At 49.9% G+C, this 87,295-nt stretch carries 90 protein-coding genes, 1 pseudogene and 1 other annotated feature; of the genes and pseudogenes, 29 read left to right on the top strand and 62 right to left on the bottom strand.

Annotated elements, in window-relative coordinates:
• Positions 1–109 precede the first annotated feature (109 nt).
• The 7 genes and pseudogenes from KNP80_RS12610 to KNP80_RS12580 form a co-directional block, all read right to left on the bottom strand.
• On the bottom strand, positions 110–637 hold the full coding sequence (locus KNP80_RS12610; RefSeq protein ID WP_214834852.1) for a hypothetical protein: 528 nt from the start codon (positions 635–637) through the stop codon (positions 110–112).
• Positions 638–653: 16 nt separating this feature from the next.
• Entirely contained in the window at positions 654–1,901 is a 1,248-nt protein-coding gene (locus tag KNP80_RS12605) for an alpha/beta hydrolase family protein (protein ID WP_214834851.1), read from the bottom strand.
• A gap of 182 nt (positions 1,902–2,083) precedes the next feature.
• Complete coding sequence (locus tag KNP80_RS12600) at positions 2,084–3,700, bottom strand: glycosyltransferase family 4 protein (RefSeq protein WP_214718103.1); 1,617 nt, start codon at positions 3,698–3,700, stop codon at positions 2,084–2,086.
• Positions 3,693–5,345: a glycosyltransferase family 4 protein gene (locus KNP80_RS12595; protein WP_214718105.1), complete on the bottom strand. Its 1,653-nt coding sequence runs from the start codon at positions 5,343–5,345 to the stop codon at positions 3,693–3,695. Before KNP80_RS12595 ends, KNP80_RS12600 begins: the two co-directional genes overlap by 8 nt.
• 37 nt (positions 5,346–5,382) lie before the next feature.
• Positions 5,383–6,168: pseudogene (tagH, locus tag KNP80_RS12590) on the bottom strand (teichoic acids export ABC transporter ATP-binding subunit TagH); the annotation flags it as partial.
• Between the two features lie 17 nt (positions 6,169–6,185).
• Positions 6,186–6,992 (bottom strand): ABC transporter permease, encoded by an 807-nt coding sequence (locus tag KNP80_RS12585; RefSeq protein ID WP_214718109.1) that lies wholly within the window; start codon positions 6,990–6,992, stop codon positions 6,186–6,188.
• 94 nt (positions 6,993–7,086) lie between these two features.
• Entirely contained in the window at positions 7,087–8,376 is a 1,290-nt protein-coding gene (locus KNP80_RS12580; RefSeq protein ID WP_214832140.1) for a nucleotide sugar dehydrogenase, read from the bottom strand.
• Positions 8,377–8,729: 353 nt separating this feature from the next.
• Here KNP80_RS12580 and galU point away from each other — a divergent pair, with 353 nt between their 5' ends.
• Positions 8,730–9,662: a UTP--glucose-1-phosphate uridylyltransferase GalU gene (gene galU / locus KNP80_RS12575; protein ID WP_214718114.1), complete on the top strand. Its 933-nt coding sequence runs from the start codon at positions 8,730–8,732 to the stop codon at positions 9,660–9,662.
• Positions 9,663–9,666: 4 nt separating this feature from the next.
• A complete protein-coding gene (gene wecB, locus KNP80_RS12570; RefSeq protein ID WP_214832141.1) occupies positions 9,667–10,776 on the top strand; it encodes a non-hydrolyzing UDP-N-acetylglucosamine 2-epimerase in 1,110 nt (369 codons plus the stop codon).
• Between the two features lie 44 nt (positions 10,777–10,820).
• Here the strand turns inward: wecB (KNP80_RS12570) and KNP80_RS12565 are convergent, their stop codons facing one another.
• The gene (locus KNP80_RS12565; RefSeq protein WP_214718118.1) at positions 10,821–11,195 is read right to left on the bottom strand and encodes a nuclear transport factor 2 family protein; all 375 of its coding nucleotides are present in this window, start codon (positions 11,193–11,195) and stop codon (positions 10,821–10,823) included.
• A gap of 199 nt (positions 11,196–11,394) precedes the next feature.
• Positions 11,395–11,617, top strand: a binding site (T-box leader).
• A 54-nt stretch (positions 11,618–11,671) separates the two neighbouring features.
• Here KNP80_RS12565 and trpE point away from each other — a divergent pair.
• Together trpE and KNP80_RS12555 are read left to right on the top strand one after the other, a co-directional pair.
• Complete coding sequence (gene trpE, locus KNP80_RS12560; protein WP_214832143.1) at positions 11,672–13,003, top strand: anthranilate synthase component I; 1,332 nt, start codon at positions 11,672–11,674, stop codon at positions 13,001–13,003.
• Positions 13,000–13,578 (top strand): anthranilate synthase component II, encoded by a 579-nt coding sequence (locus tag KNP80_RS12555; protein WP_214718122.1) that lies wholly within the window; start codon positions 13,000–13,002, stop codon positions 13,576–13,578. The genes trpE and KNP80_RS12555 overlap by 4 nt, the downstream gene beginning before the upstream one ends.
• A gap of 3 nt (positions 13,579–13,581) precedes the next feature.
• Here KNP80_RS12555 and KNP80_RS12550 read toward each other — a convergent pair whose 3' ends face one another.
• The 7 genes from KNP80_RS12550 to KNP80_RS12520 form a co-directional block, all read right to left on the bottom strand.
• Positions 13,582–14,094 (bottom strand): dihydropteridine reductase, encoded by a 513-nt coding sequence (locus tag KNP80_RS12550; RefSeq protein ID WP_214834850.1) that lies wholly within the window; start codon positions 14,092–14,094, stop codon positions 13,582–13,584.
• Between the two features lie 17 nt (positions 14,095–14,111).
• On the bottom strand, positions 14,112–14,864 hold the full coding sequence (locus tag KNP80_RS12545) for an iron ABC transporter ATP-binding protein (RefSeq protein WP_214834849.1): 753 nt from the start codon (positions 14,862–14,864) through the stop codon (positions 14,112–14,114).
• Positions 14,861–15,937, bottom strand: coding sequence for an iron chelate uptake ABC transporter family permease subunit (locus tag KNP80_RS12540; protein WP_214718138.1), 1,077 nt, complete (start codon positions 15,935–15,937; stop codon positions 14,861–14,863). The genes KNP80_RS12545 and KNP80_RS12540 overlap by 4 nt, the downstream gene beginning before the upstream one ends.
• Positions 15,934–16,926, bottom strand: a complete 993-nt coding sequence (locus KNP80_RS12535; protein ID WP_251130258.1) for an ABC transporter permease — start codon at positions 16,924–16,926, stop codon at positions 15,934–15,936. Before KNP80_RS12535 ends, KNP80_RS12540 begins: the two co-directional genes overlap by 4 nt.
• Before the next feature lie 24 nt (positions 16,927–16,950).
• Positions 16,951–17,952, bottom strand: a complete 1,002-nt coding sequence (locus KNP80_RS12530) for a siderophore ABC transporter substrate-binding protein (protein WP_214834848.1) — start codon at positions 17,950–17,952, stop codon at positions 16,951–16,953.
• A 555-nt stretch (positions 17,953–18,507) separates the two neighbouring features.
• The gene (locus tag KNP80_RS12525) at positions 18,508–18,798 is read right to left on the bottom strand and encodes a hypothetical protein (RefSeq protein ID WP_214834847.1); all 291 of its coding nucleotides are present in this window, start codon (positions 18,796–18,798) and stop codon (positions 18,508–18,510) included.
• Positions 18,795–19,367 carry a zinc dependent phospholipase C family protein gene (locus KNP80_RS12520; protein WP_167491765.1) on the bottom strand — a complete coding sequence of 191 codons (573 nt, stop codon included), beginning with the start codon at positions 19,365–19,367 and terminating at the stop codon, positions 18,795–18,797. The genes KNP80_RS12525 and KNP80_RS12520 overlap by 4 nt, the downstream gene beginning before the upstream one ends.
• A 110-nt stretch (positions 19,368–19,477) precedes the next feature.
• Here KNP80_RS12520 and KNP80_RS12515 point away from each other — a divergent pair, with 110 nt between their 5' ends.
• The 5 genes from KNP80_RS12515 (at position 19,478) to KNP80_RS12495 (ending at position 21,650) form a co-directional block, all read left to right on the top strand.
• The gene (locus KNP80_RS12515; protein WP_214718145.1) at positions 19,478–20,005 is read left to right on the top strand and encodes a TetR/AcrR family transcriptional regulator; all 528 of its coding nucleotides are present in this window, start codon (positions 19,478–19,480) and stop codon (positions 20,003–20,005) included.
• A gap of 1 nt (position 20,006) precedes the next feature.
• Positions 20,007–20,315, top strand: a complete 309-nt coding sequence (locus KNP80_RS12510) for a DMT family transporter (protein WP_214718146.1) — start codon at positions 20,007–20,009, stop codon at positions 20,313–20,315.
• Between the two features lie 11 nt (positions 20,316–20,326).
• Positions 20,327–20,668, top strand: coding sequence for a DMT family transporter (locus KNP80_RS12505; protein ID WP_214826582.1), 342 nt, complete (start codon positions 20,327–20,329; stop codon positions 20,666–20,668).
• Positions 20,658–21,005 (top strand): nuclear transport factor 2 family protein, encoded by a 348-nt coding sequence (locus KNP80_RS12500; protein ID WP_214792524.1) that lies wholly within the window; start codon positions 20,658–20,660, stop codon positions 21,003–21,005. Before KNP80_RS12505 ends, KNP80_RS12500 begins: the two co-directional genes overlap by 11 nt.
• A gap of 129 nt (positions 21,006–21,134) precedes the next feature.
• On the top strand, positions 21,135–21,650 hold the full coding sequence (locus tag KNP80_RS12495; RefSeq protein ID WP_214834846.1) for a hypothetical protein: 516 nt from the start codon (positions 21,135–21,137) through the stop codon (positions 21,648–21,650).
• 35 nt (positions 21,651–21,685) lie between these two features.
• Here the strand turns inward: KNP80_RS12495 and KNP80_RS12490 are convergent, their stop codons facing one another.
• From KNP80_RS12490 to KNP80_RS12465, 6 genes are all read right to left on the bottom strand, one after another.
• Positions 21,686–22,048 carry a VOC family protein gene (locus tag KNP80_RS12490; protein WP_214718149.1) on the bottom strand — a complete coding sequence of 121 codons (363 nt, stop codon included), beginning with the start codon at positions 22,046–22,048 and terminating at the stop codon, positions 21,686–21,688.
• Positions 22,045–22,818 (bottom strand): ABC transporter permease, encoded by a 774-nt coding sequence (locus tag KNP80_RS12485; RefSeq protein ID WP_214751501.1) that lies wholly within the window; start codon positions 22,816–22,818, stop codon positions 22,045–22,047. Before KNP80_RS12485 ends, KNP80_RS12490 begins: the two co-directional genes overlap by 4 nt.
• Positions 22,815–23,519, bottom strand: a complete 705-nt coding sequence (locus KNP80_RS12480) for an ABC transporter ATP-binding protein (protein ID WP_214718158.1) — start codon at positions 23,517–23,519, stop codon at positions 22,815–22,817. The genes KNP80_RS12485 and KNP80_RS12480 overlap by 4 nt, the downstream gene beginning before the upstream one ends.
• 15 nt (positions 23,520–23,534) lie before the next feature.
• Positions 23,535–24,068: a GNAT family N-acetyltransferase gene (locus KNP80_RS12475; protein ID WP_214834855.1), complete on the bottom strand. Its 534-nt coding sequence runs from the start codon at positions 24,066–24,068 to the stop codon at positions 23,535–23,537.
• Complete coding sequence (locus tag KNP80_RS12470) at positions 24,068–24,286, bottom strand: DUF6440 family protein (protein ID WP_214718161.1); 219 nt, start codon at positions 24,284–24,286, stop codon at positions 24,068–24,070. The genes KNP80_RS12475 and KNP80_RS12470 overlap by 1 nt, the downstream gene beginning before the upstream one ends.
• A 131-nt stretch (positions 24,287–24,417) precedes the next feature.
• Positions 24,418–24,702 (bottom strand): UTRA domain-containing protein, encoded by a 285-nt coding sequence (locus KNP80_RS12465; protein WP_286038318.1) that lies wholly within the window; start codon positions 24,700–24,702, stop codon positions 24,418–24,420.
• A gap of 41 nt (positions 24,703–24,743) precedes the next feature.
• Between KNP80_RS12465 and KNP80_RS16025 the strand changes: the two genes are divergently transcribed.
• Together KNP80_RS16025 and KNP80_RS12455 are read left to right on the top strand one after the other, a co-directional pair.
• A complete protein-coding gene (locus KNP80_RS16025; RefSeq protein WP_214718163.1) occupies positions 24,744–24,881 on the top strand; it encodes a family 4 glycosyl hydrolase in 138 nt (45 codons plus the stop codon).
• Positions 24,853–25,065 carry a family 4 glycosyl hydrolase gene (locus tag KNP80_RS12455; RefSeq protein ID WP_251132392.1) on the top strand — a complete coding sequence of 71 codons (213 nt, stop codon included), beginning with the start codon at positions 24,853–24,855 and terminating at the stop codon, positions 25,063–25,065. The genes KNP80_RS16025 and KNP80_RS12455 overlap by 29 nt, the downstream gene beginning before the upstream one ends.
• Before the next feature lie 312 nt (positions 25,066–25,377).
• On the opposite strand, the gene KNP80_RS12450 is transcribed toward KNP80_RS12455, so the two are convergent.
• Positions 25,378–25,938 carry an AAA family ATPase gene (locus tag KNP80_RS12450; protein ID WP_214718164.1) on the bottom strand — a complete coding sequence of 187 codons (561 nt, stop codon included), beginning with the start codon at positions 25,936–25,938 and terminating at the stop codon, positions 25,378–25,380.
• 259 nt (positions 25,939–26,197) lie between these two features.
• On the opposite strand from KNP80_RS12450, the gene KNP80_RS12445 reads away from it, so the two are divergent.
• Positions 26,198–27,421 (top strand): hypothetical protein, encoded by a 1,224-nt coding sequence (locus KNP80_RS12445; RefSeq protein WP_214834845.1) that lies wholly within the window; start codon positions 26,198–26,200, stop codon positions 27,419–27,421.
• A gap of 12 nt (positions 27,422–27,433) precedes the next feature.
• On the opposite strand, the gene KNP80_RS12440 is transcribed toward KNP80_RS12445, so the two are convergent.
• Positions 27,434–27,598 carry a hypothetical protein gene (locus KNP80_RS12440; RefSeq protein ID WP_214834844.1) on the bottom strand — a complete coding sequence of 55 codons (165 nt, stop codon included), beginning with the start codon at positions 27,596–27,598 and terminating at the stop codon, positions 27,434–27,436.
• Positions 27,599–27,617: 19 nt separating this feature from the next.
• On the bottom strand, positions 27,618–27,845 hold the full coding sequence (locus KNP80_RS12435; protein ID WP_214834843.1) for a DUF3221 domain-containing protein: 228 nt from the start codon (positions 27,843–27,845) through the stop codon (positions 27,618–27,620).
• A 125-nt stretch (positions 27,846–27,970) separates the two neighbouring features.
• Here KNP80_RS12435 and KNP80_RS12430 point away from each other — a divergent pair, with 125 nt between their 5' ends.
• Positions 27,971–28,855: a tetratricopeptide repeat protein gene (locus KNP80_RS12430; RefSeq protein ID WP_251130236.1), complete on the top strand. Its 885-nt coding sequence runs from the start codon at positions 27,971–27,973 to the stop codon at positions 28,853–28,855.
• Positions 28,856–28,927: 72 nt separating this feature from the next.
• Here the strand turns inward: KNP80_RS12430 and KNP80_RS12425 are convergent, their stop codons facing one another.
• The 7 genes from KNP80_RS12425 to KNP80_RS12395 all read right to left on the bottom strand — a co-directional run bounded on the left by KNP80_RS12425 (position 28,928) and on the right by KNP80_RS12395 (position 34,539).
• Positions 28,928–29,674, bottom strand: coding sequence for an SDR family NAD(P)-dependent oxidoreductase (locus tag KNP80_RS12425; RefSeq protein WP_214718172.1), 747 nt, complete (start codon positions 29,672–29,674; stop codon positions 28,928–28,930).
• A 126-nt stretch (positions 29,675–29,800) separates the two neighbouring features.
• The gene (locus KNP80_RS12420) at positions 29,801–31,504 is read right to left on the bottom strand and encodes a methyl-accepting chemotaxis protein (protein ID WP_214834842.1); all 1,704 of its coding nucleotides are present in this window, start codon (positions 31,502–31,504) and stop codon (positions 29,801–29,803) included.
• A gap of 188 nt (positions 31,505–31,692) precedes the next feature.
• Positions 31,693–33,516 (bottom strand): methyl-accepting chemotaxis protein, encoded by a 1,824-nt coding sequence (locus KNP80_RS12415; RefSeq protein ID WP_214834841.1) that lies wholly within the window; start codon positions 33,514–33,516, stop codon positions 31,693–31,695.
• A gap of 120 nt (positions 33,517–33,636) precedes the next feature.
• A complete protein-coding gene (locus KNP80_RS12410; RefSeq protein ID WP_214718177.1) occupies positions 33,637–33,849 on the bottom strand; it encodes a DUF2922 domain-containing protein in 213 nt (70 codons plus the stop codon).
• 29 nt (positions 33,850–33,878) lie between these two features.
• Positions 33,879–34,091, bottom strand: coding sequence for a hypothetical protein (locus KNP80_RS12405; protein WP_058764453.1), 213 nt, complete (start codon positions 34,089–34,091; stop codon positions 33,879–33,881).
• Between the two features lie 26 nt (positions 34,092–34,117).
• Positions 34,118–34,258: a YvrJ family protein gene (locus tag KNP80_RS12400; protein WP_021066374.1), complete on the bottom strand. Its 141-nt coding sequence runs from the start codon at positions 34,256–34,258 to the stop codon at positions 34,118–34,120.
• Positions 34,259–34,326: 68 nt separating this feature from the next.
• Positions 34,327–34,539 (bottom strand): hypothetical protein, encoded by a 213-nt coding sequence (locus tag KNP80_RS12395; RefSeq protein WP_029594867.1) that lies wholly within the window; start codon positions 34,537–34,539, stop codon positions 34,327–34,329.
• Positions 34,540–34,858: 319 nt separating this feature from the next.
• Here KNP80_RS12395 and KNP80_RS12390 point away from each other — a divergent pair, with 319 nt between their 5' ends.
• Complete coding sequence (locus KNP80_RS12390) at positions 34,859–35,299, top strand: MerR family transcriptional regulator (protein WP_214718178.1); 441 nt, start codon at positions 34,859–34,861, stop codon at positions 35,297–35,299.
• 55 nt (positions 35,300–35,354) lie between these two features.
• On the opposite strand, the gene KNP80_RS12385 is transcribed toward KNP80_RS12390, so the two are convergent.
• From KNP80_RS12385 to KNP80_RS12375, 3 genes are read right to left on the bottom strand one after another with little or no spacing between them, the layout of a single operon-like run.
• Positions 35,355–35,699 (bottom strand): YxeA family protein, encoded by a 345-nt coding sequence (locus tag KNP80_RS12385; RefSeq protein WP_214834840.1) that lies wholly within the window; start codon positions 35,697–35,699, stop codon positions 35,355–35,357.
• A gap of 13 nt (positions 35,700–35,712) precedes the next feature.
• A complete protein-coding gene (locus tag KNP80_RS12380; protein WP_214834839.1) occupies positions 35,713–37,542 on the bottom strand; it encodes an FtsX-like permease family protein in 1,830 nt (609 codons plus the stop codon).
• On the bottom strand, positions 37,529–38,152 hold the full coding sequence (locus KNP80_RS12375) for an ABC transporter ATP-binding protein (protein WP_214834838.1): 624 nt from the start codon (positions 38,150–38,152) through the stop codon (positions 37,529–37,531). Before KNP80_RS12375 ends, KNP80_RS12380 begins: the two co-directional genes overlap by 14 nt.
• Positions 38,153–38,276: 124 nt before the next feature.
• Between KNP80_RS12375 and KNP80_RS15855 the strand changes: the two genes are divergently transcribed.
• The gene (locus tag KNP80_RS15855) at positions 38,277–38,468 is read left to right on the top strand and encodes a sensor histidine kinase (RefSeq protein ID WP_286038317.1); all 192 of its coding nucleotides are present in this window, start codon (positions 38,277–38,279) and stop codon (positions 38,466–38,468) included.
• Between the two features lie 15 nt (positions 38,469–38,483).
• Here KNP80_RS15855 and KNP80_RS12365 read toward each other — a convergent pair whose 3' ends face one another.
• Complete coding sequence (locus tag KNP80_RS12365; protein ID WP_214834837.1) at positions 38,484–40,337, bottom strand: sensor domain-containing phosphodiesterase; 1,854 nt, start codon at positions 40,335–40,337, stop codon at positions 38,484–38,486.
• Positions 40,338–40,616: 279 nt separating this feature from the next.
• On the opposite strand from KNP80_RS12365, the gene KNP80_RS12360 reads away from it, so the two are divergent.
• Together KNP80_RS12360 and KNP80_RS12355 are read left to right on the top strand one after the other, a co-directional pair.
• Positions 40,617–42,221, top strand: a complete 1,605-nt coding sequence (locus KNP80_RS12360; RefSeq protein WP_251132391.1) for a C40 family peptidase — start codon at positions 40,617–40,619, stop codon at positions 42,219–42,221.
• Positions 42,222–42,336: 115 nt separating this feature from the next.
• On the top strand, positions 42,337–45,045 hold the full coding sequence (locus KNP80_RS12355; protein WP_214834836.1) for an EAL domain-containing protein: 2,709 nt from the start codon (positions 42,337–42,339) through the stop codon (positions 45,043–45,045).
• Between the two features lie 32 nt (positions 45,046–45,077).
• Here KNP80_RS12355 and KNP80_RS12350 read toward each other — a convergent pair whose 3' ends face one another.
• Together KNP80_RS12350 and KNP80_RS12345 are read right to left on the bottom strand one after the other, a co-directional pair.
• Positions 45,078–45,344 carry a hypothetical protein gene (locus tag KNP80_RS12350; RefSeq protein ID WP_214718193.1) on the bottom strand — a complete coding sequence of 89 codons (267 nt, stop codon included), beginning with the start codon at positions 45,342–45,344 and terminating at the stop codon, positions 45,078–45,080.
• Positions 45,341–46,069, bottom strand: a complete 729-nt coding sequence (locus KNP80_RS12345; RefSeq protein ID WP_214834835.1) for a DUF3784 domain-containing protein — start codon at positions 46,067–46,069, stop codon at positions 45,341–45,343. The genes KNP80_RS12350 and KNP80_RS12345 overlap by 4 nt, the downstream gene beginning before the upstream one ends.
• 107 nt (positions 46,070–46,176) lie before the next feature.
• On the opposite strand from KNP80_RS12345, the gene KNP80_RS12340 reads away from it, so the two are divergent.
• On the top strand, positions 46,177–46,650 hold the full coding sequence (locus KNP80_RS12340) for a DinB family protein (protein WP_214834834.1): 474 nt from the start codon (positions 46,177–46,179) through the stop codon (positions 46,648–46,650).
• Positions 46,651–46,684: 34 nt separating this feature from the next.
• Here the strand turns inward: KNP80_RS12340 and KNP80_RS12335 are convergent, their stop codons facing one another.
• Positions 46,685–47,926 carry a UDP-glucose dehydrogenase family protein gene (locus tag KNP80_RS12335; protein ID WP_214834833.1) on the bottom strand — a complete coding sequence of 414 codons (1,242 nt, stop codon included), beginning with the start codon at positions 47,924–47,926 and terminating at the stop codon, positions 46,685–46,687.
• A 126-nt stretch (positions 47,927–48,052) separates the two neighbouring features.
• Between KNP80_RS12335 and KNP80_RS12330 the strand changes: the two genes are divergently transcribed.
• From KNP80_RS12330 to KNP80_RS12315, 4 genes are all read left to right on the top strand, one after another.
• Complete coding sequence (locus KNP80_RS12330) at positions 48,053–48,298, top strand: hypothetical protein (RefSeq protein ID WP_214832186.1); 246 nt, start codon at positions 48,053–48,055, stop codon at positions 48,296–48,298.
• Positions 48,299–48,417: 119 nt separating this feature from the next.
• The gene (gene pgaC, locus KNP80_RS12325; protein ID WP_214832188.1) at positions 48,418–49,677 is read left to right on the top strand and encodes a poly-beta-1,6-N-acetyl-D-glucosamine synthase; all 1,260 of its coding nucleotides are present in this window, start codon (positions 48,418–48,420) and stop codon (positions 49,675–49,677) included.
• Positions 49,635–50,114, top strand: coding sequence for a poly-beta-1,6-N-acetyl-D-glucosamine biosynthesis protein PgaD (gene pgaD, locus KNP80_RS12320; RefSeq protein ID WP_214832190.1), 480 nt, complete (start codon positions 49,635–49,637; stop codon positions 50,112–50,114). The genes pgaC and pgaD overlap by 43 nt, the downstream gene beginning before the upstream one ends.
• The gene (locus KNP80_RS12315; protein ID WP_214834832.1) at positions 50,114–50,968 is read left to right on the top strand and encodes a polysaccharide deacetylase family protein; all 855 of its coding nucleotides are present in this window, start codon (positions 50,114–50,116) and stop codon (positions 50,966–50,968) included. Before pgaD ends, KNP80_RS12315 begins: the two co-directional genes overlap by 1 nt.
• 34 nt (positions 50,969–51,002) lie before the next feature.
• Here the strand turns inward: KNP80_RS12315 and KNP80_RS12310 are convergent, their stop codons facing one another.
• The 21 genes from KNP80_RS12310 to KNP80_RS12210 form a co-directional block, all read right to left on the bottom strand.
• Complete coding sequence (locus KNP80_RS12310) at positions 51,003–51,647, bottom strand: thioredoxin domain-containing protein (RefSeq protein ID WP_214832194.1); 645 nt, start codon at positions 51,645–51,647, stop codon at positions 51,003–51,005.
• A 138-nt stretch (positions 51,648–51,785) separates the two neighbouring features.
• Positions 51,786–52,412: a sugar transferase gene (locus KNP80_RS12305; protein ID WP_214832195.1), complete on the bottom strand. Its 627-nt coding sequence runs from the start codon at positions 52,410–52,412 to the stop codon at positions 51,786–51,788.
• A gap of 11 nt (positions 52,413–52,423) precedes the next feature.
• Positions 52,424–53,482 (bottom strand): dTDP-glucose 4,6-dehydratase, encoded by a 1,059-nt coding sequence (rfbB, locus tag KNP80_RS12300; protein WP_214832196.1) that lies wholly within the window; start codon positions 53,480–53,482, stop codon positions 52,424–52,426.
• A complete protein-coding gene (rfbA, locus tag KNP80_RS12295) occupies positions 53,388–54,359 on the bottom strand; it encodes a glucose-1-phosphate thymidylyltransferase RfbA (RefSeq protein WP_214718222.1) in 972 nt (323 codons plus the stop codon). Before rfbA ends, rfbB begins: the two co-directional genes overlap by 95 nt.
• Entirely contained in the window at positions 54,359–55,534 is a 1,176-nt protein-coding gene (locus KNP80_RS12290; RefSeq protein WP_214832197.1) for a DegT/DnrJ/EryC1/StrS family aminotransferase, read from the bottom strand. Before KNP80_RS12290 ends, rfbA begins: the two co-directional genes overlap by 1 nt.
• 10 nt (positions 55,535–55,544) lie before the next feature.
• Positions 55,545–56,261, bottom strand: coding sequence for a WbqC family protein (locus tag KNP80_RS12285; RefSeq protein ID WP_214834831.1), 717 nt, complete (start codon positions 56,259–56,261; stop codon positions 55,545–55,547).
• A 12-nt stretch (positions 56,262–56,273) separates the two neighbouring features.
• Positions 56,274–57,404, bottom strand: coding sequence for a glycosyltransferase family 4 protein (locus tag KNP80_RS12280; RefSeq protein WP_214834830.1), 1,131 nt, complete (start codon positions 57,402–57,404; stop codon positions 56,274–56,276).
• Positions 57,401–58,558, bottom strand: coding sequence for a non-hydrolyzing UDP-N-acetylglucosamine 2-epimerase (gene wecB / locus KNP80_RS12275; protein ID WP_214832199.1), 1,158 nt, complete (start codon positions 58,556–58,558; stop codon positions 57,401–57,403). Before wecB (KNP80_RS12275) ends, KNP80_RS12280 begins: the two co-directional genes overlap by 4 nt.
• Positions 58,485–59,669, bottom strand: a complete 1,185-nt coding sequence (locus tag KNP80_RS12270) for a polysaccharide biosynthesis C-terminal domain-containing protein (RefSeq protein ID WP_214834829.1) — start codon at positions 59,667–59,669, stop codon at positions 58,485–58,487. The genes wecB (KNP80_RS12275) and KNP80_RS12270 overlap by 74 nt, the downstream gene beginning before the upstream one ends.
• Positions 59,666–60,691, bottom strand: coding sequence for a polysaccharide biosynthesis protein (locus KNP80_RS12265; RefSeq protein ID WP_214832202.1), 1,026 nt, complete (start codon positions 60,689–60,691; stop codon positions 59,666–59,668). The genes KNP80_RS12270 and KNP80_RS12265 overlap by 4 nt, the downstream gene beginning before the upstream one ends.
• A gap of 191 nt (positions 60,692–60,882) precedes the next feature.
• Complete coding sequence (locus tag KNP80_RS12260; protein ID WP_214834828.1) at positions 60,883–62,424, bottom strand: oligosaccharide flippase family protein; 1,542 nt, start codon at positions 62,422–62,424, stop codon at positions 60,883–60,885.
• A 15-nt stretch (positions 62,425–62,439) separates the two neighbouring features.
• Positions 62,440–63,504 (bottom strand): EpsG family protein, encoded by a 1,065-nt coding sequence (locus KNP80_RS12255; RefSeq protein WP_214718238.1) that lies wholly within the window; start codon positions 63,502–63,504, stop codon positions 62,440–62,442.
• A gap of 21 nt (positions 63,505–63,525) precedes the next feature.
• Complete coding sequence (locus KNP80_RS12250; protein WP_214834827.1) at positions 63,526–64,461, bottom strand: glycosyltransferase family 2 protein; 936 nt, start codon at positions 64,459–64,461, stop codon at positions 63,526–63,528.
• Entirely contained in the window at positions 64,404–65,675 is a 1,272-nt protein-coding gene (locus tag KNP80_RS12245; protein ID WP_214834826.1) for a glycosyltransferase, read from the bottom strand. Before KNP80_RS12245 ends, KNP80_RS12250 begins: the two co-directional genes overlap by 58 nt.
• A gap of 12 nt (positions 65,676–65,687) precedes the next feature.
• Entirely contained in the window at positions 65,688–66,392 is a 705-nt protein-coding gene (locus tag KNP80_RS12240; RefSeq protein ID WP_214834825.1) for a CpsD/CapB family tyrosine-protein kinase, read from the bottom strand.
• On the bottom strand, positions 66,355–67,131 hold the full coding sequence (locus tag KNP80_RS12235) for a YveK family protein (RefSeq protein WP_214718245.1): 777 nt from the start codon (positions 67,129–67,131) through the stop codon (positions 66,355–66,357). Before KNP80_RS12235 ends, KNP80_RS12240 begins: the two co-directional genes overlap by 38 nt.
• A gap of 133 nt (positions 67,132–67,264) precedes the next feature.
• Entirely contained in the window at positions 67,265–68,422 is a 1,158-nt protein-coding gene (locus tag KNP80_RS12230) for a glycosyltransferase family 4 protein (protein ID WP_214718248.1), read from the bottom strand.
• Positions 68,423–68,435: 13 nt separating this feature from the next.
• Positions 68,436–69,488, bottom strand: a complete 1,053-nt coding sequence (locus KNP80_RS12225; RefSeq protein ID WP_214718250.1) for a glycosyltransferase family 2 protein — start codon at positions 69,486–69,488, stop codon at positions 68,436–68,438.
• Between the two features lie 175 nt (positions 69,489–69,663).
• A complete protein-coding gene (locus tag KNP80_RS12220; protein ID WP_214718252.1) occupies positions 69,664–70,569 on the bottom strand; it encodes an NAD(P)-dependent oxidoreductase in 906 nt (301 codons plus the stop codon).
• Positions 70,566–71,252: an aldolase/citrate lyase family protein gene (locus KNP80_RS12215; RefSeq protein ID WP_214834824.1), complete on the bottom strand. Its 687-nt coding sequence runs from the start codon at positions 71,250–71,252 to the stop codon at positions 70,566–70,568. Before KNP80_RS12215 ends, KNP80_RS12220 begins: the two co-directional genes overlap by 4 nt.
• 18 nt (positions 71,253–71,270) lie before the next feature.
• Positions 71,271–71,411: a hypothetical protein gene (locus KNP80_RS12210; RefSeq protein WP_214834823.1), complete on the bottom strand. Its 141-nt coding sequence runs from the start codon at positions 71,409–71,411 to the stop codon at positions 71,271–71,273.
• 286 nt (positions 71,412–71,697) lie between these two features.
• Between KNP80_RS12210 and KNP80_RS12205 the strand changes: the two genes are divergently transcribed.
• Positions 71,698–72,345: an acetyltransferase gene (locus KNP80_RS12205; protein WP_214834822.1), complete on the top strand. Its 648-nt coding sequence runs from the start codon at positions 71,698–71,700 to the stop codon at positions 72,343–72,345.
• 40 nt (positions 72,346–72,385) lie between these two features.
• Here KNP80_RS12205 and KNP80_RS12200 read toward each other — a convergent pair whose 3' ends face one another.
• Positions 72,386–72,841 carry a hypothetical protein gene (locus KNP80_RS12200; protein WP_214834821.1) on the bottom strand — a complete coding sequence of 152 codons (456 nt, stop codon included), beginning with the start codon at positions 72,839–72,841 and terminating at the stop codon, positions 72,386–72,388.
• A gap of 343 nt (positions 72,842–73,184) precedes the next feature.
• Here KNP80_RS12200 and KNP80_RS12195 point away from each other — a divergent pair, with 343 nt between their 5' ends.
• Positions 73,185–75,092 carry a beta-glucoside-specific PTS transporter subunit IIABC gene (locus KNP80_RS12195; RefSeq protein WP_214834820.1) on the top strand — a complete coding sequence of 636 codons (1,908 nt, stop codon included), beginning with the start codon at positions 73,185–73,187 and terminating at the stop codon, positions 75,090–75,092.
• 38 nt (positions 75,093–75,130) lie between these two features.
• Positions 75,131–76,585 (top strand): 6-phospho-beta-glucosidase, encoded by a 1,455-nt coding sequence (locus KNP80_RS12190; protein ID WP_214834819.1) that lies wholly within the window; start codon positions 75,131–75,133, stop codon positions 76,583–76,585.
• A 132-nt stretch (positions 76,586–76,717) separates the two neighbouring features.
• Here the strand turns inward: KNP80_RS12190 and KNP80_RS12185 are convergent, their stop codons facing one another.
• Entirely contained in the window at positions 76,718–77,743 is a 1,026-nt protein-coding gene (locus KNP80_RS12185; protein WP_214834818.1) for a YcjF family protein, read from the bottom strand.
• 320 nt (positions 77,744–78,063) lie between these two features.
• On the opposite strand from KNP80_RS12185, the gene KNP80_RS12180 reads away from it, so the two are divergent.
• The 4 genes from KNP80_RS12180 (at position 78,064) to KNP80_RS12165 (ending at position 82,834) form a co-directional block, all read left to right on the top strand.
• Entirely contained in the window at positions 78,064–79,398 is a 1,335-nt protein-coding gene (locus KNP80_RS12180; protein ID WP_214834817.1) for a PDDEXK-like family protein, read from the top strand.
• Positions 79,399–79,672: 274 nt separating this feature from the next.
• Positions 79,673–80,929 carry a type 2 periplasmic-binding domain-containing protein gene (locus KNP80_RS12175; RefSeq protein ID WP_214834816.1) on the top strand — a complete coding sequence of 419 codons (1,257 nt, stop codon included), beginning with the start codon at positions 79,673–79,675 and terminating at the stop codon, positions 80,927–80,929.
• A 61-nt stretch (positions 80,930–80,990) separates the two neighbouring features.
• Entirely contained in the window at positions 80,991–82,007 is a 1,017-nt protein-coding gene (locus tag KNP80_RS12170; RefSeq protein WP_214834815.1) for a carbohydrate ABC transporter permease, read from the top strand.
• Entirely contained in the window at positions 82,004–82,834 is an 831-nt protein-coding gene (locus tag KNP80_RS12165; RefSeq protein ID WP_214834814.1) for a carbohydrate ABC transporter permease, read from the top strand. The genes KNP80_RS12170 and KNP80_RS12165 overlap by 4 nt, the downstream gene beginning before the upstream one ends.
• A 92-nt stretch (positions 82,835–82,926) precedes the next feature.
• Here the strand turns inward: KNP80_RS12165 and KNP80_RS12160 are convergent, their stop codons facing one another.
• Complete coding sequence (locus tag KNP80_RS12160) at positions 82,927–87,114, bottom strand: Ig-like domain-containing protein (protein ID WP_214834813.1); 4,188 nt, start codon at positions 87,112–87,114, stop codon at positions 82,927–82,929.
• Positions 87,115–87,295: the final 181 nt, after the last annotated feature.

Raw genomic sequence — 87,295 nt, 5'->3', positions numbered from 1 at the left:
TCATAAAAAATCCCTCACTTCGGATCATGTGTCTCACACTCCATTTTCAGGTTGTCAGACTCATTATCCATTAATTTGAGGGATTTTTAATACGTTGATATAAGGGATTTTAACAGCGTTGATTACACATATAATTAAAATTGTATTGATGAGGTCTTCCCATTGCTGAAAATACGACAATCAAGTCTTTACTAAATGCTTCATCCCTTGCAGGAATAAATTTATATTTCACTTGATCATGCATCGAAAATGTTGATTCAAACGTTTGAGGAAAAACTGGTCGCATCGTCAAAAAACGTGATGTCCGAATAATCACTTCAAAGTTCTGATTAGGTTCAAAATTAAATACTAAATAACCATCGATTACTCTTACTGTGTTCTTCGAAGAGCCAAGGATTTCAAATTCAAACTGCTTTCGCTTAGCAGAAAACAATTCAATAACACGGTTACGAATATTGTAGCGATAGAATTCAATCGGTAGAAATATCGGCCCCACTTCACCAATAGAAGTTCCTTTTATAATCAACATGGTTTCCTTAATGTCAGTTTGAACATTATGCTTTTCGAAGTAGGGTGTTATTTCATCTCTTAGTAAAGAAGCTAGAAGAAATGAATGATCTGTTGCTTGTGTTTTCATATTTACTCCTTTTCCATTACTTGAAGCAGTCTAAGACTAGCTTCCATAATGAATTCTTTTTAACATCCTTCTGAGAAGCCTTATTTTTATAAAAATGAAGAGCCAATACTTGACGCAGATACTTTGGATAACTTTCACCCAATAGATTATGTCGTTTGCCTGGATAAATATCAAATTCATATGGTACTTGTTTTAAATCTAAATATTCTAAAAAGGGTTCAATAACACCTTTTCTGTAAGGGTCATTCTCAATTGTTTGAATGAAAATTTTAGTTTTAGGCTTACTTCTAAAATCAATTTGATAAATCAGTTGATTTAAATAGGCTCTTTGCAAATCGATATTTTTTTCATATGCTGAAGGAGTCATCGTAAGTCTCATTAGCTTCCGCTCTTCATCATTTTCAAGCATCCAATCACCAATCTGATAAACACTTCCTCCTACAATCAGACCTTCAAAATGGTATTTTAATGCGAATAATGTAGCTATTCCTCCGGCTTTTGAAGTACCTAGCGCAATCATTCTTTCAAACCCAACACCACTCTCGCGAGAAATAGCATGTAAAAGCGAAACGACAGACGTTTCAATTTCGTGATTCCCATCTACTCCAATGTTGAAGGTTCCTCGTTGTCCAAAATCATCTAGTATAAATAACCGGTGGCACGGCTCATCTTGTAGCACTTTTAAATAATTGTAGCGTGCTACCTCGTCCGGTGACATGGCAGAGAATACGACGAGCATTTGTTGGCTTCCCTCATGTGGCTGAAACACGTAACGTATGGCTCGATCTGCAAAATACACATTTTCTCCTTGAAACGACGAGAAAATGGTCTCTTGATTTAAAAAGGACTGAATTGCTTCACCAGTCCCACTCAAAGTTTTCATACCAGGATAATATTTATATTTCCATTCGAACAACTTATCTTCAAACTCAGTGGGAAATACAAAGATAAGTTGTTGCAACATATTTTCTTCATGCATATGTCGAATAAATTGATTAAATACAAAATCGTCCCATAAACTTTTCCCGTTTAACGTTATATTTTTACACGATTTTACGCTTGGATATCGTTCTAAATCCAACTCAATCGTACTTAGCCATTGGAACGAAAACTGTTCATTAATTTGAATTTCATACAAATAATATGTTCCTCTTGAATCCCATTCGAGCAATGTAAATTTAGCTTTCTTCTGGGAATCAGCTTTCCATTCTCGAATTTCTGCTAACTCTTGATCGAATAGAGATTTCAATTTCTGATCAGACATACAATTTAATAAATGAAATTGATTATAAAATAATCCAAGTGATGGATGAGGGTACGATACACATTGATTCGAATACTCCGTCGATTCAAAATTCAAAGTCTTGAATGCCGTTATGATTGTCCCCATAGATTCTCACCTTTTGTTAAAAACACTTCCTCGTTTGAGGAAGTGCTTTTAGATTTTTATGCTTTTCGAATCTCTTCAAGCTCTTCAGGTATCACTGTATTCTTACCTGTTTTTTGAATAATCCAGTCTGAACCCACTTTTGACTTTTCTAAGAAAAGCTCTGGGTTATTATATAGTTCTTCGATGCCATCAGCAATCCCAATATAGTCTTCTTCTCCTGCGAGAATTCCTGTGTCTTCTCTCATAAACTCCGGAATACACGAGACCGCATTCGTAGCTGCAATCACACCACTAGACATAGCTTCACACATCGATACTCCTTGTGTATCCCAGCGTGTCGGGCATAAGAAGATTCCTTTATTACGATGTATTTCAGCAATTTCAGGTTGCGATAAGAATCTTTCGTGGATATGAACATTTTTAAATTGACGTAACGGTTCGAGCAATTCATCAAACTGTGGTCCCATTCCATAAATCTCAAAATCGAGATCATAAAAAAGAGGACGTTTTGAAAGTTCAAGAATCGCCTTCACCGTCAAATCATTCCCATATTTTTTATTAACGAAAGGACGTACAGTCCAAATCTTTTTACGTAATTCTGGATCCTTCTTTTCAAATTTAAATACAGAGTCATCCGTAATATTGTGAATCACTCGATAACGATCATCCGCTAATTGGAATCCAGCATCTTCTTGTGCGACATTCGCAATGAATTCAGAAATGAAAATGAACTGGTAACGATCATCCTGTCGACTAAATAGTTCATGAATAAACTTCATTCGACGGTTGTTGTTACTCGGCAGTGTCCGAAGTGTACGTGCCATCATCCCATTGTTTTCTACGTTGAACAAACGACGTGTCCATCTTTCCGCTTCGACTGCATGAATCCAAACTAAAACCGGGGTATTTGGTGCTCCAATTTCAATCGCTTCATACATGTTTCGATTAATGAAGTGAATCAAAATCTTCTTATAGTTTGTATGCTTCAAAAAATACTCTAAGCTTGTTTGATTTCCTTCAAATACGCGCACTCCATCAAACTCGTACTCATTCAAGAGAGACGACCCTTGGAAGGCAAATACATCTACCGGAAGTTGATCTTCTTGGTATGATTTCACACGGCGATGTACGAAGCCATTGCGATAAAGGTTTTCTGCATTCGGATAGATGTTCGTCAAAACTAGATAACGTTCTTCCGTATTACTCAAGTTCATTCGTTTTGGAATAACAAGTTGTTCATATTCTTTATAGTTTGCAATCCAACGCAATTCAAGATCTTCAATCGAAATCATACCTTGTCCGCTTACCCGCAAGGCCATCTTGATTTTGTTAGTCCAAACAGGAATATGAATAACACCAGTCTCACCAAATTTAATACGGCGCACATGTTTTTTTTCCCCAGCGTCGTTATAGAAAATGTACTGCATGGTCGCTTCAACATTTCCTTCTTTTCTACCCGTAAAAGTAACTAGAAGTTCACGCTGATTCTCAGGAGGTGTGATGGTCGCAGATTCATCTTCTTTAAAAGCTCCATATGCTTCAAAGTGAAGATAGCGATGTGGTACTTTATTCGAACAGTTAATATATACATTCAAAGAATCCGATTTAGAATTGTACATTTCGACTTCTGTTCCTTTGACAATCCAATTCGATGCGTTCTGATATTTATTCATGTAATCCACCCGTTCCATCTGTCATATGTTTCTCTCGTAACGCTTTTGTAAGTCGCGAGACTTCCTCTGACAAGAAAATAACGTCTTTCATATACATATCTAAATCTTCATAAGACTCAGAGTTATCGACTTTGTGAGCAGCGTTCATGATGGCTTCGTCCATTTCTATTTTCGATTCATCATTTCCTAACCGGTTAATCAAGAAGAGATATTCCTGTGATAAAACAGCCAATCTTGATTTATAAAAACGGATTTGCTCTCGAACTTCACGTGGGGTCATATAAAATAATGGTATTTTTTTCTCATTCCAAAGTTTATCACTCAATTGAACATACATCGATTCGAATGTAAAACGCTTAGCCACTTCAAACATTCGTTTTGCAGCCATCTCATAAATTTCAGGATTTTCGACTGCAAGCAAAATGTTTGCCACAACCTCTTCATCTGAATTCGCATAGAGTGGGTAGTCGTCTCCAAATAATCTTGTGTGCATATCAGACTTGTTAAAGATGACTGGCTTGCCTAAAATAGCGTACTCTAGCACTTTTGTAGATAATTCTAATGAGTCATCAAGCTCATGCGAACGATAACTAATTCCAATATCTGATTCTAAAATCAGCTTTTGTGACTCTTCGCGTGAAACGCCACCAATCCATTTGACACCCGGTGTTATTTCAAGCAATTGTGTAACGTCTTCTTTAAAGTTCTCATTTACTTTCGAATCATTAAATTTGTCACCCGCAATGTTAAATGTAATCTTTGGAAGACGCTGACGAATAGTTGGGAATAATTCCAACAGTTCTTGAGACATCCATAGATCAGCGAATTTACCGGCGTAAACAAGAGATGGTTGATTTGAAATTTTAAATGTAGGCTTCAATTCCTCATTCATTGGAATCATTGGATTCAACACATAAACCTTGTCTTTGGCAAAAGGGAACAATTCAATTAAGAATTCTCTCATCTCTTCTGTCTGACATAAAAATCGATTACAGTGCAACAAGACCGACTGTAAATCTTCAAACTCTTGAACTGAGAATTCCTCCATTGAATGTGGGAAGTCAGTCAAATATACCCACATTTTCTTCATTAAGTGTGGATGTTTCAAGAGCGCTTTAATAACAGGATAACCTCGAACAATACAGAAATCGTAATCTTTTTCATTGAAACAATGTTGAATTACCGTTGGTGCGTAACCAGGACTAATATCCTTACGCTTATACCATCTTGCAGTACCTAGCTGCTCACGATGCTTTTCAGCAAACGGATCAATAATTTGTACATTATCTAATTCATATAAAGGTTTTAGTAAACGATCATTATGAACGTGCGTTTTCAAAAGTAAATCTGTTTGAATATTTTCTCCTACCGAGAGCATCCGTGCGACAGACGTCGCCCATACTGCCGAACCGTCTAATAAGTTTAAGTTGACGTTTCCGTAAATTAAAACTTTTAGCTGTTTTGTATCAAGTGAATGATAATTCGTAAGATTCAATTCACCTGCATCTATTGTCATTTGCGCTGATCGCGAAGTCTCTAGCGCATATTTCATTACAGATTTATAATCAATATTTGGAATCAACTTTGCGTTGTTGCGAACACGCTGTGCCGTCTTTCTAATCTTATCGCTTGGAAACTTAAGCATTTACGCTACTCCCTTTATCCTTTGACTTTTTAACAGTTTGATATTGAGTTTGTAACATTTTCTCGCGATACTCTTTCCGTTCTTCCGGAGTCCATCGCTTATAACGAGTTAAAAAATTCCCGTAATTATCTAGCACTTCTTTCGAATCACCATATTCACGGATGACCCCATATTCTAACCACAATACTTTTGTACAGAAGCTTCGAACTTGTGCAATGGAGTGACTGACAAAGACGATTGTTTTGCCTTCTTCTTTAAACTCATTCATTTTATCTAAACACTTATCAGTAAATGTTTGGTCCCCTACGGATAAAGCTTCGTCGATTACCAAAATATTTGGATTGATATGAACTGAAATCGCAAAGCCGAGTCGAGATTTCATACCGCTCGAATAATTTTTAACAGGTTGATCAATAAATCTACCAATGTCAGCAAATTCGATAATATCAGGTTCAAGTTCTTTAATTCGTTTTGGAGTTAGACCTAACATCAGTCCTTTTAATTCAATGTTATCTCTACCGCTTAAGTTCCCATTCAGTCCAGATGAGATTGCAACTAGTGAAACATCTCCATCTGTTTTGATTTCTCCATAAGAAGGTTGTGTGACACCTGAAATGAGATTCGATAAAGTCGATTTCCCAGAACCGTTAACACCGACAAGACCTAATACTTCGCCTTTCGGAAGTTCAAATGAAATGTCATTAAGAGCCACAAATCGCTCTCCATACCCTCCTGGAATGACCAGGTCTAAAAATTTATCTTTCGAGTTTTTATATATTTTGAAATGCTTTGAAACATGCTCAACTTTAATTGCATAGCTCATTTAAATTCACCTTATCTTTACAAGTAGTCTGTAAACGAGTCACGGAACTTCACGTGTAACGCCGCCGCAATCAATAAAATGATTGCAACAAATGACCAAAAATACAACATGTATCCTGGATGTTCCCAGAACCAATGATGATAAAAGAACGTGTTTCTATATCCTTCAATGACGTAGTTGATTGGATTCAACTGTAAAATGGGTCTGATGACTTCCGGCATAGTCGTCAATGGCCATAAAATTGGAGTTACATAAAATAACATCCTCACCATCGACTGCAGAAGACTTTGAAAATCTCGCGCCAAGGTTGAAAATGTTGAAAAGAGTAGTGCAAATGCATAGCTCAATAAGAAGGTAGCCACCAAATAATATGGTAACTGCAAAATATAAATCGAAAATTGAATATCGTAACCAATCAAAACGACTGCGATAATCAATAAAATAAATGCGTGTTCAATAAAGAACGTCAACATCACGTAAGATGGGATAATACTCATAGGGAAGTTCATCTTTGATACTAAATTTAATCTTGCATAAATGGAGTTAGACCCTTGTACAAACGCTTTACTTACGAAGAACCAAAGCGAGATTCCGACAATCATCCAAGGTAAGAACGGGACACCATCCACGTCATTCCCCGAACGTAACCCAATTCCAAATACAAACCAGTATACAGCAATTTGGAACAATGGATTTAAAAACTCCCATACAATTCCTAAGTAGTGATTTGAGTACTGCGATTTTGTTTCATATCGCGCAAGTCTACCTACCATATATATGTTATCAACGTGTTCCTTTAACACTTTTTTAAATGATTGAAACATAATTCAACGAATCCTCTCCATAATCGAAGTAAAGTAGAAATGCCTCTATACAAATTAAAATTGTACAGAGGCACTCCTAACCGTCTTGAATTGATTAGATTAACTCCGCAACATTTGTGTACTTGTAAAGATTGCCGTAGTTAACCACTTCAACCTTACTATCTGTATCCTCTTTTACAATGTTTCGTGTATCGAAAATACGAGGTGTGTTCATAGTTGCCGTTAATTCATTAAAGTTAAGTTGTTTGAACTCGTTATGATCGACTAACACCAATACCAAATCCGCTCCCGTTAGTGCTTGTTCCGAAGACACAAGGTCAAACTTGTCAGAAATTGAGCGTTCAACATGCGGATCGTGAACTTCAACGTTCACACCACGCTCAATCAACAAGTCGATTATTTCGACCGCTGGACTTTCACGCATATCGTCGACGTTTCCTTTATATGTTACGCCAAATGCAGCAATTTTAGGATTCTCGATTCCTTCAACCAATTTTTGAGCGTGTGTTGCTACATAATCTGGCATTGAAACGTTCGTGTCACGTGACAGTTTGATGATTTTAGCAAGTTCAGGTTGCTTAGCAACGATGAAGTAAGGATCAACAGCTAGACAATGACCACCAACGCCCGGACCGGGACTATGAAGATTTACACGTGGATGTTTGTTAGCCATTTCAATAACATCCAATACGTTAATATCAAGAGCATTGCATACTTTTGCTAATTCGTTAGCTAAAGCAATGTTGACATCTCTAAATGTGTTTTCCATTAATTTTGACATTTCTGCAGTTTTCGCGTCTGTTTGAATAATCTCGCCTTCAACAAACGTACGATATATTTCAGCGCCTTTTTCTGCACATGTTGAAGTAATCCCTCCAACAATGCGGTTATTGTGAACAAGCTCATGCAAAATTTGACCTGGTAGTACGCGTTCAGGACAATGTACCAAATATACATCTTCCCCTACAACGAAACCGGCTTCTTCTACTAATGGTTTTACAAAGTCATCCATTGTTCGTGGAGCAATTGTAGATTCCACGATAATGACGTTCCCTTTTTGAACAACTGGTAGCACACGACGTGTTGCATCCAATACGTATGTCAGGTCACACGATTTATTTTCGTCGTCATTATTCGGTGTAGGTACCGCAATGATAAAAGCATCAGCCGGTTCAACATCGAGCGAGGCGCGGAATTTACCTGATGCTACCACTTCTTTAACAACTTCACCTAAACCAGGTTCTTCAATATGAATTTCCCCGCGGTTTAATTTATCTACAACTGATTGATGAATATCAATACCTACTACGTCTGTACCGTACTTCGCAAAAACAGCAGAAGTCGGTAAACCGATATATCCGAGTCCAATTGTACAGAGTTTCATGTTTTTTCCTCCACCTTAAACTTTACTCACTTACTTTTCATGATTATATATTATTACTAAACTAAGCCATTACTAAAGCACCCTAATCATTCTGTGTTAGGAAGATTGAAAAGATTTAGTAAAGACAAACAAGCAGAATTATACTATTGTTTGTGTACTAATTTCAAGCTTATCCATCTAGATCGACACTCACCCGGATGTTTACGAGCACAGACGTAAGTCTAATATGTTTTTATAATGTAGTCAAATTACATAATGACTACATTTTTATCAACTTCATGAATAATAAAATTGGTTTATGCTATGATGATTTGTGTTGAACATTTAATTCTTTGATTAAAAGGAGATTCTTTATGAAAAAGATTAGAAAAGCTATTATTCCGGCAGCCGGACTTGGCACACGCTTTCTACCAGCAACGAAAGCAACACCAAAAGAGATGCTTCCAATTCTCACAAAACCAACTATTCAATATATTGTCGAAGAAGCAGTCGCTTCAGGAATCGAACAAATCATTATCGTCACCGGTCGTAATAAACGTGCAATAGAAGATCACTTCGATTCTAATCCAGAACTTGAAAGTCAACTTCGCGCAAAAGAAAAGTATGATTTACTTGAAAAAGTACAAGCGTCTTCTCAACTAGCTGAAATTCATTATATTCGCCAACAAGAACCAAAAGGTTTAGGACATGCGATTTGGAGTGCACGTCACTTTATCGGGGACGAACCCTTTGCAGTATTACTTGGTGACGATTTAATCGTATCTGAAAAGCCAGGTCTTCAACAATTGATTGAGCAGTACGAGAAAACAGAATCTGCTGTCATCGGTGTTCAGGAAGTGCCTGATGATCAGACACATCGTTATGGAGTTATTAATCCACTAACGAGTGATGGTAGACTCTATGATGTTAAAGGATTTGTTGAGAAACCAGCTCCAGGAACTTCACCATCAAATTTAGCGATTGTGGGTCGATATGTACTAACTCCTCAAATTTTCCGATTCTTAGAAAGACAAGAGGTTGGCGCAGGCGGTGAAATTCAATTGACGGACGCAATCAATTACTTAAACGGTATTCAACGCGTATTCGCTTATAACTTTGAAGGGAAGCGCTTTGACGTTGGAGAAAAATTGGGCTACGTCGAAACAACACTCGCATTTGCTTTGCAAGATGAATCTATTCACGATGAACTTGCACCAATCCTTACAAAGTATTTAAAAGAAGAATTTTCACGTGAACAATTGGCAGATTTTATTAAAGAATTATCAGCGAACGAAGAGGGAGAATGAGAACATGATTAAAGTAATGACTGTTTTTGGTACGCGACCAGAAGCCATTAAAATGGCGCCTCTCGTGCTTGAACTAAAGAAACACCCTGAGATTGAGCCAATTGTGGTTGTAACTGCACAACATCGTCAAATGCTTGATCAAGTGCTTAAACTGTTTAAAATTACGCCTGACTATGACTTGAACATTATGCAGAGTGGCCAAACTTTATTTGACGTCACTGCAAAAGTATTAAAAGGAATGGGAGAAATTATCTCAGACGTGAAACCAGATATCGTTCTTGTTCATGGAGATACGACCACAACATTTGCCTCTTCACTCGCTGCCTTTTATAATCAGACGGCTGTCGGTCATGTTGAAGCTGGTTTAAGAACTAATAATAAATATTCTCCATTTCCAGAGGAACTAAATCGGCAGGCGACTGGAATAATGAGCGATTTACACTTTGCACCGACAGACGATTCAAAAAACAACCTTTTAAAAGAAGGGAAAGCAAATGAAGTTATTTTCGTAACGGGCAACACAGCCATCGATGCATTACAAACGACCGTTTCAGAAGACTACTCACATCCTCTACTAGATGCAATCAAACAATCTGAACGTAAACTAGTTCTTTTAACCGCTCACCGTCGTGAAAACTTAGGTGAACCTATGAAGAATATTTTTAGAGCGGTTAAGCGTCTAATCGAACGTCATGATGACATTGAAGTGGTTTACCCAGTTCATATGAATCCTATCGTGCGTGATGCAGCTAACGAAATCTTGCATGATGTCAATCGCGTTCATTTAATTGAACCATTAGATGTGTTTGACTTCCACAACTTTGCTGCCTCATCGCACATTATTTTGACGGATTCCGGCGGTGTTCAAGAAGAAGCACCTTCCCTTGGAGTGCCGGTTCTAGTACTTCGTGATACAACCGAACGACCAGAAGGGGTAGCAGCAGGTACATTGAAACTCGCTGGAACAGATGAAAATAACATTTTCAATCTCTCTCACCAATTATTAACGGATACTACTTTCTATGATTCTATGGCAAAAGCATCAAATCCATACGGTGATGGTACAGCTTCTAAACAAATTACGGAGCACATCGTCCGCTATTTTCCAAAGTAAACGTGAAATATAAAAACTTCCGCCAATAAAAACGGCGGAAGTTTTTATATTTCATTTATCATCGTCGCCTGGCCACCTTGCCAAAGCCACGTATCTTCTTGTTTCACATAGACATGCAGCACCCAGAACCGGCCTTCGTAAGCGTTCGTTCCAAGAATGAAATGCTCTTCAAGCAACAGTTGCACGAGGGCGATTTCGCCCGCCACCGTCTCGTCGAAAGTGACCGTATCCTGTGCGATCCACTGGACCGACGCTGGGTCGACGAACTGGTCTAAAAATGTTTCTTTATCGAACTGACGTCCGCTCGAGTCGACGTAACGAAACTCGTCATTCATGATGCCGCGCATCGCGTCAAGGTCTCCCTTGACTTGAAGTGCGGCCCGTTCGTCAGAAAGTTGTTTTAAGTTGATGGTTTCCATTGATTGATGTACCTACCTTTCGCGTCCATCATATCATACTCATAGGCCAGAGTCGTCCGCTTCGATATCCAATAGAAATAAGTTTCCATCCTCATTTTGATGAAACCATATTATTAACTAATTCTCTCTTTACTCCGATTCACAGTTCGCATCTTGACATTCTGACTTCAGCCCGTTAAAGTAACGATAACATTCATACGAACTCGCGATGAGAAAGAAGAGTAGCGTGAAGATTCGTCTCCAGAAAGCCGGTGGTCGATGCGAACCGGTGACGTGTCTCACGTGAATGGGCTTTTGAGCGTTCAGACCGATACGTAGGCTCTGACGGGTCCTCCCGTTACCGAGGATAGTGAATGATTGTTCGCGATGAGTGGGGGGAGCTCCCCCAACGAAGGTGGCACCACGGGTCCCCCGTCCTTCATGTCTTTTTAGACATGTCGGGCGGGGGACTTTTTTTATTTCAAGGAGGAGATCACATGAAACAACTTATCATCAACGGCGACGAACTGACGCCAGTGGCCATCTTTCATCGATTAGAGGGCGAACGGAAAGTACTGCTCGAGAGCCGCGCCGAAGGGAAGCATGGCCGTTACTCGATTATCGCCTCTAGTCCGGTCGAGACGATTCGCGCCAACGGCAACGAAGTGACCGACGCATCCGGCACGATGCACACGGACGACCCGCTTGCCTTGTTATCAGAACTGGTTTCGCGAGACACGCCGGATGCCCCCTATCCGTTCATCGGTGGTGCCGTCGGTTATATCGGTTATGACATGCAACGCGTCTATGAACCGATCCCGAACACACCTAGCGAGACTCGCGGTTTGCCGGACGCCTTGTTCCAACGATATGAGACGGTCGTTCTCTATGATCACGTCGAGGAGCAGGTCATCGTGATCGACACCGGGGATGATGATGCTGAGAAGCGACTCCACCACGTCAAACTGGCACTCGAGACGGCGAAGACACACGAGCTCGCCCCTGTCGTCCGCACGAGTGAACGCGTATTGACTGGCAAGGATGAGTTCGTCGAACGCGTCTTGCAGGCGAAAGAAGCCATCCTCGCCGGTGAGGTGTTCCAGCTCGTCTTGTCCCAACGGATCGATGCGACGTTCACCGGCGACCCGTTCCACTTCTATCGGACGCTCCGGAAACAGAACCCGAGTCCGTACTTGTTCTATATCGATCTGGGCGAGGCAATCGTCCTCGGGGCGTCCCCGGAGAGTCTCGTTCGCGTCGAGGGCAATCGCGTCTCGACGAATCCTATTGCGGGCACGCGCCCCCGCGGCAAGACAATCGAAGAAGACGTGAGTCACGCCGCTGATCTCATTCAAGACGAGAAAGAACTCGCCGAGCACCGGATGCTGCTCGATCTCGGCCGCAACGACATCGGCCGGGTCGCCAAAGTCGGCTCGGTCACAATTCCGAAACAGATGGAAATCGAACGCTTCAAAAACGTCATGCATCTCGTCTCCGAGGTCGAAGGCGAGCTCCGTGACGACTTGAATCCGATTGATGCGTTACGCGCCTGTCTCCCGGCCGGTACCGTCTCCGGCGCCCCGAAGATTCGGGCGATGCAGCTGATTGACGAATTGGAGACGGTGAAACGCGAAGTATATGCCGGGGCCGTCGGCTATCTCGACGTCCGGGGCGGCTATGATTTCGCTCTCGCTATCCGGACTATGGTCGTACAAGGGGATACGGCCTACGTCCAAGCGGGCGCCGGTATCGTCTACGATTCGGACCCGGTGTCAGAATATGAAGAGACGTTGCATAAAGCCAAATCTCTTTTGGAGGTGTTCGCATGATTCTACTCATCGATAATTACGACTCGTTCACGTACAACGTGTATCAAGATGTCGCCCGGTTCAGCGACGTCTTGGTCGTCCGCAATGATGAACTGACAATCGAGGCGATACGCGCCCTCAACCCAGCCGGCATCATTATTTCCCCAGGTCCAGGTGGTCCGGCCGACGCCGGTGTCTCGCTCGACGTCGTCCGCTCTTTGTCTGGCACCATCCCCATCCTCGGTGTCTGTCTCGGACATCAAGTCATCGCCGAAGCGTTCGGGGGGACAGTCGGACGGGCCGAACAAGTCATGCATGGGAAGACGTCCGTGATCGAGACAATACCGAGCGTCTTGTTCGATGGGAATCCGAGCGAGGTCATGCGCTATCATTCGCTCGTCGTCTTGGAGACGGATCTCATCGTGACCGCTCGCACGACGGACGGTGTCATCATGGCACTCGAGCATCCCGAACACCCGACATATGGCGTCCAGTACCATCCCGAGTCGATTGGTACACCGGACGGACGCGACCTGTTCGAGCGCTTCGTTGAGATTTGCCATACAAAAAGACCGAGGAACGTATCCTCGGTCTGAGTGTCAGGCTTTCAGGAAATCTTCAAATTGAAAGTCATGCTTGTCGAGCATGATTTGATCGGGCGTGACACCGCTTTGACGCAACGCGGCAATCGTCGCATGCAAGAAATCATCGCTGCCGACCACATAAAACAGCCCATTCCGGTCTGCCGCTAGTGCCTCGACCTTCTGGTAATAGTCTGGACGACTGTCGACAAACTCAGCCGTAAAGGCGTCTGTTGACGCGAATACATCGTTAAACAGATATTCTTTCGACGAGTCGACGTTCAACGAGTGGAGGTGCGGCACACCTTCCCCGTTCGCCAAATACGCGAGCACGAGCGGGCGGAACGTCGAAATCGACATATGGCGAATCAACGTCCGGTTCGGTCGATCTTCCTTGTTAAATCCCTCGAGCGCGAAGTGTGTGTGCGCCCCTTCTTCCCATGTGAAGCCAGCCGGTAGCTCAAGCTTGAACGTGTAAGTGTCTTTTGCTTCCTCTACGACTTGTTGAATCGGTGTCCAGTAAATCTGCATCGAATCCCGTCCTTTCTTTAATAGACTGCGATTGGCCCATAAGGCCCTTGAATAATCTCCAATTTCGTCTCGAAAATCTCAGATAGGATGTCTGCATCCATGATTTCCTCGACCGTACCGAAGGCGGCGATGTTCCCGTCTTTCATCGCACAGATGCGGTCCGAATATTTCGCTGCGAAGTTGATGTCATGGAGCACCGTGACGATCGTCCGTCCGAACTCGTCGGCGACGTGGCGCAAGTACTCCATCATTTGGACCGATCGAGCGATATCGAGGTTGTTGAGTGGCTCATCGAGGAGAACATATTCCGTCTCCTGACAGAGCACCATCGCGACGTACGCCCGTTGGCGCTGTCCGCCCGACAATTCATCGAGATAGCGATGCTCGAGCGACGTCAAGTCGAGGAAGTCGATATATTTCGAGATAATCCGTTCATCCTCTTGCGTCAACCGCCCTTTTGAGTACGGGAAGCGTCCGAAGCCTGCGAGCTGACGAACGGTAAGACGTGTCACGAAATGGTTCTCTTGTCGTAAGATTGTGACGATTTTCGCCAAATCTTTCGATTTCGCGCTCGACACGTCCATCCCTGCGACTTGGATTTGACCTTCATCCAAGTCGAGCAACCGGCCGATCATCATGAGCGTCGTCGATTTCCCAGCCCCGTTCGGTCCAATCAACGACGTGAATCCAGCTTTCGGAATGTCGAGATTGATCGGTCCGATTTGGACGTCATCCGAATACGATTTTTGTACTTGTTCAAGTTGAATCATAGCGACCTCTTCCTTAAAATCACCGCTAAGAAAATCACGCCGCCGAACAGTTCGATGATGACGGACACGACACTCGGTGTATTGAGAATGTGATACATAAAGAAATACGCGCTCGTCAGAACGAAGAAGCCAAGCGCGAACGAAAGCGGAAACACGTACTTATGATCGTACGTCGCTGCCACTTGATAACTGAGCGTCGCCACCAAGAATCCGAAGAACGTCAACGGTCCAATCAGCGCCGTCGATACCGACATGAGGAGCGAGATTAAGACGAGCGTAAAGATGACGCTACGGCGATGGTTCACCCCGAACGATGTCGCCACGTCTTTCCCGAGTGCGACGACGTTCAAGCGATTGGAGAAGCTATACAACAACGTCCCGACGACAATCACGATTGGGATGACAATCGGGAAGTAGGCGGCATCGGCATGCATCACCGACCCGAACAGACGGGCCTGCAGGACGTCGAACTCGGACGGCGCGAGCATGCGGCGCATGAACGAGGACACTGAGTTCAAGCCGGTCCCGATGATAATGCCGATGAGAAGCATGAGTTGCAGATTGCCATATTTCCCTGACAAGAGCCAGCCATACAAGAGCAGACTCATGAGCACCATGAGTCCAACCTGGGTCAAAAAGGCACCGGTTCCCGAAAAACCGATTAACGCCCCTGCACCAAAGAAGAAGATCATGCTCGTCTGAATCGTCGAGTAGAGCGCGTCGAACCCGAGCAACGATGGCGTGATGATCCGGTTGTTCGTCACCGAATGGAACGCGACCGTCGCCATGCTTTGACAGAGCGCGGCGATCGCCATCGTGATGACGGCGACGACCCGACGCTCGACGACCGGGATGAACGACGGTGAGTCGAACGGGACCGGATTGTTGTAGACGAGCAACCCGAACGCACAGAGCAATCCCCCGACGACAAAGAACGTCAAGAACAGCCAATAACGGCGCTGTTCTCGTTTCGAACGGAACGCCGTCGCACACCGTTCTTCCGTATGCACGGATCGACCATCGACATCATACGCTTCCCGTTGTTTTGTCTTCTCTTCAATCAGTGTGCTCATCGTACCCCTCCCGTCTTCCGTTGTCTCATGAGAATCGCGATGAACACAATTGATCCGACCGTCCCGAGAATGAGTGATACCGGCAATTCGAACGGCATGATGATCGTCCGCGAAATCAAATCGCTGACGAGGACCGTTCCCATCCCGATGACGCACACCCACGGCAAGTTGCTGCGCAGGTCATCCCCGCGAAACATCGAGACGATGTTCGGAACGATCAGTCCGAGAAACGGCAGATTGCCGATGACCGTCGCCACGACCCCGACCGTGAGTGCAATCAGTCCCGTCGCAATCAAGATGAGGCGGTTGTAGTTGACGCCGAGGCTCGTCGCGATGTCTTCTCCGAGTCCAGCGAGCGTCAAGCGATTCGCGAGGATGAAGATGAAGAACGTGACGAGGATGATAAGCCACAAGTATTCATAACGTCCGACCTGCACCGATGCGAACGACCCGACGAACCAACCTTCGATCGTCTGGCTCGCTTGAAAGAATAGACCGAGAAACGTCGACACGGCCGAGACGACCGCCCCGAGCATGAGTCCGATAATCGGGACAATCAACGACGATCGAAGTTTGACCGAGCGCAGAAACCAGAAGAAGACCATCGTTCCGATGAACGAAAAGACGATTGCCCCCGTCATCCGCATCATGAGCGTCGGAGCCGGGACGAGCAGATACACAGCGAGCAGGCCGAGTCCCGCCCATTCGAGTGTCCCGGTCGTCGTCGGTTCGACGAGACGGTTTTGCGTGATCAGTTGCATGACCAGTCCCGACATCGCCATGGCGGCACCGGTCAACATGATTGCAATCGTACGCGGGACGCGGGTGATCCAAAACATGTCCGACCCACCTTCTTGACGAATGTCATAGACGCCGGTCACGAGCGAAAGGCCCGCCAATATGAACACCACAAGCATTGCTACGATAAAGGACTTCGTCCATATGTTAGAAAAGGAGGGCTGAGACAATGTCTCAACCCTTGCTGTCATTGGTTTTTGCACAACGTGACTCCCTTACTTCGAAAGCGCGGCTGCGATGTCGTTAAATAGTTCAGAATAAGTTTGAATCGACTCGTTGATGTACGTATCGTTTGGCGCATACACGATTTTTTCGTCTGTCACGGCTTTCGTTTTTTGGAGTGCCGGTGCGTTATCAATCACGTCCGCTGCAGGTACAGCGTCTTCCATACTTGTAATCGCCGCATCACGGTCGAGGACGAGCAACCAATCCGGGTCACTCTCAGCAATCGCTTCAACCGATACCTCATCCCCTTGGTGGTCACCTGTCGTTTTCGCTACTTCGAGGGCAGGTGTCCAGTCAAAGATGTCATACATCGGTCCGAAGACACGACCTGTGTTCGGCGCCGAGAATCCGATATCGCCGCCTGAAACGATGACTGACATCACCTTGTCTTCACTATCGTATGCTTCTTTTACACTGTCGATCGATGCTTCGAAGCTCGCGATGAGCTCATCTGCTTCCGTTTCTTTTTCAAAGATTTGACCGAGTGAACGCGTCGTCGTCTCAAAACCTTCCACCAAGATTTCTCCTGGCGTACCCGCATCTTCGGGGAGCTCGATGTCCAAGTTGATGACGGCCGCTTCCGGGACCAATTTTTTAATGTCTTCGTAGTAGTCAGCGAATCGTTGTCCGACGATGACGACATCCGGATCCACGCCAGCAATCGCTTCTAAGTTCGGCTCATTGTGCATCCCAACGTCTACGATGTCTTTATCGTTTTTATAAGGCAAGTCCGCTGGAATCAATCCGATTGGTGCCGCGACTAAGTCGATGCCCCAATCTGAGAGCGTCTCGAACGTTCGGTTGTCGAGCGCGACGACCTTCTCCGGGTTGACAGGCACATCGATTGTTCCATGTGCGTCCGTGATTTCAACTGTCTTCGGTGCCGTCTCCGCTTCCGCGCTTCCTGCGTCTTTCGTCTCATCCGTGCTACCGCATGCGGCTAGCGTGAAGACGAGTGATGTGAGCATGACTGCTGCTTTCCATTTCCCCATTCTTTCCATCTCCCTGTGTATCTGTTTTTGAATGACGACCTTCTCAGTGAGTCCGCAACCGTTTCACGATTCTGCTCTATGTATGGATACTGACGCTTTCTCACTGATAATGATTATCATTGTCGTTTTCATTGAGAAGCATAACAAACAAAAAAAGGTTGTGCAATGCCAAATTTTCAAATTGGAAATGGAAATATTATTCTCTCTATCTAATGCGAACAAAAAAAGAAAGCAGCTTGTGTGGCTACTTTCCAGATTAATACGGCTATTCTTTTTCTCGTTTTCTTTTCCGACCCCAAATGCTGTAGGTGATAAATAAAACAAGTGTGTATGTGAATGAGAAGACGATGATTTGCAAAATACCGTTCGGAAGAATTTTTGAGATGAACATGAGTGAGAACAAGATAGACATAATCATATGGGAACCGCGCCTATCTTCTGGCAAATCGCGCCAATAAATCAAGACAAGCGCTAATGCGAGCGGTCCGCACAATGCGAGCAAGATGAAAAACGGAACAGGACGCATCAAAAATGGCACGTTTGATTTATCACCCCTCATGCTTCCGAAATCCCATTAGCAAGCAACAACAGAAAAATCCAAATCGATAGCGGCACGATTAACCCAAGATTCCCAACGAGGCTGAACACGCGTACCATCTTCTCTTTCGAGAATAGGCCCCAAATCAATGTGGCGATCAAGGCGATATCTAAAGCGATATACACCCAGATGGCCGTCATAAAGTACAAATTCGGAAAAAAACGAGCGTTCACAGTGAACAGCGACACGATTGTCAGGATCGAAAGTCCAAACGTTACGTAGAGCGGCGCATAGCGGCGTTGTGTCATGTGGTCACCTCACTTTTCTGTTGAACCATCTGTCGGCAACGAAGGATGCACGTCTCGACGTAACTATCGAGCTGGTGTGGCAAAAACATCGTATACGTCCCTTCCTCTGTTGCCTTCGCATCCCGCTCGACTTTCACGACGAGTTCACGTAGTTCATTCGTCGCATGGTTTTTCAACGAAGTGAAATCGAAGACACCTAGTCGTTGAGCTAGGCGTGCATTATACGCATCAAAATCGGCATAATACATCGCCTGCTTTTCTGGGTCTTTCGTAATGACTTGCTTGAGCCAGGATTTATAGAACCCCTGCAACCAAATCTCATCCGCGACGAGATGGCAATAATAGCCGAGGCGGAACGATTGATTCTCGTCCACACTGTCCATCCAATATTGATTAAGGTCGAGCCGTCTTGTCATATCCTCATGCCGTCCCGCGTAATAGTGAGTGTTTTGTTTAGACGTCGTCGCATCGGGCGCAAGATTTCCCAACAAAAAAGCCGTGCGATCGACATCTGTCAAATGCGCCAACACCTCATTCGCGATGACGAGGTGCATCAAATGTGAACCCATCATCTCTCCCCCCTTTTCCTAATTATCCCATTCATGTATCCATCTCGACAACCCACCTCTAGTCTGATACATTCACTATACTGACCGTTCAGTATAGTGGGAGGAAACACATGAGTAAAAAACAATTGTTACTGCGGACCGCCGCACAGATCATTCAAACCGAAGGCATTCAACAACTGTCGATGGACCACTTAGCCAAACGCGCTGGCATCACGAAAGGTGGCGTCTTATACCACTTTGAAAGCAAGGGCAACCTGTTACAGCAGATGAATAGAATGGCGCTCGATGAATTTAAAAATCGGATCGTCCATCATCAAACCGAGTTGGATGGTCCTTACCCGTTCACACGCGCCTACGCCCTCGCGACGCTCGATTATAGCGATGGTGATGCCGACTTGATTGCCGTCTTCATCTCATCCCAAGAAGATGCGAGCGGAAAGCTTTGGAATGACGCCGCCAAACGATGGGATGAACAGTTCGCCGCGGATGGTCCTGACGCTGATCGCGTGCTCGAGCTTCGACTGCTCTGCGATGGGTTTTGGTTCGCGTTGACATACGGCTATAGCGCTGCGTTCAAAGACCGGGCCGCCCGCATCATCCGACAAAAGTGCGACGCGCTGTCAAAAGGAGAATCGTAACATGGGCTTCGTCTATCTCGTCGGTGCCATCGTCTCTGAACTGTTCGGTTCGAGCATGTTGAAGCTGAACGCGACGACAACGAGTCGCCTGCCCGTTCTCGGTGTCGCCTTCGGTTACGTGACGGCTTTTTATTTGTTGTCGCTCGCCCTTCTTTCCATCCCACTCAGTTTCGCCTATGCGTTTTGGAGCGGGGTCGGCACGGCGGCAACGGCGCTAATCGGCTTCCTTGTCTTCAAGGAACAAGTCCGGGTTCAGACCGTCATGGGCATCGGGCTTGTCATCATCGGACTCGTCTTGATGAAACTATGAGGAGGGGAATCATGAAATCATACGGAATCTTACTGGTATCGATTGCGTTCGAGGTGCTCGGGACGTCGATGTTGAAGCTGTCGGATGGATTCACCAATCTGTTCCCGAGTCTCGTTCTCTTAATCAGCTTCGCCATCTCGTTCACGTTGATGGGCATCGTCTTGAAAACCATCCCGCTCAGCATTGCCTATAGCGTCTGGGCCGGGCTCGGCACGGTCGCGACCGGGCTGATCGGGGTGTTCGTGTACGGGGAAGTACTGTCGACCTTGAACAGCATCGGCCTGATCGTCATCGTACTCGGCGTCATCGTCATGAATCTTGGAAAACGGGAGGAGCAACCACATGCTGGCTGACTTAATCGAACAACAGGAACGGGCATTACTGACGACCGACGTGCGCACATCGCCTGAGCACTTGCACCGTCTACTCACGGATAATTTTTTTGAAATCGGCAGTTCGGGACGCATGTTATATCGGACGGCATCTGCCGCCACGATGGACCTCGGCGAGATTCACATCACCCTATCCGACTTCGCACTGGAGACCGTTCAAGACGACGTCGTCCTGGCCACGTATCGGACCGAAGACCACTCCACCGGACGCATCGCCTTGCGCAGTTCGATTTGGGTGAACGTGGATGGCCAATGGAAGATGCGGTTCCATCAAGGGACAATCGTTCCGCCTTCTTGAAACTAAATCGTCACCTCAAAAGGGAGTGTCCCAATCGACACTCCCTTTTGTCGTACCTGATTCATTTTTGTACATACCCCTCATGTTCATTTTGCTTATAATCAAGCCATCCGATGAGGTGAAAGGAAGATGAACACGAGTCAACACAAACAACCGCAATGGTTTCAATCCGTTCGTCCGAGGCGTTCCGTAGAAGAACAGCTGGCCCTCAAAAGGTCGCGCGAAGCGAAATTGACGTTCGAGCCGACCATCCCGCTCGATGCCATCCGTAAAAAGAAACCGACCGTCACCGCCACGTTCACGGTCGGGGGCTTCGGCGTCCATAACGAGTCCACCTTCACGTTTTTTGAAGATGGCGCGGTCAAGCGGGAAATCATCTGGCGTGAAGAGTTCGATTTATGCACGGCGATTCCCCGTTCCGGTTGGTACAACGAAACAGATGCCTTCCGCGTCCATGAGCGATTCGTGTCGCTCGTCTCACATCGCTGGCCTGAAGTATTCGAGGAAAAAGGGTGTTTCACGATGGACGGGACGCAATGGAACTTCACCGTGAACCGTCACGGCAAACTGTTGCATCAACATGAGGGCAGCAACGCCTATCCTTCCAATTGGAAAGCTGTCATCGAACTGTTCGGGATCTCTTGAACGAAAAAAAATCACCCACAGCGGGCACTCTCCATTCAGAGGGCTTGAATCATCTCGACTCGATTGCCGAACGGGTCGCGGAACTCGAACCGGTCGAATCCAGGAATCGGGATGCCCGTGAGCCGCTCAATCCCTTCCGCTTCGAGCTTCTGTCCCCATTCCGCCAAATCGGTCACGGCGTAGGCGACGTGTCCTTTTGTCGACAGTCGGTCAACCCCGTCCTCGGTGCCGACGTGGACGCTCTGGTCGCCGACCTCGAGCCAAAACCCGCCCCGTCCTTGAAGTGACGCCGGTTTCTCGATTTCTGGAAGACCGAGCACGCCACAATAGAACGCACGGGCTCGTGTTTCCTCTCCTTTCGGAATCGTGATTTGCACGTGATGGATGCCTTGAATCATGTCGTTTTCCCCTTTCGATACGTCAAGCCGACGAACTGAAGTTTTTGGTTGAACAGGCGCGGATACGCCAGATAGCCGACCATGACCGCCGAAATCGATGCGGTCGTCAAGATCAGGAATAAGATGAGCAACTGATACAACACCGCCTCCATCGGGTCGGCCCCGCCGATGATGAGTCCGCTCATCATACCCGGTAGTTGTACGAGCCCCATCGTCTTCTGCGCCTCGACGGTCGGAATCATGCTCGTGCGGATGGCGCTCTTCAAACTGCGCTCAATCGCTGCTTTCGGTGTGCCGCCGAACGACAAGATGAGCTCAATCACTTCATCGCTCCGCTCGACCTCGTCTTTGAACTTGTTCAAGAACAGGAGCGACAACACCATACAGTTCCCGATGACCATGCCGCTGATTGGGATGACTTTCTCCGGCTCAAACGGGATGATGCCGAGTCCGAGCATGAGGCCCATCGTCAGCGTCTCGACCGTGACGAGCGTGAGCAGAATCATCCATGTGATGCCAGGGATACCGTCCCCTTTCTTGATGATGTTCTGTGTCGCCGCTCCAATCATCAAGAGAATCATGAGCAACATGAACACCGGGCTGTCGCTCTCGAAGACGAACGTCAAAATGTAGCCGATGATGAGCAACTGAACAATTGACCGCACCGTCGCAATCAAGATGTCGCGTTCGAGCCCGAGTTTCAAGAACAGCGCCAAACCGAGCGGGATGGCGACGAAAATCAATGAGGTCATCAGTTCGATGAACGTCATAACTCTTCCCCCCTCACGAAACGACCGATCATCGGATTGTCGGACTCGTCGATGAACGTCGCGTCGCCGAATTCAATCAATTCCCCGTTTCGCAAAAACCACATGTCATCACTGACACGCCGGGCCTGATCCAAGTCGTGCGTTATCCAGACGACGGTGACCCCGAAGTCTTTTTGCAGTCTCACAATCAACCTCTCAATCTCTTTCACAGTCCGATAGTCGAGGCTCGCCGTAATCTCGTCCAACAACAGCACGTCCGGCTTGTTGACGAGCGTCCGGGCAATGGCGACACGACTCCGTTCCCCGCCCGACAACGTCTTGATCGGTTGGTCGAGCGAGATTCCGCCCAAGTCGACTTTCTGTAACAGGTCCGCCGCCCGCTCCCGTTCGAGCGTCTCCCCGAAGATGGCTTTCGGCAAGTTCATGTTGTCGTACACCGTCCCGTCAATCATCGGCGCGCTTTGAAACGCCATGCCGATTCGCTGGCGCAGTTCGATAACGTCAATCGAATCGATGTTCTCCCCTTTGAAGTAAATCGCGCCGGCGTCCGGTGATAACAGACCGTTGATGTGCTTCAGGCACGTCGTCTTGCCGGCACCGCTCGGGCCGACGAACGTCGTGATGCGTCCTTCCCGGAAATAACCGGACACGTTATGTAAAATGTCTCCATGACTCACGTTTTTGAATTCAATAATCTGCATCGGTGTCGTCCCCCATCATGTCATGCTGTCTGTCTCAAGCAATGAATACATATACAAATCGTCATATTTCCCTTGCGTTAACTCATACCCCCGTAGCAACCCTTCTCGCGTAAATCCGACCCGTTCGAGGAGCTGTTGTGACGCGGTATTCGCCGACTCGACGAGCGCCTCGATACGATGGAACCCGAGTTGTGTGAACCCATGACGAACGACCGCTCGGAGCGCCTCACCAGCAATACCTCTTCCCCAATGATCCGAGCTGAGCTCAAACCCGATTTCTGCCCTCTGGTGCTTCGCTGAAACGTTCAAAAATCCGCAACTGCCGATGACCTCGTCTTGCCCGGTCAACGTGATGCCCCAGCGGACACCTGTCCCTTCCTCGAGAATTGAGTCGTACCAGGCAATCTCTTCTAACGCATCCTCTAACGACGTGAACGGGTCGAGTCCCATATGGCGGACGACTTCAGGTTTCGATAAATACGCCAACAGGTGCGGCGCATCGTCCGCTATCACCCGCCGTAACGTCAGCCGATTGGTGCTGAGTGACATCACGATCGGTACCCTTCCTCGACGACAACATCACCATTCGCATCGAGTAGCGGTGTGATGCCACCACCTGTCCCGACCCATGTCTGGATATAGTTCACGCCGGTGGCCGTATCAACGAGGATGGTGATTTGCCCGAGTTCCGGCAGTTGTTCCGTCAATTTTACTTGAAACCGTTTCGTTCCTGCCGCTTCTTCTGCTGTTTTCTTTTTGAATAACATCCTACCCCCACCTTTCTACTTCTAACTGTACGCAACATAGCTTCTCGTTTCAATGAATGAGAGACATCCATGGCTGCCGGATGCGAAACCCCTTTAATCCATACAAAAAAACACGCCAGACTGTGGCGTGTTCAAGAATAGCTCCGCTCGATGACGAAGCTCGTCTTATCCCCTCTAAAGTAGGAACGTGAATATTCAATCGTACGTCCAGAGGCGTCCTCGGTCACCGTCTCGATATAGAAACACGGCGTACCGAGTGAACAGTCGAGCAGCCCACTCACTTTCTCATCAGCGAGGGCAATCTCGAGCGCCTCCGTCGTCTTGGCGACATGGACGTCATGGACTTGTGACAACGTCTGAAAGAGCGAGTGCTCGGCCTGGTTTTTCGTGATGCCCGGTGCGACCTGCCATGGGATGAACGATACTCGACCGCGCTTCCCTTGTACGGCGATGAACGGTGCCAGCCGGCTTGGTAAAAGCGTTCCGTACGATTCTGGTCTTGATTGAGCTCGCCAATGAGATGGCCGTAATTTGCCCGGACGCTTGGCTCGTTAACTTTACGAATCTTGCCGTATCGTCATCAAAATTCACCTGACGACGCCGTCATCACGAAGTCAGGTCCGCTTCCAATCACCATCGGGTCACTCCCGCTGCCAATCAAAGGATTCATCACAAATTTGAAGACGTTTGAACAACTCGCGATTCAAGAGATTATCTCAGGTTCGCACCACGACGCCTATCCCGCCGGCTTGATGAATCCACTCATCCAAGATGAGTAAAGATTGATTCAGCTATTCGATGCGTATGAAGCGCGTTTACCACAATTCAACTTATTTAGGCGATGTTTTTCGCATCTCTAAGCGTCTCAGGACGCGTTCTACGGTGACGGCGTCACACGAGAGACGCTCGATGCGATTCAACCTGGAGACTCGATTGAGGTCATAGTCCACCCGGCCGATCTCGATCCCATACTCCCGAGCGTCACGTCTTACCTCGATGCACGTCTCGTCGAGAAAGACCTGCTCACCTCCTATCACCGCCCCGATTGGTGGGCATAACAAAAGCGAGTCCTTATGCGGGACTCGCTTTTGTCATAGCTGGAAATGTTGTTTGATTCGTTCAGCGACCGTCGCCGCATCGAGATGCGTGTTGTTGATGCGCAAATAGTTGTCGACGTCGAGTTCCCCGTGCTGTGAGTTCAATCGATAGAGCGTCGCCGTCTGCTTCAACTCACCTTCCGACCAGGCGATATCCCGCTTCGTCGGCTTATGTGTCAGCCGGTTCTCCGTTTGGTTGCGGATCAGCCGCTCTTCGATGTCCGCCTCGAGCTCGACGTAGTAGATATCGGCCCCGTTCGACTCGAACAGGTCGGTCACTTGTTTGATATACGCCCAGTCCTCTACTAAATCAAACGCCCAGACGAACGTGAAAATCATTCCGTCCAAGTCACTTTTCGCGACCGCTTCGAACAATTCGTGGCGGAACAGCTGGACGAGGCGGCGGCCTTCGTCCGTCCCATAACTGAAGAACGGACTGACGAGATCAATCGTCATATGGTTATGGAACAGCTTTAAACCCGTGATGCTGGCGAGCTCTTGTCCGACCGTCATCTTGCCGACGGCTTGTGGACCGAATAATACGACGAACTTCATATCTAATCCCATCCCTACTGTCATTTTCAACAGCATATCATATTGCTCGACTCATCGAATAGGAACGGAAGGCACGGGTCGTCCAAAAGGGCTGCATGTCGGTTTCCCCTTTCTGAAACGTTACTCTAACCCATTCCCGTTTTAAAAAAAGTCAGTCCAAATCCAGATAAATGTGTGTGCCCCAACAAATATTTGTTTACCCCTGCTTCATATGAGGAATAGGCATATCATCTATGTGTATGAAGGAAGGTGTCATCCCGTGACTTGTCCACGCTGCGGAGCGAAGACCCGCTCGAAAACCACTGTTTGTCCGACGTGTGGCCATCGCCCACGTCGCTTGAAATGGATTGCTGTCCCCATCGTCATTGCACTCATCGCATTCGTCTCGTTTTTAACGAACGCCTATCTTACCGACAGCCCGCGCTCGAGTGATTCACTCGCCGACAAAGTCGATTTGAACATCACGAAAGACACGGTCTCAGCCGATGGTGCCACTACCGTCGACCTTGAGACGATGCAAGATAGCCTGTATACCGTCGGCACGGGTACCGGGTTTTTGATTAGCCCGCAAGATGTATTGACGGCGGCCCATAACGTCGCCGGCATCACCCGCGTCACGATGAAACATGGTGACAAGACGGTGAATGGAACGGTCATCGGCCGGACTGACGCCATCGCCGTCATCCGCATCGAAAAAGTAAAAGCGACCCCGTTCTCGTTCAGTCACGCGATTGTCGGACCAGACGAATCGGTGTTGACACTCGCACCGGACGAACAGATTGAAGGAACGCTCACGTTCGAAGAAGACAGCTATCGCCGCGAATTCGATTTACCGAACCGCGCCATCGGCAGCCCGATCGTCACGGCCAATGGACGAGTGCTCGGCCTTCACTTGGTGACGAAGACGCTCCCGGTCGCCTTGTTCGAACAAGACGTACTGTCGTTCCTCGAGTCAGACACACCGGCCCCGCCACCGACGACAAAACGCAGTGCCCCGGCCGCTGAACTCGCACCGATCGCACCGATCACACCGGTCCCAAAACGAGAAGAGCCGGCAGAACCCGCTCCAGCTCCAGAACCGGAACCGACACCGGAACCAGAAGCTGCTCCCGAAGCTCCAACTGAAACCGAGGAGCCAGCAGAAGAACCGGTACCGGTTGAAGAGGAAGCACCAGCCGAACCGGAACAACCTGCTGAAGAATCGGAGGCCCCTCCCGTCACGGAGCAACCGACCGAGCCTGACGTCCCCGTGACCGAACCGGCCGAACCGGTCGAGCCGGAACAGCCGGCAGTTCAAGAAAAAGAAACGGAGGCGGCACCAGTCAAGAAACAAGACAAGCCGAAAGCCACCGCTAAACCTGACAAGAAAGAGACGCCGCCCGTCGTCAAGGAGAAACCGGTCGCCGATGACGCGCCCGAAGAAGCCACAGACGAGCCGACTGCAGTTGAAACTGAAGATGAAGAAAGCACGCCATCGGAATGATGACGTGCTTTTTTACGTGTCTTTTCGCGTGCGCCGCTGCACGTTGCCGACCGCGGCCCCGAATAGGAGCAGGATAATCGACAACATCCAAAATGGCATCACGTCCTGCAACAACCAGACGATGAGCGCACTGATGGCGATGACGACACCCATCCATAAGAAATTTGACTGTCCCATTTCGTTCACCTCGGTCTCATCATAGCACATCAATTCGATGCGCCGTCGCCTGGGGCGGAAGCGAGCGGGTCATCTTCTCATCATGTTCGACGCGCACCTGTTGTCCGACGGCGAGCGGTGTCTCGTCCTCTCGCAACGGCCCCTCCCAGTGAAATACGATCCCATCGAACGGCTCGGCATCCAAGTTCGGCGCGACCCGCATCCGCGTCGGTTCGAGTTCGACAATATAACCCGTGAACGTGACCATCTCCATCCCTCCATTTCCTCGGAAATCCTTCCCTATTCTTTTCCCATTTTTTGAAATAACTCTACTCGTTCGTCCGAATGCTCGGTATAATGAAGCAACACTCATTTACGCCGGGAGGGACCCTCATGAAACACACCATCGATTTACACCATCCAGACTTTCAACGCACCTTCCTCGAGATGATGCTCCTTGAAGAAATGATTGACGACTATAACGCTGAAGCGATCGAGTCGCTCGTCGTCCGCGGCGAGACAAACTTTCCGGACGACCCGTTTTTTCCGGCGATGCGGGCATATCCGCTCATCCGTGAAGGCGAGTTCGGTCAGGCCCGCGACGTGCTCGAAGCCGCGAGCGCAAAAGGCGACCATTACATGATCCACTGTCTCCATGGCATCTTGAGCGACGATACGAATTTCTTGTTCGAGGCCGAGCAACATTTCCTTCGGGCCGTCGAACGCTATCCGGACGTGCCAATCGTCCAACGCACCATCGCCGTCCATTACTTCAATCGTAAGTTTTATGGGGAGGCCGGTCTCCATTTGATGCATTACGTCCGGCTCGCCGGGTTCAACGAAGAGACGGTGCCGATGTTGCTCGAATTCTTCCAAGTGTATGATGAGATTCCACTCGAGATGAACGATGAGCTCCTCAAGGTGGCCATCGGATACTTGAACGCTAACCCGCGCAACCCTCGCGCCCACTCGCTTTATGCGTCCATCTGCAGCCATCGGGTCGAGATGCTCGTCAAACGGTTGCCGGAAGACAACCATCAGCTCGATGACGAGACAATCGCGATGTTGCTCGAGGTCGAAGAGCACGGCATGTGGAGTGCGACGTATGACGACAGTGAGGACCACATGTTCCGCGCCATGTTCGCCGATTATATCGACAACGTCGTCTTGCCGAACACGTCCAAACTGTATGTATACCGTTTGCGCCTCCGCTATTGGTATCACCGGCTCACGCACCGCTTAACCGGGGGCTACGGGGATTCGATGCGCTCGTCTTGATTAAATCTGAACAGGGGTCCTGCCACCACATGTCGGTGACGGGACCCCTGTTTGTTTTTTTGTTTGACTTGATCACATATACGGATGAATCGGTCCACGCAACTCGAACGAGTAGTCCTCGTGGTTGACGATGCCGACGACTTGATCGCTTTCGAGCAGTTGCACTAAGAACCCGGCCATCTCTTCGGCCGTATGATACTTCTCGACGTTTTGGCTATAGTCGAAGTCGTCCTCTTCGCGGGCACGGTTGGCAAAGCCCGTCTCCGTCGCAGCCGGTGCGAGCACTTTCGCCCGCAGTTTGTCTCCATCGTTCATGAGCTCGCGGGCAAGCCCTTCCGTATACGCGCTGACGAAGAATTTGGTCGCGCTATACGTGACGCCTTTTTTGGCGATGTGATAGCCAACGACCGATGCGACGTTCAACAGCGTCGCCCCTTCGACGTTATGATAGTCGCGGACGTACAGGCTCGACAGCACCGTCAACGCCTCCACATTCAAGCGGATCATGTTCTCGATTTTCCCGACCTCGACGTCCTTCACGAAATTCGAGTCCCCGAACCCGGCGTTGTTGATCCACGTCTCGATGTCGAGATCGGCGAGCGATTCATACAGCCCGTATACGTTCTCGCTGTATGACAAGTCTTTGGCCTTGATGATGACATCGCTCTTCGGTGCAATCGCCTTGATTTCGTTCCGCAACTTCTCAAGCTCGTCGTGGCGGCGTGCCACGAGTACGAGTGACTTCCCTTGCTTGGCGAGCAATTTCGCTGCTTCATAGCCAATACCTGAACTTGCTCCTGTGATGACGGTATATTTCATAATGCGTCCCCTTTTCATGTTAGTCGAGATGTTGTCTCTCTCCCGCAATTCCCGTAACACCCTCTCGTCAATCCTGACAACACGCAAAAACCGTCCTTTCCCTAGAACAGGAAAGGACGGTCCGTCTTATGTTTGGAAACGTCCGATGAGCGTCTGCAAGTCACTGGTCATATTGCCGAGCGACTCGGCGACGCCGTTCAACTCTTGAATCATCGCGAGCTGGGCGTCGGCCGTCTCTCCGACGCTGCGCATCGTCTCGGCCGTGCCTTCACTGTCACTCGCCATATGAATCGCAGCTGTTGCGACTTGTTTCGTTGTGATTGCAATCTCATTCGAGGCGACACGAATCTGTTCCGTGTTCTCGACCGAGGCGTGCAATTGCCCGACGATCTGTTGGAACGACGCCGTCGCTTCTTCGAGCAACGTCGTGTTCGTCTCGACGCGGCGGGCGCTGATGGCGTGACGCTCGAGCACCGCGGTCGACTGTGCTTGAATCGATTCGATTAAGCCGGCGATTTGGGACGCCGATTGTTTCGACTGTTCCGCAAGTTTCCGTACTTCTTCGGCGACGACGGCGAAGCCTTTCCCTTGCTCACCAGCGCGAGCCGCTTCGATGGCCGCGTTCAAAGCGAGCAGGTTCGTCTGGTCGGTAATCGACTGGATGACCTCGGTGATGAGGGCGATCTCGTCCGACTGTTGTTTCAACGCTGTGATTGATTGTCCGGTCGTGACCGTCTCCGATTCGAGCGCGAGCACTTCTTGCTTCGCTTGTTGAATCGTCTGTTCGCCGCGTTCGGCGAGCTTCAGACTCGTCTGGACGTCTTGACTGATTGTCCCGATTGATGTGGCGATTCGCTCGACGCCCTCATCGGCCGCTGCGACCGCTTGCCCGCTCTTCGAGGCCGCCGCTGCCTGGTTGACCGTTTCGCCGACGACTTGTTCAATCATCCGCGTCGTCTCTTCTGTCTGCGAAGACATCTCTTCCGTGCTCGCATACAGTTCTTCTGACTGGGCAGTGATTTCTTGGGCGTTTCTGCTCACTTCGTCGATGAGTTCGCGAAGGTTGCCTTTCATCTGGTTGAAGCCAATCATCAACTCACCGATTTCATCGCGTGTGAGCGCCTGCAGGTCGGCGCGCGTCAAATCGCCGTCGGCGACGATGCCGACCTCGTCCGATAGTTGACGGAGCGGTACGGTCACCATGCGTTGGAGCATATAACCAGCCCCGAGCGTGAGCAACAAGATAAGAAGGGCAATCCCAGTCGAGTAGAGGAAAGCTTGTCCGCCAAGGCGTTCGAGCTCTTGTTGTTTCTCAACGATCGTCGCTTCGGTCTCGGCTTGCAACCGTTCGCCTGTCTCCGAAATCGATGCCGTTACGTCCGGCATGAGGCGGAGTGTGAGGCGATCGATATTGTCCTGATCTTGATTATCGGCCGCGACGATGACTTCTTGCGCCAAGTCGTCATAGCCGTTCGCGTAAGAGAGCATGCTCTCGAGTTCTTTCGTCTCGGCATCTGTCTTCGACAGGGCGAGCAATTGTTCGAGCGCCTCTTTCTTTTCTTTGGCGCCGCGTTCAATTTGGGCACGGCGTTCGTCATCTTGGACGAGAATATAGCCTCGGATGCCGTACGCTTGACGCGTCATCCCAAGCGATAAGTCGTCGGCCGCTTTCATCTTCATGACATCATGACGAATCATCTCTTCATATTGGCTCGTCATGTTCTGCAACGTCCATAGGTTATAGCCCATGCCGAGCGTGACGAACAGCAAAATCAAGCCGATGCCGCTAAACAATTTTTGAGTCAATGACAGTTGATTGAATCGTTTCATAATCCTTCGAGGAACGCGTCCTCTCCCACCTCTATCTCTCTTTTTTTGGAACTACATGGGTTTTATCGGATTGCGCAAACGGTTTTCCAATCTTCTCGCACATTCATTTGAACATTGACCTCATTTCCTAATTTCCACTCCACATTTTTGCCACAAAAAAGACCGCAGCATGGGGCTACGGTCTAGCTTCATAACTTGAACTGTGACACGCGATTCGATAGTTCGACCGCACGTTGTTCGGTCTCCTGCATCCGTGCCTGCACGTCGTTGAAACGCTCGACGGACAGTTGGACTTTCTCCGAAATCGATTGGGTCCCGTCCGCCCCTTCGGTCACGGTCGTCGCGACTTCTTGGATGACGTGGAGGATGCTATCGGTCATATGACGGAGTTGGAGCGCGTTCGTCTCGAACGTCTCTGCCGTCTGGCCGAACACGGTCGCATCTGCCTCATATTGAGTGGCCGACTCCTCGAGCCGGTCGTAATCCGCGAGCACTTTCGTGTCGAGGAACGTCAGCATATCGGCCGAGCTTGTATTGAGCCGGGCGACCGAGTCGATGACCGTATGCGATACCGCTTGAATCTCGTTCACCGTCTGGCGCGAGTTCTCGGCGAGCTTACGAATCTCCGAGGCGACGACGGCGAAGCCGCGCCCGGCATCCCCGGCCCGGGCCGCCTCGATCGATGCGTTCAAGGCGAGCAAGTTCGTCTGGTCGGCGATGGTCAAGATGGCGCTCGTCAAGACGCGAATCTGTTCGACCGACTGCGCCCCTTGGATGGCGTCGTCGAGCTCGATGCGCTTCTTGTCGATGATGGTGTTCGCTTCCGTCTTCGAGGCAACAGCCTGCTCACGGAGCGCATGGGCCCGGCGCTCGACATCGCTCGCTGTCTTGGCGCTCTCGTTCGAGAGGTCGACGATCGTATCGATGGATCCGCCCATCTCGACCGTCGACGCGCTCATCTCTTGCGACGAAGCGGCCGTCTCTTCCATACCGGCCGTCAATTCCTCGACCGTGCCTGACGTCTCTTCCATATAACGGCTCAATTGTGTCACTTCCGCCGCCACTTCTTTTGACGAGACGAGGACGACTTTTGCCGTCTTGTCGACGTCGATCATGATGTCGCGTAGCGTCGCGAGGAACGTGTTGAACGAACGGCTCACTTGTGCAATCTCGTCGTTCGACGTGACCGGGATGGCCATCGTCAAGTCGCCGCCTTGTGAGGCCAACTTGTCAAACTTCTCTTGTAACACCCGCATCGGTTTGATGATTGAGCGCAATAGACTCAGTCCGAGGAACAACAGAAGTACGACCGCACCGATTGTCACCGCAAGTAGCGCGATGAGCGACTGTTGAAACTCACGTTCCATGTCGGCTCCGACACGCTGCGATCCTTCCGAGTTGTAGTCGACGAGCTCGGTCAGCCGCTGTGTGAAGTTATCGTATGTCGATTGGGACTGGGCGTCGTAATAAGAGCGGGCCATGCCGTTGTTGCCAGACGTGCTGAAAATGAGCATGTTATCCGACACGCGTTGATACATCTCCCACTGCTTACTGAAGTTGGCGAACAGCTCTTTGTCCGTCTCACCCGTCGCCGTCTGTTCATATTTCGGGGCGATTTCATTGATGCGTGTCCGAATCTCTTTCATCGCGGTCATCAATTCTTCTTTCGCGGCCGCGTCATCCGTCACGATGTGTTCGAGCTCGAGCGCGCGATAGTTCGCCGCGAGCGTGTTCAGCTCGTGGGCGTAGTCGAGCCCTTTGTTCCAGTTGTTGACGATGTCATCGCCTTGACGGTTCGCATCGGCGAGCGACAAGAGTGAGTAGCCGCCGACACCTGCGACCATGAGGAGCGCGAGAATGACGAGTCCCCATAGCTTTTGACGGATGGTCAGGTTCGTGCCGGTCGCTCGTTTTCCTTCACGCGTGCTCGGCTTTCGTCGTTTCGGTTTCCATTGAAAGCGCCGGACGTTCAAACGGTTCCGTAACGCTGTCCACTTCTGTTTCACTGACATATGTATTTTCCCCTCTCGCATGCAACGTTTCTTCCTATATCGTCTTGACGTCGAGGAATCTAAAGCGGATTGACCAAAATAAAAAAAGATGACTGAACAATCAGTCATCTTTTCAACTCATTATTGGACGTTTAACACGGTCTGTGTGCCTTCAATCATCTTAATCTCCGTCCATTTGACGACGCTCTTGCCGAGCGGGTCATTGGCGACCATGAAGTCGGCGAGCGCTTGCACTTTCAACGCGTCGACGGGTTGTTTCACGTTATTCAAACGGAAGCGCGATACTTTATTGAACATGTCCAAAAATGCGATTTCTACTTTAGTGTCAGTCATGGGTTAGTCCTCCTTGGATGTGGGTGTGATTAGACGAGATCGTATTCGCGAACGACCGACACGGTGAAATCTTCTTGCTCAGTCAAGTCGAGCATGAGGTGACCGAACGCCTCGGCATTGTCAGCCGTGAGCGCCGCCCGAATCGGACCGAAGCGCTGCGTTTTCTTCGTCGGTTTCAAACTGTTCAAATCGTGGTGCGTCGTCAAGACGAGCGTGGCTTTCTTTTCAGTCAATACGGCCATGGGGGATGGCTCCTTTCGGGGATGGATTACAATTCAGATGGATAGGTCGAGTCGAGACGTTCGAGCAGTTGAATCATGCGCTCAAGGCGCGTCTCAATCCGGTGGAGCAGATAGAGCGAGACGACGATCGGGAAGCCGAGGTTCGAGATGAGTTCGGGCCAGCTCATAAGCCCACCCGCTCATCGGACACGGTTCCGGCGGGACGCTTCGGTACACGCATCAGGGGTTCCTCCAATTAGAACGTCACGTGGAATTCACGCGACACGACGTATGCGGCGGATTCGACCGCGAGAAGCGGAATCAACAAATCACCGAACTGCTTGATCTCCTCGGTCTCCATCCGCGCACCGAGTGGACCGAACCGGACGAGCTGACGTTTTTCCTTGCCGTCAACGAGCCGCTTCGTGTCGAGATAAAAGACGCTTGCGTATTCTCGATACACTGCCATATGTCTCACCTCCTTCGCCCCTATTAACCGAAATTGGTGAATGTTTGCTCATATTTCTTGTAACCTTTTCGTAACGACTATAGACCCATTATGAATGAAGACGCATTCATCGTTACAAATCGGCTTTATTCCTTGAATTAAGATACCAACTAAGGTATCTTAATAGGCGTCAACCAAATTTTGAAAACACGCCTAAAGACCTACGAATTCATTTCCCCACTTTGAAAAAACTGACAGTTAACCGCTTAAAAATGGGGTACTATACGGAGGAGGGCATTTTCAAAATGACCAGTTTGACTTGAAGAAGGAGATACTCTAGATGAACAGCTTAGACTTCGCACTCAACACCTCTATTCCTTCCGCTCAACTCGACTTCGACCACACCGACCTGACGTTTTACGCGACCGACTGGGATGATTATCTCCCTGAAAACGCGAAGCCGTTCCTGTACAAAGAACGCCCCTTGACCGTCTATCCACTCAAAGAACTGAGCCGTGCGTTTCATGTCGCCGGGATTCCTCGCAGCCAGCAACAGCTGATCAAATGGGAAACCGACGGCGTCTTGCCACCGACCCCGTTCACGATGGGACGCAAGCGCTTCTATACGGAAAATCAGATTCGTACAATCGTCGACATCGCATTGGAATGCGGACTCCGCCCCCGGACGCACGTCAAAAAGACGAACTTCTCCGAGTTGGCTCATAAAGAATTATCGTACATACTCCAACTAGAATTGAAAACCGAACTCCCGCATGAATGAGCGGACATAAGACAGCCCTTCCTGACGATTCGGGAAGGGCTGTTTTTGGATTGTCTTATAATTGTTTTCGTGCCGCCTCCGGGACGTCCGCGACCGATACTTCATCGTATGACGTGACCTCGTCCTTGCTTTTGACATACAGCTTCAAGTACGCCCCGCTCTGAAGCTCTTTCGCCGCCGTGAACGTGACCGCTTGCGGATCCCCGTCCTTCGTCAGCGCCTCTGTCGAATAGACATAGCGGTGGACGACGTCGCCCGAATCGAGTGTCGTCTCTTCCACTTCCGTCACCTTCCCGACTTGTACATAGAGATGATCTTTCCCGAGCCGTTGCCAGTCGATATTGACGAGACCGATGATAGCCACGATGAGCGCGAGGCTCGCAATGATTCCTTTTTTCATCCTTCTCTCTCCCTTATAAAATTTGTTTCGTGAACCGTCGTACGGTCAACGCGTAATAGAGCGCATAAATCGCACTGTACACACCCATCCAGACGAGAACCGGCAGCGTGAAGTCCATCGTCAGCAACCGCGAGAACGCGACGAGGGCGACCGAGGCGTGCACGAGCCCCAGTGAGAATGGTGCAAGGAACACGACGGCAATCTGTTGGCGGACCGTCCGTTTCACGTCCCGCTTCGAGATGCCTACTTTTCGAAGTACCGCATACTTGGCCCGGTCTTCCTCCGCCTCGGTCATTGTCTTGAAATAGATGATGCTGCCGGTGGCAACGAGGAAGACAAGCCCGAGGAAGCTGCCGACGAACAACAGTGCACCATGCACGGCCATCGCCTCGCTATATAAGGCGGTCGCGCTCGAGAAGTTCGTTTCATTCGATAACGACTCGGACAAGGTGGTCTGTTCTTTATAATCGGCGACCGAGACGGCCTGATACGTCGCCGCTGGTTCCGGCAATGCCGTGAACACGTCATCCGGTGTCACAAGAAGCAAGCCGCCGAACGTCATGACGTTGAGCGGTGTCTCGTCGTAGCGAGAAGCGACTTCATGCGTCACGCCATCGAGCACGACCTCAGTCACATTTTCTGAGAACCTCTCGTCGTAGAACGGATCGATCAAATACACTTGATTTTGTGTCAGTGCCGGTGGTGTATCCCAGCCCATATCAGACGCGATATCACGGAACGTCGACTCGTCGATGACGCCGTATTCCCGTTTTCCCATCTCGCCTTCGACCCGGACCGTCTTCTCGAGGACCGTCGCTTGATGAAGCACATCGGCGTCGATGTCACGCGCCTCACCTTCCCAGGCGAACGTGTACGGGGCGTACGATGTGACTTGTTGCTCGGCGTAATAATAGACGCTGAAGATGGCCCCGCCGGCCGTGATGGCCGTCGCGCTGATGATGCTGATGAGCGTGAGCGTCTTGGCGTTGCCACGGATTCGGTATAACAACTGTGACGTCGTCAACAAGTTGAGCCGGCGCCATGACCAGCGTTCGTTCGCTTTCAAACGACCGAGGATGAAGATGAGGACGCTATGGAACAACAGACCCGACCCGACGATTGTGAGGCCGATGATAAGGAGCGGCATCGCCGCCGCGAGATAGCCCCAGAGTGGTGAGGTCGCTAAATCTTGTAACGCGAGCCAGTAGGCCGCACCGAGGACGAACGCGCCGAGGAGTGCCATGAACGGGCTTGCTTTCGGGACATCCTCACCTTTCTTGTCGGCATGGAACAGTTCGATTAGCTTGAAGCGATAGATGACCCGATAACCTTGGAACGACGTGAACAAGAAGATGGCCACGAACACGAGCGTCGTCTCGATGAGGGCCGACGTCGCGACCGTGAAGCCGATTGACAAGTCGCTGTTCATCAAGCGAAGCAACAGCTGTAACAACGCATTCGAACCGAGAAGTCCGATTCCGATTCCGACGACAATCGATACCGCGCCGATGACGAGGTTCTCGAACAACAAAAGCGTCCCGATTTGTTTCTTGCGTACCCCGAGGAGCGAATAGAGCCCGACCTCTCGTTTACGCCCTTTCAAAAAGAAGGCGTTCGAGTAGGCGATGAACAAGGCGACGAAGACGAGCAGAATGAACGTCGAGGCGCTCATTAAACTTCGAATCTGTCCTGACGTCTCGGCCATGCCGCTAATCTCATCGCTATGTTTGAGCGTCGCGAACGTGAAATAGATGATGATTGAGAAGATGGTCGTCCCGACGTAGAGCGCATAGCGCGACAAGTTGCGGGCGACGTTCTTCTTCGCGAGATCAAATAGCGTCATCGGACGCACCGCCTTTTAGCTCGTCGAGGATCGTCTGATAGAAGGCGTCGCGCGATGTCGTGCCGCGAATCAGTTCTTTCGACAACCGTCCGTCCTGAATGTAGAGCACCCGACGGCAAAAACTCGCGGCGTAGGCATCATGCGTCACCATCATGATCGTCGTCTCGGCCTCGTTCAACCCGGCGAGCGTCTGGAGCAGATCTGTCGCCGACTTCGAGTCGAGCGCCCCCGTCGGCTCGTCGGCAAAGATGAGCTTCGGATTGGAGATGAGCGCGCGACACACCGCCGTCCGCTGCTTCTGACCACCCGAGATTTGGTACGGGTATTGGTCGAGGATCGCCGTAATCCCGAACCGATGTGCGAGCGCATCGACGCGTGACCGTGTCTCATCGATTGGCGTCTTCGTGACGGCGAGCGGGAGCAGGATGTTCTCGCGGACCGTGAGCGAATCGAGCAGGTTATAGTCTTGGAAAATAAAACCGAGATGGTCGCGTCGGAAGTCCGAAAGCGCCTCTTCTTCGAGCTTGGCGATATTCTCTCCGTCGACGAAGATGCCCCCGTCCGTCGGAGTGTCGATTGTCGCGAGCACGGACGCCGAGCCGCGCGCCATCGACCAGCATTTTATGAAACGGGCACTGCTCAACTTTTTGTATAACGCCCTGCTCCATAACGATGAGACGGTCACCGTCCACGTGACCGTCGCGCAGGGTGTAATCACGATTTAAGACGATGGCATCGGCATCGATGCGAGCGAACTGCCGTATATCTTCGAGCGCTACTATCGGGGCACGAACACGACCGACGCGCTCGGCAGCGGCCTCGGCATGGCCATTTCCCGGGACATCATCAAAGCGCACGGCGGCACCGTTTCCGTGACGAGCGAGCGTGGGTCCGGGACGACGATTCGCATCGAGTTACCGGCATAACAAAGAAGGATTCGCTCAACGGAGCGAATCCTTCTTTGTTGTGTCATAGTCATCAATCCACGTCTCGAGCTCGTCAATCGGGAGCGGACGCGAGAACAAGTAGCCTTGCATCTCGTCACAGCCGAGCGAGCGGAGCGTGTCGCGCTGGTCCGTCGTCTCAATCCCCTCGCACACCGTCTTCAAACCGAGCCCGCGGGCGAGCTCAATAATCGACTGGACGATGACGTTGCCGGTCGGATCGTTGTCCGTCACTTGGATGAACTGCCGGTCGATTTTAATCTCATGAATCGGATAATGCTTCAAATAGACGAACGCCGAGAAGCCGGTCCCGAAGTCGTCAATCGAGATCGAGAAGCCTTGTTCCCGGAATGCGACGAACCGCTCGATGACGTGCTGCTGATTCTCCATCCCGACGCTCTCGGTGATCTCGAACGTCAAATAGTTCGGGCAGACGCCCATCTCCTTGACGATGTGGGCCAACTTTTCGACGACCCCGTCCGACAGGAAATGACGGGCCGACAAGTTTAAGGCGAGCTGATACATCCGGCCCGCGTCGTGCCACGTCTTTAATTGGCGACATGCCGCCTCGAGCGCCCACTCTTCGAGCGCGATGATGACGCCGGTCGATTCGGCGAGCGGGATGAAGTCGAGCGGTGGAATCAATCCTTGTTTCGGATGAATCCAGCGCATCAGCCCTTCGAATCCTTTCAGCTTGCCCGTCGCCGCTTCAATCTTCGGTTGATAATAGAGCGTAAACTCGTTCAAGGCGAGCCCTTTTCGCAAATTCATCTCGAGCGTCAGACGGGCCGTCGCCTTCTCGCCCATCTCTTCCTCGTAGAAGGCGATACCCCCACGCTGTACGTGGTTCTCATTTGCCGTGATTCGGGTCGTGTCCATCATCTCGAGCGTCGAACGCGACTTGTCCTCAATCGAGATAAAGGCGCTCATCGTCAAGACGACGTCGAGTTCCCCGACCGCGAACGGCTCGCTCGTCACCGTCTCACAAATCAAATCGGCGAGCGCCTTCACTTTGATGCGGTCGCCGTAAGGCGTCCACAATAGGAAGCCGGATTGCGAGACGCGCGCCAAGAGCGACGCATCGACGACTTGTTGGAGGCGTTCCGACAGTTCGATGACGATCTCATCGGCGCGCTGAATCCCAATCGCCGTCTCGACGGAACGGAACTCGTCTACCCGGAAATAAATCAATGAGCCAAGTTGGTTTGGTGTCTGTTCGCGAAGCGCGTCCACCCGTTCGACAAACCCGTTCAAGTTCATGATTCCCGTCTGTTCGTCCGTATAGGCGAGCTTGGCGATATGTTCATCGACCTCGCGGCGGTCGAGCCGGAGATAAAGGATGGCGATAAAGTCAGACAGCGTGCTGACGATCAGCTCCTCGATGAACGTCCATTTCCGGGGTGCAAACGTCTCACAACAGATGACCCCTTTCGCCTGATTGTTCGCATAAATCGGGGCATCGAGCATCGAATAGATCCGTTGCCCTTCCACGAAATACTGTTGATACAGATCCTTCACCCACTCGTGCGTCCGGACGTCCTCGAACGGAAGTACCCGGTTCGTCCGCAAGGCGTCGAAATAGACAGGTGCGTCCCCACGCATGACCTTCAACACCGGTTCGCTCGGCCCGTTCTCTTTCGAATAAGCGACTTGGCAGGAGATCGAAGAGTACGACTCATCGAAGTGCCAAATCGAGACCGTGTCAACGTCGAGCATGTCCGAGACGACCTCACACATATAGGAGAGCGCTTGTCGCACCGCCGCTTCCGTCACCTCAGGCATGCGGACGAGTTCGAACAGTTTCTCTTGATGTTTTCGATATGATTGTGTTGAAAAGTTCCCCTCGTTCATAAGTCCCCTACTCTCGTTCATACTTTTTGCATTCATGATAGCATGAAAAGAACTATATATAGGTTTCCAAAATTCAACAGAAAGTCAATTTTCGATTCCCCTGTTTCTTTAGTACAGTTGACCCGTCCGTGACGAAAAATATTGACCTCATTTTTAACGGAATCCAAGGATTGAGCCATTTCCACCATTGCTTGCCGTTTCCGTAAACCCTACAATAAACATGTATTGCTTCACCTGTCGATAATTGTCAAAAGCACTCATAGAGAAGGAAGTGACCCAATGTCCCCTAAGTCCGGCCTCATGTACTCATTCGCAGCCATCGCCGCCGTAAGCATCATCGCCCAGGCCGACGAAGTCGCAGCAGCCAGCTCACACGTCGTCCGTGCGGGTGACACGCTCTGGTCAATCAGCCAACAGCACAACGTGTCACTTGCCAACTTGAAAGCCTACAACAACTTGAACTCAGACCGTCTCGCCATCGGGCAGACGCTCAAATTAAGCGGGAACGCCCCAAGCGCGCTCAAACCAGCGACGACATCGAACCGCTCTCACGTCACTTCAGCTAACTTGAATTTGCGCTTCGCTGCCGGCACATCACATAAAGTACTCGCGACAATCCCGAAAGGCAAAACGCTTAACGTGATTCAAACGAGTGGCGCCTGGTCAAAAGTCACGTATAACGGCAAGACTGGTTGGGTGCATAACGACTACTTGACGACAACCGCTACCCCGGTCGCACCGAACACGTCGACGCCGCCTACCGTATCGGCAACGTTATCGAAAACGACCGCCAATTTGAACCTTCGGGCCTCGAAATCGACGAATTCAAGTGTTCTCGTCACAATTCCGAAAGGTCAAACGGTCACCGTATTAAAAGTCGAGGGCAACTGGTCCCACGTCAAGTTCGGCTCGAGAACCGGCTTTGTTGCCAATACATATTTACAGAAAGCGGCCTCGACACCCACACCGGCTCCAAGTCAACCGACGACGCCGGCAGTACCGAGTGCGCCAAAAGAACAGAGCATCAACCAGTCGTACGTCACGACGGCCAACTTGAACGTTCGTCGAGGTCCGGGGATCGGCTACGCCCTCGTCACGAGCATCCCGAACGGCACAACTGTCAAAGCGACGAAGCAGAGCGGCACGTGGGTATACATCACGTATAACGGCAAGAGCGGTTACGTCAGCACCGGTTACTTGAAACAGACGACGACGGCACCGAGCGCGCCGGTCACACCGAACGCCGGAGACGGCGGTGCCGGCAACGCCTCGTTCGACTACGTCGTGAATACGCCATCGTTGAACGTCCGCACGTCGGCCTCGACGAGCTCGGCCATCATCGGCCGTGTCACGGCCGGGCAGACGCTCCGCATCGTCCAGACATCGAACGGATGGCATCAAATCTATATCGGGAATACGACCGGTTTCGTCGCGGCGTCTTACGTCAAAGCGGTGCCGAAAGGGTCTACGGTAAACCCGACTCCGGCTCCGTCACAAGGTGCCGGCCTCGCTGCCATCGCGGTCGCCAAGAAGTATGTCGGCACCCCGTACATCTGGGCGTCATCGAACCCGGCCAACGGCGGATTCGACTGCTCTGGACTCATCTATTACGCCTTCAACCAGGCAGGCTACAGCGTCCCACGAACGAACGTCGCCACATACTGGGCCGGGTCTTATTTCGGAACACAGCTCAGCAAGACGTTCGTCCCGCAAGCGGGCGACCTCGTCTTCTTTGAGAACACGTATACGGCCGGCCCGTCACACATGGGCATCATGATCAATTCAGACACGTTCATCCACGCCGGGACGTACGGCCTCGGCTATAACACGATCAGTAAAGAGCCATACTGGAAGTCACGCGTCATCGGCTACAAACGACCGTGACCTTTGGCGCATTCATTGACCCGACCTTTGTCGGGTTTTTTTTCGTGGGGCAGGATTTCCCTCGAAAGACTCGAACACGAAAGATAGAATGGGAAGAGAAAGAAGGAGGTGTCCGATGGGAAGCAATCGATTCGCTAAAATTCCGTACCGGATTTACACGATGGCCCTCGCCGTCGCTTGTCTCATCGGCGTATTGTTGTTCGGGCTCGGCCTGAGCTATTACTGGAAAGAAAAGCACGTCGCCGTCGACGAGACGGTGCGCGACTTGAATCACGCCTCCGACTTGGCCGGCGTCGAGTCGTATCTCGTCTTGCATCACGCGGCCAAGCTGTACGAGACGAACTCCGAGCAACCGACGGCGCTGCTGTCGGCCCCATACCGCGAACGGGCGCTCCAATATAACGCGCAACTGCTCGACGACTTCGAGACCGGGGTCGACGAGCGCGAACGGGAGGCGTTGCTACGCTTCTCGGAAGAACTTGAAGACACATTGAACGAGGACGGATCGAGCCGCTTCCAAGCCGTGCCGTTCGACGTCATCGAGTCGATCAACCGGCGCTGGCTCTATCAAGGGCTCGAACGGACCGCCCAAGAGAACACGGCCTATGAATTGACCGATGCCATCATGCGCATGCAGATGGCGTTCGTCGAAGGTGTCACGAACCTGCTCGCCGAGACACCGGATCAAGACCAGCTCGAGTTTGAGGTCTCGACGATTGCGAACGAGGCCCGTCTGATCGAGGACATCGTCGCGACCGACCCGTCCCTCGGCACGAAACCGGTCGACGACTTGATTGAGAGCGCGCTCGCCCTCGGACGGGTGACGGCCACCAATTCGACACTTGAAGCCCGTTACGTCAACGGGACGAGTTTCTATGAGGATTCGCACGCCGCGCTGCAAGCGGTACGCTCGGCGGCTGACGACACGCTCATGACCGAGCGTGACCGTTACGGCACACTCGCCATCGCCGTCCTGCTCATCACGCTCCTCTTATCAGGCGCGCTCTTGTTCGCCCTATGCTCGACACGCAAGATGTACGCCCACGACTTGAGCCATTTGAAGGCACGCGCCCTCGCCATCGACCCGAGCACGGAACCGGTCGAGGATTCGTTCCCTCCGAGCCACGACTTCCGTGGCATCGAGGACGAGCTCCGCGAGATTGCCGCCAGTGTCCATTCGACGGTACACACGCTCGAGACAAAATCGAACGACTTGCTCCGCTATCACGAGCGCTGGTCGTCCTTGTTCTCCGAGACAGGGCTCGCCATCGCCTTGATCGACGACACATACAACTTCATCGAACGAAACGATGTGTTCCGCCAATTTTTTGGCGAACGGAACCTGTATGAGATCAACCAGCTGTTCACCGACACGGGCCGCCGCCTGTTGCGCGAGGCGCTCGCCGGGGTGACGGAGAATGGTACGAGCGCTCAGTTCATCCTGCATTTGAAAGGTGAACACGTCCGTTTCTTGAACGTCAAAATCATCCCACTCAAGCGCGGCGAGACGCTCACGTATTACCTCATCCTCGAAGATGAGACCGAGCGCGTCGAACGCGAGCGTAAGGTCGACCGGCTCGTCCGGTTCGACCTCGCCACCGAGCTATATAACGAGTACGGCTTCCTGCGGGCGTGGGAGAAACAGGATATCGATGGGACGTTCCTCTTGATTAAATTGAACGACTTCCATCACCTCGTTGACTGGTACGATCCGACGTACGCCGACCTGCTCATGACCGAGTTCGCCCGTCACGTCGAGGACCGGCTCGAGAAGTACGCGCACCACTTGTTCGGCCGTTACCGGGACGACACGCTCATGCTGTATGTGAAAGGGCTTCGCAATGTCGACGAGACCGAATTGTTGGAGCTGTTCCCGACCGAGCTATTGATTAACCAGAAACGCCAGACCGTCCACCTTCAAATCGGGGCGACGCATACGACGCCGAGCTTTAACGATTGTCTGTTCGAGGCGACGAAGGCGTTGCAACACGCCAAAGAGACGCGGAACCCGTTCGTCTGGTACGACTCGAGCATCCTCGCCCAGCTCCAATGGGCCGCCTTGATTGAACAGGCGCTCCCAGAGGCGATCGAGCAAGGACATATCACCGTCGCCTATCAGCCGCAAGTCGAGTTGAAGACGGGCCGGGTCGTCGGGGCCGAGGCGCTCGCCCGCTGGCAACACCCGGACATCGGCAACGTGCCACCGAACGAGTTCATCCGCATCGCCGAACGCTCGGACCAGATTCTCTGGCTGTCGCACTCGATTCTCGATTTGGTCGTCGAACAGCTCGTCGCCTGGCGCGACACGCCGTTCGCCGATATCTCGTTGTCGTATAACTTGTCGGCCCATTCGGTCGACCCGTCCATCGTCACCAAGCTGCGCGACTTGATCGCGACGTATCCATGGCTGCCCGACCGGTTGAAAATCGAACTGACCGAGTCGGCGGACATCATGTCGCACACGAACGAGCTCGAGCGGCTCGAAGACATCGCCGATCTCGGCTATTGCCTCTCGATTGACGACTTCGGCACCGGCTACGCCTCGTTCGAAGCGATTTGGCACTTGCCGATTCAAGAAGTGAAAATCGACCGCATGTACGTCAGCGGCAAAGCGAAGGACAGCACATCATTCCTCCGCGCCGTCTCCCGCTTCGCGAGTGAACAGAAATTGACCTCGCTCGCCGAGGGCATCGAGACGAAACAGGACCTCGAGCGGATTATCGCGGAAGGGGTCGAACTCGGGCAAGGCTATTATTACGCCCCGGCCCTTGACGCGACAGCTTTTGAGACGTGGGTGAACGACAAAAGAGGGCATTTCGCCTGAGCGAGCGCCCCCATTCGACCGGTTGACACATGTCAGCCGGTCTTTTGTTTGATGAGATTGAGGACGAGCTTCAACGCGATCAACAGTCCGATGACCGGCAAGATGACCGGTAACGACCCGCGCGGCAACAGCCCGAACACGATGAACGCCGTCATCCCGATGGCGAAGAACAGCTTGACGCCCCGCTCATGACCTTCAAATCGCTCCCAGCGCCAAACGAGCAAAAGCAGCGTCAACGGCGCGAACAAGAACGTCAAGAAAAAGAACGGCATGTGCCGTGTATACCAAGGTTGCGTCATTTCTGTCGTACCTCCTCATATAACGCTTCCGTCGCCTCATGCGACTCGACGTTCAGATAAATCGGTTTGCCGCTCCAGTCGATCCGGACGACCACGTCGATGTCCCGGTCGATGAAGACGAGCACGTCCTCCCCGTTCGTCGTCCGGAAATGTCCGGTCAGGCGTGAACCGACGGCGGCCCCGTTCGTACGACGGGCGAGGCTCGGCCGATACGTCAATGTCACGGTCTCGATTTCATCATACGGCACCGTCTCACCGTAACCGCCCTCGATGATGAGCGCCGAATCGGTGAGCGTCACCTCGGTCGGCTGACTGAACCAGAACAAGAGGCCCCCGACAAATCCCAGGATGAGCGTCAAGACGAGGATGAGCGGGATGAGTTTCTTCTTGCCTCCAGGACGAAGCTTACCGCGCTCATCAAAAATATTCCCGTCATACTTTTGGGCGCGCCAAAGCGTGACGACAACGAGCGCGACGATGAGCAGAAACAATGGCTCGAGCGGAATGTCGAGACCCGACACGTCAATGGCGACAATGACGAGAAAGATTGTTGCGATCCCGTAACACATGAAGCCGATTAACCGCGCCACCGCCTTGATGTTGACGCGTTCCTTATCCTCGCGCTTCATCGTGTTATAGCCAGAGATGAGGAAGTGCCAACCTAACCGATGGACGGCGAAACCGAGCAAGAATAGAATGAGTGCTGCAATCACGAGTCCCCACATAGTGGTGTCCCCCTTTCTTCTATAGTCTACGTGAAAACGAGACCGAACGTTTCAAAATCGTGAATCTGCGTCGTATACTCAGGGTAGAACGTTCAAGGAGGAATTCGATGTATCGCACGAAAGCAGATTTTTTACAAGATTGGACCAAATCATCGACCGGCACGCTCGACGTGCTCCGCGCCGTCACGGACGAAGCGCTCGGACAGGAAATCGTCCCTGGCCACAACTCGCTCGGCTGGATCGGCTGGCACGTGACGACCGCGCTCGGCTATTTCACGAACTTGCTCGGTTTCCGCTTGTCGTCGCTGAAGAGTTTGACGCAACCGAGCGACGCCAAGGCGATCGCCGATCAATACGAGCGCTACGCCGATGAGATTGCACAGGCGGCCGAACAGTTCTCGGACGACTACTTGTTAGAAGAGGTCGACGTCCACGGCGCGAAACAACCGCGTGGCGCCGTCTTGCGCATGATGATCGACCATCAGACGCACCACCGCGGCCAGATGACGGTGCTCCTCCGTCAGGCGGGACTCACGGTCCCGGGCGTCATGGGACCGACGAAAGAACAGATGAAGGCGTGAAAAAAGGCGAGGCCCCGTGGGGTCTCGCCTTTCGTCACATCGATGACGGTGTATTCTCCTTGTTTTGCATCCGACCGACCCCTTCGTACTGGACGGCGCCCGGGTCGCGTGCGTATTTCCACGCGTTACGGGCATCGATCAAGCGCTTCGTCCGCATCCCGTCGAACGCTTCCGGTTTCAACGCGACGAGTTCGTCCCATTCCGTAACGAGGATGGCGATGTCCGCTCCCTCGAGCGCCGCTTCGACCGTCTCCGCTTGGGGGAAGTCCCACTTGGCGAGCGGGTCGTAACCGATGACTTCGACTCCACGCACCGTCAACAGTTGAGCGAGTGTGAGCGAAGGCGCGTCGCGCATGTCGTCCGTCCCCGGTTTGAAGGCGAGGCCGAGGAAGGCGACTTTGAGGTCGCTCGTCGGTTCGACTTTCGAGGCGACGTACGCCATCTGGGCGTCGTTCGCGTGCATGGCGGCTCTGATGACCGGCAAGTCGAGCTCATTCTCGCTCGCGACGTTCAAGAGCGCGTGCATGTCTTTCGGGAAGCACGATCCCCCGTAGCCGAGACCGGCGTTCAAGAACGAACGTCCGATGCGCGGGTCGAGCCCCATCCCGTCGGCGATTGTTGTGATGTCCGCCCCTGCCTTGTCGGCGAGACGCGCCAAATCGTTGATGAAACTGATCTTCGTGGCGAGGAACGCGTTCGAGGCGTACTTGATGAACTCGGCGTCAATCGGCGACGTACAGACGATCGGGACACCGAGGCGTCCGTAGATGCCTGCCAGTTCCTCACACATCTCGAGGTTGTCACTGCCGATGACGACGCGGTGTGGTTTCAACACGTCGGCGAGGGCGCGCCCCTCTTGGAGAAACTCTGGTACGACAGCGAACGTGTGGGCCGGATACATGACCGACAGCATGTCAGTCGTCCCCGGCGGCACCGTGCTGCGGATGATGATTTTATGTTTCGAGTTGACCTCGGACAAGGCCGCGTCGACGAACGTTAAGTCACAACTTCCGTCTTGTTTGCTTGGCGTCCCGACGGCGAGGACGAGATAGTCGGCCGTTTCCGTATCGGCAATCGAGTCCGTGAACGTGATTGATCCGTGATGGTCGCGTAACACGTCTGCCATGCCTGGTTCGTGGAACGGGACGTCCCCGTTCATGAGGCGGAGCAGTCTCGGTTGATCTTTCTCGACACCGATGACTTCATGCCCCGCTTTTGCTAGCCCGCATAAGGTGGCCAGCCCGACATAGCCAAGGCCGATGATTCCAAATTTCACGATAGTTCCTCCTTCAATAGTCTTCTATTAACAGTACCGAAAAGCGGCGAGCAAGGGAAGGCTCTAACACTCTCTGAATATTCTCTGCTATAATGAGTCAAAATGAGGCTAGAAAGGAATAACCGCATGGGATTGCTCGCTTTCTTTTTGATTACGCTCTTCGTGTTCTACTGGTTTCCTATTCGAGGTGGACTCAAGACTTTCCTGCTGATTCTCATCATGATCAGCGGATGGCTCTCGATTTTCGAGCTCGTCTCCATCATCGAAGCCCGCCCTTGGGTTGCGGCCCCTGTCCTCGCGCTAATCGGTTTGTTCGTTTGGAAATGGCGCAAAGACAGACGGACGAAACTGAACAAGCACCAAGACATTTGACACGCGTCGAATGTCTTTTTCAATTTCTGTACAAGTTTTTTGATAAATATGGGAAAACATTTTTTTGATGCTATCATACTGTCAGTACATGGTTTTTTGAAAATAAGGGGAGACTACTTATGAATTTTTACGGGCTCGACATCGCACCTTGGATCGAACCACTGGCCCAATTTGTGTTTTGGTATCCGTTCTTCATGGCGCTGTTTTGGATTGCTGGCGCTCTCTTATTCAGCTTGACACGGGAAAAAGAGGAGGACCTCGATTTGAAGGAGCGGGAATGGCCGCTCATCAGTATCTTGATTCCTTGTTATAACGAAGAAGAGACGATTGCCGAGACGATTGAGTATTTGGACCGTCTCACCTATCCGAACTTTGAGATTATCGCCGTCAACGATGGCAGCCGTGACAAGACCGGCGACATTCTCGTTGGACTCGCCGACGAGTACGAGCGCTTGCGTGTCATCGACTGTCATGAGAACCGAGGCAAGGCGAACGCGCTACATATGGCCGCCCACGCCGCCCGTTCGGAGTACTTGCTTTGCGTCGACTCGGACGCCTTCCTCAGTGAAGAGGCACCGTACTATCTCGTCCGTCACTTCTTGAACCGCGGTGAGCGCGTCGGTGCCGTCACCGGCAATCCTCGCATCCGCAACCGCGACACGCTCCTCAGCCGGATGCAACTCGTCGAGTACTCGTCGATTATCGGGTCGATCAAACGGACGCAGCGCGTCATGGGTAAAATTATGACCGTCTCCGGCGTCATCGTCATGTTCCGCAAGAAAGCGTTACTATCGGTCGGTCTTTGGGACCGCGACATGATCACCGAGGATATCGCCGTCTCATGGAAGCTCCAGAAGAACTTCTGGGACATCCGCTATGAGCCGCGCGCCCTCTGCTGGATGCTCGTTCCGGAGTCCATCTCAGGCATTTGGAAACAACGTGTGCGCTGGTCACAAGGCGGACAAGAGGTCGTCTTGCGTCACTTCGATATCTTCAAGGACTGGCGCCAGCGCCGGATTTGGCCCGTCTATATCGAACAAGTCATCAGCGTCCTTTGGGCATACGCGTGGCTCATCGTCACCGTGTATCTGTTCGCGACAGCCGACACGTGGCAGGATATGTTGATTTGGTTCACGTACAACTCGTTCGCGCTCGTCCTCGTCAGCCACGTCCAGCTGATCATCTCGCTCTGGAACGACGCCCGTTATGATAAAGTATTCAAATATTACGTCTGGGCCGCTTGGTATCCGGTCATCTACTGGATGCTCAACACGTTCGTCGTCATCGCGGCGACGCCAAAAGCGATTAGAGCCCGTGTGAAAGGAGGCTATGCGACATGGAGTTCACCAGACCGGGGGACACGGAGAAGCAGCCTGTAAGTGATTTATATGATTACGAGCAAGAGATTCTCGTTAAAACGAAACAGAACGTGTTCCGCAAAGGGATCGAGCTGTTGCTCACGGTCGTGTTCTGGTTGTATACGTTCATCGTCACGTGGTTCTTCCTTAGCGCCGTCATCGACGTGAACGACCGTTATATCGCCATCCTCAAGACCGCCTTGAACGTCACGAACGCCGACATCCGCGAGCTGCTCTACTTCGGGCTCGTCTCGTCGTTCGTTGCCGCCCTCTTGCTCTTCCTTTGGCGGACGTACAACAGGCGGAAGTACGGCCCACTCAACCGCCGGCAGATGCCGACAGACACGACGCTCGACGATTGGCTCAAACTCGACTTGATGGAACCGGAAGATATCGCCCGGCTTCAATCCGATAAGGTTATCGTGTTTACAGAAAACCCAGTGAAAGAGTTGAAATGATGCGCTACGTGAAATGGTTTGTCGTTCTGATGATTATTGGTGGCATCGCCTGGAAGGTATACGACGTGTCCTCGACGTCGCATGAGGACGTCCCTGATGCGGCGCTCCTCCCGACCGAGAACGTCTGTATCGGCCTCAACTATCACCGCGTCAAGCGGCCGAATATTTGGAACAAATTTGTCGAGAACGTGACCGACTCGTCCGAACTGGTCCGCTACAATGTGTATGCCGACGAATTCGAGCAACAGATGACGTGGCTCCAAGAGGAGGGCGTTCACTTCGCGACGCAGGCCGACCTGCTCGCCTATCGCGCCGGGGAGCCGATTCCAGACAAATGTGTATGGATCTCGTTCGATGACGTCGACCATACCGTCTACGAGAACGCGTTCCCAATTTTAAAAGCCAAGCAAATCCCGTTCACGCTGTTCATCATCACCGGTCACGTCGGCGAGGCGTTCCAAAACTTGGACCTCGCCCCATGGAGCAAATTGAAGGACATGCAGGCGAGCGGACTCGCCGACTTCGGGACGCATACGCACGACATGCACTACGTCAAAGACGGAGGCGCCGTGTTCTTGCCGGAAGACATGCAAGACGAACTCCGGCAAGATTTGGAGACCAGTATCGCCGCCATCGAGAAGCACCTCGGCACACGTGTCACGACGATTGCTTACCCGTTCGGCAACACGAACGACGCTGTCACGGCGACGGTGCAGGAGCTCGGTTTCGAGCAGGCGTTCATCTTGAGCCCGAACCCGATTACACCCGACAACGCCCCGTTCTTCACGAACCGTTACCTGCTCGACGCCGAACTGTTCGAGTTATTCGTCAAACCGTATTTCGAGCGTCTATGAGATAACCCCTCGTCACTGCGACGGAGGGGTTATTTTAGTCTTCCGGGAGTTCGACTTCGTCGCCTGCTTGAATAGTGCCGTCCATGATTTTCTCCATCTCTTCTAAACTGAACGCATCGACGAGCTGGATGCCGTCGACGTACACCGTCGGCACATAGGCCACACCGAAGTCGCGCGTGAACAGCCGTGAGTTCTGGATGCCGATATCGACGTGGTTCTCAAGCAGTTCGTCCACATTCAGGTTGAACTCAGAGGCGATTTTTTGGACATGGGCTTCCGTCCCGAAGCCGTCCGACCCCGAGTCGTGTCCGATGGCGCGCTGCACTTCATAGTAACGGTCCGGGATGAGCCGTTCCACATTATAATCCACGTTCGCGAGCAGTTGTGACTGTTCGTTCAACAGGACAAGCGGCTGTCCTTTGAACGTCGCCTCGCCCGTGTCAATCCAGCGCTCCTCGATCTCCGGTAGTACCTCTTCCATCCACTTCTTGCACCACGGGCAACTGTAGTCGAAGACGAACACGATCTCGTGCTCTCCTTCCCCGAGCGCGACCTTGTCCTCGAGCGGGAGCTCGTACTTCGTGTATGTATGCTGTTTCGTCGAGTCGACGGCCTCACTTTGGCTGCAGGCAGAAAGAATCAGGATGAGTCCGACGAATAGTAGATAAAATCGTTTCATATATAAACCTCCATATGCTCAATTGTTCACATTTTTAGTTATATCATGTCTGACTATCAGACTCGAGTGACGTTCTGGTGAAGTTCATCAAAAGAAATGACACACAAAAAAACGAGCGGACCGCATGGCCTGCTCGCTCTATTTGACGATGTTTGTTACCTTCTCATTCCCCATAAACGCCTCCATCGTCACCGCCGTATCGGACGAAATCCCATCCTTCTTCACGACTTTAAGGACCGTTTGCAAGATAATCTTCCAGTCATTAAAGAACGTGACGTTGTCGACATATTGCACGTCGAGGGCGAATCGGTCCTGCCAGGACAGCCGGTTGCGGCCGTTCACTTGGGCAAGTCCCGTCAGTCCAGGACGTACATCGTGACGTCGGCGCTGCTCCTCGTTGTATCGGGGCAAATATTCGACGAGCAACGGACGCGGTCCGACAATCGCAATGTCGCCTTTGACGATATTGAGTAAGCTCGGTAACTCATCCAGACTGAGCGATCGAAGCGTCTGCCCGAATGGAGTCAAGCGCACCTCGTCCGGCAACAGTTCACCATGCTCATCCCGCGCGTCGGTCATCGTCCGAAATTTCACCATCTCGAAGATAACGCCGTCCTTGCCGGGACGTTTCTGCTTGAATAACACCGGCCCACCGATTTTCCACTTGATGAGACCAGCGATCGTCAGAAGAACAGGACTTAAAACGAGTAAAGAAACCGTCGCAAGAATTGCGTCTTGTGGACGCTTCATCAAACGTTCGTACATGGTAACCCCTCCTATCGGAACGAAGAATACATCGAATCGTAATAGGTTCGATACGCACCAGATACGATTCGTTCAATCCATTCAGGATGCTCCACGTACCACTGAATCGTTTCGGCGATTCCCTCTTCGAATTGATATCGTGGGGTCCACCCTAATTCATCGGCCATCTTGGTCGCATCGATGGCATAGCGTCGATCATGCCCCGGACGATCTTTGACGAATTGAATCAATTCTTCTGACTGACCGAACGCGTTGATGATGATTTGCACGAGCTCCAAGTTCGTCTTTTCATTATGACCGCCGATATTGTACACTTCGCCGAAGTACCCATGTTCTCGAACGACATCGATGGCTTCACAATGATCGCTTACATGAAGCCAGTCTCGAATCTGTTGCCCGTCTCCATAGACTGGCAATGGCAGATTCGACATACATTTATGAATCATGAGCGGGATGAGTTTTTCCGGGAATTGATACGGCCCGTAGTTATTGCTGCATCGGGTCGTCTTGACCGGCAATCCATACGTCTCGTAATAGGCTCGAACGAGTAAATCAGAGCTTGCTTTCGAGGCGGAATATGGACTATTCGGGGCGATGGGTGAGTCTTCTGTGAAATAACCGGTCGCTCCGAGGGATCCGTACACTTCGTCGGTCGAGACATGGACGAAACAGACGGATGGTTTATAGTCACGACTATATTTATTGTCAGGTTCACGTTTCCAATGTCGCATCGCCGTGTCGAGCAACACTTGCGTCCCTAGAATGTTTGTCGTCAAAAACAGCTCCGGCTCGGTGATACTCCGGTCCACATGTGATTCTGCAGCAAAGTGAACGACTTCATCCACATCATATGTTCGAAACAACCGTTCAATTGCTTGACGGTCACGGATATCAACCTTTTCGAAATGATAGAGCGAATCGGCTTCGAACTCGCGCAAATTCTCCAAGTTCCCTGCATAGGTGAGCACATCGACGTTAAGAATGCGGTACGTCGGATGTTTTGCCCGTAAGTGTTTTATGAAATTTGAACCGATGAACCCGGCTCCGCCAGTCACTAGAATCGTTCGCATCCGTTCTCTCCCCTTCCTCGACGAGTGATAAGAGATATTGTCCATAATCCGTCATCTTGAGCGTCAAACCAATATCTTTCAACTCATCTCGTGAAATGAACCCGCGGCGCCATGCAATTTCCTCGAGACAGGCAATGTAATAGCCTTGACGTTCTTGAACCGTTTGAACGAACACAGCCGCTTTAATCATGCCTTCTGGTGTGCCGGTATCGAGCCACGCCATCCCGCGGCCGAACAAAACGACGTTCAACTCTCCGCGTTCCAGATACATATTATTGATTGACGTGATTTCGAGCTCTCCTCGTGCAGAAGGCTCAACACGTTTGGCGAACTCAACGACTTGATTGTCGTAAAAATATAGACCTGGGACCGCATAATTCGATTTTGGTTCGGCCGGTTTCTCTTCAATCGAGACCACTCGATTTTGTGAATCAAATTCAACGACACCAAATGCTCGTGGATCTTTTACCGGATAGCCAAAGACCGTCGCTCCTTGTTTTTTCGATTGTGCATGTTTCAAGAATCGCGTTAAATCCGGTCCATAAAACACGTTGTCGCCCAAGATGAGACAGACCGAGTCGTCCCCGATGAAGTCAGCTCCTAAAATAAATGCATCTGCCAGCCCAACCGGCTTGGTCTGTACTTTATACGAGATGTCGATACCGAGTTGATGCCCGTCCCCGAATAATCGCTCGTATCCGCCGATATCTTGTGGAGTCGAAATGAGTAGAATCTCCCGAATTCCCGCCAGCATCAGGACGGACATCGGGTAATAAATCAACGGCTTATCGTAGATTGGTAACAGTTGTTTCGAGACGGCCTTCGTCATCGGATAGAGACGCGTTCCGTTCCCACCTGCTAATATGATTCCTTTCATCACTTCATCACCCTTTCTTGAATCGTGGTACAAATCCGGGTTACGTCTTCTGTAGTGAGGTCTGGATAAAGTGGAAGTGTCAGTACCCGTTCGGCAATCGTGCGGGCAACGGGTGTGCGACGGCTCGCGAAACGATTATGATTCCACGCATAATCCGTTACGAGTGGATAGAAGTATTTCCGGGTGAAGATCCCTTCTTTCGCCAAGGCGTCATGCAGTTCATCCCGCCGATTTTCCTCTGACGTCATGATGATCGGATAGTAGGAATGGTTCGTTTCAACGCCCGGTTGTGGTTTCAGGATGCGAATGCCATCGAGACCGCTGAGCAGCGTGTCATAGAGTTCACGTACTTGCTTCCGCCGCGCAATCGTCTCATCGATATGGCGCAGGTTACATAGACCCATCGCTGCTTGAAATTCATTCATTTTGGCGTTCCCCCCCGTCACTTCCACCGTTTCCGGTCCGGTGATGCCAAAGTTTTTCAATTGGTCGAAACGATGTTTCAGCGCCGGGTCATTGTACGTCAGAGCTCCTCCTTCGATGGTATGGAACACTTTCGTGGCGTGAAAACTGAACATTGAGACGTCACCGAACGTTCCGATTCCTCGTCCGTTCACTGTGACGCCGAACGTATGGGCCGCATCATAAATCACTTTCAGGTTGTGTCGTTTGGCAATCGCCTCGATGGCCTCAACGTCACATACATTTCCGTATACATGAACAGGAAGGATGGCCGAAGTTTTGGGTGTAATTAAATGTTCTAATTTGGTAGCATCGAGCGTAAAGTCATCGGATCGGATGTCTCCATAAACGGGTGTTAGCCCTTTACGAATCAGTGCATGACTTGTCGAAGCAAAAGTGAAAGGCGTCGTAATGACCTCACCTGTCAATCCGAGAGCTTCAATCGCCGCCTCGAGCGCCAAGTGCCCGTTCGTGAATAGGGATAAGTGTTCGACCCCCAAATATTCGATCAACTCCCGTTCAAGTTGCTGATGTTTAGTGCCGTTGTTCGTCAACCATCCCGATACCCACAAGTCACGAATCTCATCCGTGTACTCTTCAAGGGAAGGGAGCATGGATTTCGTAACCGGAATAGCTGTCGGTTTGCTGTCAGGTTTGTTTACTACTGGATAAGACGGGAATGCTGCGGATTGGATATCGACGATGTGTAGCATAAGGCACCTCCTAGGTCACTTGGCGATTCGAGACGAGTGCGTAACGTTCAAGAATGAGCTGGATTTCCTGTTTGGGACAATGCATCATCACGTCGATGATGGACAGATTCGCTTGAAACGGACATGATCCTTGATGGTAAATGATCGGTTCGGTCTCGATGAACGATAAATCGATTCCCGCCTGTTTGAACACCTCGGTATCGTACAAGTCCATGCCGTTGATGGCATTCACGTAATGCGTCGCCCTCAAGCGCCCACATATATTGAGGATTCTCGCTTGCCCCTTCAATCCAACCCCAGCGTTCAATTCTGACGAGAGAATGAATGTCGTTGAGATACCGAGGTATCGAGCGACTTCCTCGATGCTGTATGCCAAATACTTCCCGACGTTTCGCTCAGGATGACGAATCACGCGTTCGAGTAACGGGAAGACGTGTTCAAATTGAGGGGCTTTGTGATAGGCGTGTCGCAATAATTTCAACTGTTGTTCGACGATTTCGTCTGGTTGCGCACGCTCATGATCGCAAATCAAACGATTCTGGCTCATCTTCTGAATGGATAAGGTAATCGGATGAGGACTACCGTCCATCAGAATTCGATTGCGATGAATCCATCCTTTTTTGATGAAATGAACGTCGTCATACACAACGAACGTATCGACCGCATGAATCAATTGGAAGTACCCGATATATGGGAAGAAGTAAGGCTGCATAATGGCCACGTTCATGACATTTCTCCTTTACGAAATAATCTGTTTCGCGCGCAACGTGTCATAGTACCCTTTGGCTGTGACATCATTACGGTGGAACTTGACGAGTTCTCGCGATAACATGCCATGTTCGATGAGACGCTCCGGATGTTCGAGGTATTGTTCAATCCCTCGTTCAATCGATTCGACCGTGACACCACACATATAGCAATTTTTACCGTCTACGGAATGATGGGAGACGTTGTTGATTTGATCGCTGATGACGACCCCCATGCCCGAGGCTCTTGCTTCGATGATGGTCCCGTTCCCGTTCGAATACGTTGCCGGCAGTACCAAAATGTCCGCTTGCTCATACACTTTCGGCATCTCATCCCACGCCTGAATCTCATCTAAGAAGTAGACATTTTTCAACTCGTGCTCGGCGATATATCCTTTACACGCCTCAAGCTGTTGCCCCGAATTATTTAAATAGAGTTCGAGGGAATAGCGTTTTGATAAGTTCCGATACGCTTCTAACACGAGTAATGGCTGATAACGTTCGACAAGCCGATTCGCAAACAGTAGTTTGAACGTATCGCCCGGTTGCTTCCGTCTCAAGCCGTGATCGAAGTACGCATCGATGTCCTGGGCATACGTCGCATGTACGACTTTATCAGGGTCAAACCCGAGCTGTTGCTTGAATTGCTCCACTGCTACCGTCCCCATCCCGAAGTAGAGGTCAGCGTCCTTGAACATCCAGTGTAACAGCTTCGTTTTGTATGGATTATCCTGAGGATTCGTCAGCCGGTCAGACGGGTCGTCGTCATTTTGTAGCGGTCGAAGCGGCTCACTCATAATGACAGTTTTGATGCCGAACAGCTTAGCGATTCTCACGATGGCCGCATGTCCCGCCATGAACCCGCCGAGTAGAATGACGTCCGGTTTGAAACGAATCAACTCTGGGATCAAACCGAGTGATAGGTAGCCAATCTTCGGAAACCACTTCGAATATCTCAACACTTGACACTTATCACCGAGCGGGATTTTCCACCAGTCTGGTCGATTTTGATCGAGATATTCGTAAAACCAAAATTCAGAGTCAAAGTACTCTTCCAAGGCGTAGCACAGCTTCACCTGATAAGGGGAAGCGATGTTTCCGATAAAAACGAGTTTTTGTTTCATCGTTCACCCTCCTTTACTGTTTGACGTGGATCCGTTGTACCTTTCCATACTTCGCGTCGGACGTAGTCCGTATACGAAATCAAAATCCGCACTACTTTGTCAGAGACGTTCGGCATGCTGTAGTCACTGACGATGCGAGGCCGCTCTTGTTCCATGACGACCGATAACCCTTGCAAGATTCGCTCTGTTTCGAGACCGACCATCAGCACGGCCCCTTCTTCCATCGCTTCCGGCCGTTCGTGCGTCTCACGGATATTCAACCCTCGTAATCCAAGAATCGAGGACTCTTCGCTAATCGTCCCACTGTCACTGAGCACCGCCTTGGCGTGCAATTGAAGGTGATTGTAATCGACAAATCCGAGCGGCTTGAGGAGTCGAACCAATGGATGAAACGAGACGTTCAATTCATCGATTCGTTTCATCGTCCGCGGATGCGTGCTGACGATGACGGGCAGTCCGTATTGCGCTGCGATCGCGTTCAAACTGTCGACGAGTGCCAAGAAGTGTTTGTCGGAGTTGACGTTCTCTTCACGATGGGCCGAGACGATGAAGTAGTTGTCAGGACTCAATTCGAGTCGCTCGAGTACATCCGAGTTTTCAATCGCTTCCCGTTTCGACATCAACACCTCGAACATCGGGCTCCCCGTCTTGATAATCCGTTCCGCCGGCAGCCCTTCGCGGAGAAGGTATTCGCGGGCGATATCGCTATACGTCAAATTGACGTCCGCCGTATGGTCGACAATCTTTCGGTTAATCTCCTCGGGGACGCGCTGGTCGAAGCAACGGTTGCCTGCCTCCATATGGAAAATCGGGATTTTCCGTCGTTTGGCCGCGATTGCCGCGAGACAGGAGTTCGTATCTCCGAGAATCAACACCGCGTCCGGCCGTTCGAGTTCAAGCACCGGATCGACTTGGATGAGGATGTTGCCAATCGTCTCAATCGGGCTGCCTGTCGCCGAATTGAGGAAGTAGTCCGGTTTTCGTAAGGCGAAATCCCGGAAGAACACTTCATTTAACTCATAGTCATAATTCTGTCCCGTATGCACAAGGACGTGCTCAATCGCCTCAGAGTGTTCCAGTTTATGAATGACGGCCGACAGGCGTATGATTTCGGGACGCGTCCCGACGATAGTCATCACTTTGAGTCGTTTCATCTTGCACCTCCATAAAGTATGTGTCCGGGTTATTCGGGTCATAGGACTCATTCACCCACATGACGGTCACCAAGTCGGTCGTTCCGATATTCTCGATGTTGTGCGTATAACCGGTCGGGATATCGAGCACACGCATCATCTCTCCCGTGACATGATACGTATGAATCTCGGTCTCTCCTACCTTGCGGAAACGAATCAGCGCCTCGCCGCTGACGACGAGAAACTTCTCGTTTTTCGTATGGTGCCAATGGTTCCCTTTCGTGATTCCCGGCTTCGCCACGTTGATGGACACTTGTCCCCGATCCGGCGTTCGAATAAATTCGGTGAAGGAACCACGCACATCTTCATTCAGCTTCAAGTCATAAGCGAAGCAGTCAACAGGCAAGTAGCTGAGGTACGTGCTGTACAGCTGTTTTGTGAACAAATCATCCAGTTTCGGGACGGTCAGGCTAAGCCGACTGTCTTTGAACGTCTGTAACAAGTCAGCGATTCGGCCGAGCTCGATTGGCGGATGGACTGCAACTTCTTCCTCATACACGGCCGGTGTTTGTCCTCTCACGTCGAGCAAGCCGATCAACGCATCGATCACGTCATCGATATACGCCAGTTGCACGGTGCGTGCCGGGTCGTGAATTTCTATCGGCAAGTCTCGTGCGACCCGATAACAAAACGTCGCGACGACACTGTTATAGTTCGGCCGGCCCCACTTTCCAAACAGGTTCGGGAAACGGAACAGATAGATGGTACGCCCCGTTTTCTCATGTTCTTGTCTCAAGACGTTCTCCGCCGCGCGTTTACTGCGTCCGTACGGATTGTCCCGAGTCGCTTGAATCGAGGAGGCGAACATGATTGGCGCATTATTCTCACAAGATGCCAACGTCTCAAGCAATCGCTCGGTGGACCCCGTGTTCCCTTCTACAAAATCGGTTTCAATTTCCGAACGGTTCACCCCGGCCAAGTGATAGACGAACTCAGCGTGTTGGCAAAATTGTTGAAATTCGCCCTCCGACGTATCGCGCGTGGAGGAAAATACCTCATGGCCCCGCGCGGTTAATTCGGCGACTAAATTCTTGCCGATGAATCCAGCTGCCCCGGTGACGAGAATCTTCATGATACTTTCACCCAGCTCGCGAGCTCTTGTTGAATGTAAGGGAGGGTCAGCAACAGTTGCTTCACTTGCTCGACGTTCAACTGTTCTGTGTTGGCCGAGTTGTATTCGCCCTCGACCGTCAAGCGCTTGCTGCCTTCGTTGAAATATTTATCATAGTTCAAGTCGCGTGTGTCAGCCGGTACCCGGTAGAAACCGCCCATATCTTCTGCGACGACATTCTCTTCACGTGTCAATAACGTCTCGTACGACTTCTCACCATGCCGTGTGCCGATGACTTTGATCGGGTTGTTGGCATGGAACAGTTCAAGTAGTGCTTGGGCCAATACCCCAATCGTGGACGCAGGAGATTTCTGAACCATGATGTCTCCCGCATGGGCGTTCTTGAAGGCGAAGACGACGAGTTCGACCGCATCTTCGAGACTCATCAAGAAACGTGTCATGAACGGGTCCGTCACGGTCAACGGCTCGCCTCGTTTGATTTGATCCACGAATAGCGGGATGACAGAACCCCTTGACGCCATCACGTTTCCATAGCGCGTTCCGCAAATCAACGTTTGATCTGGCCCGACCGCTTTTGCTTTGGCGACGAACACTTTTTCCATCATCGCCTTGGAGATACCCATCGCGTTGATTGGATAGGCCGCCTTGTCGGTCGACAGGCAGATGACCTTTTGGACTTTTTGCTCGATGGCCGCGTTCAAGACGTTATCCGTCCCGAGTACGTTCGTCTTCACTGCCTCTAAAGGAAAGAACTCGCAGGAAGGGACTTGTTTCAACGCCGCCGCGTGGAACACATAATCGACCCCATACATCGCGTTGCGCACACTGTTCACATCCCGCACATCGCCGATATAAAATTTGAGTTTGTCGTCATGATAGAGTTTGCGCATATCATCCTGTTTCTTCTCATCTCGTGAAAAGATTCGAATCTCTTTAATATCCGTTTTCAGGAAGCGCTGCATGACGGCGTTTCCGAATGAGCCTGTGCCCCCTGTGATCAATAAAGTTTTATTTTTAAACATTGCAAATCCTCTCCTTTGTCGTGATGTCAGTGGCTTCTAAAGGTGATAGGAAAATTGAGTGGGAAACAATTGCAATGATGGTGATACTATCGTGTTACCCGTCTCATTGTGAGAATAGGAAAGAAATGTTTATCATTTTTTTGAAAGATGACATGTCTAATGTTTGTGCTCCACGAAAAAAGACACCCCGTTCAGGATGTCTTTGATGCATGACGGACAAACCCACGCAACAGTTCTTTTTCATCATCCCGAAACGTGAAGATCCATAAGAAGAGAAAGTAGGCGCCACCTAGTGCAATCGCTTTAAACAGGAAATGGACGAGCGACTCGACAGGCAAGTACCTTTGGAGCAAGAAGCCGAGAATTCCTAGAAACATCAAAGCCGGTGCAATCTTCACATGACATTCATAGAAAAATTTCCACATACTCAATTTTAAAACGCGGACATACACGACGTTCATGAAAATCACAGTGCCAATCAAGTTACCGACCAATATGGCACTCGCAGCACCGATTGCCCCGTAATGCGGAGACAAGAGCAGTGACAAAATCACACTGACCGTTGCGACGATGAGCGACGCGAACGCCCGGTATTTGATTTGATTGACCGCAATCAACGTCGTATAGGCGATTTCTTGGGTCAGCGTGATGATTCCTGGGAGAATCAACAACAGGGCGACCGTATAGGATGGGAAGAAGTCTGGACCAACCCAAAGTCCGATAAACTCTCGGCCCATCGTCGCAAAACTGATGATAATCAAGCCGACGATGAACAACTGGATGCGGCCGACACGAATCAACAGATGGTTTAATTCCGACTGGCGATTATAGGTCGTCATGCGTGTAACTTTCGGCAGGAACAGCGATCCAATCGCTGATGAGATAGTCCAAACGTATCCTTCGATGACCATCCCGATCGAGAACAAGGCGATGGAGGCACTGCTCGCCAAAGCCCCGAGAATGGTCGGGGTGATGTTCAAGATGAAGCGTTGGGCGATGGCGATGACGGTCGTCCAAGAGGAGAACGTAAAGATGTCTCGGTACATCGACCGGCTGTTATGCAAAAAGTCAATCGCCGTCTCGGTTTTACGAAGCAGGTAAATCCCTTTCCCGATGATAATGGATAGACCGACGATGGCGTTGACGAAGACGAGCGCATATAAGCCGAATCCGAACAAGAGCGCCCCGACCATCAAGACGACGGTCGACACTTTTTCCATCAAGTTGAACCAGTTGAGGACGACGAACCGTTCATTCGCGATAAAAATTCCGTTGAATGGTTTGGTCGGGAACAAGACGACGATGTAAAAACCGACCATGATGTACAACACTTGGAGCGTCTCCACTTCAGCAGGCGATAAACTTGCGTAAATCGTGTCGATCATCAGATAGACCCCGATCAGAACGAGGCCAATCAACACCGCAATCCCGATAAACAGTTTGAAGGCGACACCGAGAAAGCGAGACGCCCCTTCTGAATCCCCGAGCGCGTGGTATTTTGATAGGAATCGCGACACCGCCGCCTCTAAGCCGAAGTCCATGGCGAAGATGCTGACGAGTGATAGCGAAAGCATATAGAGTCCGTAGTTCGCCTTCCCAATCTCTGCAATCATCCATGGTGTGTAGAACAGACCGGCGAGAATATTGAATCCGATGGCGGCGTAAGACATGAGGACGCCAATCTTGATTTGACGTGAGCTTTTTTGTTCATCGAACTCCACTTTCGTCGTCATCAGATTCCCCTCCCCTTATTTCTGTTGCCAAAAGAACATATAAAGCGGTTCGTTACGGACGAACAAGAGCAATAGCATCGTGATGGCCACGTAATAGACGAGCAGGCGCTCCCGACGTTCGAAAGAACGGAGCAGTTCTGGGATCAATAGCATGACAAACACTGAGAAATACTGGACGATTCGCATCATCGAGGGGTTGATGAACGTAAGCGGCAGAAAGCAAAGGGCGAGCAACAAGGCGTTCAAATAATGGGTCACATTCGGGTTGACCGCGATCATCTGTTCACGCCGCCAGAGTGATACGACCGTGATTAAAATCAAGATCATCGAGAAGTTAAAGGTACCTGACCCCGTGTAGTACTCATATTCTTCATAACCGCTGATGGTGCGGAAAAATTCGAACAGTTGAACCCGAAAGACGAACAGGAATGGAATCAACGCTCCCATAAACAGCAGATAGCGTGATGTGATCGTCTTTGTGGCCAAAAAATAGAATGGAAGGAAGACGAGAGCGGATTGATGAATCGTCGCCGCAAGCAATACGATTCCGAGAAAAGGCCAAAACCGTCTCGTCTGTATAAAGTAGTAGCCAATCAACACGGCAATTGCCGTCGCAATCGTCTGGCGGATGCCCGTGATGGCAAAGAAGGCGTAAAACAATGTCGAAAAGATCAAGAAGCTGAGCAATGGCTCCGTCGAGTTGCGATAAATCCAAACTCCGAACGGAATCAGGAACAAGAGCGCGACCGCCAAGAGGTACCATTGGTAGTTCTCGGTCACGAGTTGAATCGTTTTTTGTAGTAAGTAGTAACCTGGATCGCGTCCGTCCCCTCCGCCGAACAAGACGTTAACAAAATTGTCACCGAGCCGTTTCCATGAGATGCCTTTTGTCTCGTCGAACATCCATTTGTATTGCATCGTGTCAGCACCGACGCTAAAGTGACGAAATCCAGACAATAAAATCCATTGGCATGTCGCAATCGTCACAAACAGCAACTTCCCGTTCTTGATTCCGTCATCACGCAAAAGGAGGGCCGCCCATGCGATCAGAAGCAACATATTGATCAGATAGATCCACATTTCAACTCCTCCTTTTCACGTTTATCGATAGCGAAGATTCATCATGCCGCGATAAAGCGTCAACATCCGATGATAAATGATGGCTGACAGATTCAATCGTTTCTGTTCCATCCGACTCAAATGACGGTGCCCATCAAAGCGCTGCAACAGCTCCTCCCTCACTTCTGGGTCAGTTGAGCGATATACCGCCTTGAACACCGTTTTGATTTGTGGCGTGGTTGTACTGCTCGTGGCTTCGAGTCGCATCAACAGCCGTTCAAAAAAGCGGACCGTCTCGATCGGTGCGAGGTCGGCGATTTTTTTGGTTTGTTGCTTCGCGTGGATGCGCGTCTTCGAATGCGGTGCCGTCGTCACTTTGAACTGATATCCAGCCAACGCCAAGTCGACCCAACATACCCAGTCTTGAATGTATCGATACGTCGTCGGGAATCCACCGACTTGTTCAAGCGCACGTTTCGGAATGAGTAGTGCACAGCCGCTCAAACACGCTTTCAGCAACAGGTAATCAAACATCGCCTCATCTGTGTATACACCTTTCAACTGTCTTCTAGGACGGTAAATAGGCGCACCTGCTTCATCAATCAACGTCGTCCCACAGGATAAGATGTAACGTTGGGCCTGATCACCTAGTTTTCGGAGTTCCTCGACTTGATTATTCACTTTTTCCGGTTCATAAAGGTCGTCATGACTCAGCCATGAGAACCACTCTCCTCGCATCTTCTCAATGCCTAGATTGAGCGCCGTTGATACTCCGCCGTTTGGCTTTTCATAGTATCTGATCTGACTCCCAAAGCGACGAGCAATCTCAGCGGTCGCCCCGCCATCGGTCGACCCGTCATTGATCACCAGCACCTCGATTCGCTCATACGTTTGAGCAAGGGCGCTCTCGATGGTTTCTTTTAGATAGTCCGCTCCATTGTAGACGGGGATGACGATTGAGACGAGGGGACGTTCCATGCTAGATTCCTCCTTTTATCGTGAACAAGGCTTTCATAAACGTATAGATAATCCATGACCCGCTCTTCCATTGAAAAGGAAGAACGTGCATGTTCGACGCAGGAATCCGCATAGTGTTCCTTGCCGAGTCGCCGAATTTTTTCGATTGCGCCCAATATGTCCTCCATGCGATCGGGAGCTACGACTTCACCACACGTGCTGGGGACCAGCTCTGGGTTCGCTGTAGCATCAAGTACAACGACCGGCGTCCCCGAGGCCATCGCTTCCGCGGTCACTTTCCCGAACGATTCTTCGACCGATAAGTTGAGGAACACATCTGCGAGCGCATAATAGTCAGCCAACTCCTCGATACGATTCGTCGAAGGAACATGAATCACATTCACCGGTAACCTGATGTCGGGAATGTCTCCGACGAGCAACAAACGTGCTTCCGGCAACGCTCGTGCCACTTTTAAGAAATCAGACAACCCTTTTGAATCGTCCCAGGAACTAGCGACGCCTAATAGAATGAAACGGTTTTCGAACCCAAGTGCCGCCCGTATTTCCGACGTGTCCCGAGGGTAGAAAATATCGAGGTCGACCCAGTTATGAATCCGCTGAATCACTTTCGCATTACCGAGGAGCGAAAATCGCGCCTCCATCGTGATCCAATCGGAGACGCCGATGACGGCGAGTCGTGAGATATTTTCGAACCAGCGTTGTTTGTCGTGCCACATCTCGGCAGTCCGATCAAGACCCCAACTCGGATTATCTAATTTGAGTCTTGGACAGCTGCCGCAGCCATCACGCCAACGTTCACAACCGGTCCGTGTATAATGTGTGCACTTCCCGGTGTAAAACCAACAATCATGGAGCGTCAATACCGTCGGCGTGTCGGTGTGACTGAGCCAGTTAAACAAGGTATCGAGATGGATGTAATTGGAGTGAAGATTATGCAAGTGTACGACGTCAGGCTTGTACGATTCGATAAAATCGATGAGTTCAACCGTCGTCCCTTTTGAAAAATAGCCTTGTTTCCCGCTCAAGCGGGACAAGAAGGCATGTCGTTTTTGATCAAGGGATGAACCGATGCGGAACCCGCTTCCCGTATCTGGACCTGTCGCATAAGCGACGACACTCTCATGGCCATGGGCAAGCGCTACGGACGAAATCTCTTTACAGATTCGTCCTGTACTTTTTTCTTCATGGATGGCATTGATGTGTAAAATCCGCATGGTTCTTCCTCCTTACTCATACGTATAGGCGTAGTAGGCGTCCTTGCCGCCTCGTTCCCGCTTGTTCATGACAATCCCTAGCATGTGGGCACCAGACAAGACGAGCTGTTCTTTCGCCTTTAACACGAGGTCTCGGTTTGAATTATCACAACCGACGATGAGGATTGTCCCGTCGGTCTCACTCGCAAGCAGTCGGCTGTCCGCCACGTGCATGAGCGGCGGCGCATCCAAGATGATCAAGTCGTACTTTTCCTTCACCTCATCCAACAGTTGCTTCATCATCGGCGATGCGAGCAACTCCGACGGGTTAGGTGGGATTGGACCCGCTGCCAACAAATGAAGCTTCGGTACTTTCGTCATTTGAACCGAACGATCAAACGTTGTCCGTTTGGCGAGGACAGTGGACATTCCCGTTTGACCCGAAAGCTGAAATGTGAAATGGACCGTCGGCTTGCGCATATCACAGTCCATAAGTAACACTCGTTTTCCAAGCTGGGCATAGACGATGGCCAAGTTCGAAGCCGTCGTCGATTTCCCTTCGCCTGGTGAAGCCGAGGTGACGACAATCGTTTGTAACGTGGCCCCAAGCGCCGTGAACTGTAGGTTGGTCCGAATCGTTCGATATTGTTCGGCAATCGGGGATTTAGGATTGGCTAACGTGATGAGTCTGCGCCCGGAATCACGATGTTTGTCTTGTTTCTTTGACAGGTGGAACATGCGGATCGTCTCCTTTCGGCTCTTTGCCAGCCTCAGCTTTTGGTTTTACTACCTTTGGGTTCATATCACGCTTTTCAATGATTGGGATTGAACCGATCACCGGCATGGACAAAATTAGTTCTGCCTCCCGCTCATCATGAATCCGTTTGTCAAACGTGTGACGGATGAGGGCGAGCACCCCTCCAACTATAAAACCTGCGACCAGGCCGAGCGCGGTGTTCATGACGACACTTGGTGCAATCGGTTCGCCTGGTACGACGGCTTCCGATAGGATGCGAACATTGTCGATGTTCATCAAGTCTGGAATTTCATTCGCGAACACCTGAGTGATTACGTTCGCGATGTCAGTCGCCACGACTGGATCGGCGTACTGGACGACAATATTGATGACTTGAGACTCTTCCTCACTTTCAACGAGCAAGATCTCGCTGATATCCGTCGGTGCTTGTGCCACTCGCTCTTGCACTTCATTCAAGATGGCAGGGCTGCGCATGATGACCCGATACGTGTTCACCAATGACAGGGATGATGACACTTGGGCGCTGTCGACGACGTTCGTGCCCGCCTCTTCCTTCGGAACGATCAACACTTGTGTCGAGGCCTCATAGGTCGGTGCAATCACATATTGGCTTAAATAATAGGCGGCACCACCACCGATGAGCATCATGAGCATGAGGAGCAGGACGTTTTTCTTAAATACATTAAATATTTCTGATAATAACATCGTTTGACTTTTCACACGTAAACCCTCCTTCAGACGAAGTTGCCTATACAAAACTCAGACGTGATGATGAGGTCGATCTCTGTCTTACCTTCTTACCCGCCGTTCTCTGCAAATCGAAAAGAAAAGGTTACCATCTTTTCATGAACTATCATGTCGGCTTATCTTGGATAAATTGCGAGTAGATACGCCGCATCTCGTTCTTCGAGCATTCCACATCGAACGCTTTGACCGATTCGCTGTTATGCAAGCCCATTTGATGCGACAAATCAAAGTCAAGTTGCATCGTGCGAATGGACTTGGCGAAACCTACCACATCTTCCGGGGAGCATTTGTAGCCGGTCACCCCATCAATCGAATAGTCATTGATGCCGTGGACGTTCGACGTGATAAGCGGAAGCCCGGCGGCCATCGCCTCAAGCGCGGCCATACCAAGACCTTCACGTTTCGAGGGGAAGACAAAGCAGTCCGACGCCTTCATCACTTCAATCACGTCATCTCGGAAACCGAGCAATCGGACTTGTTGTTCGAGTCCAAGTTCACGGACGAACCGGTCGAGATGATCCTTATTCTCCCCTGTCCCGGCAATCAAATAATGGAGCGTCGGCTCGTTCAACGTGGCAATGGCCCGGATGATCGTTTCGTGGTTCTTGTTTTCATTCAACTCGCCGACCGACAACAAGACGAAATCCGTGTCGGTGTCGATGCCGAGCGTTCGACGTTTTGCGGGCCGGTCGATCGTGACCGCCTCGATTTTCTTCGTGTCGACCCCGATCCCGGGGATTCGGAACGTATGCGACGTTTTGAACGTTTGCGCCCGTGAAAAGTCCTCTTCGTTGATGGTGACAATCGTATCGGTCATCCGGGCAAGCGTTCGTTCGACCGGATAATAGAGCATCCAGTTGAGGGATGGGCTGCCTTTGAAGAAGTGAAAGCCATGGGCCGTGTACATGCACGGGGTATGCGTCTGACGCGCGACGAGCCGCCCGATGACCCCGCCGATCGGCGAGTGACAGTGGATGAAGTGATACCGGTTCGCCGTCATCACGGCCTTCAACTGTTGATAGGCCCGGACGTGGCCGTTCATCTTCTTGATGTCGCGCTCGAAATCGATTTGGAACAAAGTGACCCCGTTCGCCTCTAAATCCTGTTTGATGCGGGCTATCTTCTCAGGCGAATACATGCTGCCCCACTCGAAGTTCGTGGCGACATGCACTTCGTAGTTCATCTCTTGGAGCATCCGGATGTTGTCCCGGTTAAAGCTTTCGATCATGGAGACGACCGAGGCGACCATGAGTACTCGTTTCATCACTCTCTCCTCCTCACACGCGTTTCCGTAAGTAGTCGACACCACGCAGCATCAAGACGAGCGGGACCGTTTTTTCATGTTTACAAAGCTGAAAGAACGTCCGCCACTTCATATCGAAATATTGCATGTCCATCTGCGAATAGGCTCGTTTGTACTCTTCGTTTCGGAGCACTTGCTTGAGGGATTCGGCTTGATCGATAAACGACTTTGGTGCCGCCAGTTCATTTAGCCCGATTCCAATCATACTGAGTGCGATTCGATTATAGAGCGCCCGATTGTACTCCTCTCCGAGCTGGTGCGTCTCAATATAACGCATTAAAATACGGAAAAACTGTAACCGTGAGTTGATAAGCTCTTTATTGTAGGAACTGGTTTCCGAATCCGCATTCGTTTTTCGATAGTGGTAGACTGGATAGTCGATATAGATAAATCGCTGGCAATGCTCCAACGCCTGGATTTGAAAATATAAATCGATGAACGTGCCGTATGGGCCGCCAAACGACAAATGTTTGATGAGGTCACGATGATAGAGCGTGATGCAATTTGAATTGAGCGCATCCACGGTTTCTGGATGAGCGAGCTCCTCACCGACGAGTCCGAACAGACGGCGATGGACATAACGTCTCGTTTCCTCTGCGTCATACGACAAAAAGTCCGCTTCAAAGATTCGTTTAGGAAGTGAACGCCCTTCGTATTCGCGCACATACGTCCCCATGACCGCATCGGCACGTTCAGCCTCCGCGTGCTCGACCATTAATCGAATCGCATCTAGATCGAGCCAATCGTCGCTGTCGATAAACATGATATACTCGCCCGATGCCATTTGAAGACCTCGATTCCGGCAAGACGAGCATCCTCGATTCGTCTGACTCAGGACACGAACCCGCGGGTCCTTATCGTAGCTCAATGCAATGTCGAGACTGTGGTCCGTACTGCCGTCATCGATACATATGATTTCGAGATGAGGATACGTTTGGTGGACAAGGCTATCGAGACACTGTCTCAAAAAGGCGCTTGTATTGTAGATGGGTACGACCAGGCTGATGAGGGGGGTAAGGCTTGGCATGTGGGTCACTCCTTCTAGGTTGTCGTTTCATGATGTGAGTGAAAAGCGGGTGTGATTCTATCATCGTTGTTCCCGTAAGCTCTTTCAGGTAACTCACAAACGGAATGAGCCGTGGATAATCTTTTTGTGAAGTATAAAAAACGAAAAAAGCCGACCCTCCGGTCAGCTTTGCAAATTACTGTAACTGTTCTTGTCGCAAGTTGTGAAAGATGTTGTCGAACAGTCGCTCGTTTACTCGATCCGACACGTACGAGTTGTGTGGGGTGAGCGACACCCATTCGAAGTTATAGAGCGCGTGATCGGATGGTAGTGGCTCCGTCTCGAAAACATCCAAGGCGACCCCGAAAAACTTACCTTCTTCGAGTGCGGCGATGAGCGCCTCCTCGTCGATGATTGATCCGCGCGCGACGTTCAATAAGACGGCGTCTTCCTTCATCGACGCAATCGCCCCTTCGTCAATCACATGATACGTGTCATCGGTGAGCGGCAAGGCGACGACGACGACATCGCTTTCCGCCAAGACGTCGTGCAGTTCATCCATCAGCACGTAACGATCGACGAACGGCACCTGTTTCTCACGATGCCCGACACCGATGATTTTCATATCAAACGCCCGGAGCCGTGTCGCGACCGCCTCTCCGACATGACCGAGTCCGAGCAAGGCCACGGTCTTTCCGGTCAATTCACGCAATCGGCGCTCTTTCTCCCAATGCCGGTTTGCCTGCTTCTCCCGGAACGCCGCCCCGTGCTTCATGAAGTCGAGCAATTGCCAGACGACCCATTCGGCCATCGGCACGGCGTACGTGTCACCGGCATTATAAATGCGGATGTCTCGCTCCTCGAGCTCGTCGAGCGGGAGACGATCGAGTCCGGCGCTGACGGCTTGGACGAACCGTAGCCGTTCAAAATCGTCGACGTGACAATACTGAAACACATTATTACAAATCAAGCCCTCGACTTCGGAGACGTCGATGTCCGTCACGTCCGCCTCTTCGCGGAGCGTCGTCACCGAATAGCCGAGTTGTTCGAGTTTTGCGAGTTGTTCAGGAGCCAACCGCACTCCTGTCGACAGCAAATTCATGACAAAATTCCTTTCCGGTTCTGGATTTCCGTCGTGATGGCGAGCACGGTCGAGACAAGGTTCAACCGGTTCAATTCCAGCCACTCCGGAGTCGCGTGTTCGAGCTGTTGCTCGTACGCTCTAATTTTCCATACCCCTTCTTGGAAGATTTGTGCCTGTTTAGCATCAAATTTCCCGATTGCCCCAATATTACAAAAACTGCGCGATAGGATGGCGAGCGACGAACCGAGCCTCACGTGTTCCCCAAGCACCTTCTCGGCTGGAAGCTTACCTTCTCCGATTCGAGCGACGCCGCCAAAACCGTACGGGATTCCGCCCGCTTGGAGTTGACGTGTCACCGCTTCGACCGTACCATCGGCGAGTGGTTCGAACAGGAAGCTCTGCCCGTAACTGAGATGCAAGTCGTTCAAGCCGATATGGACGTAGTCGATGCCCGATAGTTTGAACACGTCTGTCATACAGGCGATAGCCTCTTTCGTTTCACATAGCAGACAGACTTTGGCCCGTTTGTCGACGAACTCGATAAACGCCGCCACTTCGGCGGCCGTCTTGTAGTAGGGAAGCATGACGACATCGGCCCCGCGATTGATGACCTCATTAATCTCATAACGTGAACCTTGGAAAATCGGATTGACGCGGACGAGCAGCTCGGCATGTTTCAAGACCGCGCGCAGGCGGCTCACGTCACGGATGGCATGGCGTTAAATGACCGTATCGAGATGACCTTGTCGTTCTTCTTTTCCGTTTAGTTCTAAGTCGACGAACACCCAATCGACCCCGTTCTGTTCAGCGAGCAGGGCTATGTTCGGTTCATTCGTGATATACATCAGTTTTAAAGACATGGCGAGCACTCCTCTCATCAATTGATTACTTTAGGGAATTAGCCCGTCCGAAAAACAACAAAACGGAAATCCGGATAATGCTTTTGCAATCCAAACCTTTCATATAATGTTATTTATTTATCGTCTGCCTCGCCATACCTGCATGGGACACTTATGAGGAATATGCTTTGACATCAAACTATGCTCGTAACTTCTTTCTGATTTTGTTTTAAATATGCCGAATCGGAAATAACTAACGTACAAGATAAAATTCGACACGTTTCGGCAAAAAAAGGGGTGGCCAATCATGGAATGGATTGTAATATTTGGTGCAGGCGGTCATGCGCAAGTGTTGATTGATATTCTCGAATTGATGGGCGTCTATCGCATCGCAGGGATCTATGATGATAGTCCATCTCTTTTAGGAAAGTTCATCGCAGGATACCCAGTGTTGGGATTCATGGATTCGAAGATAGTGGTTCAAAGAGGAATCATTGGTGTCGGAGACAACGTCCATCGTGAGGGTATTGCCGAAAAAATTAAGTACCATTACCCAGACTTCAAATTCATCAACGCCATCCACCCGAGCGCCGTCATCGGCAAGAACGTCACCCTCGGCGCAGGGACGGCCGTCATGGCTGGTAGCGTCATCAATCCGAACGCCGTCATCGGCCCGCACAGTATCATCAACACGATGGCTTCGGTCGATCATGACTGTGTGCTCGACCCGTTCGCCTCGGTCGCCCCGGGCGCGCATCTCGGCGGCAACGTCCATGTCGGCACCCGGACGTTCATCGGTATGAGCGCAACTGTCATCCACAACGTCCACATCGGGCACGATACGGTCATCGGGGCCGGGGCCACGGTCGTCAAGGACATCCCGAACCACGTCGTCGCTTATGGATCACCCGCTAAACCGATTCGGGGGCGGGTCATGAACGAACGCTATCTGTAAGCAAAAACGAGGTCACCCCGCGCCGGGTGACCTCGTTTTTTCATTTCAACTCGCGATGCAGTTCGCGGTCGGTGATATAATCCGGTTCGAGTTTCAAGATGACCGAGTCGAAGGCACGCTGGAAACCAAACATCCCCATGCAGAGCGCTGCGAACAAGATAAAGAAGGACGAATCCGCCGAGCCGAAATCGTACCAGCCGAGGAGCGCGTACAGCATGATCAATCCGCACAACGTCAGCCAAAACGGCAACCGGACGAGCCGTTGATACGTCGAATTGTTGTTGAACGAGGCTCGGATCGTGCCAAGTTTCCATTCGCGAATGGCCAACGGAATGACGCCTAGAAATCCGATACCGAGAACGACGAATTCGTATTGAGACACGTACTGGACGAGCGTTCCCGTGATGATGGCCGAAGCGGCCCCAATGATGAATGTCTTTGCATTTCCTTGCCGTGCGTAATCGACGAGGCGGCGGATATGTTGTTCACGTCTCATGGTCAAAGCTCCTTTAGTTAGTGTTAATGTATGTACGAATCCTTCCCTACGTTGGTTTCAATTCAAAATAATCCCCGTCTATAGAAGTAAAAAAATCTCATTTGTGACAGATTAAAGAAATCTGAAAATTCCTAAATGTAAGCGTTGACATTTTGTTTTGGCACGTGCTACATTTCAAGTATCAAATAACAACTGAACGGTCTCCTGCGCAGGAATGTTACCTTTAGTGGGCATAACCTGACTCGAGTCAGATGGTAGACGTGATTTCACGTATTTCATCTGACACGGGTCAGGTTTTTTATTTGACGCAAACCAAAAATCCAATGAAAAGGAAGGTATGGACATGAAGTATGAACAGCTCGCACGCGACATTATCCAGCAAGTCGGCGGCAAAGAGAACGTCAACAGCGTCGTCCACTGTATCACCCGTTTGCGTTTCAAATTGAAAGACGAGAGCAAGGCCAACACGGAAGCCATCAAAAATATGGACGGTGTCGTCACCGTCATGAAGAGTGGCGGCCAATACCAGGTCGTCATCGGCAACCACGTCCCGGACGTGTATAAAGCGGTCGTCGAAGTCGGCGGTTTCCAGAACCAGTCACCTGTTGAAGAAGAGGAAGGCCCGAAAGGATCATTGTTCAGCCGGTTCATCGATATCATCTCTAGCATCTTCACCCCTATCCTCGGCGTCTTGGCCGCGACCGGGATGATTAAAGGGTTCAACGCCCTCTTCGTCGCCCTCGGTTGGCTCGACGCCACATCCGGTACGTATAAGCTATTGAACGCCATCGGCGACTCACTGTTCTACTTCTTCCCGATCTTCCTCGGCTATACGGCCATCAAGAAGTTCGGCGGCAGTCCGTTTATCGGGATGGCCATCGGGGCGGCGCTCGTCTATCCGACGTTGTCGACGCTCACGGCCGGTGACCCGCTCTACACCGTCTTCGCCGGTACGATGTTCGAGTCACCGATTCATATCACGTTCCTCGGTGTCCCGGTCATCTTGATGACGTACTCGACATCCGTCATCCCGATCATCATCGCAGCGTTCTTCGCAGCGAAACTCGAGAAGTTCTTGAAGACGGTCATCCCGGACGTCGTCAAAATGTTCATCGTTCCATTGTTGACATTACTCATCATCGTGCCGCTCACGTTCATCTTGATCGGACCGATCGCGACTTGGGCCGGTATGTTGCTCGGTAGCGCCACGGTCGCCGTCTACAACTTGAGCCCGCTCATCGCCGGGATCTTCCTCGGCGGTCTCTGGCAAGTGTTCGTCATCTTCGGTTTGCACTGGGGACTCGTCCCGGTCGCCATCAACAACTTAACGTCACTCGGGGCTGACCCTGTACTCGCACTCGTCTTCGCGGCCTCATTCGCGCAAATCGGTGCCGTACTCGCAGTCTTCCTCCGAATCAAAAATCAAAAAATCAAAACGCTCTCGATTCCGGCCTTCATCTCAGGCATCTTCGGGGTCACTGAGCCAGCCATTTACGGGGTCACGCTTCCACTTAAAAAACCGTTCATCATGAGTTGTATCGGTGGTGCCGTCGGTGGTGCCATCATGGGTGTCATGGGTACGCAAGTGTATATCATCGGTGGACTCGGCGTCTTCGGTTACCCGTCGAACATCTCACCGGAAGGCATCACGACCGGCTTCTACGGTTCACTCATCGGGACGGCCGCCGCCTTCGTCGTCGGTTTCGTCTTGACGTATCTCTTCGGTGGCGTCAATAAAGCGGTCGCCGCAACACCACAACCAGAAGTCACACCGGTCTCACAAGAAGTATCAGCGACAAAAGTCGGCCAGGAGCAAATCCTCAGTCCACTTGCCGGCAACGTCATCAACTTGAAAGACATCTCGGACGTCGCCTTCTCATCCGGCTCGCTCGGCCAAGGCGTCGCCATCGAACCGACGGAAGGCAAGCTTGTCGCCCCGGTATCTGGGACGGTATCCGCTCTCTTCCCAACGCATCACGCCATCGGCATCACGACCGAGACGGGCGCTGAGGTGCTCATCCATATCGGTATGGACACGGTTCAACTCGAAGGCAAACACTTTAAAGCACACGTCACGCAAGGCGAATTTGTCGAGAAAGGACAGCTGTTGATCGAGTTCGACCTCGACGCGATCAAACGCTCTGGCCGTGCCCTCACGACACCGGTCATCGTCACGAACCGCAAAGTGATTTCACCGAGCCGCGCCACAAACGTTCGCTCAGGCGAAGCGTTGTTTGTCATTAACGAATAAAATGTGGGAGGGATCGTCCCTCCCCTATCTTAGAAAGGATGGATTTGATGAGTTTTCCAAACGGATTTTTATGGGGCGGCGCCATCGCCGCGAACCAAGCTGAAGGCGCGTACTTAGAAGGCGGGAAAGGCTTGACGACAGTCGACTTGTTGCCTACGGGTAAGAAACGGTTCGACGTCATGGTCGGCGACTTGCCGTCTCTCGAGCCGGTACCGGGTGAGTTTTATCCGTCGCACGAGGCGATCGACTTCTATCACCGCTATAAAGAAGATATCGCGCTGTTCGCCGAGATGGGCTTCAAAGCGCTCCGCCTATCGATCTCATGGGCCCGTATCTTCCCGAACGGCGACGACGCCGAGCCGAACGAGGCCGGACTACAGTTTTATGACGACGTCTTTGACGAGCTGTTGAAGTACGGTATCGAGCCGGTCGTCACAATCGCCCACTTCGACGTGCCGGTCAGCCTCATCCAAAACTATGGCAGTTGGCGCGACCGCCGTGTTGTCGACTTCTTCGAGACGTACGCGACGACGCTCTTCACCCGCTATAACGGCAAAGTGAAGTATTGGATGACGTTCAACGAGATCAATATGCTGTTGCACTTGCCGTTCATCGGCGCCGGTCTCGTCTTTGCGGACGGTGAGGACAAGCAGCAAGTGAAATATCAGGCGGCGCATCATCAACTCGTCGCGAGCGCGAAAGCGGTCAAGGCGGCGCACGCCATCAACCCCGACATGCAAGTCGGCTGCATGCTCGCGGCCGGTCAGACATACGCCTACTCGTGCAACCCGGACGACGTCTTAGACGCGATGGACAAGGACCGTGAATCGTTCTTCTTCATCGACGTTCAGTCGCGCGGCGAGTACCCGGGCTATGCGAAACGTTATCTCGACGAGCACGGCATCACGCTCCAAATGGAAGACGGCGACCTCGAGTTATTGAAACAGCACACGGTCGACTATATAGGCTTCAGCTATTACGCGAGCCGGACGACGAGCACGGACCCGGAGATTAACGCCTCGACGGAAGGCAACATCTTCAGCTCGCTCGAGAACCCGTTCCTCGAGAAGTCGGAATGGGGCTGGACGATTGACCCGACCGGCTTCCGCATCACGGCGAACCAACTGTACGACCGCTACCAGAAACCTCTCTTTGTCGTCGAGAACGGACTCGGTGCCGTCGATACGCCGGACGCGAACGGCTACGTCGAAGACGACTATCGTATCGACTATATGGCGAAGCATATCGAACAGATGCATGAGGCCATCAAGGACGGCGTCGAGATTCTCGGCTATACGAGCTGGGGTCCGATTGACTTGGTCAGCGCCTCGACCGGCGAGATGAAAAAACGGTACGGCTTCATCTACGTCGACAAGGACAATGAGGGTAACGGGTCCCTCACCCGCTCGAAGAAGAAGAGCTTTGATTGGTACAAGCAAGTCATCGCGACGAACGGTGAAAAAGTGACGCTAAAGGCGTCTGTAGAGAAATGAGAAAAGCAGCTTCGGCCGAATTGGCTGGAGCTGCTTTGTTCACGTTATGATTTGATTCTACAATCAAGCTTCTTTATCGATGATTGCATGATTTACTACTCGTCTTTTTATTCGATGTGATTCATCTAGACATTACTTACTTTTTTCTTTTTCCAAAAATGTGTTATATACAAATTTCAATTGTTCGGCCGACAGTTCAATGTCATGTTCGTGTAGGTATTTGACAGCATATCCTAAAGCGATAGTGGCCGCACTCGCCACACCAGCTCCAACAGCCCAACCAGCTCCAGGAATTAATTTAACCAACTGACGAAATGCTGTTTTTCCTGCATTTCCAACGATTGTAGCAAGTAACAGCTCTTTAGCACTCTCTTTCGAGACCGGCTTATTGTAAAGCATAGAGAGTTTAATGATTAGGCCAACTTGAATGCCGGTTAAAGGAATGATATCAGACCCAGGAATTGGAGAGGCACCGATAGCCGCCGAAGCAAATCCTGCGCTGTTAATCCAACGGTTTGCTGTTGTTGATTTATCCTTTAATTCACGAGCCATCAAAATATCTTTTTGCTTCTCCTCTAAAATTTTTAAGAGCTCTTTTTGTAACATCTCGATGTTTTCACCTGTTCGCGATGAAATTGGAGTAACCGGGTAACTGTAGTTCGTCGCTTGTTGAATATATTGAACAAGCCCACCAATATCTTCGGCTGCATCAATTTTATTTAAGACGATAATAAGGTTTTTGTTCGTTTTTTCAATTTCTTTCAAGTTCTTCAGCTCATTCTCAGATAACACAGTACCCGCCGCATTCGTGAAAAATAAGATGACATCTGACTTTTTATAGTAATTTAGTGTCACTTGTGAATTTTCTTTATTGATATCGTCGAGCCCTGGTGTATCAACGAAGACAATTTTATCGGTGTATTGAATTTCTTTGATTTCGACCGTCTCACCTGGCTTTGCACCTGTAGACACGATTTCCCCGTTCATCAACTTGTTGATTGTAGACGACTTTCCACAGTTCACATCCCCAACGAGTGCAATTAAGATATGGCCTTCTAATTGATCATTTGCCTGCTTAAATTGCGTTTCATAATTTCGATTAAATTCTTGTTCGAATTCCTCTTTATCCATTCCATTAAAGTCAAATGTTGTATCCATTCTAACTCCTCCATATTCTATGTTTGTTTGAATTGATGTTCACTTCTTTTTTATGCCTCGTGGTCGATTTTACATAAGAAATAGCTTAAATACTGTCATTTTCTACAAAAGAGGTAGAGGATATCTGTGCTCTCACCTTTTAATCGTTCGACATTTGTTCGACAAATACTTATTCGTCAATCAAAACCACCTCCCAATTTGATATTACCGTTTTCACCGTTGCTATCCCGATACGTTTTTTGACCACGTTTATTTTTCATACAGCCTTCTTCATTTATTTGTAGTTTACTAATCTTATCAATTCTTCTTAGGAGGCCTATATGCACTACTCACTCGACACCATCTTACAACTCGAAAACTCGACCGAATTCAACCGTCTCCACCAACAGTTCCATCAATTTAATCCGCTCAAAGTGCTCCGCGTCGATCAGCACGAGATCCGTCACTCGAATGTCCTCGCCTGGCTGTTCGATCCGAACGAGAACCATCGGCTTGGTAGCTTCTTTTTACGTAAAGTATTGATGAACTTAATCACGAAGCCCGAGAATGAAGAAAAGATTGTCGGCATCGACTATTTACCATTCCTTCACGCCCCACTCTCGGACGTCATGGTCCATCGTGAGTGGTGGACCGGGAATGGCGCCATCGACTTGTTGATTGATATTCCATCCCTGAACTTGATGTTGCTCATCGAAAACAAGTTTCATTCGAGCGAGTCGGCCGGACAACTCAGTCACTACTTTGACCATGTCCACGAGACGTTTCCGAATCGGAACATCTTGCCGGTCTATTTGACGCTCTCGAGTGATGCCCCTTCCCACGACGATTACTGGTTCCTTGATTATGAGGATGTCCGTCTGATGATCACCCAAGAACTCGAGTTGAACCGCGCGACGATTGCCGACAACATTTACGATTTCCTGACGTATTATATCGCGTTACTCGAGGAGCGCCTCGTCGATGACGAGGACACGATGAATACGGCGCTCGAGCTCTATCAAGACTACGCCTCTGCGATTCATTTGCTGTATGCGAATGCTAACCCGGCGAAGCATAAACAGATTGAGCTACGGCAAGCTGTCAAAACGCTTGAGACGTTCGACGCGGAGACGAAACGACATCTACTGCTCATCTATAACCGGAAGCGACAAACCATCGACTACATTTTCAAAACCGGCGGCAACATCGTCCACCAAGCGTTCCTCGAATTTGTGAACGAACAGGCGATTACGACCTACTCCGCACATACTCGCGTACCGAACTTCGTCATGGCCGACTGGTTACCATATTTGGATCAGATGGACCGGTTGAATCGCTATTGGCTCAACTATGGACTGATTATCTGGTTTGAACGGAAAGGCAGCACATGTCTCAAACTCTATGTGGAAGTCGGCCCGATTGATTATGCCGAACGTCTCCCACTCCTCGAGGCATTCGAAACGAAGAACATCTCGTTTTGGAAGTCTGGAAAACAAGAAGGCAAGAAGTTCACTCGCATCTACACCGAGACGACCGACGTTTCCGATTGGACAAACGCAGCTGTCGTAAAAGATGCGATGACATCACTCATCGACGATTCGTCGTTCCGCTCATTCAGTAAGACGGTGACCGAAGCCTTAAGCAACATTTACACCGAATCGCCAGTTGAGCTTTAAAGGATAGCCTAACTGAATCATTTTCAGTCGCCTCATCTTACATGATTTTAATGTAGGGATGAGGCAATTTATTTACTAGAGTTTATACTTCAGTTAAATAAGAATTTATTAATATTTTGTTTATAAATGTGACAATTTAGGGAACATCATATATGCATGTGCCGTGAATGCTCTGAAAGATGTTTAAAAAATGAAACACGTCTTTTGGTTTAATGTTAGCCGAGACTTAAATCGCCATCGTTAATTGTAAGCGCTTACTTAAAAGGAGGACGAGATGTTAAATCGAAAATATGCAATGCTCATGTCGGCTGGCTTATTGACGTTCGCCATGTCCGGTTGTACCCCGAACGACTCTGGGGACAGCGGGAAGACAGAAATCAAATTCATTAATGGATTTACTGGCGGTGATGGCGACTACATGACAAAAATCGTCGATGATTTCAACTCGAGCCAAGACACATATGAAGTCGTCCAGTCCCAAGAAAAAGAACACTACACCAAGTTTAAATCTGGTGATTACGACCTGGTCGTCATGCATGAGACGAACCTCGACACGTATCAAAAAGATCAATTGATTCAAGACGTCGGACCGTTCATGGAGGCAGCCGACATTTCAGAGAGTGACTTTAACGAGGCGGGGATTCAGTCCGGTTCAGTCGATGACAAAATGTTCGGCGTCCCGCTCGACATTCACCCACTGACGATGTTCTACAATAAGGACATGGTCAAGGACGCACCTACCGATTACGAACAGTTGAAACAGCTCGGAGAATCGCTTCAAGCTGAAGATTCAAACTTGTACGCGTTCGGACTTCCATCGACAGGACTGACAACATTCTACTTCACCGTCGCTGCCGCACAAAATGGAATCGATTTAGCCAAAGAAGGTTATTTGGATTTCACTGATAGTGCATACGCCGACGCGTTGATGCAATATCATGCGATGGTGTTTGAAGACAAGACCTCGCCTGAGAAGCTCGGCCTTGACGGTGAGTTCCAAGCGTTCATGAAGTCGGCCGAGGACAGTTCAAAACAGACAGCGGTCACCTTCACCGGCCCTTGGTATTATCAAGCCGTGAAAGAGAAATACGGCGATGCGCTTGGCATCGGCAAAATGCCAACTTTGTTTGAGACGGAAGCGACGACCGGGAACGCTCATACGATCGCCGTAGCCGCCGCTGTCGATGACCAAGAAACAAAAGACGGGATTGCCGAGTTCTTGAAATTCATGTACACACCTGAGAATTTAGCGAACTGGGCCGAGTCCGGTCAAACACCGACACATGTCGCCACTCTTGAATTGATTTCAGAAGACCCTGAAAAATATGCGCTTGCCAATCAAAACCAGAAGCAGTTAGACATTTATGAACCTGCCCCGCGTGTGTATCAATTTGATGAACAGATGCGTTATATGAACGAGGTCGTCTTCACGAAATTGACAGGTGAAGCGAATCTCACGAAAGAAGATTTGATGGCCGAGCTTGAAAAAGCGACGAAAGCCGCGAAACAAGTCGCCGATACCCAACAGTAAGGAAAACCTTTCGATCAGTGTAGAAACTTCTACACTGATCGTTTAGGAAGGAGGACTTGCGATGTATATGACGAAACGAACGAAATGGATTGGCTTTTTATTCGTCATCCCCTTTCTAGTCAGCTTTCTCATCTTTTGGCTGACACCGTTACTGTATGGCATCTGGATCAGCCTGCATGATTTTCGTCTATCAGTAGGCAATAACGGGTTCATCGGATTAAAAAACTACGTCGATATCCTCACGCCGGACACGCTCTACAATAACGTGTTCATGAACTCTTTAAAGAACACGTTAATGTTTATCGTCTTGAGCGTGCCACCACTCATCTTGATCAGCCTCGGCTTGGCCCTATTAATCGATAACTTGCCGAAGCGGTTGAAGACATTTTTCCGAACCGTCTTTTTCTTATCCTATGCCATTTCCGTCACCGCCGTCTCAGCGCTCTATCTTTGGTTGTTCGGCGCCAACGGTGGGTTCATTAACAACTTGTTGTTGAACACGGGGATGATTTCGTCGCCGATCAACTGGACCGGTGATCAACCGTACGCTTGGTTCGTCATCGTCATCGCGACCGTCTGGTGGACGATCGGATTTAACATGCTGTTGTTTGTCAACGCGCTCGATGAAGTCGATCCGAACTTGTACGAGGCAGCTGATTTAGATGGGGCTTCCTCGTTGAACAAGTTCCGCTACATCACGTTACCCGATATTCGAAATATCTCGATTTTTGTCATGATCACGACCGTCATCGCATCGTTTAACTTGTACGGACAGTCACTCCTCATCACACGCGGTGGACCAAGTCAATCGACGAGTTCCTTGATTATGGGCATTCATGCTACCGTGTTCGGAAACAACCAACTCGGTGTCGGTTCCGCCATGGCGCTTTTGATGGGTATCATCATGATGGTCATCACAGGCCTCCAATATTGGATGTCATACCGAAACAACAAAGAAGAAACGGAAAGTGGAAAGTCCGAGAAGAAACGGTTCACCCGGGCCACTAATGTCGGGCCAACCAACGTCAGCTCACGGCCAGCCACGACGGTCGAGAAAAAGGAGCGGAAGGTCACATGAAAAAGAAACGAATCAAATCGATCTTACTCGTGACGTTCACGTCCATCCTTGCCATCTTGTTCATATTCCCGCTCGTTTGGATGGTCTTTACCTCGTTCAAGACACTTAGTGAATCCCTCTCGAGCGCTGGCCTCTTTCCGAACGAGTGGACGCTCGAGCACTATCAAACCATCTTCTCTGCTTCCGCAGACTCGAACATGGTGCAATGGACCATCAATACAGCGGTCGTCACGCTCATGGGAACAGTCATCGTCATCTTCGTCGACGTTCTAGCCGCCTATGCGCTCGCGCGTTTGAATATTCCTGGTAAAAAAATCATTTTGGCCATCGTCATCATCGCGTTGACCGTGCCCGGGATTGTGACGTTGTTCCCAGCGTTTTATTTATTTAAAAGTGTGAACTTGCTAGATACGTATTATCCGCTCATCTTGCCGTATTCAGCAGGAACGCTCGGTGTGTTCCTCATTTATAACTTCTTGCGCTCTTTCCCGCAGGAACTTGAAGAAGCCGCCTACCTCGATGGCGCGACCCAGTGGCAAGTACTGACGAAAGTCATCTTCCCGTCCATCAAACCAGTCGTCACGACGCTTGGCGTCGTCACGTTCCTCGCCATCTATAACGATTTCCTTTGGCCCTCACTCGTGACGAACAGCGATGAGATGAAAACGCTCACACTTGGTGTCGCGACACTCGTTCAGGGGTCGAACTTCGTCAACCCGGCCGCGATGATGGCCTCGACCGTCGTCGCGACCGTGCCGGCTCTTCTGATTTTTCTTTGGGCGAACAAATACTTCGTCAAAGGCGTCACGAATTCGGGGATTAAGTGAGTCGTATACCTATATAAAAAACATCGAGATTCAAGTAGTAAGGTCTACTGAATCTCGATGTTTTTCGTTTTACGAACGATACATGATTTGATTTACTTGATGACTTTTGTCGTCTTCTTCAATTCTTGGTACCCGCTTTGTATCATCTTCACGGTTACCGTAACCCCTGCTTTTTGACGCGGAATCGTCAGCTTGTAGTTCCCTTTCGAATCCACTTTTGCGACCTTACTGATAGCTTTCGTTCCGACAAACGCTTGAACCGTCGCAGCTTTATTGCCTTTTCCCGTTAACGAGATAGCGCTCGACTTCACCGTGTTAACGGTGAACGTCGCGAACGTGTTCAATACTTTGGACGAAGCAGCCGTCGATAGGTTTCCTGCCGTATCTTTCGCTCGGACCGTCACCGTCGCCCCTGCTTTCGTCGTTTTCAAGCTGTAGCTGTATGTGCCGGCAGTCGATGCTTTCGTCGTGTACGTCCGTCCGTTGTACGCGATGGACACCGTCGACCCCTTCTCGGCTTTCCCTGTCACTTTCGTCGATTTGTTCGTCAACGTCGAGATGGTCGGTTTCGACGGTACGACTTTATCGATGGTGAACGTCAGAACGGTTAAATTTCCAGCTTGGTCCGTAATACGCAATGTGTAATTGCCAGTAGTCTTCACCGACCAATTATTCAAGATACGTTTCCCATTTAAAGTGGCTGTACCTTCGTTGTATTTAATGACAACGGATTGATTCGTAAGCTGTTTATTCTTTACACCCGTGACAATTGGAGCTGTTCGATCAATGGTAAATGGAATAACTGTTTCGTTTCCGATTTGGTCTGTGACACGTAATACGTATTTACCTTCTTGCATCACTTTCGTACTAGAGACAAACGGTTTCCCATTCAATGTACCAGTTCCTTCTGTGAACGTAGGGCTTACTTCTTGATAGTTATTAATCCCTTCAATAAAGCCTGTGACAGTAGGTGCCGTACCATCCACAATGAACGTAAGTTTTGTCTCATTCCCTGCCTCATCTGTCACGAGAAGGACGTACGCTCCTGATTGATTAATCACAGTCCCTGATTTGAGTGGCACGCCATTTAACACTGCGTATCCTTCACTAAACAGTGGTGTCACGCGTTGATATATTTTACCTGATTCCACTCCCGTGACGGTAACAGGGTTTTGATCGACTTTAAATCGAACCACTGTTTTGTTTCCAGCGCGGTCGGATACCGTTAACTCATACTCCCCATCCGTTGTAATCGTTGTCCCTGAAACATACGGTTTCCCGTTCAACGTGCCAGTCCCTTCTACAAATACAGGAGTCACGTGTTGACGATACGCTTTTGCTTCAACACCCGTCACAGCTGGGGCGAGTTGGTCCAATTCAAACGTAACAACCGTTTCGTTACCAGCAGAGTCTTTGACTTTTAACTCATAAGCCCCATCTTTATCGACCGTGTAATTTTTCGCAATCGCTTTTCCGTTCAATGTGGCCGAGCCTTCATTAAACGAAATGACTACAGGTTGTGTATATTGTGTATTCGTTTGCACTCCCGAGATGACTGGAGCCGTCAAATCAATAATGAACGACGTGACTGTCGTGTTACCGGCCAAATCTTGGACCACCAATTCATGTGATCCTTCCGTTTTGATGGTTGTCCCACTGACGAATTTATTCCCGTTTAGTTTGGCAATTCCTTCGTTAAATACAGGTGTCACATGCTGGTTGTAAATCATACCGTTATCAATACCAGAGACGATTGGTGCTTTATAATCAATTGTGAAGTAAAGTGTCGTTTTGTTCTCTGCTTGATCGATAACAACGAGTACGTACTCACCTTCTTGATCAATTTTCGTACCACTCGCATACTTCACACCATTTAACGTGGCTGTACCTTCTGCAAATGTCGGATAAGTCGCCTGTTTATAGGCTTTCCCAGTCTGGATACCACTCACTTGAGGTGCTGTTTTATCAATGGTGAAAGATATGTTTGCGTAATGTCCATAACCATCATGGCCATTAAGTTCATAATATCCGTCTTCAGCAAAGGTTGTACCTGAAGCTACGAAATCGATGCCGTTCAAATACAATTCACCCTTGTTATACGTGATGGTTACATTGCGATTATATACTTTCTGATCTTCTGCACCTTTAATAATAATTGGTAAATCATCCACCACGTTGAACGTGTACGATTCACTTGTATATTCCTCGTCCGTTGCAAGAACCTGGACCCTTTTCGACTCCGTTAAATCAAGCCCTTCAATGAGGAAACGTCCTTCAGAATTGATAGTCGTTGTATAAAATTCCCCGTCGACTTCGGCTTGAATTTTGAGTCCAGGACTACCACTTCCTTGAATAAAAGTTTCAGATGCTTTTGGGTTATACACTGAAAACACACGATATTTACGTTCTTCAATTTCTGATTCAATCCCTGTTGGATCAACACTATAATACTTTACTTTAACATCATTATTTAAGACGAAATCCGAATTGTATTTAGTGTAGTGCCCCATATAGTTCGTCCCATAAGAAACATCATAAAACACTACGCCTTCTTTCGTAGAAACAAAATCAACTTTTGTTCCTGCTAAATATATACCTGATTTTTCAGAAGCACTTATGACAGGTTTTTGTTGATTATAAACATTTAAATAGTTTGTATAAGTAAGTCCGTTTGCAGATGTCAATCTTATTATTGCTGTACTTTCATCATTCATGGGAACATTAAATATTTTGAAGCGCCCACTTTTATCTAGTGTGGTAATTACACCATTGACACTTATTTGCTCTGAAATCGGTAAGGTCAGACCCATGATATCGAAGGTTCCATCCCCGTTTTCAACTAAAGCACCGCCAGTATCAATCGGAAGGTTAAAATGCGGTTGATTTGAAATCTGAATATTTCTAATCGAATTGCTTCCCACTAATTGAATGTCTCCATTATAGATAGGAGAAGTATGTTCGTAAGTCATTTTATTTCCATATAGTGTGCCGAGTACTGTAAGTCCTCCATAAGATCTAAGACTACCTAAATTGTAAATATTCTTTGAAATAATTACATTTGAAAACGTAGATACAATAGCTCCAGGCATAATAAATACGTCTTGGTTGATAGATTGATTTGACCATGTTGTGTTTCCATGAACTACAAGTGCGTCTAAACCAGCAAGGTATCTTTCTATGTAAATAGAATCTTTAATATCAGTAACTACCTTTTTGTTTTGATTTTCGTCAAGAATCGTAATTGTCACTACATCCCAAAAACCACTTAGATTTTTTAAGTCACTTTTAATATCTACGGGGATATTAAGTGATGTCAGTTCTCCAGACGCCTTTATCATGGTGAACTCTGCCTTATGATGTTTGATAGTTACTTCAATATTAGTGCTTCGATGTTTTAGAGTTAAGTCGACACCATAAATGTATGAATCATCTCGTACATTTACATTATATTGATAGAAACTATTCCCTAAGTCAGATACCTCTTTAAAAGAAGAAGATACATATTCTGGATTGTCTATATCATTTGCAATGTCGCGAACTGTGATAACATTTTCACCTTCAAATGGGCCATATTGAAAATTATGATTATAAGCTACATCCATTAACTCAATATATTCAATCTCCCAATCTCCTAAAGTCACATCATGCCAAACTCCGCTTCTAACTTTGTATGTTTTTGAATCTTCGTCGTACGTTAGTCCACTAGCTTTTATTTGTCCGGTCTTTTTATGTTTAAACATTATACCGCCATACTTTGAAGGTTTACCTTCATCTTCTACAAAAACTTCAATTTCTACATAGTCAAACGGATTGTTATATACATACAGTTTAGAAAATTCAACTTTTTTCACGATAGGAGCTTTAGTATCTTCGATAATTTCAAAGGTTAATTGTTCATCGGTAAATTTTTGACTTGTAGTATTTCCATACCTATCAAAAAATCTTAACTCATGAATTACATATTCTCCAAAAGCAGGTGCAGCCCATATTGATTGTGGGTTAAATACAAAAAATGAGTCATATGAAGTTAGATAAATCTCAATAGTCTCTTTTTGATTTTCCGGGTTTGTCACAATCATAATTGCAGATTGGGACACGCCATCCTCATCTTTAATTTCTCCGCTAAACTTTAACTCTTCACCTCTCGAAATTTTACTTTTAACCACAGAAACATTAGAAACAGTTGGCCCTAAATTATCCGCTTTAGTTACCTCTGGATTAAAGGATAGTGATGCAAGAATGATAAAAATAATTAGTACATATGTATAAAACCTCTTCATAATGTTCCCCTTCTTTTCCAATTAATTCGTTGAGTTTCCTAAATTAGTTTACTCCTGTAATCAACGCTGTTAAAATCCCTTATATCAACGTATTAAAAATCCCTCAAATTAATGGATAATGAGTCTGACAACCTGAAAATGGAGTGTGAGACACATGATCCGAAGTGAGGGATTTTTTATG

Source organism: Exiguobacterium sp. E4787, assembly GCF_018618375.1.
GTDB lineage: Bacteria > Bacillota > Bacilli > Exiguobacteriales > Exiguobacteriaceae > Exiguobacterium > Exiguobacterium chiriqhucha.
Note: the sequence above shows the minus strand (reverse complement) of the source record. Positions and strands in the feature narration are given on the sequence as shown.

Coding starts and splice junctions, on each gene's coding strand:
- KNP80_RS12610 (WP_214834852.1), bottom strand. CDS start 637: ATGAAAACACAAGCAACAGATCATTCATTTCTTCTAGCTTCTTTACTA.
- KNP80_RS12605 (WP_214834851.1), bottom strand. CDS start 1,901: ATGTCTGATCAGAAATTGAAATCTCTATTCGATCAAGAGTTAGCAGAA.
- KNP80_RS12600 (WP_214718103.1), bottom strand. CDS start 3,700: ATGAATAAATATCAGAACGCATCGAATTGGATTGTCAAAGGAACAGAA.
- KNP80_RS12595 (WP_214718105.1), bottom strand. CDS start 5,345: ATGCTTAAGTTTCCAAGCGATAAGATTAGAAAGACGGCACAGCGTGTT.
- KNP80_RS12585 (WP_214718109.1), bottom strand. CDS start 6,992: ATGTTTCAATCATTTAAAAAAGTGTTAAAGGAACACGTTGATAACATA.
- KNP80_RS12580 (WP_214832140.1), bottom strand. CDS start 8,376: ATGAAACTCTGTACAATTGGACTCGGATATATCGGTTTACCGACTTCT.
- galU (WP_214718114.1), top strand. CDS start 8,730: ATGAAAAAGATTAGAAAAGCTATTATTCCGGCAGCCGGACTTGGCACA.
- wecB (WP_214832141.1), top strand. CDS start 9,667: ATGATTAAAGTAATGACTGTTTTTGGTACGCGACCAGAAGCCATTAAA.
- KNP80_RS12565 (WP_214718118.1), bottom strand. CDS start 11,195: ATGGAAACCATCAACTTAAAACAACTTTCTGACGAACGGGCCGCACTT.
- trpE (WP_214832143.1), top strand. CDS start 11,672: ATGAAACAACTTATCATCAACGGCGACGAACTGACGCCAGTGGCCATC.
- KNP80_RS12555 (WP_214718122.1), top strand. CDS start 13,000: ATGATTCTACTCATCGATAATTACGACTCGTTCACGTACAACGTGTAT.
- KNP80_RS12550 (WP_214834850.1), bottom strand. CDS start 14,094: ATGCAGATTTACTGGACACCGATTCAACAAGTCGTAGAGGAAGCAAAA.
- KNP80_RS12545 (WP_214834849.1), bottom strand. CDS start 14,864: ATGATTCAACTTGAACAAGTACAAAAATCGTATTCGGATGACGTCCAA.
- KNP80_RS12540 (WP_214718138.1), bottom strand. CDS start 15,937: ATGAGCACACTGATTGAAGAGAAGACAAAACAACGGGAAGCGTATGAT.
- KNP80_RS12535 (WP_251130258.1), bottom strand. CDS start 16,926: ATGACAGCAAGGGTTGAGACATTGTCTCAGCCCTCCTTTTCTAACATA.
- KNP80_RS12530 (WP_214834848.1), bottom strand. CDS start 17,952: ATGGGGAAATGGAAAGCAGCAGTCATGCTCACATCACTCGTCTTCACG.
- KNP80_RS12525 (WP_214834847.1), bottom strand. CDS start 18,798: ATGACACAACGCCGCTATGCGCCGCTCTACGTAACGTTTGGACTTTCG.
- KNP80_RS12520 (WP_167491765.1), bottom strand. CDS start 19,367: ATGGGTTCACATTTGATGCACCTCGTCATCGCGAATGAGGTGTTGGCG.
- KNP80_RS12515 (WP_214718145.1), top strand. CDS start 19,478: ATGAGTAAAAAACAATTGTTACTGCGGACCGCCGCACAGATCATTCAA.
- KNP80_RS12510 (WP_214718146.1), top strand. CDS start 20,007: ATGGGCTTCGTCTATCTCGTCGGTGCCATCGTCTCTGAACTGTTCGGT.
- KNP80_RS12505 (WP_214826582.1), top strand. CDS start 20,327: ATGAAATCATACGGAATCTTACTGGTATCGATTGCGTTCGAGGTGCTC.
- KNP80_RS12500 (WP_214792524.1), top strand. CDS start 20,658: ATGCTGGCTGACTTAATCGAACAACAGGAACGGGCATTACTGACGACC.
- KNP80_RS12495 (WP_214834846.1), top strand. CDS start 21,135: ATGAACACGAGTCAACACAAACAACCGCAATGGTTTCAATCCGTTCGT.
- KNP80_RS12490 (WP_214718149.1), bottom strand. CDS start 22,048: ATGATTCAAGGCATCCATCACGTGCAAATCACGATTCCGAAAGGAGAG.
- KNP80_RS12485 (WP_214751501.1), bottom strand. CDS start 22,818: ATGACGTTCATCGAACTGATGACCTCATTGATTTTCGTCGCCATCCCG.
- KNP80_RS12480 (WP_214718158.1), bottom strand. CDS start 23,519: ATGCAGATTATTGAATTCAAAAACGTGAGTCATGGAGACATTTTACAT.
- KNP80_RS12475 (WP_214834855.1), bottom strand. CDS start 24,068: ATGTCACTCAGCACCAATCGGCTGACGTTACGGCGGGTGATAGCGGAC.
- KNP80_RS12470 (WP_214718161.1), bottom strand. CDS start 24,286: ATGTTATTCAAAAAGAAAACAGCAGAAGAAGCGGCAGGAACGAAACGG.
- KNP80_RS12450 (WP_214718164.1), bottom strand. CDS start 25,938: ATGAAGTTCGTCGTATTATTCGGTCCACAAGCCGTCGGCAAGATGACG.
- KNP80_RS12440 (WP_214834844.1), bottom strand. CDS start 27,598: ATGGGACAGTCAAATTTCTTATGGATGGGTGTCGTCATCGCCATCAGT.
- KNP80_RS12435 (WP_214834843.1), bottom strand. CDS start 27,845: ATGGTCACGTTCACGGGTTATATTGTCGAACTCGAACCGACGCGGATG.
- KNP80_RS12430 (WP_251130236.1), top strand. CDS start 27,971: ATGAAACACACCATCGATTTACACCATCCAGACTTTCAACGCACCTTC.
- KNP80_RS12425 (WP_214718172.1), bottom strand. CDS start 29,674: ATGAAATATACCGTCATCACAGGAGCAAGTTCAGGTATTGGCTATGAA.
- KNP80_RS12420 (WP_214834842.1), bottom strand. CDS start 31,504: ATGAAACGATTCAATCAACTGTCATTGACTCAAAAATTGTTTAGCGGC.
- KNP80_RS12415 (WP_214834841.1), bottom strand. CDS start 33,516: ATGTCAGTGAAACAGAAGTGGACAGCGTTACGGAACCGTTTGAACGTC.
- KNP80_RS12410 (WP_214718177.1), bottom strand. CDS start 33,849: ATGACTGACACTAAAGTAGAAATCGCATTTTTGGACATGTTCAATAAA.
- KNP80_RS12405 (WP_058764453.1), bottom strand. CDS start 34,091: ATGGCCGTATTGACTGAAAAGAAAGCCACGCTCGTCTTGACGACGCAC.
- KNP80_RS12400 (WP_021066374.1), bottom strand. CDS start 34,258: ATGAGCTGGCCCGAACTCATCTCGAACCTCGGCTTCCCGATCGTCGTC.
- KNP80_RS12395 (WP_029594867.1), bottom strand. CDS start 34,539: ATGGCAGTGTATCGAGAATACGCAAGCGTCTTTTATCTCGACACGAAG.
- KNP80_RS12390 (WP_214718178.1), top strand. CDS start 34,859: ATGAACAGCTTAGACTTCGCACTCAACACCTCTATTCCTTCCGCTCAA.
- KNP80_RS12385 (WP_214834840.1), bottom strand. CDS start 35,699: ATGAAAAAAGGAATCATTGCGAGCCTCGCGCTCATCGTGGCTATCATC.
- KNP80_RS12380 (WP_214834839.1), bottom strand. CDS start 37,542: ATGACGCTATTTGATCTCGCGAAGAAGAACGTCGCCCGCAACTTGTCG.
- KNP80_RS12375 (WP_214834838.1), bottom strand. CDS start 38,152: ATGGCGCGCGGCTCGGCGTCCGTGCTCGCGACAATCGACACTCCGACG.
- KNP80_RS12365 (WP_214834837.1), bottom strand. CDS start 40,337: ATGAACGAGGGGAACTTTTCAACACAATCATATCGAAAACATCAAGAG.
- KNP80_RS12360 (WP_251132391.1), top strand. CDS start 40,617: ATGTCCCCTAAGTCCGGCCTCATGTACTCATTCGCAGCCATCGCCGCC.
- KNP80_RS12355 (WP_214834836.1), top strand. CDS start 42,337: ATGGGAAGCAATCGATTCGCTAAAATTCCGTACCGGATTTACACGATG.
- KNP80_RS12350 (WP_214718193.1), bottom strand. CDS start 45,344: ATGACGCAACCTTGGTATACACGGCACATGCCGTTCTTTTTCTTGACG.
- KNP80_RS12345 (WP_214834835.1), bottom strand. CDS start 46,069: ATGTGGGGACTCGTGATTGCAGCACTCATTCTATTCTTGCTCGGTTTC.
- KNP80_RS12340 (WP_214834834.1), top strand. CDS start 46,177: ATGTATCGCACGAAAGCAGATTTTTTACAAGATTGGACCAAATCATCG.
- KNP80_RS12330 (WP_214832186.1), top strand. CDS start 48,053: ATGGGATTGCTCGCTTTCTTTTTGATTACGCTCTTCGTGTTCTACTGG.
- pgaC (WP_214832188.1), top strand. CDS start 48,418: ATGAATTTTTACGGGCTCGACATCGCACCTTGGATCGAACCACTGGCC.
- pgaD (WP_214832190.1), top strand. CDS start 49,635: ATGGAGTTCACCAGACCGGGGGACACGGAGAAGCAGCCTGTAAGTGAT.
- KNP80_RS12315 (WP_214834832.1), top strand. CDS start 50,114: ATGCGCTACGTGAAATGGTTTGTCGTTCTGATGATTATTGGTGGCATC.
- KNP80_RS12310 (WP_214832194.1), bottom strand. CDS start 51,647: ATGAAACGATTTTATCTACTATTCGTCGGACTCATCCTGATTCTTTCT.
- KNP80_RS12305 (WP_214832195.1), bottom strand. CDS start 52,412: ATGTACGAACGTTTGATGAAGCGTCCACAAGACGCAATTCTTGCGACG.
- rfbB (WP_214832196.1), bottom strand. CDS start 53,482: ATGCGAACGATTCTAGTGACTGGCGGAGCCGGGTTCATCGGTTCAAAT.
- rfbA (WP_214718222.1), bottom strand. CDS start 54,359: ATGAAAGGAATCATATTAGCAGGTGGGAACGGAACGCGTCTCTATCCG.
- KNP80_RS12290 (WP_214832197.1), bottom strand. CDS start 55,534: ATGCTACACATCGTCGATATCCAATCCGCAGCATTCCCGTCTTATCCA.
- KNP80_RS12285 (WP_214834831.1), bottom strand. CDS start 56,261: ATGAACGTGGCCATTATGCAGCCTTACTTCTTCCCATATATCGGGTAC.
- KNP80_RS12280 (WP_214834830.1), bottom strand. CDS start 57,404: ATGAAACAAAAACTCGTTTTTATCGGAAACATCGCTTCCCCTTATCAG.
- wecB (WP_214832199.1), bottom strand. CDS start 58,558: ATGAAACGACTCAAAGTGATGACTATCGTCGGGACGCGTCCCGAAATC.
- KNP80_RS12270 (WP_214834829.1), bottom strand. CDS start 59,669: ATGAAGATTCTCGTCACCGGGGCAGCTGGATTCATCGGCAAGAATTTA.
- KNP80_RS12265 (WP_214832202.1), bottom strand. CDS start 60,691: ATGTTTAAAAATAAAACTTTATTGATCACAGGGGGCACAGGCTCATTC.
- KNP80_RS12260 (WP_214834828.1), bottom strand. CDS start 62,424: ATGACGACGAAAGTGGAGTTCGATGAACAAAAAAGCTCACGTCAAATC.
- KNP80_RS12255 (WP_214718238.1), bottom strand. CDS start 63,504: ATGTGGATCTATCTGATCAATATGTTGCTTCTGATCGCATGGGCGGCC.
- KNP80_RS12250 (WP_214834827.1), bottom strand. CDS start 64,461: ATGGAACGTCCCCTCGTCTCAATCGTCATCCCCGTCTACAATGGAGCG.
- KNP80_RS12245 (WP_214834826.1), bottom strand. CDS start 65,675: ATGCGGATTTTACACATCAATGCCATCCATGAAGAAAAAAGTACAGGA.
- KNP80_RS12240 (WP_214834825.1), bottom strand. CDS start 66,392: ATGTTCCACCTGTCAAAGAAACAAGACAAACATCGTGATTCCGGGCGC.
- KNP80_RS12230 (WP_214718248.1), bottom strand. CDS start 68,422: ATGAAACGAGTACTCATGGTCGCCTCGGTCGTCTCCATGATCGAAAGC.
- KNP80_RS12225 (WP_214718250.1), bottom strand. CDS start 69,488: ATGCCAAGCCTTACCCCCCTCATCAGCCTGGTCGTACCCATCTACAAT.
- KNP80_RS12220 (WP_214718252.1), bottom strand. CDS start 70,569: ATGAATTTGCTGTCGACAGGAGTGCGGTTGGCTCCTGAACAACTCGCA.
- KNP80_RS12210 (WP_214834823.1), bottom strand. CDS start 71,411: ATGTCTTTAAAACTGATGTATATCACGAATGAACCGAACATAGCCCTG.
- KNP80_RS12205 (WP_214834822.1), top strand. CDS start 71,698: ATGGAATGGATTGTAATATTTGGTGCAGGCGGTCATGCGCAAGTGTTG.
- KNP80_RS12200 (WP_214834821.1), bottom strand. CDS start 72,841: ATGAGACGTGAACAACATATCCGCCGCCTCGTCGATTACGCACGGCAA.
- KNP80_RS12195 (WP_214834820.1), top strand. CDS start 73,185: ATGAAGTATGAACAGCTCGCACGCGACATTATCCAGCAAGTCGGCGGC.
- KNP80_RS12190 (WP_214834819.1), top strand. CDS start 75,131: ATGGATTTGATGAGTTTTCCAAACGGATTTTTATGGGGCGGCGCCATC.
- KNP80_RS12185 (WP_214834818.1), bottom strand. CDS start 77,743: ATGGATACAACATTTGACTTTAATGGAATGGATAAAGAGGAATTCGAA.
- KNP80_RS12180 (WP_214834817.1), top strand. CDS start 78,064: ATGCACTACTCACTCGACACCATCTTACAACTCGAAAACTCGACCGAA.
- KNP80_RS12175 (WP_214834816.1), top strand. CDS start 79,673: ATGTTAAATCGAAAATATGCAATGCTCATGTCGGCTGGCTTATTGACG.
- KNP80_RS12170 (WP_214834815.1), top strand. CDS start 80,991: ATGTATATGACGAAACGAACGAAATGGATTGGCTTTTTATTCGTCATC.
- KNP80_RS12165 (WP_214834814.1), top strand. CDS start 82,004: ATGAAAAAGAAACGAATCAAATCGATCTTACTCGTGACGTTCACGTCC.
- KNP80_RS12160 (WP_214834813.1), bottom strand. CDS start 87,114: ATGAAGAGGTTTTATACATATGTACTAATTATTTTTATCATTCTTGCA.